The organism is Streptomyces sp. NPDC048192 (assembly GCF_043202415.1).
In the GTDB taxonomy this organism is placed as follows: Bacteria; Actinomycetota; Actinomycetes; order Streptomycetales; family Streptomycetaceae; genus Streptomyces.
On the sequence record NZ_JBIDAL010000014.1, the window covers coordinates 1 to 93,435 of the forward strand.

The following is a 93,435-nucleotide window of genomic DNA, read 5'->3' on the forward strand; positions in this document are numbered from 1 at the left end:
CCGAGGTGAACCGGTCACCCGTGAGCTGCATACCGTCACCCGAGTCCCCCGCAAACCGGATGATCACCCGATCCAGACGCCGGACATCCTTGGCGCCACCCGGTTTGCGCTGCTCTCCGACGACGGCTCCGTCGGCCTGCTCCGCCTGGCTGCTGACCTGGCTGGTCACTGAACTGGACCTCCTTCGAGGCGGCTGTCCGGGGCCGGTCGTCCCACGGACCATCCCAGGATCAACCCTACGTCGGTTAGGGTCGCCTTCCCGAGGCGATCCACGGATTGGACGGCAATTCGAGTCGGCCCGTAGCGCTTGTGCGTCCTGCTGCGGGCGCTTTCGGGTCGGCACGACGCCGACGTGGGGCGTCCTGTCCCGGTTGCCTCCTCCGGTCTTCCTTCCGGGTACCCGCCTTCCACAGAAGCCGGACCGTCTGACGCCCCGCTGACACAGTGTCGTTCGGTCAGGAGTTCAGATAGGTCAGCACGGCCAGAACACGCCGGTGGTCCCCTTCGCTCGGAGCCAGACCCAGCTTCAGGAAGATGTTGCTGACGTGCTTCTCCACGGCGCCGTCGCTGACCACCAGCTGCTTGGCGATCGCCGAGTTCGTGCGGCCCTCCGCCATCAGCCCGAGCACCTCGCGCTCCCGCGGCGTCAGCCCCGCCAGCACGTCCTGCTTGCGGCTGCGGCCGAGCAGCTGCGCCACCACCTCGGGGTCCAGCGCCGTACCGCCCCCGGCCACCCGCACCACCGCGTCCACGAACTCGCGCACCTCGGCGACCCGGTCCTTGAGCAGATAGCCCACTCCCCGGCTGGAGCCGGCCAGCAGCTCGGTGGCGTACCGCTCCTCCACGTACTGCGACAGCACCAGCACCCCGAGCCCCGGATGCGCCTTCCGCAGCCGTACGGCCGCCCGCACGCCCTCGTCGGTGTGCGTCGGCGGCATCCGTACGTCCGCCACCACCACGTCGGGCAGCTCGCCCTGTGCGTCCAGGTCGGCGACGGTCTTCACCAGCGCCTCCGCGTCGCCGACGCCGGCCACGACGTCGTGCCCGCGGTCGGTCAGCAACCGGGTCAGGCCCTCCCTGAGCAGCACTGAGTCCTCGGCGATGACCACCCGCACCCTGTCCTCCACGATCTTCCGGCCCCCCATGCCCGATCCCGCTCCACGACGACGTACGTCCGTACGGGGGTCAAGCATTCCAGCATTCGGTACGCGCCGCCCGCGGATCCCTCCGGGGAGAGGCCGGTCCTCGGAACGGGCGGGGATCGGAGGCGCGCCCCGGGGGTGCGCGGCCTCTGCGCCCGCGTGGGGGACTGAGCCGCGCGTCCGGTGTCAGGGCCGCCAGGGCAGTTCCGCGATCACCCGGGTCGGGCCGCCGGCCGGGGAGTCCACCACGAGCACGCCGTCCACCGCGTCCAGGCGCCCGGCGAGGCCCGCCAGGCCCGAGCCGCGGGAGACGTCCGCGCCGCCCACACCGTCGTCGATGACCTGCACCATCAGCCGGTCCTCCGTGCACCACACGTCGACGGACGCGGACCGGGCCCGGCTGTGCTTGCTGATGTTCTGCAGCAGCTCGGAGACCGTGAAGTAGGCGATGCCCTCGATGGCCGCGGCCGGCCGGGCCGGCAGGTCCACGTCCACCCGCACCGGCACCGTGCAGCGGGAGGCGACCGCGGACAGCGCCGCGTCCAGACCCCGGTCGGTCAGCACGGCCGGATGGATGCCGCGGGCGAGATCGCGCAGCTCCTGCAGCGCCGTCTTCACCTCGCCGTGCGCCTCCTCCACCATCCGCGCCGCCGCCTGCGGATCCTCGCCGAGCTTCTCCTTCGCCAGGCCCAGATCCATGGCCAGGTTGACCAGCCGGGCCTGAGCCCCGTCGTGCAGATCCCGCTCGATGCGCCGCAGGTCGGCGGCGGCCGTGTCGACCACGACGCCACGGTCCGACTCCAGCTCCACCACCCGCTCCGACAGCGACGACGGCCCCAGCAACCCCCGCACCAGCAGCCCGTCCACCGTCGTCAGCGCCCGTACGATCCACGGCGTGACCAGCGTGAACACCAGCCCCACCAGCGCGGTCACGGTGATCTCGAAGGGGTTGTCGAGATAGACGCTGTGATGCGCGTCGCCGTACAGCTGGATGCCCCCCTGGCCGGCGTACGCGGGGAAGACCCAGAACCACAGCGGGTACGTCAGCAGCGCCCAGCCCGTCGTCCACAGGCTCACCACCACCGAGAACGAGAACACCGCCCACGGGAACTGCACCAGCGCGTACAGCAGGTTCCGCCACGAGGCGCCGCTCTTGAGCACCGCGCCCATCCAGGCCAGCGGTCCCGGCCCGCGCGTCCGCAGCGGCTCGGGCTCGGCCACGTCCAGCCGCAGCAGGCCGCGCGCCCGCGCCCGTTCCAGCGCCGCGAACCCCCGGCAGCCGGCCAGCGCCGCCGCGAGCACGGGGACGCCGAGGAAGGTCACCAGCAGGCCCGCGCCGAGCGAGGCCATGGTCACCGTCCAGGTGAACAGCATGACCGAGATCGGCAGGCTCAGCAGGACATAGCCGAACTCGCGCCAGCTGCGCGCCTCGAAGGGCGCCCGCAGTGCGGCGGGCAGCCGATGACGGGGGCCGGCGGCTTCGTCGTCCTCCGGCCCGTACCCGTAGTACCCGTGCCCGTACTCCGTGGCCATCGATCCCGTCCCGTTCCTCTCGTCCCAGCGGCGCTTCAGCCGTGTCTCCAGACTCGTGCGGCCGGGCCTGCCGGGCCATGGAGTCCGTCGGCGTCTTGGAGCGGGGGTTTTCCCCACCCCTTGCCTCCGGCACCGGCCGGCCCTGTCGGCCGGCGCCGGGGGTTGCCGGTGCGGTCGGCTGCCCGGGGCGAGGGGGCTACATGCGCGAGAGGACTGCATGGGCGGGGGGCTGCATGGGCGGGGGGCTGCATGGGGGGAAGGGACCGCGTGAGCGAGAGAGCTGCGACCGCCGTAGCCGGGCGCGGAGCCGTCCGCTTCCCGGTCCGGACGCGGGCCTCCTGCCACCCGGTTACCCGCCTACTCGCCCCGGTCCCGCCACGGCAGTTCCGCCGTGACCACAGTGGGGCCGCCCTGCGGTGAGTCGAGGACGAACAGGCCGTCCACCGCGCCCAGGCGGTCCGCGAGGCCGCGCATGCCGGTGCCGCCCTCCAGGCGGGCGCCGCCCCGGCCGTCGTCCCGGACCTGGATGAGCAGCCGGTCCTCCGCGCGCCACACGTCGACGGACGCGGACCGGGCCCGGCTGTGCTTGCTGATGTTCTGCAGCAGCTCGGAGACGGTGAAGTAGGCGATGCCCTCGATGGCCGGGGCCGGGCGGTCCGGCAGGTCCACGGTCACCTTCACCGGCACCGTGCAGCGGGTGGCGACCGAGGACAGGGCCGCGTCCAGACCCCGGTCCGTGAGTACGGCCGGGTGGATGCCGCGGGCGAGATCGCGCAGCTCCTGCAGGGCCAGCTTCACCTCGCCGTGCGCCTCCTCCACCATCGCCGCCGCCGAGTCCGGGTCCTCCAGCAGCTTCTCCTTGGCCAGACCGAGCCCCATGGCCAGGTTGACCAGCCGGGCCTGCGCCCCGTCGTGCAGGTCCCGTTCGATGCGCCGCAGGTCGGCGGCGGCCGTGTCGACCACGACCCCCCGGTCCGACTCCAGCTCGGCGATACGGCGCTCCAGCTCGTCCGACGGCGACAGCAGCCCGCGCACCAGGAAACGGTCCACGTTCGTCAGCCCCCGCGCGAGATACGGCAGCACCGGCCACAGCACGAACAGCGAGGTCAGCACCGTGCAGAAGGTGAGAATGCCCCAGGGCAGCCGGATCAGGTCGTACAGCAGCGTCCGCCAGCCCACCGGATCCTTCAGCGCCATCCACAGCCGCTGCGCCGGCCCGCCGCTCCTCGCGAACGGCAGCGGTGTCGGCTCCTCCACCCGCACCCCGAGCAGCCACCGCGCGCGGGCCCGCTCCAGCTTCCCCAGCTGCCGGGCGCCCAGGAGGCTCGCCGCGAGCAGCGGCAGGCCCACGACGGTGATCGTCAGCGACCCGCCGACGGACAGCACGGTGATCGCGTAGACGAAGCCGAACACCGTCACCGGCAGGTTCAGCAGGAGATACAGGATCTCCTTCCACGTGTGCGCGTCGTACGCCGGCCGGATCGGAGGCAGACGGTCGGTGCCGTCGGTCCGGTCGACGGCTGAGCTGGTAGCGGTCATAACGGTCAGCCTGCCGTGCCCGGGGCTCCGCGCGCCATGCGGTACGCCGCCCTCCGCCGACGGGGGAAAACCCCACCCCGCGCGGGCCGCGTTTTCCGCGCCGCCCGCCCCATGGCGTGTCTCATGGCGTGACTGGCTGCTTACCGCCTCTTTATCAGGGCCTAGACTCCCGTGCGTACAGATCGTCGAATCACACGCATCGCAGAATGCGTCAGGTCACGAGGTCAGGGAGCGAGGGACGACGGTGCGGGAGACGTTGGGGGACTCGACGGCCGCCGCGGCGCACGTCATCGCGGCGGGCTACTTCCGGTCCTACTCGGTCGTGGGCCTGCTCGCCCTCGTCGGCGTGCTGTTCGTCGCGGTCGCCTTCGGCGCGGGCCGGCTGCTGCGGCCGGTCGTGCCGACCCCCGAGAAACTGCTGACCTACGAGTGCGGCGTCGACCCCGTCGGCGAGGGCTGGGCCCACACCCAGGTCCGCTACTACGTCTACGCCTTCCTGTACGTGATCTTCGCGGTCGACTCGATCTTCCTGTTCCCCTGGGCGACGGTCTTCGCCGCCCCCGGCTACGGCGCGACGACCCTCGTGGAGATGTTCCTCTTCCTCGGCTTCCTCGCCGTCGGCCTGCTGTACGCATACAAGAAGGGCGTCCTGGCATGGACGTGAACCCGGAGCCCGTGTACCTGCCCGAGCCCAAGAGGCTGGGCGCCCTGGCCCGGCTGGCCCCCGAGCCGATGAAGGTGATCCTGAACTGGGGCCGCCGCTACTCGCTGTGGGTCTTCAACTTCGGCCTCGCCTGCTGCGCGATCGAGTTCATCGCCGCGTCGATGGCCCGCCACGACTTCATCCGCCTCGGCGTGATCCCGTTCGCGCCGGGCCCGCGCCAGGCCGACCTGATGGTGGTCTCCGGCACGGTCACCGACAAGATGGCCCCGGCGGTCAAACGCCTGTACGAGCAGATGCCGGAACCCAAGTACGTCATCTCCTTCGGCGCCTGCTCCAACTGCGGCGGCCCCTACTGGGACTCCTACTCCGTCACCAAGGGCGTCGACCAGATCATCCCCGTGGACGTGTACGTGCCCGGCTGCCCGCCGCGCCCCGAGGCGCTGCTCCAGGGCATCCTCAAGCTCCAGGAGAAGATCGCCCGCGAGTCGCTGGGGGAGCGGTACGGCGAGGTACGCCCGTCCGCGGCCGCCCTGACCAGCGACCTGGTGAAGCCCCCGGTACCGGCCGCCGAAGGTGATGCCCCGTGACTGCCGGCTGGCTGCCCGCCCCGGCCGAGGACCTCTTCGGCCCTGACGCCACGGCCGAGGAGGCGTACGACCTCCTGACCGTCGACGTGCCCGCGTCGTCCTGGCTCACCGCCCTGGAGACGGCCCGTACGACCCTGGGCTGCACCTACTTCGACTGGCTGAGCGCGGTCGACGAACCGGGCACGGGCTTTCGCGTGTCCGCGCACGTCGTCGCCCTCTCGCCGGTCCGCCGGCTCCTCGTCCGTACGACCGTCCCGCACGACGCGCCCGTACTGCCCTCCGCCGTCGGCGTCTACGCGGGCGCCGCCTGGCACGAGCGCGAGACCCACGAGATGTTCGGCGTCCGCTTCGAGGGCCACCCCGGCCTGCAGCACCTCCTCCTCCCCGAGAACTTCGAGGGCCATCCCCTCCGCAAGGACTTCGTCCTCGCCGCGCGCGTGGCCAAGGCCTGGCCCGGCGCGAAGGAACCCGGCGAGTCCGAGCACGGCGGCCCCAAGCGCCGCCAGATGCTGCCCCCGGGTGTGCCGGACCCCAACGAGTGGGGCCCCCTCAAGGGCCAGCTCCCCCCTGCCCCGGCCCGTCCGGCCCGGGGCGCCGGCCGCCCGGCGGGCGAACGCCCCGCGCGTGCGGGCACGGCCGGCGAGCGCCCGGAGCGTCCGGTACGGCGCACCCGCACGGCAGCGGAGGGCTCGGCGAGCCAGACGACCGGTACCGGGGAGGCTGCAGCCGGTGCGGCCGACGCCGGTGCCGCTGCCGGTGGTGCCGCTGGGGCGAGTGCCGGCGCAGCTGGTGCCGCCGGGGCCTCCGGTGCGCGTCCGCGCCGGATGCGCAGCGCCAGCGAGGGCTCGGCCAGCCAGACCCGGGAGCGGGCCGCGACCGGAAGCCAGGCGGACCAGGGCGCGCCGGAAGGTCCGGCCGCCGAGGCCTCCGTGGCCCACGAGCCCACCCCGGCGCCCCGTCCGCGCCGCGCCCGCAGCACCTCCGAGGGCTCGGCGTCCCAGCGCGCCGAGGCCCGGACCCCGAACCCGGAGCAGCAGCCGCAGCCCGCGGACCAAGCCCAGCCGCACACACCGTCGAACCCGGCCGCCCCGCCCCGCCGCCCCATCACCCCCCGCAGCTCGGACGCCCCCTGGCACCACGCCCGCCCGGCCTTCGAGCAGCCGGAGAGGGAGGAGGGGCAGCCGGAGCCGGAGGGCGAGCAGCCCGAGCGCGAGGCCCAGCGACCGGAGCCGCGGCGCGAGGAGCCGGGCTCGGCCTCGGAACCGAAGGCCGCGCCACAACAGCAGGGCGAGCAGCCGGAGCCGGAGGCCCAGCGACCAGAGCCGCGGTCCGAGCAGCCGGAGCCGGAGACCCAGCGACCGGAGTCGTGGTCCGAGCAGCCGGAGCCGCAGGCCCAGCGACCGGAGTCGTGGTCCGAGCAGCCGGAGCCGCAGGCCCAGCGACCGGAGCCGCGGTCCGAGCAGCCGGAGCCGCAGGCCCAGCGACCGGAGCCGCGGTCCGAGCAGGCGGAGCCGCAGGCCCAGCGACCGGAGCCGCGGTCCGAGCAGGCGGAGCCGCAGGCCCAGCGACCGGAGCCGCGGTCCGAGCAGCCGGAGCCGGAGGCCCAGCGACCGGAGTCGTGGTCCGAGGAGTCGGAACCGGAGGCGTCGCGTGGCTCCTCCGGGCAGCCCGCCCCCGACAGCCCCGCACCCGCCGAACCGGGCGCCCACAGGCCCGGACCCGGGGACTCTGCTGGCGAACCGGATGCCCCCACCCCCGGACCCGGGGACTCCGCTGCCGAACCCGGCGACCCAGCACCCGAACGCGGCGATGAGCCCACCCCCCGACCCGGTGCCCCCAAGCCCGGACCCGGTGACCCCCACGACCCCGACCCCGATCCCACAGGAGGCACGCAGTGAACGGCGCGTTGGACGTCGCCCTGCGACTTCTGGCCGTGTTCGTGGTCTTCCTCACCTTCCCGCTGATCGTCGGCCAGACCGAGCACAAGGTGATGGCCCACATGCAGGGCCGCCTCGGCCCGATGTACGCGGGCGGCTTCCACGGCTGGGCCCAGCTCATCGCGGACGGTGTGAAGTTCGCGCAGAAGGAGGACGTGGTCCCGGCCGGCGCCGACCGCCGCGTCTTCCAGCTCGCCCCCGCCGTGGCCCTGCTGCCGTACCTCCTGGTACTGCTCGCGATCCCGATCGGCCCGAGCGAGGGCGCCGTCGGCCAGGTGCTGGACGCGGGAGTGTTCTTCGTGCTCGCCGTGATGGGCGTGGGCGTGCTCGGCTCGCTCATGGCCGGCTGGGCCAGCGCGAACAAGTTCTCCCTGCTCGGCGGTCTGCGCACGGCCGCCCAGCTGCTCGCCTACGAGCTTCCGATGCTGCTCGCCGCGGCCTCGGTCGCCATGGCGGCGGGCACGGTCTCCCTGCCCGGCATCCTGCACGCCTTCCACTGGTGGTGGGTGCCGTGGCAGATCACCGGCGCCGTCGTCTTCTTCGTCGCCGGGCTCGCCGAGCTGCAACGGCCGCCGTTCGACATGCCCGTCGCCGACTCGGAGATCATCTTCGGCGCGTACACCGAGTACACCGGCCTGCGTTTCGCACTGTTCCTCCTCGCCGAGTACGCCGGCATCGTCGTCCTGTGCGGCCTGACCACCGTCCTCTTCCTGGGCGGCTGGCACGGCCCCTGGGGTCACGACGGCCTGGGCTGGCTGTGGACCCTGCTGAAGACCGCGATCCTCGCCTTCCTCGTCATCTGGCTCCGCGTCACCTACCCGCGCCTGCGCGAGGACCAGCTCCAGAAGCTGTCCTGGATCCTGCTCGTCCCCCTCTCCCTCGCCCAGATCGCCCTCACCGGCATCGTCAAGGTGGTGATCTCCTAGTGGCCCCCATCCCTGGCAGCGGCCTCGCCAAGGGCCTGGCCGTCACCCTCCGGACGATGACCCGGAAGACGGTCACCGAGCAGTACCCCGACGCCCAGCCCGAACTGCCGCCCCGCACGCGCGGTGTCATCGGCCTGTTCGAGGAGAACTGCACGGTCTGCATGCTCTGCGCCCGCGAGTGCCCGGACTGGTGCATCTACATCGACTCCCACAAGGAGACCGTCCCGCCCGCCGCCCCGGGCGGCCGGGAGCGCAGCCGTAACGTCCTCGACCGGTTCGCCATCGACTTCTCCCTGTGCATGTACTGCGGTATCTGCATCGAGGTGTGTCCTTTCGACGCGCTGTTCTGGTCCCCGGAGTTCGAGTACGCCGAGACCGACATCCGCGATCTCACCCACGAGCGGGACAAGCTGCGCGAGTGGATGTGGACCGTCCCGGCCCCGCCGGCCCTGGACCCCGCCGCCGAGGAGCCCAAGGAGATCGCCGCGGCCCGCAAGACCGCCGAGAAGCTGGCGGCCGCGCAGGCCGAACCGCAGGAGCCGCAGGAGCCGCAGGGAGGCGAGTCGTGAGCCCCGCCGCAGCCGTCGGCCTCGGCCCGGCCGTGAACCTCGCCGGTGCCCGGCACGCCACCCTCGCGACCGCCGCCCACCCGGGCTTCCTGTCCCCGGCCGGCGTCGAGATCGCCTTCGTCCTGGTCGGCCTGGTCACCCTCGGCGCCGCGCTGGTCACCGTCACCACCCGCCAGCTGGTGCACGCCGCCCTGTGGCTGGTGGTCGCGCTCGGCGGCCTCGCCGTGGAGTATCTGCTGCTCACGGCCGAGTTCATCGCCTGGGTCCAGGTCCTGATCTACGTCGGTTCCGTCGTCGTCCTCCTTCTGTTCGGTCTCATGCTCACCAAGGCCCCCATCGGCCGCTCACCGGACGCCGACTCCGGCAACCGCTGGGCCGCCCTCGCCGTCGCGATCGCCTCGGCCGTCGCCCTGGTCTGGGTGGTCGTCGACGCCTTCCGCACCACCTGGGTCGACCTGAGCGGACCGGCCGCCGGCTCCACCCGGGTCACCGGTCAGAGCCTGTTCCGGAACTGGGTGCTGCCCTTCGAGGCCCTGTCCGTGCTGCTCCTCGCGGCGCTGGTCGGCGCGATCGTCCTGTCCCGCAAGGCGAAGACGGAGCCGGGCTCTCCTGATGTGAACTCCCGGCCGGTCACCGAGAGTTCCCCTTCCGTCACGGATTCCGGAATTCACCCGGTCGAGCAGGAAGGCGCCCGCTGATGCACCTCGCCTACCCCGCCGTGCTCTCCGCCCTCCTGTTCTGCACCGGCCTGTACGGCGTCCTCGCCCGCCGCAACGCGATCCTGGTCCTGATGTCGGTCGAGCTGATGCTCAACGCCGTCAACCTCAACCTCGTCGCCTTCGACGTCTGGCTCAGCCGGGCCGCGAAGGACACCCTGCACTCCGGCCAGGCGCTGACCCTGTTCGCCATCGCCATCGCCGCCGCCGAGATCGGCATCGGCCTGGCCATCGTGCTCGCCGTCTACCGCAACCGCGGCACCTCCGACATCGACAAGCTCCGCGACACCGCCGAGGGCCCCGGCACCGAGGGACCGGGCACCTCGGCGGCCGAGAAGGCTGAGGCCACCGCGTGACCACGACCACCCTCGCCGTCCTCGTCCCCCTCCTGCCGTTCCTCGGCGCCGCGGCCGGACTGCTGCTCGGCCGCACCGCGCCCGGATTCGTCCGCCCGCTCGCCGTGCTGCCGCCGCTGGTCTCGCTCGTCCTGGCCGCGCTCGTCGCCGTACGCCAGGGCGGCGGACAGGCCGTGGACGGCCACACCGAACTGACGCCCACCGGCTCGGTCCCGATCGAACTGGCGCTGCACATCGACGGCTTCGCCGCGCTCGTCGCGGTCCTGGTCGCGTTCGTCGCCGCCTGCGTGCAGATCTACTCCACGGGCTATCTGCGCGACGACCCGCGCTACCCCTCGTACGCCGCTCTCGTCTCCCTGTTCACCTCCGCGATGCTCCTGGTCGTCTACTCCGGCGACCTGATCGTGCTGCTGGTCGGCTGGGAAGTCATGGGCATCTGCTCGTACTTCCTGGTCGGCCACTACTGGGAGACCCCCGAGGCCCGCGCCGCTTCCCTGAAGGCCTTCCTCGTCACCAAGCTCGGCGACGTGCCGTTCCTCATCGGCCTGTTCGCGCTCGCCGGCGACGCCGGGTCCTTCCGCATCACCCGCGTCCTCGGCGCCGTGGCCAGCGGACACCTGCACCACCCCACGGTGATCGCCCTGCTGCTCCTCGCGGGCGTCGCGGGCAAGTCGGCGCAGTTCCCGCTGCACACCTGGCTCCCGGACGCGATGGCGGGCCCCACGCCCGTCTCGGCGCTGATCCACGCCGCGACGATGGTCGCCGCCGGCGTCTACTTCATCGCCCGTCTCCTCCCCGTCTTCGAGGCCTCCCGGGCCGCGATGACCGTCCTCGCCGTCATGGCCGCCGTCACGATGGCCGGCTCCGCGCTCGCCGCGCTCGCCCAGGACGACATCAAACGCGTCCTCGCCTACTCGACCATCGGCCAGCTCGGCTACATGACCGGCGCCCTCGCCGTCGGCGACCGCGGTGCCGCCGTCTTCCACCTCCTGTCCCACGGCGCCTTCAAGGCGCTGCTCTTCCTCGCGGCCGGCGTGATCATCCACGCCGCCGGCACCAACTCCCTGGCCGCCATGTCCCGCATGCACGGCCTGCGGGACCGCATCCCGGACGCCTACTGGACGATGACGGTGGCCCTGCTCGCGCTCGCCGCGATCCCGCCCTTCAGCGGCTTCTTCTCCAAGGAGTCCGTCCTCGGCGCCGCCGAGCGGGTGGCCGACGGGCACACCGACCACGCCCCCGGCGCGGCCGGCTGGATCGTTCTCGTCGCCGGGCTGGTCACCGCCCTGCTCACCGCCGCCTACGCGGCCCGGCTGTGGCTGCTGGCCTTCCGCGGGCGGGGAACCGAGGCCCCCGACCACGGCCGTCAGCCGCTGACCATGACCGTGGTCCTGTGGGTCCTCGCCGTGCCCTCCCTGGCCTTCGGCGGGCTCGCCTACCGCGCGCTGCCCGGCTGGTTCGACGGCCGCGACCTGACCCCGACCCTGCTCACCTCCATCCTCGGCACCGGCCTCGCCCTGGTCGGCGGGCTGCTGACCTACGGCGCCTGGCAGCGCACCACCCGGCTCGCCGCCCGGGTCCCGCTGGGCGCGGTCGCCGCCCACCCGGAGGAGGACGCCGGACTCGTCGAGGCCGAGGCCATCGCCACCCACGAGCCGGCCTACGGCGACATCGCCTACGCGCCCGACCCCGCGGACCCTGCGCGGCTGCTGCTCGGCCCGCTGCGCCGCCACGCGGCCGCCGGCTTCCACCTGGACGCCGTGTACTCGGCGCTGTTCGTCCGCCCGGTGCAGGCCGGAGCGAGCCTCGTCCGGTTCCTCGACCGCGAGGTCGTCGACACCTACGTACGCGGCGCGGCCGCCCTGCCCCGGCTGCTCGGGGCCGCCGTACGGCGTGCGCAGACCGGCAATGTGCAGACCTATGTGAGCGCGCTGCTCGCCGGCACCGTCGTCCTGGCGGTCGCCGTCGTCCTCGTCGCCACGGGAGCGTGAGCAGGCGTGATCGAGATCAACGAGTCCGTGATGCAGTTCCTTCTGGCATTCACCGTCGTCGGCCCGCTCCTCGGCGCCGTCGCCGCCCTCCTCCCGGCCCCGCCCGGTCTGAAGGGGAAGTCGCCCGAGCAGGCCGTGCTGCGGCACGGCGTGACCGTGACCGGTGCCATCCTCGTCGCCGCGATCGTCCTCGCGCTCGGCTTCGACCACGGCCATCCGTCGAGGATGCAGGCCACGACCGACATCAGCTGGATCCCCGCGCTCGACGTGCGGATCCACCTCGGCATCGACGGCATCTCCCTCCCCCTCGTCGTCCTGACCGCGCTGCTGACCTTCCTCTGCGCGCTGTACTCCTACTTCAACCCGCCCAAGGGCGGGTCCCCGAAGGCGTTCGTCGCGCTGCTGCTCCTGCTCGAGTCCGGGACGCTCGCGACCTTCGCCGTCCTCGACCTGCTGCTGTTCTTCCTCGCGTTCGAGATGGTGCTCATCCCGATGTACTTCCTCATCGCCCGCTGGGGCGGCGAGGGCCGGACCCGGGCCGCGTGGAAGTTCATCCTGTTCACACTGCTCGGCTCCGTCGTCATGCTGCTCGGCCTGCTCCTGATCGGAATCAAGGCGGGCACGTTCGACATGGTGGCACTCGCCACTGACAACGGCCGGCCACTGACCGCGTCCGTGCAGGTCATCGCCGTTCTGGCGATCGGGATCGGACTCGCGGTGAAGTCGCCGATGTGGCCGCTGCACAGCTGGCTGCCCGACGCCCACACCGCCGCACCGACCGTCGGCTCGGTCCTGCTGGCCGGTGTCCTGCTCAAGATGGGCACGTACGGGTTCGTCCGGATCCTGCTGCCGGTCGCGCCGCACGGCTTCCACACGTTCGCGCCGTACCTCGCCGCGTTCGCCGTGGTGGGGATCATCTACGGGTCGCTCGCCTGCCTGGCCCTCGCCAAACGGGGCGCCAAGGGCGATCTCAAGCGGCTGATCGCCTACTCCTCCGTCGGTCACATGGGCTTCGTCCTGCTGGGCATCGCCACCATGACCCCGACCGGCGTCAACGGCGCCCTGTTCGCCAACATCGCCCACGGCCTGATCACCGGCCTGCTGTTCTTCCTGGTCGGCGGGCTGAAGGACCGCACGGGCACGACCGACCTCGACACCCTCGCAGAGGAGACGGGCCTCGCCCTGTACGGCAGGGCGCCGCGGCTCGGCGGCCTGCTCGCCTTCGGCGCCGTCGCCTCGCTCGGACTGCCCGGACTCGCCGGGTTCTGGGGCGAGATGCTGGCCCTGTTCGGCGCGTTCAGGCCCGCGGCCGACCTCAGCCGGCCGGCGTTCCTCACCTTCATGGCGATCGGCGCGTTCGGCACCTTGCTGACGGCCGCGTACATGCTGATCGTGGTCCGCCGCGTCTGCATGGGCGGCGTCGAGCAGGAGGTCCCGAAGCTCGCCGACGTCCGCGGCTACGAGTTCGCCGCCTGGACCCCGCTCGTCGCCCTCACCGTCGTCGCCGGACTGTGGCCGAGGGCGCTGCTCGGCCTGACCGACCCGGCCGTGCACCAGCTCCTCGCAGGAGGCACCCGATGAGCGCCCAGCCCCTCGCCGAGTCGCTGGTCCAGTCCGTCGACTGGCTCGCCGTCGCGCCGCCGGCCATCGCCGCCGCGGCCGGACTCGTCGTCCTGGTCGCCGACCTGTTCCTGCCCGAGGCCCGCAAGCCCGTCCTGGGCTGGATCTCCGTGGCCGGACTGGCCGTGGCCGCGCTGATGCTGCTGCCGCTCCTCGACGGCGACCGCAGCACCTTCTGCGTGACCGGCGCCACGCGCGCGTGCAGCTACACCGCCGACCACTTCACGCTCGTCATCCAGTTCCTCGTCCTCGGCGGCGCGCTGCTCGCGGCCCTGCTGTCCGTGACGAACCTCGACGACGACCGGCGGCGCGTCCCGCCGGGCGAGTTCTGGTTCCTGCTGCTGTCCTCCGCGGCGGGCGCCGCCCTGCTGCCCGCCTCCCGCGACCTGGCCACGCTCATCGTCGCCCTGGAGGTCGCCTCCCTGCCCGCGTTCGCGCTGGTCGGCATCCGGCACGGCGACAAGCGGTCCTCCGAGGCGGCCCTGAAGTTCTTCCTGTCCTCGGTGACGGCCACCGCGGTCAGCCTGATGGGCGTCAGCTTCGTCTACGCCTCCACCGGCACCCTCTACCTCACCCAGGTCGCCCAGCGCCTGCCCCACGTCGGCGGCCAGCTGCACACGCTCGCCCAGGCCGGCGTCGTCCTCACCCTGATCGGCTTCGCCTTCAAGACGGCCGCCGTCCCGTTCCACTTCTGGGTGCCCGACACCTACGTGGGCGCGCCGCTGCCCGTCGCCGCGTACCTGTCGGTCGTCGGCAAGGCGGTCGGCTTCTCCGGGCTGATCCTCGTCACCGTCGTCGCGTTCCCGTCGTACGCCGACGTCTGGGGTCCCGCGCTCGCCGTCCTGGCCGCGCTCACCATGACCGTCGGCAACGTCGGCGCCCTGCGCCAGCAGGCCACGCGCGCGTACAGCGCCGTACGGCTGCTCGCCTGGTCCTCCGTCGGACAGGCCGGCTACCTGCTGGTGCCGATCGCCGCCGCCGGGTACGCCAAGGACCCGCAGAAGGCGATCGGCTCCACGGTGGCCTATGCGCTGATGTACGGCGCGGTGAACCTCGGCGCGTTCGCGGTGGCCGCCGTGGTGGGCCGTAGCCGGGCCCTGAACCGCATCGCCGACTACCGGGGCCTGTACGCCGCCAATCCGGTCACCGCGCTCCTGCTGGCGTTCTTCCTGCTGTGCCTGGCGGGGCTGCCGCCGGGCGTCATCGGGCTGTTCGCCAAGGTCATCGTGTTCTCCTCGGCCGTGAACGCGGGCCTCGGCTGGCTCGCCGTCGTCATGGCCGTCAACGTGGTGATCGCCCTCTTCTACTACCTGCAATGGACGGCCCTGCTGTTCCGCGCCCCCGAGGGCGAGCCCGCCCGGCACCGCGTCCCCGCCCCCCTCACGGCGGCCCTCGCCCTCACCGGCGTACTCGGCGTCGCCCTGTCCGGAGCACCCCAGCTGGTCCTCCGCTTCGCCGCCACCGGCCTGTTCTGAGCCCGGCCACGCGCGCGTGAGCCACTCGGCCCGGCCACGCGCGCGTGAGCACCTGCGTCGAGCTTCACGCGCGCGTGAGCCACTCGTGGCCTCCATGCCGTGCATGGGCCACCCGCGGCGACCTTCATGCGTGCGGTGAGCCACCCATGGCCTCCACGCGCGCGTGGACGTGCGCGTCGCCGTCACCCGGCCGGAGCGCCCCCTCACCCGTCCGGCCCCGGCGCGCGCCCGCACCCACCAGGGAACTCACGGCTGCCGCCTGGCGTTGTCACAAGCGGGAGGGTCCACTGGACCAAAGTGTTCCCCAGCTGCACGACTTGGAGGGCGCACGGTGCACCGCCGGCACAACGGGCTCAGGACCGCAGTACTCCTCGGGGGGCTGTCCGCACTCATCATCCTCATCGGCAGCTTCTTCGGCCGTGCCGGCCTGGTCGTCGCGGTCCTGATCGCCCTCGGCACGAACGCGTACGCGTACTGGAACAGCGACAAGCTGGCCCTCCGCGCGATGCGTGCCCGCCCGGTCAGCGAGTTCGAGGCCCCGGCGCTGTACCGGATGGTGCGCGAGCTGTCCACACAGGCCCGTCAGCCCATGCCCCGCCTGTACATCTCGCCCACGGAGGCCCCGAACGCCTTCGCGACGGGCCGCAACCCGCGCAACGCCGCCGTGTGCTGCACCGAGGGCATCCTGCGCCTGCTGGACCCACGAGAGCTGCGCGGCGTCATCGGCCATGAGCTCAGCCACGTCTACAACCGGGACATCCTGATCTCCTCGGTAGCCGGCGCGCTCGCCTCAGTGATCATGTTCCTGGTGAACTTCGCCTGGATCATCCCGATCGGCCGCTCGGACGACGACGACGGCCCCGGCCTCCTCGGCATGCTCCTGATCATGATCCTCGGACCGCTGGCCGCCACCCTCATCCAGCTGGCCATCAGCCGCTCCCGTGAGTACGAGGCCGACGCCTCCGGCGCCCAGCTCACCGGCGACCCGCTCGCCCTCGCCGGTGCCCTGCGCAAGCTGGAGACCGGCACCCAGCAGCTCCCGCTGCCGCCCGAGCCGCAGATCCAGACCGCCAGCCACATGATGATCGCGAACCCGTTCCGGGCCGGTCAGGGCATGAGCAAGCTGTTCTCCACCCACCCCCCGATGGCGGAGCGCATCGCCCGGCTCGAGAACATGGCGGGCCGGCCGCACTGAGGGCGCGCGGGCCGGGAGCCCGGTCCCGAGGGAGTGGATCAGCGTCCGCCGAAGCCCTGGTCCGTGGCCACGATCTCGCGTCCCAGCGGCATGAGGGAGACGGGGATCAGCTTCAGGTTCGCCCACCCGAAGGGGATACCGATGATCGACAGGAACAGCGGGATGCTCGTGATCAGGTGACCCAGCGCCAGCCACCACCCCGCGAAGATCACCCAGATCACGTTCCCGATGAACGACCCCGCACCGGCACCCGGGCGCTCCACGGCGGTCCGGCCGAACGGCCACAGGACGAACCCGGCGATGCGCAGGGACGCGATGCCGAACGGGATCGTGACGATGAGGACGAAGCAGATGACCGCGGCGATCAGGTAGCCGATCGCCATCCAGAGGCCGCAGAAGATCAGCCACAGGATGTTGAGCAGCAGGTTGAACACCTTCATGATCGGTACCTCTCGGGTCGCACGCCGGCATGCCTGCTGCCATCAGTATCAGCCGATCATTCGTAGGGGCGGAACCGCACCGGCCCTGTAGCACGATCGGGAACGTCCCGGGACGGCCCTGCCGCGCGGGCGTCGAGTCGGGCCGAGCACGGCAACCGCGGGGTGGGCTCCTGACGTCCTCTTCATCGACAACGGCACGGACCACGCGCGCGTGGACAGCGAGTCCTCACCGGATTCTCAGGCGCCGGACAGTGCGGACACAGCGCGGAAGGGCAGGTTCACGGCATGGGCATCATCGCTTGGATCATTCTGGGACTGCTGGCCGGAGCCATCGCCAAGATCCTCCTGCCGGGCCGCGACCCCGGCGGTTTCATCGGTACGACCCTGATCGGCATCGCGGGCGCGTTCATCGGCGGCTGGATCTCAGCCCGCTGGCTGCACCACCCGATCAGCAAGAGCTTCTACGACGGCGCCACCTGGGTCGCGGCCATCGGCGGTTCGCTGGTCCTGCTGATCGCCTACCGCATCCTGTTCGGCAACTCGCGCGACTGAGTGCGGAGTCGACGGCACCCGGTCCGGAGCACGGCATCGGCGGCACCGAGGCGTCGGTAGCAACGAGGCGTCGGCGGCACCGAGGCAGTCGGCAGCACGGAAGGGCGGGCACCGCTCGGGGGTGCCCGCCCTTCATGACATCCCGGCGATGACCCGCCGGGATGTCCGTTCCGGTTTCCTACCGGTAGTTCACGAACTGCAGCGCAAAGTCGAAGTCCTTGCCCTTCAGCAGCGCGATCACGGTCTGCAGGTCGTCACGGCTCTTGGAGGAGACGCGCAGCTCGTCGCCCTGCACCTGGGCCTTCACGCCCTTCGGGCCCTCGTCGCGGATGATCTTCGCCACCTTCTTCGCGTTCTCCTGGGAGATGCCCTCCTGGATCGATGCGAAGATCTTGTACTCCTTGCCGGACAGCTGGGGCTCGCCCGCCTCCAGCGCCTTCAGCGAGATACCGCGCTTGACCAGCTTGGACTGGAACACGTCGAGGACAGCCTTCACCCGGTCCTCGGAGTTCGCCTCCATGAGGATCTTGTCACCGGACCATGAGATCGAGGCACCCACGCCCTTGAAGTCGTAGCGCTGCGAGATCTCCTTGGCGGCCTGGTTGAGGGCGTTGTCGACCTCCTGCCGCTCGACCTTCGAGACGATGTCGAAACTGGAGTCGGCCATGTCCTGTGGCTCCTTGTATCGGGTGCATATCGGGTGCGTGCCGGCGTGCGCGGCGGCGGCCGCCGGGCCCGGCGTCGTACCGGGCCGCATCCGCACCAGCCTAGCCACCCCTGGAGCCGAGAGGTGGAGATCAACCGGGTGGCGAAGCACCCCCCTGTATCGGGTATTGTTTACGTCGTCGCCAGGGAACGCCGCCGAGGAGCGGTTCGAACTGGTCGTCAACCCCGGCGGTGTGCCCGAGCGGCCAAAGGGAGCAGACTGTAAATCTGCCGGCTCAGCCTTCCCAGGTTCGAATCCTGGCGCCGCCACACGGTAACGAGAGCTCCGTGACCTGCGAGAACAGCAGGTCGCGGGGCTCTCGTCTTATATGCCGTGATCCGTATGTCCCGTGATCCGCGATCAGTTGTCGGCTGCGGGCGTCCGGTGGGCCAGTTCGGTGGCCAGGCGTCGCATGACCGTCTCGTTGGCGCGCCGCATCGTGGCCCGGACGGCGGGGGCCAGCAGGCGGTCCGCGAGCGGGGCGCGGGTCCAGGAGTAGGTGAACGAGACCCGGCTCCCGCCGGCCGGCAGCGGATCGATGGTGTAGGTGCCGTGGGCGAGGCGCCGGCCGGCCGCGCTGACGTTGCGTTCGACGATACGGCGTGGCGGTTCCGCCTCGACGACCTCGATGCTGACGTCGGTCTTCGCGCCGGCCAGCGCGGCGGTGACCGTGGCGCGCGACCCGAGGCCGCGGGCGGGACCGTCGTACCGCCAGCCGGTCAGGTAGTGGTCGGTGAAGCGCTCGTGATGAGCCATGACGTCGAGGAAGTCGTAGACCTGCTCGGGCGCCTGCGGGACGTCGATCGACACGGTGACAGGCCTCATACGCCACACGGTACGGGCAAGGCCGTACCGGTTGGTACATGCGCGACGCGATGAAATGACCCGGCGCGCCCCGGGCGAATTCCACCTCTCCTGAGCCGAGGGGCGCCCCACTCGGGACGTACCGGCCCGCGCCCGTCCGCAACCAGCCGGCGGGCTTCTTCGCGGACCGGTCAAGACAGGTGCATCCCGCTCCTCGCGCTTTCACGTCTCTTCACTAGAATCGAACGCGTGAACGAAGACCGTCCCCTGACGCGTCTCGACATGCTGCGTTTCGCCCGTCGCGTCGTCGAACACCAGGCCGCGCGGCAGCTCGCCCTGATGGACCGGTGGATCGCGGACGAAGAACGTCGGGAGGCCGAACGGCAGCGCCGCCTCGGTTCCCGGCAGGCCGCCCCGGAGTGGCTGCTGGAGCGCGGTCTGAACGGGCGCAGCGCGGTGTACGTCCACGTCGGCGGCTGCACAACCGCCGGCGGACGCGCCAGGGCGGTCGGCCGGGATCAGGCCGTACGCGCGCTGACGGAAGGAGGTGTCGCCGCGTGCCCGCTGTGCCGCCCCGACACTGTGCTGGGGATTCTGGAATGACCGGCCCGGGTGCGAGCCCGTCCGGTCCGGACGATGCTGGAGCCATGGCCGGGAAACGACCCATCATCGTGCACCTGCCGTCCCCGACCGGCGGCCGCCGGGTCCGGGTGGACGGCGAGATCCTCGGCCTGGCGCACAACGTGGCGGACCTGGTGGAGTTCCTGCGCCGCGCGGGGCTGGAGATCGAGCCGGAAGAGGTGGCCGACTCGCCGCTGATCGACTGGCGCGGGGTGGGCCCCGACCGCTGGGAAGCCGAGACGCGCACCTGAGGCAGAGGCCCGCGCCTCGCGACACCGGCGCGTCCCTCGGGCACCGGTGTCGCGAGGCTCGGGGCGCCGGTGTTGCCTCCGCCCCCGTGCGGGCACACTGACGGCATGTCCTCGCGACGCAGAACCTGCCCGGTGTGCCACCGCGACATCGCCGTCGTCGCGGGCCGCTTCGCGCGGCACGACCCGCCCGGGGCCCGGGAGAACGGCGAACTCGTCTCCTGCTCCGGATCACGGCAGCCGGCGCAACTCGGAGCCGTCCAGCCGGCGTTGGACGGATACGCCGTACCGGAGTTTCCCGGGCAGCTGCGTCTGTTCTGAGGTCTTCGGCAGTCGGCGGACCTGACGGGGTGACAAGCGGGCGGTGCGGCCGGCCCGGTGGCGGCGTACGACCGTTCAACGGCCGGTGCCCCGCCTCAGTTCCCGGCTACCGCCTTCACCGCCACCGACAGCGGCGTCGAACCGCTGATCAGCTCCAGCGTCAGGCCGGCCGTCGCCGGAGTGTCCACCAACTCCGCCAGTACGGCCGCCACATCGTCCCGGGGGACCGCTCCGCGCCCGGTGTGCGCCTCCAGCCGGACCAGGCCGGTACCCGCGTCGTCCGTCAGCGCACCGGGGCGCAGGACCGTCCAGTCCAGGGCCTCCTGACGGGTGATGTACGCGTCCGCCTCGCCCTTGGCGCGCAGGTACACGTCGAAGACGTCGTCGCCCTCGTGTGCGGGGTCCGCCCCCATCGAGGACACCACCAGGAAACGGCGCACACGCGCGCGTACGGCCGCGTCCGCGAACAGCACCGCCGCGCCCTTGTCCACCGTCTCCTTGCGGGCGGCGCCGCTGCCCGGGCCGGCGCCGGCCGCGAAGACCGCCGCGTCGGCGCCCTGCAGGTGCGCCGCGACCTCTTCCACCGAGACGGACTCCAGGTCGAGGAGCACCGGTTCCGCGCCGGCCGCCCGCAGATCGTCGCCCTGTTCCGGCTTGCGGATGATGCCCGCGACCTCGTCCCCGCGCGCGGAGAGCAGACGCTCCAGGCGCAGCGCGATCTGACCATGACCACCAGCGATGACAATGCGCATGAATCCGACCGTACGCCCGAAGAGGCCCATCCGCCGCACGGGTCAACCGGGGTGGCCGAACGGCGCCAGGATCACGCCCGAACGCGCGCGATGTGGCGGGATGTGTACGGGCGCGTACGTCCTCGGGCCCGGCACCGGCCGCAGGACTGCGACCGGCCGCTCACGACAGCTCTCCGCGCCCCTGCCGCGGCAACCCCAGTTCCACCGCGGCGGCCGAGTCGCAGTACTCGCGTACGGCGCTCGTGCGCGCCACCACCCGGCCCCGGTGGACCACGATCCGGCTGTAGGCCAGGGACAGCGCGCCGGCCAGGCGGTCGCCGCGTACGGCGAGGAGGTCGGCGGGGAAGCCCGCCTCCACGCGTACCTCCGGCAGGCCCAGCACCGCACGCGCCGACGCGCTGACGGTGTCGTAGGCGTCCTCGGGGCGCAGACCCTGCGCGGCGGCCAGGAGGTAGGCCGCCTCCAAAGGGTCACCGCGGCCGACGGGGTTGGAGAGGTCCCGTACGGCGCCGCTCCCCGCCGACACGCGCACCCCGGCCGCGCGCAGCAGCCGTACCGGAGCGGCGCCCCGGTGATCGGCGCCGCAGCAGCCGCCCTGGGGCAGGCACACGACCGTCACGCCGGCCGCCGCGAGCTGGTCGGCGGCGCGTGCGGCGGCCTCCGCGGGCAGGCGGGCGAGACCGGCGCACGGGCCGATCGTCACGCCGGGGCGCAGGCCTCCGGCCATGACCGCGAGCCGGGACAGCCTGGCCGGGTCGGACGCGTCCGTGTGCAGGTCCACCGGACAGCCGTGCTCGGAGGCCACCTCCAGGACCGTCTCGACATAGCCCGTGGGATCGGGGTCCAGGTCCGGGCAGCCGCCCACCACGGAGGCGCCCATCTTGACGGCGTCGCGCAGCATCGCCCGCCCGTCGGCCCCCGCCACGCCGGTCAGCAGCCGGGGCATCGCCACCGCCGTCAGCTCCGCGAGCCCCCGCAGCGAGCGCCGCGCCCGCAGGACGGCGACCAGTGCCCCGAGCCCCTGGACGTCGCCCACGCGCACGTGCGCGCGTACCGCGGTCGCCCCGTGCCCGAGCTGCAGCAGAGCCGCCTCCGTCGCCCGGCGCTGGACGTCCTCGGGGGCGAACGACACCGGGCCGGGGTGCTCGGCGGACAGCGCGGTGTCGCCGTGGGCGTGCGGTTCGGCCGGGGCCGGCAGGAGCAGGTAGCCGCTGAGGTCCACGCGTGTGCAGCCCGCCCGGGCCGGGCCCGGCGCCAGGCTGCCCGCCGTCCCCACCGCCTCGATGCGCCCGCCGCCCAGCCGTACGTCCACGGTCCGGCCGTCGGTCAGCCGCGCCCCGCACAGCAGCAGGGCGGCGGGGTCGGACCGGCCCGAAGGGCCCGAGGAGTCCGACGGCGGATGAGGCTGCGGCTGGCTGTCGGGCATCGCGCTCCAGGAAGGGGGCCGGGGGCTCGGTCTGGCCCGCGTGGGAAACCGGGGCCGAACCCCAAGATCACGCAGAGCGAGTCGAGCCTAGGGTGGCGCGCCGGGCCCGGCCGCGCAGGAGCGCAATAGTCGTACCGGTGGCTCCGCCCATGGCAGTACACGCGTCCCCCACGCGCGTGGCCCGCGCTCGGCGTGGTGACGTCCACCGGCGACCGGGCCACCACGTGGCCCCGTGACCATGTGTGCCGCACTCGGCACGGCCGGGCCATGCGCTCGCTCGGCACGGCGATGGCCGAAGCCCTGCGAGGCCCGGGTGGGGGCGGGGCAGACCGCCGGATACGGATTTGGGCGAACGGCGGCGGACCGTGTAATGTCTTCATCGCTCGCCCCAATAGCTCAGTCGGCAGAGCGTCTCCATGGTAAGGAGAAGGTCAACGGTTCGATTCCGTTTTGGGGCTCTGGTGTGAGAGGTACCCGCCGAAAGGCGGGGCCCGATCGCATCGCAGCGGTGTAGCTCAGTCGGTAGAGCAAGCGGCTCATAATCGCTGTGTCACCGGTTCAAGTCCGGTCACCGCTACTGACAGTAGCCGATTGCGGGGTCGGTCCTTCGATCGGCTACTCTTTCTTGCGTTGAATTAGTCCACCTGTTCGTCTTAGGAGCACTCACGTGGCTGCCACCGACGTCCGCCCGAAGATCACGCTGGCCTGCGTGGAGTGCAAGGAGCGGAACTACATCACCAAGAAGAACCGGCGTAACAACCCGGACCGTCTTGAGATGAAGAAGCACTGCCCGCGCTGCAACGCGCACACGGCTCACCGCGAAACGCGCTGACCAGGGCTCACCAGGCTCGTACGCGAGGCCGCCCCCTCCCGAGGGGGCGGCCTCGCGGCGTTTCCGGAATCACGATCAACCGAGTAACCGGGACCACATCGCCTCACCGGCGTCCGGGCGCCGCCTGTCCCCCTGCGCATTCCCCGCCGGGATTCCCGCTAATTTGGGGCCATCACAGCAGACATCAGGAGGTGCCGGGCCATGGCGCTCGACCAGTCCTTCGTGGGACGGACCTACCCGCCCACCGCGCCCTATGAGGTGGGCAGGGAGAAGATCCGCGAGTTCGCCGAGGCGGTGGGCGAGACCAACCCGGCCTACACGGACCCCGAGGCCGCGAAGGCCTACGGCCATTCCGATGTGATCGCCCCGCCGACCTTCGTGTTCGCCATCACCTTCCCGGCCGCGGGGCAGATCGTCGAGGACCCGCAACTGGGCCTGGACTACAGCCGCGTGGTGCACGGCGACCAGAAGTTCGCCTACAGCCGCCCGGTGCGCGCCGGCGACCGGCTCACCGTCACCTCCACCATCGAGGGCATCAAGTCCCTCGCGGGCAACGACATCCTGGACATCCGCGGTGAGGTGCACGACGAGGCGGGCGAGCATGTCGTGACCGCCTGGACCAAGCTCGTGGCCCGCGCGGCCGAGGAGGCGTGAGGACCTGATGACGGCGAAGATCGCGTACGACGACGTCGAGGTCGGCACCGAACTGCCGGCGCAGACCTTCCCCGTGACGCGCGCCACACTGGTGCGCTACGCGGGCGCCTCCGGTGACTTCAACCCGATCCACTGGAACGAGAAGTTCGCCAAGGAGGTCGGTCTGCCGGACGTCATCGCGCACGGCATGTTCACCATGGCGGAGGCGATCCGCGTGGTCACCGACTGGACCGGGGACCCGGGCGCGGTCGTCGAGTACGGCGTCCGCTTCACCAAGCCGGTGGTCGTGCCGAACGACGACAAGGGCGCGCTGATCGAGGTGAGCGGCAAGGTGGCGGCCAAGCTGGACGACAGCACCGTGCGCGTGGACCTGACGGCGACCAGCGCCGGCCAGAAGGTGCTCGGCATGTCCCGGGCGGTCGTACGACTGGCCTGACGGCCGCACCCGAAGACAGACGGAATGTAAGGGGCGTCCTCCAGGGTGGGGCGCCCCTTACGTCTGGGGGAGGCACCCTTACGCCTGGAGCCCCGAGCGGGTGTCCTTGCAAAGTTAGTGATTGAGTACTAACTTACCTTCCATGCCCAGGATGAGTGCAGATGAGCGGCGCGAGAGCGTCATTCGCGCGGCCATCGCGGAGTTCGCCCAGAAGGGGTACTACGGCACCTCCACGGAGGCGATCGCGAGCCGCGTCGGTGTCTCTCAGCCGTACCTCTTCCGGCTCTTCCCGGGCAAGAAGGCGATCTTCGCCGCCGCGTCGCTCCGGTGCGTGGACGACACCTGCAAGGTGTTCGAGGAGGCGGCCGAGGGACTGGAGGGCGAGGAGGCCCTGCATGCCATGGCCAACGCCTATGTGCGGCTGATCACCGAGCAGCCCGAGAAGCTCCAGATGCAGATGCAGACGTACATCACCGTGGCCGCCGCCGAGGCGGAGGGCGACCACGAGTTCGGCGAGGCCGTGCGCCGCGCCTGGATGAGGCTCTGGGACGCCGTCCACCTGCCGCTCGGCGCGGACGACGGCGAGACCACGACTTTCCTGGCGTACGGAATGCTCATCAACACCCTGACCGCCATGGGGTTCCCGCCGGAACACCGCGTCTGGCAGGGGATGTACCCGGCGGCCCGGATCAACGGCCGGCTGGAGAAGTAGCGGAACGGGGCGGGAGGCAACGGTCTTTTCCGCCCCGAAAAGTTAGTCATCAATAACTAACCGGATCACTCTCTGGGGGAGAGATGTCACAGCGGAACACGCCGACCACGGCGCGCGGCAGCGCCGCCTGGGCGCTCGTCGTCACCAGCGTCGCCGGCTTCATGGCGGCCCTCGACAACCTCGTCGTCACCACCGCCCTGCCCTCCATCCGCAGGGACCTGGGCGGCGCGCTGGACGACCTCGAGTGGACCGTGAGCGCCTACACGCTCACCTTCGCCGTCCTGCTGATGTCCGGTGCGGCGCTCGGCGACCGCTTCGGGCGCCGCCGGCTCTTCATGGCCGGTCTCACTGTCTTCACCGCTGCCTCCGCCGCCGCGGCCATGGCCCCCGGCATCGGATCCCTGATCGCCGCCCGCGCGGTCCAGGGCGTCGGCGCGGCCGTCATGATGCCGCTCACCCTGACCCTGCTGACCGCGGCCGTGCCCGCCGCCAGGCGCGGGACGATGTACGGCATCTGGGGCGCTGTGAACGGACTCGCCGTCGCCTCGGGTCCGCTCATCGGCGGCACCCTCACCGAGCACGTCTCATGGCACTGGATCTTCTGGCTGAACGTTCCGCTCGGCCTGATCGCTCTCCCGCTCGCGCGGCTGCGGCTCGCCGAGTCCTACGGCACCGGCGCCCGGCTCGACGTCCCCGGCACCCTGCTCGCCAGCGGCGGCCTCTTCGGGATCGTCTACGGCCTGGTCCGCGGCCCCGCCGACGGCTGGACCGACACCCTGGTGCTGACCGCGCTCTTCTCGGGCGGCGCGCTACTGGCCGGGTTCGTCCTGTACAGCTCCCGCGCGGACGCCCCCATGCTGCCCATGCGGCTGTTCCGGTCTCGCGCCTTCTCCGGCATCAACGCGGCCAGCCTGCTGATGTTCGTCGGCATGTTCGGCTCGATCTTCCTGCTGAGCCAGTACATGCAGGGCGTGCTCGGCTACTCGCCCACCGAGGCGGGGCTCAGGATGCTGCCGTGGACCGGCATGCCGATGCTCGTCGCGCCGCTCGCGGGGATCCTCTCCGACCGTATCGGCGGCCGTCCGGTCGTCGCCGCCGGGCTCTTCCTGCAGGCCGCCGGCCTCGGCTACATGGCCGCCGTGGCGACCACGGACGCCTCCTACGCCGCCCAACTGCCCGCGCTGATCATCAGCGGGGTCGGCATGGCCCTCTACTTCGCGCCGGCCGCCAACCTGGTGATGTCCAGCGTCCGCCCGCAGGAGCAGGGCATCGCCTCCGGCGCGAACAACGCGCTGCGCGAGGTGGGCGGCGCGCTCGGCATCGCGGTGATGTCGTCGATCTTCTCCGCGCGGGGCGGCTACGACAGCGCCCAGAGCTTCGTGGACGGCCTGCGGCCCGCCCTGGTCACCGGCTCGGCGGTGGTCGCCGTCGCCGCGGCCGCGGCCCTGGTGATCCCGGCCCGCCGAAGCGCCGCCCGGCTTGCCGCGGGGGTGGCGCAGGCGACCGCGGGCTCCGGGGAGACCGAGGGCTCGGATGCCGGTGTGGACGCCGGTGCCGGTGCCGGCGTCGCGGAGACAGGTGTCCCTGACGACACCGGTGACCGGAAGGCCGCCGCTGCGAAGGCGAGCGCTTCCGAGGCCGGTGACCGGAAGGCCGCTGCCGCTGAGGCAACCGCCCCGACGGCGGCCGCTGCGGAGTCCGTCACCGCGGAGTCCGTCACGGCGGAGACCGCCGCTCGCTGAGGCACGGTCCGGAATCCCGTCACCGCCGACCGCAAGGAGTTCGCGATGCCCGCACTTCCCTGGACCGTGCCGAACACCCCGCCGCAGGACGCCGAGGTGCACGTCTTCGCCTCGCGCTTCGAGACCCGCTCCCTGTGGGGCGCCCTCCGTTTCCTCGCCCGCACCCCGGCGGTGTGGCGGCAGGCCGGCCGTGCGCCCGGCGCCTACGGGACCGCCCTCAAGGCGCAGCCGCTGCGGCGGACCTTCTGGACGCTGTCCGCCTGGGAGTCGGCCGACGCGCTGAAGGCCTTCGCCGCATCCGGTGCCCACCGGCCGGCCTCGCGGCGACTGGCCGCCCAGATGCGCGACGTCGCCTTCGCCGCCTGGCAGACCTCCGGCGACCGGCTGCCGGTGAGCTGGGCGGAGGCGGAACGGCGGCTCAGGTAGACGGGGCGCGAGGAGAAAACCAGCGTCCACGCGCGCGTGGCCTCCAATGAGGGGGCCTCGCGCGCGTACGCGTGTGCCGGAGCCGCCTCAGCAACGCGCACGGGCCGACCGGGCCCGACTGCGCGGCCGTCGCCCGTGTGGATGCGGCGGTGTCGGTGCCGTCTCGTAGTCTTGGGGCCGTGCAGGTACTCCACGACGCCCCTCTTGCCCCGCTGACCACCTTCCGGCTGGGCGGTCCCGCGACGCGGCTGGTCACGGCCGAGACCGACGCCGAGGTGATCGCCGCCGTCCGCGAGGCCGACGACAGCGGGACCCCGCTGCTGGTCATCGGCGGCGGGTCGAACCTGGTCATCGGCGACAAGGGCTTCGACGGCACCGCCCTGCGCATCGCCACGCGCGGTGTCGAGCTGCGCGGTACGACGCTGGAGCTGGCGGCCGGCGAGGTGTGGACGGACGCCGTCGCCCGCACGGTCGAGGCCGGGCTCGCCGGGATCGAGTGCCTGGCCGGGATCCCGGGATCGGCCGGCGCCACACCGATCCAGAACGTGGGCGCCTACGGCCAGGAGGTCTCCTCCACCATCACCGAGGTGATCGCCTACGACCGGCGCGCCGGGGAGACCGTCACGCTGCCGAACGAGGAGTGCGCCTTCTCGTACCGCCACAGCCGCTTCAAGGCCGACCCCGAGCGCTACGTGGTGCTGCGCGTCCGGTTCGGCCTGGAGGACGCGGGCGGGCTGTCCGCGCCCGTGCAGTACGCCGAGGCGGCGCGCGCGCTCGGTGTCGAGCCCGGCGACCGGGTGCCGCTGGCCGACGCGCGCGCGACCGTGCTGAAGCTGCGCGCCGGGAAGGGCATGGTCCTCGATCCGGTGGACCACGACACCTGGTCCGCCGGGTCCTTCTTCACCAACCCGATCCTCACCGACGAGCAGTTCGCCGCGTTCCACGCGCGCGTGCGCGAGCGGCTGGGCGACGGCGTGGAGCCGCCCGCCTACCCGGCGGGGGAGGGCCGTACGAAGACCTCCGCGGCCTGGCTGATCGACAAGGCGGGATTCACCAAGGGCTACGGCACCGGCCCGGCGCGCATCTCCACCAAGCACACCCTCGCCCTCACCAACCGGGGCTCCGCCACCACCGAGGACCTGCTGGCGCTGGCCCGCGAGGTGGTCGCCGGCGTCCGCGAGGCCTTCGGTATCACGCTGGTCAACGAGCCGGTGACGGTCGGCGTCAGCCTGTAGCCGCACAGGCGGCTCTCAGCACGCCATCCCCTGCCCCTGCCCCTGCCCTGCCGCTGGCCCTGCCCGCCGCTCAGTACGCCACCCCGACGCCCTGCTTCACCGTCGCCGCGTCGTCGATCATCGCCAGCATGGCGTGGGCGACGTCGGCGCGTGCGATGAAGCGCCCCTTGGGCGGGAAGCCACCGACCACGGTGCGGTAGCGGCCGGTGAGCGGCTTGTCCTGCAGGCGCGGCGGCCGTACGGACGTCCAGTCGGTGCCGCTGCGGGCCAGTTCCGCCTCCATCTCGCGCAGGTCGGCGTAGACGTCCTTGAGGATCGCCGACACCAGGCCCCGCGCGGCCCGGTCCAGGGCGCCGTCGCCCTCCGGGGCGGGGCCGACGGGACCGGCGCTGACCACGAGCAGCCGGCGTACGCCCTCCGCCTCCATGGCGCGCAGGACCGTACGGGTGAGCCGGGCGGCGACCCCGGCGTCCTTGCGGCTGCGCGCTCCCAGGCCGGACAGGACCGCGTCCCGGCCGCGGACGGCGGTGCGCAGTTCGTCGGGGTCGGTCAGATCGGCGCGGACCACCTCCAGCGCCTCGCCCCGGACATCGAGCCGGGCCGGATCGCGGACGACGGCGGTGACCCGGTGCCCGGCGCCGAGCGCCTGCCGCACGATCTCCCGGCCGATACCGCCGGTGGCGCCGAAAACAGTGAGGTTCATGTGTGCTCCCGTGGACGGGGCGGGTGGGTGAGTATTCACTCACCCTGCTTCCCTCTAGAGTGGGTAAGCACTCACTCACCCGTCAAGCCGATTGTCAGGCCGATTGGAGCCCCATGGAACAGAAGCCGGCGCGTGTCCGCATCCTCGACGCCGCCCACGAGCTCATGCTCACCGCCGGACTGGCCCGCGCCACCACCAAGGAGATCGCCCGCGCGGCCGGCTGCTCCGAAGCGGCCCTCTACAAGTACTTCGACAGCAAGGAAGAGCTGTTCGTGCGCGTCCTCGCCGAGCGGCTGCCCCGGCTCACCCCGCTGCTGGGCAGCCTCGCCGCGGAACCGGGACAGGGCACCCTGGAGGCCAACCTCATCGAGATCGCCCGCCAGGCCGCCCTCTTCTACGAACAGAGCTTCCCGATCGCCGCCTCCCTGTACGCCGAGCCCAAGCTCAAGCAGCGCCACTTCGACGCCCTGCGCGGGCTCGGCTCCGGCCCGCACCGGCCCATCCGGGACCTGGACGCCTATCTCCGCGCCGAACAGACCGCCGGCCGGGTCCGCGCCGACGCCGACACCTTCGCCGCCGCCTCCCTGCTGCTCGGCGCCTGCGCGCAGCGCGCGTTCGCCTACGACGCGACCGACACGGGGCAGCGGCCACCCGTCGACGAGTTCGCCACACGGCTCGCGAGGACGCTGCTGGGCGGAATCTCAGCCCCGCCGGCCACCGCCTGAAGATCCGCCTGCAGAACCGCTTGAAGCTCCCCTGGAGAACCGCGGAACGCCGCCCCCTCAGGCCGGCGGGCGGGTCAGCCAGTCGTCCACGCCCGCCAGCAGCCGCGCCTTGACGTCCTCCGGCGCCGCCGAGCCGCGCACCGACTGGCGGGCCAGTTCGGCGAGTTCCGCGTCCGAGAAGCCGTGGGCGTGGCGGGCGATCTCGTACTGGGCGGCCAGCCGGGAGCCGAACAGCAGCGGGTCGTCGGCGCCGAGCGCCATCGGGACACCGGCCTCGAAGAACGTGCGCAGCGGGACGTCCTCAGGCTTCTCGTACACGCCGAGCGCCACGTTCGACGCCGGGCACACCTCGCAGGTCACCTGGCGGTCGGCCAGCCGCTTGAGCAGCCGCGGGTCCTCCGCCGCGCGCACCCCGTGCCCGATCCGCGAGGCGTGCAGGTCGTCCAGGCAGTCCCGGACGGAGGCCGGACCGGTCAGCTCGCCGCCGTGCGGGGCCGACAGCAGACCGCCCTCGCGCGCGATGTGGAAAGCCCGGTCGAAGTCCCGGGCCATGCCCCGCCGCTCGTCGTTGGAGAGCCCGAAGCCGACCACACCACGGTCCGCGTACCGCACCGCCAGGCGGGCCAGCGTGCGGGCGTCCAGTGGGTGCTTCATGCGGTTGGCGGCCACCAGCACCCGCATGCCGAGCCCGGTCTCCCGCGACGTGGTGTCGACCGCGTCGAGGATGATCTCCAGCGCGGGGATCAGCCCGCCCAGCCGGGGCGCGTACGACGTCGGGTCCACCTGGATCTCCAGCCAGCCCGAGCCGTCCTTCAGGTCCTCCTCGGCGGCCTCCCGGACCAGCCGCTGGATGTCCTCCTCGGTGCGCAGACAGGAGCGGGCCGCGTCGTACAGCCGCTGGAAACGGAACCAGCCCCGCTCGTCCGTGGCCCGCAGCCTCGGCGGTTCGCCGCTGGTGAGGGCTTCGCTCAGGGCCTCCGGCAGGCGTACGCCGTACTTGTCGGCCAGTTCCAGGACGGTTCCCGGCCGCATCGAGCCGGTGAAGTGCAGGTGCAGATGGGCTTTCGGCAGCTCAGAGAGGTCACGTACACGCTCCATCCCCAGATCCTGCCGTACGCCGCTGTCGTCCCGGTAGCCGTTTCCCCGTACGTGGTCTTGCTCGCACAAACGGACAGGAGCACCTCCCGGCGCCGGGAGGTGCTCCTGTCCCTGAAACCGGACCGCTCAGTCCCTGGCCTCCGCCAGCAGCTTCTGGATGCGGCTCACGCCCTCGACGAGGTCCTCGTCGCCCAGCGCGTACGACAGCCGCAGATAGCCCGGCGTGCCGAAGGCCTCGCCCGGGACGACCGCGACCTCGGCCTCCTCCAGGATCAGCGCGGCCAGCTCGACCGTGTCCTGCGGGCGCTTGCCGCGGATCTCCTTGCCCAGCAGCGCCTTGACCGACGGGTAGGCGTAGAAGGCGCCCTCGGGCTCCGGGCAGACCACGCCGTCGATCTCGTTGAGCATCCGCACGATCGTCTTGCGGCGCCGGTCGAAGGCCTCGCGCATCTTCGCCACGGCCTGAAGGTCACCCGAGACGGCGGCGAGGGCGGCCGCCTGGGCCACGTTGGAGACGTTGGAGGTGGCGTGCGACTGCAGGTTGGTCGCGGCCTTGACGACGTCCTTCGGGCCGATGACCCAGCCCACGCGCCAGCCCGTCATGGCGTACGTCTTCGCCACGCCGTTGACCACGACGCACTTGTCGCGCAGCTCGGGCAGGAGCGCCGGCAGGGACACCGCGGCGGCGTCGCCGTACACCAGGTGCTCGTAGATCTCGTCGGTGAGCACCCACAGGCCGTGCTCCAGGGCCCAGCGGCCGATCGCCTCGGTCTCGGCCTCGGAGTACACCGCGCCGGTCGGGTTCGACGGGGAGACGAAGAGCACGACCTTCGTCTTCTCCGTGCGCGCCGCCTCCAGCTGCTCCACCGAGACCCGGTAGCCGGTCGTCTCGTCGGCCACGACCTCCACCGGGACGCCGCCGGCCAGGCGGATCGACTCGGGGTAGGTCGTCCAGTACGGCGCGGGGACGATGACCTCGTCGCCCGGGTCGAGGATCGCGGCGAACGCCTCGTAGATGGCCTGCTTGCCGCCGTTGGTGACCAGGATCTGCGAGACGTCGGGCTCCCAGCCGGAGTCGCGCAGCGTCTTCGCGGCGATCGCGGACTTCAGCTCGGGCAGACCGCCGGCCGGCGTGTAGCGGTGGTACTTCGGGTTCTTGCAGGCCTCTACGGCCGCCTCGACGATGTAGTCCGGAGTCGGGAAGTCGGGCTCGCCGGCGCCGAAGCCGATCACCGGACGCCCGGCGGCCTTCAGGGCCTTGGCCTTGGCGTCCACGGCGAGGGTGGCGGACTCGGAGATCGCGCCGACTCGGGCGGAGACCCGGCGCTCGGTGGGTGGGGTTGCAGCGCTCATGGAGCCCATCGTTCCAGACCGGAAATGTCCCCGGCACACGGGTTTCACGGACTGAACAACCACGGGGCGAAGCGTGAACACGGGTCCGAATCCGGCCCCCGGCCAGGACGATCTTTGGCCGGACGCCCCCGGACGGGCTCTTTCTGTTCGACGCCGGGCCCCGGACCACGTACACTCTCACCTCGTTGGCCTTCAGCAGCCGCCGCCGAGCCGGTGCACACCGCGCACCCGTCCGGATGCGGTACGTTGGGGGACACACAAAGGGTCGTAGCTCAATTGGTAGAGCACCGGTCTCCAAAACCGGCGGTTGGGGGTTCAAGTCCCTCCGGCCCTGCTACACACACCGCCAGGATGTGTGCGCATGTACGTACTGCAATGCACCGCCGTGCGGCTCAGGAACCGGGCGCGGCACGGCCACGACCCGGGATCAGGTGAGGATTATGACGGACGCCGTGGGCTCCATCGACACGCCTGACGCCCAGGACGAGGCGCTCGAGTCGAAGAAGAAGGCCCGCAAGGGCGGCAAGCGCGCCAAGAAGGGCCCGCTGAAGCGCCTCGCCACGTTCTACCGCCAGATCATCGCGGAGCTCCGCAAGGTCGTCTGGCCGACGCGTAACCAGCTGACGTCGTACACGACCGTGGTGATCTTCTTCGTCGCCATCATGATCGCGCTGGTGACCGTGATTGACTATGGGCTCAACCACGCGGCCAAGTACGTCTTCGGCTGAGCCAAGAGCGAAGGGCGCCGTGGTACCGGCGCCCGTTTTCGCATGTTCCACCCCTATGTATCCAGGAAGAAGCAGCCACCGTGTCTGACCCGAACCTGAACGACGACGCCATCGAGCCTCGCGGCAACGCTGCCGAGATGGTGGACGACGAGCTCGACATCGTCGAGGGCGCGGACGAGCAGGACGAGTTCGAGGCTGCCGAGGCCGAGGCGGGGGAGCCGGCCGAAGAGGCTGCCGTGAACGTCGAGGACGAAGAGGGCGAGGCCGCCGACGAGGAGGCCGCCGAGGCTGCCGAGGAGGAGCCGGCCGCGCCCGTCGACCCGGTCGAGGCCCTGCGCGAGGAACTGCGCACCCTGCCCGGCGAGTGGTACGTCATCCACACCTACGCCGGTTACGAGAACCGCGTGAAGACCAACCTGGAGCAGCGCGCCGTCTCGCTGAACGTCGAGGACTACATCTTCCAGGCCGAGGTGCCGCAGGAGGAGGTCGTCCAGATCAAGAACGGCGACCGCAAGACGATCAAGCAGAACAAGCTGCCGGGTTACGTCCTGGTCCGCATGGACCTGACCAACGAGTCCTGGGGCGTCGTCCGCAACACCCCGGGCGTCACCGGCTTCGTCGGCAACGCCTACGACCCGTACCCGCTGACCCTGGACGAGATCGTCAAGATGCTCGCCCCGGAGGCCGAGGAGAAGGCCGCCCGCGAGGCCGCCGAGGCCGAGGGCAAGCCCGCTCCGCAGCGCAAGGTCGAGGTCCAGGTGCTGGACTTCGAGGTCGGCGACTCGGTCACCGTCACCGACGGCCCGTTCGCCACGCTGCAGGCGACCATCAACGAGATCAACCCCGACTCGAAGAAGGTCAAGGGCCTGGTGGAGATCTTCGGCCGCGAGACGCCCGTCGAGCTGTCCTTCGACCAGATCCAGAAGAACTAGCAGCCCACCCGGTCCCTTCGTGGACCTCGTGCTTCCGCGCAGGTCAGGCAGGCCGTCACGGTCCGCCTGACCTGCACGGTTTTTGGCCGCGCATCTATACCCGTTATCGTTGTGCGGTATGCCTGCGTCAGGGTCGCGATCCTCGCGCGGGCATGGACCCGAATGAAAGGACCCGGAGAGCCATGCCTCCCAAGAAGAAGAAGGTCACGGGGCTCATCAAGCTCCAGATCCAGGCCGGTGCCGCCAACCCGGCCCCGCCGGTCGGCCCCGCGCTGGGTCAGCACGGCGTGAACATCATGGAGTTCTGCAAGGCCTACAACGCCGCGACCGAGTCGCAGCGCGGTTGGGTCATCCCGGTGGAGATCACGGTCTACGAGGACCGCTCCTTCACCTTCATCACCAAGACGCCGCCGGCCGCGAAGATGATCCTCAAGGCCGCGGGCATCGAGAAGGGCTCCGGCGAGCCGCACAAGACCAAGGTCGCCAAGATCACCGAGGCGCAGGTCCGCGAGATCGCCCAGACCAAGATGCCCGACCTGAACGCGAACGACCTGGACGCCGCCGCGAAGATCATCGCCGGTACCGCGCGTTCCATGGGCGTCACGGTCGAGGGCTGAACCCCAACCACCCCAAGCAGTCATGCGGCCGCGAGCCGGTCGCACGTGGCAGGGCCTGCTCGGCCCCAGGACCACGACTCCTACAGAACACACAGGAGCAAGTTGTGAGCAAGCGCAGCAAGGCTCTCCGCGCTGCGGACGCCAAGGTCGACCGGGAGAAGCTGTACGCCCCGCTCGAGGCCGTCCGTCTCGCCAAGGAGACCTCCACGACCAAGTTCGACGCCACCGTCGAGGTCGCCTTCCGTCTGGGTGTCGACCCGCGCAAGGCCGACCAGATGGTCCGTGGCACCGTGAACCTTCCGCACGGCACCGGTAAGACCGCCCGGGTCCTGGTCTTCGCGACCGGTGACCGTGCCGAGGCCGCGCGTGCCGCGGGCGCCGACATCGTCGGCGCCGACGAGCTGATCGACGAGGTCTCGAAGGGCCGCCTGGACTTCGACGCCGTCGTCGCCACCCCGGACCTCATGGGCAAGGTCGGCCGCCTCGGCCGCGTCCTCGGCCCGCGTGGTCTGATGCCGAACCCGAAGACCGGCACCGTCACCCCCGACGTGGCCAAGGCCGTCTCCGACATCAAGGGCGGCAAGATCGAGTTCCGCGTCGACAAGCACTCGAACCTGCACTTCATCATCGGCAAGGCGTCCTTCGACGACGCCAAGCTGGTGGAGAACTACGGCGCCGCGCTGGAGGAGATCCTCCGTCTGAAGCCGTCCGCCGCCAAGGGCCGCTACATCAAGAAGGCCGCGGTCAGCACCACCATGGGCCCCGGCATCCCGGTCGACCCGAACCGCACCCGCAACCTCCTCGTCGAGGAGGACCCGGCCGCCGTCTGAGCCGTCCGCTCACCCCGGTAGCCGCGTCCGGTACGCGCGCATGAGGGCGGGCCCTGCAACCTTCCAGGTGCGGGGCCCGTCCTTTCTTTGTACGGCCGTCGGCCGTACGGCATTCCTTTCGGACGGCCTTGTTCGGACGGCCTGTTCGTACGGGCTTCTTCCGACGGCCTGTGAGACGGCTGTCAGTGGCCTGGGCTACGGTGCAGGCACTCGACTTGCATGGGGGTAGGACAAGATGAAGAGCACGACGGCGCGCCGGATGACCCTTTCCGTGGCGGCGGTTGCCGCGCTGACCGGGGTGGCCGCGTGCGGCTCCTCGGACTCCGGGAAGGGCGGCAAGGCGGCCGGCGCCGGCGCGATCAACGTCAGCCCCATCGCCGCGCTGCGCACCGCCGAGCAGTCCACGAACAAGGCCGACTCCGCCAAGGTCCGGGGCACCACCTCCCTCGGCGACCTGATGACGATGACCGCGAACGGCGCGCTCACCTGGGGCCACGGCCTCAAGGGCAACCTCACCATCACCTACACCGGTGGGCAGATGGCCGAGATGATGCGCAAGGCCGGCACGGAGTCGATGCAGGCCCGCTATCTGCCGGACGCCTACTACGCCAAGATGAGCGACAAGTTCGCCCAGGAGGCGGGCGGCAAGCACTGGATCCGGTACGGCTACGACGACCTCGCCAAGTTCAGCGGCGCCTCCGGCTCGTACCTGAAGGACCAGGCGCAGACCTCGACGCCGAACCAGTCCGTGAAGATGCTGCTGGCCTCCGGCGACGTGAAGAAGGTCGGCGAGGAGACGGTCTCCGGCGTCCGCACCCGGCACTACGCGGGCACGGTGAACGTCGCCGACCTCGCGGGCCGCGGCAGCAACCTCAGCGCGGACCAGCTGGCGGCCCTGAAGAAGCAGCTGAACCAGGCGGGCATCACCACCGACACCGTCGACATCTGGATCAACGACCAGAACCTGCTGGTGAAGAAGACCGAGAAGGCGAACACCGCCCACGGCGTGCTGAACAGCACCGCCTACTACAGCGACTACGGCGTGCCGGTCTCCGCCGAGGCGCCGCCGGCCGGCGACACCAAGGACTTCAAGGACCTGATGAAGTCCCTCGGCACCGCGGGCTCGGGCAACACGTCGACCGGTTCCGGCACCGGCATCACGTCCTGAGTCGGCCGGGAAACGCTCAGGAGCCCGCTCCGGCAGGCTCCTGAGCCCGGCGGGGAGCCCCGCGCCCCCGTATGACCCGCTGCAGCCCCGCAGCGAACCTCCGGCCCCGTGGCGAGCGCCTGAGCCCCTCAGCGGGCGTCTGAGCAGGCCGCGGAAGCCCCTGGGGAGGCCCCAGGGAAGCCCGCGGAAGGCCCTGGAGAGGCCCGGCGGAAGCCCGGTCGAGCCCCAGGCCGGCCGCCGGACCCTCGGGGGCCCTCCCAGGCGCCCCCACCGGCCCCCGAGCCGCCGTGCGGCCCGATTTGCTCGGCGGTGCCCCGGTCCCGTACTCTCTTGCAGAAGCCAAAGACCGCTGGTCGTTGCCGCGCGCTCCGAGTGAGGGTGCGGTGGCCGAAGGATCCGCTGAAAAGTGGGCGACCCGCGCAGGTGACAGTGGAAGAACTCCCGGAAGTGCGCGCGCCGAGCGCGTGTGCGGCCGGTCGAGTCCGCCCCGTGCGCCTGCGCCGGGGCGTTTCGTTTTCCCCAGTCCTCCTTCGGGTCCGCGCGGTCCGAATCACCCGGAAGGAGGCCGAGGCTCTATGGCGAGGCCCGACAAGGCTGCCGCGGTTGCCGAGCTGACGGACAAGTTCCGCAACTCGAACGCTGCCGTGCTGACCGAGTACCGCGGTCTCACCGTGGCGCAGCTCAAGACGCTGCGCCGGTCGCTCGGTGAGAACGCCCAGTACGCCGTGGTGAAGAACACGCTGACCAAGATTGCGGCCAACGAGGCCGGGATCACGCTGGACGACCAGCTCTTCGCTGGTCCGACGGCCGTCGCCTTCGTCACCGGTGACCCGGTGGAGTCGGCGAAGGGTCTCCGTGACTTCGCCAAGGACAACCCGAATCTCGTCATCAAGGGCGGTGTCCTTGACGGCAAGGCGCTGTCCGCCGACGAGATCAAGAAGCTTGCGGACCTCGAGTCCCGCGAGGTTCTGCTCAGCAAGCTGGCCGGTGCCTTCAAGGCGAAGCAGTCCCAGGCTGCCTCCGTCTTCCAGGCGCTGCCGTCGAAGCTCGTCCGCACCGTGGACGCGCTGCGCGCCAAGCAGGCCGAGCAGGGCGGTGCCGAGTAATTCGGCTCGCTTTCTGACCCGCGCCGACGGCACGGGTCGCAGCGGGCCGACGTACGCCCGCCTTATCCAGTACATCCGGCACCTGCCGATTTGAGTGGAAGGACCGCCATCATGGCGAAGCTCACCCAGGACGAGCTGCTTGCCCAGTTCGAGGAGATGACCCTCATCGAGCTCTCCGAGTTCGTGAAGGCCTTCGAGGAGAAGTTCGACGTCACCGCTGCCGCCGCTGCCCCGGTCGTCGTGGCCGGCGCCGCCGGTGCGGGCGCCGAGGCCGCTGCCGAGGAGGAGAAGGACGAGTTCGACGTCATCCTCACCGGCGCCGGCGACAAGAAGATCCAGGTCATCAAGGTCGTGCGCGAGCTGACCTCGCTGGGTCTGAAGGAGGCCAAGGACCTCGTCGACGGCACCCCGAAGCCGGTCCTCGAGAAGGTCAACAAGGAGCAGGCCGACAAGGCCGCCGAGGCCCTCAAGGGCGCCGGCGCCTCCGTCGAGGTCAAGTAAGACCTTCCGGGTCCCGCGCGAGCCGGGGGACCCGGCTGCGCGCCGGACACGGCCCCGCGGGGCTGTAACGCGACCGCACCGAAGGGCGATCATCCATCTGGGTGGTCGCCCTTCGGCGCTCCCCGGGGTCCGGCCCGGTCTGCCTTGCACCTGTCTTCTTGAGGGGTAAGGTGATCTTCGTCGTGTCCCCGGACGGCCGGGTTCCGGCTGGGGGCCCTTGACGAACCGCACGCAGCGCGCAATTCTCAGGACGCGTCGTCACAAGGATCCGAATCCGAGGCATGGATCGACGACGAAGAGGGCAGTATCAACGTGCGTTGAGGGCAGCATGCCGAGGGCGTTGACAAGAGCGGTGAGCACAGCGAGGGTCTCGAACAACCCGCACTGGACATCAGTGTGCCAAGTGGCTACACTGACCCTTTGCGCTGCCTGTTAGCTGTCCCCTGCCCGTCACCAGGGGTCTGCCCTCACTCGAGCACTAACGACAAAAGCTCCTCTGACCTGGGGTTTCTGTCTTTGTGTACGGGTGAGGGGCCGGTACAGCGCGTAGTGAGTCCGAGCCCTCGGAAGGACCCCCTCTTGGCCGCCTCGCGCAATGCCTCGACCGCGAATACGAACAACGGCGCCAGCACCGCCCCGCTGCGCATCTCCTTTGCAAAGATCAAGGAGCCTCTCGAGGTTCCGAACCTGCTCGCGCTGCAGACCGAGAGCTTCGACTGGCTGCTCGGCAACACCGCCTGGCAGAGTCGGGTCGAGGAGGCTCTGGAGAACGGTCAGGACGTCCCCACCAAGTCCGGCCTCGAGGAGATCTTCGAGGAGATCTCCCCGATCGAGGACTTCTCCGGGTCGATGTCCCTGACGTTCCGGGACCACCGCTTCGAGCCGCCGAAGAACTCCATCGACGAGTGCAAGGAGCGCGACTTCACGTACGCCGCCCCGCTCTTCGTCACCGCCGAGTTCACCAACAACGAGACCGGTGAGATCAAGTCCCAGACGGTCTTCATGGGCGACTTCCCGCTCATGACGAACAAGGGCACTTTCGTCATCAACGGCACCGAGCGTGTCGTGGTGTCCCAGCTGGTCCGTTCCCCCGGTGTCTACTTCGACTCCACCATCGACAAGACGTCCGACAAGGACATCTTCTCCGCCAAGATCATCCCGTCCCGGGGCGCCTGGCTGGAGATGGAGATCGACAAGCGCGACATGGTCGGTGTCCGCATCGACCGCAAGCGCAAGCAGTCGGTCACCGTCCTGCTGAAGGCGCTCGGCTGGACGACCGAGCAGATCCTCGAGGAGTTCGGCGAGTACGAGTCCATGCGCGCCACCCTGGAGAAGGACCACACCCAGGGCCAGGACGACGCGCTGCTCGACATCTACCGCAAGCTGCGCCCGGGCGAGCCCCCCACGCGTGAGGCCGCGCAGACGCTGCTGGAGAACCTGTACTTCAACCCGAAGCGCTACGACCTCGCCAAGGTCGGCCGCTACAAGGTCAACAAGAAGCTCGGTGCGGACGAGCCGCTGGACGCCGGCGTGCTCACCACCGAGGACATCATCGCCACCATCAAGTACCTGGTGAAGCTGCACGCCGGCGAGACCGAGACGGTCGGCGCGTCGGGCCGGACCATCATGGTCGAGACCGACGACATCGACCACTTCGGCAACCGCCGCATCCGCAGCGTCGGCGAGCTGATCCAGAACCAGGTCCGTACGGGTCTCGCCCGTATGGAGCGCGTCGTGCGCGAGCGCATGACCACCCAGGACGTCGAGGCGATCACGCCGCAGACCCTGATCAACATCCGCCCGGTCGTGGCGTCGATCAAGGAGTTCTTCGGCACCTCGCAGCTGTCCCAGTTCATGGACCAGAACAACCCGCTGTCGGGGCTGACGCACAAGCGTCGTCTGAACGCCCTCGGCCCGGGTGGTCTCTCCCGTGAGCGGGCCGGCTTCGAGGTCCGTGACGTGCACCCCTCGCACTACGGCCGCATGTGCCCGATCGAGACGCCGGAAGGCCCGAACATCGGTCTGATCGGCTCGCTCGCCTCCTACGGCCGGGTCAACGCGTTCGGCTTCATCGAGACGCCGTACCGCAAGGTCGTCGAGGGCCAGGTCACCGACGAGGTCGACTACCTGACCGCCGACGAGGAGGACCGCTTCGTCATCGCGCAGGCCAACGCGCCGCTGAACGACGAGATGCGGTTCGCCGAGGCCCGCGTGCTGGTCCGCCGCCGTGGCGGCGAGGTCGACTACGTCGGCCCCGAGGACGTGGACTACATGGACGTCTCGCCGCGCCAGATGGTGTCGGTCGCGACCGCCATGATCCCCTTCCTGGAGCACGACGACGCCAACCGTGCCCTCATGGGCGCGAACATGATGCGTCAGGCCGTTCCGCTGATTAAGTCCGAGGCCCCGCTCGTCGGCACCGGCATGGAGTACCGCTCCGCGGTCGACGCCGGCGACGTGGTCAAGGCCGAGAAGGACGGTGTGGTCCAGGAGGTCTCCGCGGACTACATCACCACCGCCAACGACGACGGCACGTACATCACGTACCGCCTGGCCAAGTTCTCCCGGTCCAACCAGGGCACCTCGGTCAACCAGAAGGTCATCGTCAACGAGGGCGACCGCGTCGTCACCGGCCAGGTGCTGGCCGACGGCCCGGCCACCCAGAACGGCGAGATGGCCCTCGGCAAGAACCTGCTCGTGGCGTTCATGCCGTGGGAGGGTCACAACTACGAGGACGCGATCATCCTGTCGCAGCGCCTCGTGCAGGACGACGTCCTCTCCTCGATCCACATCGAGGAGCACGAGGTCGACGCCCGTGACACCAAGCTCGGCCCCGAAGAGATCACCCGGGACATCCCGAACGTCTCCGAGGAGGTTCTCGCCGACCTCGACGAGCGCGGCATCATCCGCATCGGCGCCGAGGTCATCGCCGGTGACATCCTCGTCGGCAAGGTCACCCCGAAGGGTGAGACCGAGCTGACGCCGGAGGAGCGCCTGCTGCGCGCCATCTTCGGTGAGAAGGCCCGTGAGGTCCGCGACACCTCGCTGAAGGTGCCGCACGGCGAGACCGGCAAGGTCATCGGCGTGCGCGTCTTCGACCGCGAGGAGGGCGACGAGCTGCCGCCGGGCGTGAACCAGCTGGTCCGCGTCTACGTCGCGCAGAAGCGCAAGATCACCGACGGTGACAAGCTCGCCGGCCGGCACGGCAACAAGGGTGTCATCTCCAAGATCCTGCCCATCGAGGACATGCCGTTCCTCGAGGACGGGACCCCGGTCGACATCATCCTGAACCCGCTGGGTGTGCCGTCCCGAATGAACCCGGGACAGGTCCTGGAGATCCACCTCGGCTGGCTCGCCAGCCAGGGCTGGGACGTCTCCGGACTCGCCGACGAGTGGGCGCAGCGTCTGCAGGCCATCGGTGCCGACCAGGTCGCCCCGCGCACCAACGTCGCCACCCCGGTCTTCGACGGCGCCCGCGAGGACGAGCTGGCCGGTCTGCTGGAGAACACCCTGCCCAACCGCGACGGCGACCGCATGGTCCTGCCGTCCGGCAAGGCCCGGCTGTTCGACGGCCGCTCCGGTGAGCCGTTCCCGGACCCGATCTCGGTCGGCTACATGTACATCCTGAAGCTGCACCACCTGGTCGACGACAAGCTGCACGCCCGCTCGACCGGCCCGTACTCGATGATCACCCAGCAGCCGCTGGGTGGTAAGGCCCAGTTCGGTGGCCAGCGGTTCGGCGAGATGGAGGTGTGGGCACTCGAGGCCTACGGCGCCGCGTACGCCCTTCAGGAGCTGCTGACCATCAAGTCCGACGACGTCACCGGCCGCGTGAAGGTCTACGAGGCCATCGTCAAGGGCGAGAACATCCCCGAGCCCGGCATCCCCGAGTCCTTCAAGGTGCTCATCAAGGAGATGCAGTCGCTCTGCCTGAACGTGGAGGTGCTGTCCAGCGACGGTATGTCCATCGAGATGCGTGACACCGACGAGGACGTCTTCCGCGCTGCGGAGGAGCTCGGCATCGACCTGTCCCGGCGCGAGCCGAGCAGCGTCGAAGAGGTCTGACGGGAGTCCGGCGGGGCCCCCACCCACGGGGCCCCGCCGACCCCCAGGCCCCCGTTTCAGACCACAGACTTACAACCCTGAGAGGGATTGACGCATAGTGCTCGACGTCAACTTCTTCGACGAGCTCCGGATCGGTCTGGCCACCGCTGACGACATCCGCCAGTGGAGCCACGGCGAGGTCAAGAAGCCGGAGACCATCAACTACCGCACCCTGAAGCCCGAGAAGGACGGCCTCTTCTGCGAGAAGATCTTCGGCCCCACCCGGGACTGGGAGTGCTACTGCGGAAAGTACAAGCGCGTCCGCTTCAAGGGCATCATCTGCGAGCGCTGTGGCGTCGAGGTCACGCGCGCCAAGGTGCGCCGTGAGCGGATGGGCCACATCGAACTGGCCGCGCCCGTCACGCACATCTGGTACTTCAAGGGCGTCCCGAGCCGCCTGGGCTACCTGCTCGACCTGGCTCCGAAGGACCTCGAGAAGGTCATCTACTTCGCCGCGTACATGATCACGTACGTCGACGAGGAGCGCCGTACCCGCGACCTGCCCTCCCTGGAGGCGCACGTCTCGGTCGAGCGCCAGCAGATCGAGCAGCGCCGGGACGCCGACCTGGAGGCCCGCGCCAAGAAGCTCGAGGCCGACCTGGCCGAGCTGGAGGCCGAGGGCGCCAAGGCCGACGTGCGCCGCAAGGTGCGCGAGGGCGCCGAGCGCGAGATGAAGCAGCTGCGCGACCGCGCGCAGCGCGAGATCGACCGCCTCGACGAGGTGTGGAACCGGTTCAAGAACCTCAAGGTCCAGGACCTCGAGGGCGACGAGCTGCTCTACCGCGAGCTGCGCGACCGCTTCGGCACCTACTTCGACGGCTCGATGGGCGCCGCCGCGCTGCAGAAGCGCCTGGAGTCCTTCGACCTCGAGGAGGAGGCCGAGAGGCTCCGCGAGATCATCCGCACCGGCAAGGGCCAGAAGAAGACCCGTGCCCTCAAGCGCCTGAAGGTCGTCTCCGCGTTCCTGCAGACGTCCAACAGCCCCAAGGGCATGGTCCTGGACTGCGTCCCGGTCATCCCGCCGGACCTGCGTCCGATGGTGCAGCTGGACGGTGGCCGCTTCGCGACCTCCGACCTGAACGACCTGTACCGCCGGGTCATCAACCGCAACAACCGTCTGAAGAGGCTGCTCGACCTCGGCGCGCCCGAGATCATCGTCAACAACGAGAAGCGCATGCTTCAGGAGGCCGTTGACGCCCTCTTCGACAACGGCCGGCGCGGCCGCCCGGTCACGGGCCCCGGCAACCGTCCGCTGAAGTCCCTCAGCGACATGCTGAAGGGCAAGCAGGGCCGTTTCCGTCAGAACCTGCTCGGCAAGCGTGTCGACTACTCGGCGCGTTCCGTCATCGTCGTCGGTCCGCAGCTGAAGCTGCACCAGTGCGGTCTGCCGAAGGCGATGGCGCTGGAGCTGTTCAAGCCGTTCGTGATGAAGCGCCTGGTCGACCTGAACCACGCGCAGAACATCAAGTCGGCCAAGCGCATGGTCGAGCGCGGCCGCACCGTGGTGTACGACGTCCTCGAAGAGGTCATCGCCGAGCACCCGGTGCTGCTGAACCGTGCGCCCACCCTGCACCGCCTGGGCATCCAGGCCTTCGAGCCGCAGCTGGTCGAGGGCAAGGCCATCCAGATCCACCCGCTCGTGTGCACCGCGTTCAACGCGGACTTCGACGGTGACCAGATGGCCGTGCACCTGCCGCTGTCCGCGGAGGCGCAGGCCGAGGCCCGCATCCTGATGCTGTCCTCGAACAACATCCTCAAGCCGGCCGACGGCCGTCCGGTGACGATGCCGACCCAGGACATGGTCCTCGGTCTGTTCTTCCTCACCACCGACGGCGAGATGCGTGACGTCAAGGGCGAGGGCCGCTCGTTCGCGTCCGTGGCCGAGGCGATCATGGCGTTCGACGCCGGCGAGCTGTCGCTGCAGTCGCGCGTGGACATCCGCTTCCCGGTGGGCACCATCCCGCCGCGCGGCTGGACCCCGCCGGCGCGCGAGGAGGGCGAGCCGGAGTGGCAGCAGGGTGACAGCTTCCGGCTGAACACCACGCTGGGCCGCGCGCTCTTCAACGAGTTGCTGCCCGAGGACTACCCGTTCGTCGACTACGAGGTCGGCAAGAAGCAGCTCTCCGAGATCGTCAACGACCTCGCCGAGCGCTACCCGAAGGTCATCGTGGCGGCGACGCTCGACAACCTGAAGGCGGCCGGCTTCTACTGGGCGACCCGTTCCGGTGTCACCGTGGCCATCTCCGACGTCGTCGTGCCCGAGGCGAAGAAGGAGATCGTCAAGGGCTACGAGGCGCAGGACGAGAAGGTCCAGAAGCAGTACGAGCGCGGTCTGATCACCAAGGACGAGCGCACCCAGGAGCTCATCGCGATCTGGACCAAGGCGACCAACGAGGTCGCCGAGGCCATGAACGAGAACTTCCCGAAGACCAACCCGATCTTCATGATGGTGAACTCGGGTGCACGAGGCAACATGATGCAGATGCGTCAGATTGCCGGTATGCGTGGTCTGGTGTCGAACGCGAAGAACGAGACGATTCCGCGTCCGATCAAGGCGTCGTTCCGTGAGGGCCTGTCCGTGCTGGAGTACTTCATCTCCACGCACGGTGCCCGTAAGGGTCTGGCGGACACCGCTCTGCGTACGGCCGACTCGGGTTACCTCACCCGTCGTCTGGTCGACGTCTCCCAGGACGTCATCATCCGCGAGGAGGACTGCGGCACCGACCGCGGCCTCAAGCTGGCGATCGCCGAGCGCGGCGCGGACGGCGTCCTGCGCAAGACGGGCAACGTCGAGACCTCCGTGTATGCGCGCTGCCTCGCCGAGGACATCGTGGTCGACGGCAAGGTGCTGGCCCCGGCCGGCACCGACCTCGGCGACGTGCTCATCGACGAGCTGGTCAAGCACGGCGTGGAGACGGTCAAGACCCGCTCGGTCCTGACCTGCGAGTCCGCCGTCGGCACCTGCGCGATGTGCTACGGCCGTTCGCTGGCCACCGGCAAGCTGGTCGACATCGGTGAGGCGGTCGGCATCATCGCCGCCCAGTCCATCGGTGAGCCCGGCACCCAGCTGACGATGCGTACCTTCCACACCGGTGGTGTGGCCGGTGACGACATCACCCAGGGTCTGCCGCGTGTCGTCGAGCTCTTCGAGGCCCGTACCCCGAAGGGTGTCGCCCCGATCTCCGAGGCCAGCGGCCGCGTCCGCATCGAGGAGACCGAGAAGACCAAGAAGATCATCGTCACCCCGGACGACGGCAGCGACGAGACGTCGTACCCGATCTCCAAGCGTGCGAAGGTCCTGGTCAGCGAGGGCGAGCACGTCGAGGTGGGCCAGCAGCTCACCGTGGGTGCCACCAACCCGCACGACGTGCTGCGCATCCTGGGCCAGCGTGCCGTCCAGGTCCACCTGGTCGGCGAGGTCCAGAAGGTCTACAACTCGCAGGGCGTGTCGATCCACGACAAGCACATCGAGATCATCATCCGGCAGATGCTGCGCCGCGTGACGATCATCGAGTCCGGCGACGCCGAGCTGCTGCCCGGCGAGCTGGTCGAGCGCTCCCGCTTCGAGCAGGAGAACCGTCGTGTGGTCCAGGAGGGCGGTCACCCGGCCTCCGGCCGTCCGCAGCTGATGGGTATCACCAAGGCGTCGCTGGCGACGGAGTCGTGGCTGTCCGCGGCCTCCTTCCAGGAGACGACCAGGGTCCTGACGGACGCGGCGATCAACGCCAAGTCCGACTCCCTGATCGGCCTCAAGGAGAACGTCATCATCGGTAAGCTCATCCCGGCCGGTACGGGCCTGTCCCGCTACCGCAACATCCGGGTCGAGCCGACCGAGGAGGCCAAGGCCGCGATGTACTCGGCCGTCGGCTACGACGACATCGACTACTCGCCGTTCGGCACCGGCTCCGGCCAGGCCGTTCCGCTGGAGGACTACGACTACGGTCCGTACAACCAGTGAGCGGGCAGCTTGACCCGAGGGGCGGTCACTCCGGTTGCGGAGAGGCCGCCCCTCGGGCGTGCCTGCAGGGGCTTCTGGGGGCTCTCCGGGGCCCCTGACGGCCCTGGTGGCCGGCCGGTGGCCCGGCGGCTCCGTAGCGGGTAGCCGGCGCCCGCACAGGCGCTCGCGCGTGTCCGGAACGTGAAATCGAAGATCATCCGGGGTTCAGGGGCTTGACACCTGGGGACCCGTCCTGCGGGCGCGGCCCATTTGTTTTGACCACAGCGAATGAGGTAGGTACGCTCAGACCTTGTGCCTGGGGTGTGCCCTGGCTCTCGTGCGTGCCTTCAGACCGTACGGCGAGTCATGAGCGGCCACCGTAATCTGTGCTGTTTTCGCCTTGCGGCGGGAGTCCGCCGGATTCGACACACCCGACCGCGTGGGTCGGCGAAGTTCCAGGTTAGCTGTACCCATCGGCACACAGAAACCGGAGAAGTAGTGCCTACGATCCAGCAGCTGGTCCGCAAGGGCCGGCAGGACAAGGTCGAAAAGAACAAGACGCCCGCACTCGAGGGTTCCCCTCAGCGTCGCGGCGTCTGCACGCGTGTGTTCACGACCACCCCGAAGAAGCCGAACTCGGCCCTCCGCAAGGTCGCGCGTGTGCGTCTGACCAGCGGCATCGAGGTCACCGCTTACATTCCGGGTGAGGGACACAACCTGCAGGAGCACTCCATCGTGCTCGTGCGCGGCGGCCGTGTGAAGGACCTGCCGGGTGTTCGCTACAAGATCATCCGCGGTTCCCTCGACACCCAGGGTGTCAAGAACCGCAAGCAGGCTCGCAGCCGTTACGGCGCCAAGAAGGAGAAGTAAGAATGCCTCGTAAGGGCCCCGCCCCGAAGCGCCCGGTCATCATCGACCCGGTCTACGGCTCTCCTCTGGTGACCTCCCTGATCAACAAGGTGCTGCTGAACGGCAAGCGCTCCACCGCCGAGCGCATCGTCTACGGCGCCATGGAGGGCCTGCGCGAGAAGACCGGCAACGACCCGGTCATCACGCTCAAGCGCGCTCTCGAGAACATCAAGCCGACCCTCGAGGTCAAGTCCCGCCGTGTCGGTGGCGCCACCTACCAGGTCCCGGTCGAGGTCAAGCCCGGCCGTGCCAACACCCTGGCGCTGCGCTGGCTGGTCGGTTACTCCCGCGCCCGTCGCGAGAAGACCATGACCGAGCGTCTGCTCAACGAGCTTCTCGACGCTTCGAACGGCCTCGGCGCGGCCGTCAAGAAGCGCGAGGACACGCACAAGATGGCCGAGTCCAACAAGGCCTTCGCGCACTACCGCTGGTAGTCGCAGACCCCATCGAGACCGAGAGAAGACTGAAGCCTTATGGCTACCACTTCGCTTGACCTGGCCAGGGTCCGCAACATCGGGATCATGGCCCACATCGACGCGGGCAAGACGACCACCACCGAGCGGATCCTGTTCTACACCGGCGTTTCGTACAAGATCGGTGAGGTCCACGACGGCGCTGCCACCATGGACTGGATGGAGCAGGAGCAGGAGCGTGGCATCACGATCACCTCTGCTGCCACCACCTGTCACTGGCCGCTGGAGAACGTCGACCACACCATCAACATCATCGACACGCCGGGTCACGTCGACTTCACCGTCGAGGTGGAGCGCTCCCTGCGCGTGCTCGACGGTGCCGTGACGGTGTTCGACGGCGTCGCCGGCGTTGAGCCCCAGTCCGAGACGGTGTGGCGTCAGGCGGACCGCTACGGCGTTCCGCGTATCTGCTTCGTCAACAAGCTCGACCGCACCGGTGCCGAGTTCCACCGCTGCGTCGACATGATCTCCGACCGCCTGGGCGCGCAGCCGCTGGTCATGCAGCTGCCGATCGGTGCCGAGGCCGACTTCAAGGGCGTCGTGGACCTGGTCCGCATGAAGGCCCTGGTCTGGTCGGCGGAAGCCACCAAGGGCGAGATGTACGACGTCGTCGACATCCCGGCCACGCACACCGAGGCCGCCGAGGAGTGGCGCGGCAAGCTGGTCGAGGCCGTCGCCGAGAACGACGAAGAGGTCATGGAGCTGTACCTGGAGGGCGAGGAGCCCACCGAGGAGCAGCTGTACGCCGCGATCCGTCGTATCACCATCGCGTCCGGCAAGGGCACCGGCACCACCGTGACCCCGGTGTTCTGCGGCACCGCGTTCAAGAACAAGGGCGTCCAGCCCCTGCTCGACGCGGTCGTGCGCTACCTGCCGTCCCCGGTCGACATCGAGGCCATCGAGGGCCACGACGTCAAGGACGCCGAGACGGTCATCAAGCGCAAGCCGTCCGACGAGGAGCCGCTGTCCGCGCTGGCGTTCAAGATCATGAGCGACCCGCACCTGGGCAAGCTCACCTTCGTCCGCGTGTACTCCGGCCGCCTGGAGTCCGGCACCGCCGTGCTGAACTCCGTCAAGGGCCGCAAGGAGCGCATCGGCAAGATCTACCGCATGCACGCCAACAAGCGTGAGGAGATCGAGTCGGTGGGCGCGGGCGACATCGTCGCCGTCATGGGCCTGAAGCAGACCACCACCGGTGAGACGCTGTGCGACGAGAAGAACCCGGTGATCCTGGAGTCCATGGACTTCCCGGCGCCGGTCATCGAGGTCGCGATCGAGCCCAAGTCCAAGGGTGACCAGGAGAAGCTGGGTGTCGCCATCCAGCGTCTCGCGGAGGAGGACCCCTCCTTCCAGGTGCACACCAACGAGGAGACCGGCCAGACCGTCATCGGCGGTATGGGCGAGCTGCACCTCGAGGTGCTGGTCGACCGTATGAAGCGCGAGTTCAAGGTCGAGGCCAACGTCGGCAAGCCGCAGGTCGCTTACCGCGAGACCATTCGCCAGAAGGTCGACAAGGTCGAGTACACCCACAAGAAGCAGACGGGTGGCACCGGCCAGTTCGGTCGCGTCATCATCTCGATCGAGCCGATCGAGAGCGGCGACATGGCCTACGAGTTCGTGAACCAGGTGACCGGTGGTCGCATCCCGAAGGAGTACATCCCTTCGGTCGACGCCGGCTGCCAGGAGGCGATGCAGTTCGGCATCCTCGCCGGCTACGAGATGACCGGTGTCCGGGTCATCCTGCTGGACGGTGCCTACCACGAGGTCGACTCCTCCGAGCTCGCGTTCAAGATCGCCGGTTCGCAGGCCTTCAAGGAGGCCGCGCGCAAGGCCAAGCCCGTGCTGCTCGAGCCGATGATGGCCGTCGAGGTCACCACGCCCGAGGACTACATGGGTGAGGTCATCGGCGACATCAACTCCCGCCGTGGCCAGATCCAGGCCATGGAGGAGCGGGCCGGTGCCCGCGTCGTGAAGGGTCTCGTGCCCCTTTCGGAGATGTTCGGTTACGTCGGCGACCTGCGCAGCAAGACGTCCGGCCGTGCCAGCTACTCCATGCAGTTCGACTCCTACGCCGAGGTTCCGCGGAACGTCGCCGAGGAGATCATCGCGAAGGCCAAGGGCGAGTAACGCTCCGCGTTCACACGCCGTAGGCTTGACTCCGGAGCCTCCAGGGGCATTCCACCGCAATCGCGGACGGAATGCCCCCGGGTTCCGGGCCTTTACAGCAAAGATCACCTGGCGCCGATGAAGTAAGGCGTACAGAACCACTCCACAGGAGGACCCCAGTGGCGAAGGCGAAGTTCGAGCGGACTAAGCCGCACGTCAACATCGGCACCATCGGTCACATCGACCACGGTAAGACGACCCTCACGGCCGCCATTACCAAGGTGCTGCACGACGCGTACCCGGACCTGAACGAGGCCACCCCGTTCGACAACATCGACAAGGCGCCCGAGGAGCGTCAGCGCGGTATCACCATCTCCATCGCGCACGTCGAGTACCAGACCGAGGACCGTCACTACGCCCACGTCGACTGCCCGGGTCACGCGGACTACATCAAGAACATGATCACCGGTGCCGCGCAGATGGACGGCGCGATCCTGGTGGTCGCCGCCACCGACGGCCCGATGCCGCAGACCAAGGAGCACGTGCTCCTGGCCCGCCAGGTCGGCGTTCCGTACATCGTCGTCGCCCTGAACAAGGCCGACATGGTGGACGACGAGGAGATCCTGGAGCTCGTCGAGCTCGAGGTCCGTGAGCTCCTCACCGAGTACGAGTTCCCGGGCGACGACGTCCCGGTCGTGAAGGTCTCCGCTCTCAAGGCCCTCGAGGGCGAGAAGGAGTGGGTGGACTCCGTCCTCAACCTGATGAAGGCTGTCGACGAGGCCATCCCGCAGCCGGAGCGCGACGTCGACAAGCCGTTCCTGATGCCGATCGAGGACGTCTTCACCATCACCGGTCGCGGTACGGTCGTCACCGGCCGTATCGAGCGCGGTGTCCTCAAGGTGAACGAGGAAGTCGAGATCATCGGCATCCGCGAGCAGAAGACCAAGACCACGGTCACCGGCATCGAGATGTTCCGCAAGCTGCTCGACGAGGGCCAGGCCGGTGAGAACGTCGGTCTGCTGCTCCGCGGCATCAAGCGCGAGGACGTCGAGCGCGGCCAGGTCATCATCAAGCCGGGCTCGGTCACCCCGCACACCGAGTTCGAGGCGCAGGCCTACATCCTGTCCAAGGACGAGGGTGGCCGCCACACGCCGTTCTTCAACAACTACCGCCCGCAGTTCTACTTCCGTACGACGGACGTGACCGGCGTGGTGACCCTCCCCGAGGGCACCGAGATGGTCATGCCGGGTGACAACACCGAGATGAAGGTGGAGCTCATCCAGCCCGTCGCCATGGAGGAGGGCCTGAAGTTCGCCATCCGCGAGGGTGGCCGCACCGTGGGCGCCGGCCAGGTCACCAAGATCGTCAAGTAAGTTCTGCTTGCTTGAGGGTCCTCGGCTGACCCAGGAGAGGCCCGTACGACTCCGGTCGTACGGGCCTCTTCGGCTTCTCGAGGGCGGTCACTGCACGTTCTGGAACAGCGGATGGCCGTACGACCGCTCGCACACGTACAGCTGGAGGCCGTACCCGCGCCCGAAGCGCAGCCCCGTGGCGCAGGCCGGCCCCTCCAGGACGCCGCCGCCCGGCGCGGCGGCGTCCTCCACCGGCCGCCAGCTGCGGCTGCCCCCGTCCCACTCGGTGCTGTCCAGGGTGAGCAGCGGGCGCATCCCGGCGCCGCACTCCGCGCAGGCCATCGGGAACGGGTCGGTGAAGCTCCAGGGCGCGTGCCCTGCGACCTTGCAGCCGGGCGCGACGGACAGGTCGTACTGGTAGTCGGCGCCCCGGTCCAGCGCCCACTGCTCGACCCGGTCCGCCAGTTCCTCGGGCAGGGGCGGGATACTCCGTCACCGACTCGGGGTGCAGGACGCAGGGGTTGGGCAGATAGCCGTCGTTGCCGACGACGGCGGGCCGCGGCTGTTCGGTGAGCGGCGTGCCGGTCCCGGCGCGGGAGCGCCAGCGCAGCTCGGTGTACGGCAGGTAGCCCTGGTCGTGGCCGGACGGGCACCACAGCACCTGCAGCAGATCCGTGCCCTCGGGCCGGGGCAGCCCCGGCACGTCGGCGGCGTGCAGCTGCAGCACCGGAAGCAGCGGGAGCGGCCCGGTCACGGCGATGCGCCGGGGCTCCCTGCCGCGCTCGACCAGCGCCCGCTCGTCCTCGGTCAGCAGCTCCGCCCCCTCGACGCGGGGCCGCGCCCATGCCTCGCGCAGGACCCGGCGCCGGGTGCGGACGTCCTCGGGGGCGAGCCCCTCGTGCCAGGGTCCGGCGTGCTCGGGGCAGACCGGCCACGGCTCCGCCGCCGGCCACAGCAGCGGTCCGCCGAGGGAGCTGTCCGCCGCGGTGGGGGCGCCGGCGCGGGGATGCAGCCGCACGGCACGGCGCGCGAGCGGGCCCAGTTCGGGGAAGGCGACGGCGACGTCGAGCGGCCGGGGCGGGGTCGTACGGGTCGTACGGGACATGGCCGGAGGCTATCGGGGCTCTCGAAACTATTCGTTCCGCAGGACAGGTTCCCCGCGGCGCTCCCTCACCCCACTATTTGTCATGCCGCTTGGCAAATAGAGAGTGGAGGGGCTGTCGTATGTCTGTGGGACGCAGAACGGTGCTCGGAGCGGGGCTCGCCGCCGTGCCGGTGCTGACCTCGGGAGCCGCCTGGGCCGCGGGTGGCACCGGAGGGGCCGGCGGTGACCGCGATCCGGTGGTGACCGACCCGGGGGCGTACATCTCCTTCACCGGCGGGGCGTTCTCCCTGGTCGGCGCCCCCGTCGTGGTCAGCGCGGAGGATCACCCCGGCGTCGTGCGGGTCGCCGGCGACCTGCGGGACGACCTCGAACGCGTCACCGGCGTCCGCCCCGGCTCGACGATCGGCCGGTTCCCGGTGCTCCTCGGCACGATCGGCCGCAGTCCCCTGATCGACGGCCTGATCGAGTCGGGCAAGCTGGACGTGACGGGCGTGCGCGGCCGCTGGGAGACCTCGCTGCAGACGGTCGTGGAGCATCCGATGCCCGGCGTCGAGCGGGCGTTCGTCATCGCGGGCAGCGATCCCCGGGGCACGATCTTCGGCGCGTACGACGTCTCCCACGGCATCGGCGTCTCGCCCTGGCACTGGTGGGACGACGTGCCGCCGGTGCGGCGCGCCGGGGTGTGGGTGAAGGCCGGCCGGTACACGCAGGGCACCCCGGCGGTGAAGTACCGGGGCTTCTTCATCAACGACGAGAACCCGGCGCTCGGCACCTGGGCGCCGGCGTACTTCGGCCCCGGCAAGGCGCCGGGCTATCCCGGCGGCTTCAACGCGGACTTCTACGCCAAGGTGTTCGAGGTCCTGCTGCGGCTGAAGGGCAACTACCTGTGGCCCGCCGTCTGGGGCCGGGCCTTCGCCGAGGACGACCCGGACAACCACAAGCGGGCCGCCGAGTACGGCGTCGTCATGGGCACCTCCCACGAGGCGCCGATGATGCGCGGCATCGAGGAGTGGAACCGCCACGCGACCGCCGGGCACGACCCCTACGGGGGCACCGGAGAATGGTCGTACGTCCGCAACGCGGAGGCGATCCGCGCGTACTGGCGCGACGGCATCCAGCGCATGGTCGACCAGGGCTTCGAGGGCGTCGTGACCCTCGGCATGCGGGGCAACGGCGACACCGGCCTGCCCGACGGCGACGGCATCGAGCTGATGCAGCGGATCATCGCCGACCAGCGGAAGATCATCGAAGAGGTCACGGGCCGGCCCGCCGCCGAGACCCCGCAGGTGTGGACGCTGTACAAGGAGGTGCAGCGGTACTGGGACCGCGGCCTGCGCGCACCCGACGACGTCACGGTGGTCCTCACGGACGACAACTGGGGCAACATCCGCAAACACCCGGACAGCGAGCGCTCCGGCGGCTTCGGCCTGTACTACCACTTCGACTACGTGGGCGCGGGCCGCAACTACAAGTGGGTCGACACGGCCAACCTCCGCAACGTCTGGGACCAGCTCCACCAGGCCCACGCCTACGGCAACCACGGCCTGTGGGTCGCGAACGTGGGCGACCTGAAGGGCAACGAGCTGCCCACCGAGTTCTTCCTCGACTACGCCTGGAGCCCGGACAGCTGGCCGCTGGAGCGGCTGCCGGAGTGGGAGGAGCGGTACGCCCGGCAGAACTTCGGCGAGACCTCCGCGAAGGAGATCGCCGCCGTGCTCGCGGAGTACGGCCGCCTCCAGGCCCGCCGCAAGCCCGAGCTGCTGAACCGGCGGATCACCCTCAAGGACGGCAAGGTGGTCAACGACGACCGGCAGACCCCGTTCTTCTTCGCACACCGCGAGCTGGAGCGGGTGACACAGCAGTGGCGTGAACTGGGCGAGCGCGCGGAGCGGATCGCCCGCCGGCTTCCGGAGCAGCGCCAGGACGCCTGGTACGAGCTGGCCGGCTACGAGGTGACGGCCACCGCGAACCTCTACGCCCTGCGGGAGGCGGAGTTCACCAACCTGCTGTACGCCCGGCAGGGCAGAGCGGCGACGAACGACCGGGCGGCCGCGGCGGAGGCCGGCCTGGCACGGGACCTCGCCCTGGCCGACCGCTTCAACTCCGCCGTGGCGCACGGCAAATGGAAGGGCTTCCAGACCCAGCCGCACATCGACTACGGCGACGTGGACCGCTACGGCCCGAACGCGCCCTGGCAGCAGCCGGAGAAGGACAACGTGGCCCTGCCGGACGTGCTGTTCCCGGCGGTGCAGCGGATCGAGCTGCCGGAGGCGGCCGAGCTGGGGGTGTGCGTCGACGGCGCCGAGGACACGGGGGAGTGGTGGCCGGGCGGCGCCTCGCGCGACGCCGTGCTGCCGGCGTTCAGCCCGTACCAGACCCGCCCCCAGCAGTACGTGGAGCTCTTCAACCGGGGCCGTACGGCCTTCGGCTACGAGGTGCGCGCCTCGGTCCCGTGGCTGGTGGTGGACCGCCCGCGCGGCCGGGTGGACCGGCAGGTCCGGCTGGGGGTGCGGATTGACTGGGCGAAGGCGCCCGCCGGCCGCGCCGAGGGCACGCTGACCGTGACCGGCGCGGGCGCGTCGGTCACGGTGCGCTGCGTCGCGGACCGGCCCTCCGCGCGAGGCATGCGGGGCTTCGTGGAGGCCGGCGGCTATGTGGCCGTCGACGCCGAGCACTACGACCGCGCGGTGGGCGACTGGCGCCGGCTCGACGGCATCGGCCGCACCGGCGCGGGCATGACCCCGTGGCCGGTGACGACCCGGAGCCGCACCCCGGGCGGCTCCTCGCCCCGCCTGGAGTACGAGGTGAGCCTGCTGTCCGACACCGAAGAGGTGACGGTGTGGGCGTACCTCTCCCCGCGCAACCCGGCGGTGCCGGACGTCACGGGACTGAGCTACGGCGTCTCGCTGGACGACGGCCCGATCCGCACCGTGGACATCACGACGGGCGCGGACGACGGCGCCCTGAACGACGTCTGGGCCCGCAACACCTCGGACAACGTGAACCGCACGGCCACGCGCCACACCGTGGACGCCCCCGGCGTGCACCGCCTGAAGTTCTGGATGGTGGACCCCACGGTGGTGCTGCAGCGCCTGGTGATCGACACGGGCGGGATGCCGGAGCTGTACCTCGGACCGGTGGAGAGCCGGAGGCTGTGACGCTCACGGTCGACCGCGTCGGCCCAGGGCAGGCGGTTGCCGTACGATGCCCCCTCGTGGCGATACAGAATCCGAACCCCTGGGGACCCCCGTACGGCGGCCCGCCACCGGTGCCGCCGGGCATCCCGGCGCAGGACCTGCGGCCCCGGCGCGTCTGGTACGTCGTTGCCGCGGTGCTGGGGCTCGTCCTGATGGGCGCGGGGATCGCCCTCATCGCGGTGACGGTCGTGGACTCGGTGAACTCCGTGGACACGTCCCGGAGTTTCGCCGCCGGTGCGTCACGGACGTTCCGCTTCGAGAAGGGGAAGACCAAGGCGATCTACGTCTCCCAGTCCGGCCAGGGCCACGTCGACTGCCGGATCCTCGGCATGCGGTCCGGGTCGATGACCCAGCCGTCCAGCACCTTCCGTGTCACCGCCGGGTCCCGCAGCTGGGAGCGCGTCTTCGAGGTGAAGCCCGGCAGCACCGGCGACTACACGCTCGCCTGCACCGCCGAGCAGCCGGGGGCCGAGTTCGCCCTGGGGGACAAGCCCCGGGTGGCCACGATGGTCGGCGGCATCCTCGGCGGGATCGGCTTCTTCCTCGCCGGATTCTTCGGCGCCGTGGCCATCGTCATCGTCACGGCGGTCCGCCGCAGCCGCCACCGCAAACGCCTCACGGCCGGCTGGGGCCCTCCACCTCAGTGGGGGGCACCGCCTTCGGGCCCGGCCCCGTGGCCTCCGGCGGGCCCCGCGCACTAGCACGTCGCGGCACACGCCTTGCGCTCAGCGCCCCGCACCCGGTCGAAAAACCGGGGCGGGGCGCTGTGACGTACGGGCCCGGGACACAGCGTCCGCCGCGTGAACAACCCGGCCTCGGCCCGCCCTTGCGTCAGCTCGCCGACTTGTCCTTGGACAGGGACACCACGGCGGTCTGGTTCGCCGTCACCGGCTGGCCGTAGTTCGGGTCGGTCGCGGTGGCCTTCGTGGTGACCTCCACGTCGCCCTTCTGGAACGGGGTCGTGCCGGTGGGATCGGCCGTGGCGGTCCAGGCGGCCGGCGTACCCGGCTCGCAGGCGACCGTCGTGGCGTACGAGCCCTTGATCAGGACCTGCTTGGCGACCTGAGTGACGTTGCCGGAGACCGACACCTTCACCGGCTGGTTGCAGGTGACGGTGCCGCCGACGGTGGCCTTGCCGTCGATGGTGCTGGCGGTGCCCGTGGGGTTGACGGAGACGTCGAGGGAGAGCGCGGTCGGCGGCGCCGGGTTGGCGATGTGCACCTCGCCGCGCAGCGCGGCGGTGCCTCCCTCGCAGTGCTGCTCGTACGTGGCGTCCAGTTTCTCGACGTACCCGTTGGGCCCGAACTTCACGTCCGAGACGCTGAACGAGCCGGTCAGGGTGTTGCAGCCGCGGCCGTTGCCGTCCAGGGACAGTCCGGGCTCGGAGGCCGAGTTGAAGGGGTAGCGGGTGGCGCCGGTGTAGTCGCCGGGCGTGAGCGCCTGGCCGGACGGGGCGGCGAGGTCCAGGCTCCACCAGTCGCCGTTCGCGCCGCTGACGCTGACGGCGATGTGGTTGTCGTCGGTGGAGGCGTAGACGTTCAGACCGTCCCCGGACGCGGTGGAGTAGGAGTACGACTGACCACCGCTGATGTAGTCACCCGCGTCGCCGCTGAACGCCAGCGAGCCGTCACTGACGGTCTGGGCCTGCGCGGCGGGAGCACCCAGGAGGCCGGTGGCACCGGCGAGGGCCAGCGTCAGCGCGCCGACAGCGGTGAGGCGGGCGAGGCCCGAACCGGACCTGGAGACGCGGAACGGAGCAGTGAGCGAACGTGACATTCAGTCCCCCCAGAAGTGAGCGCGCACAGGCGTGCGGCGAAATGAGCGATGCGGAAGGTGACAAGCACGACGCATGTGGCTTGACCACCCATGTGGAGAGCGATCTGCGCGCCGCGTTCGTTACCGACCTTGATCGCTCAGGATCCTGCCACGCCCCACTGACAATCCGGTCGGCACACCCGAGTTGGCCACACCCGCCGCACCGGGACGTCGGCCACCGGCTTCCGGCGCGCGGAAGGACACCTCGGCCCACACGGTCTTGCGCGGTGCCGCCCGTGGGCGACACCCCAGCGGTCGGCGAGGGCGTCCACAAGGTGGAGTCCGCGACCCGGTTCGCTGTCTCCTGCCGAGCGTTGGAGCCTTGGAAGGCGGTCACCGCGCGTGTCGGTGACCTCGATGCGGAGCCTGTCGCCGACGACGTACAGAAGCAACCGGAAGTCACGGCCGGGGACGCGGCCGTGCGTGACGGCATTCGCGGCGAGCTCGGCGACGATCTGCGCCGCCCGCTCCAACGGCAGCCGCCAGGTGCGGAGTTGCTGTTCGCTGAGCAGCCGGGCGAGGCGGGCTCCACGCGGCGTGGGAGACAGTCGGACGCAGAAGTGGGGGATGGAGCTGTCGAGTTGGTCTTCAGAGGCAGTCGCTTCCTGATTCATGTCACTGAGCGTGGTGGAACCTGCTTCCGCAGGTGAGTGACTGCACCTGTACGTACGGTGACTGTCCTGGGTTGTCTCGGCTGTCTCGTCTGTCTCGGGCGTTGTACGGGGCAGGAGTGCGCGCCGAAGGAGGACCAGAGCCGTGGGCGAGGGTGTGGACGAGGCCGGCTGGGACGTCGAGCCCGGGGATGAGATCGAGCCGCTGGTGCAGGCGGTGGGACGGCTGCTCAAGGTGTGCAGGGAGGCGGCCGGGCTCAGCGTGCCAGAGCTGGCAGAGGCGCTCGGCTACGGCGAGGACATGATCCGCAAGATCGAGCGCGGGGTGCGGATTCCCCGGCCTGAGCTGCTGGACAGGGCGGACAGGACGCTGAAGACGCGGGGGCATCTGCGGGCCTTCTTGGAGGGCATGAAGAAGGCCCGGTATCCGAAGAAGGTGCGGCAGCTGGCGGAGGTGGAGGGGCGGGCCGTGGAGATGCTGCTGTCCAGCAACCACAACATCCATGGCTTGTTGCAGACGGAGGAGTATGCGCGAACGATGTTCGAGATGAGGCAGCCCGCACTCGCTGAGGACGTCGTGGAGCGGGAAACGGCTGCTCGCGTGGCTCGACAAGCCGTCTTCGCGCGGGACCCCGCTCCTACGTTCAGCTTCGTCCAGGAACAGGTGACGCTCGAACGCCCCTACGGCGGGAAGATGGTGCTGCGCCGACAGCTCCAACGCCTTCTGGAAGTGGCGCAGTTGCGAAACGTCACGCTCCAGGTCATGCCAACCGATCGCGAGGAGCATGCCGGAACGCAGGGTCTGATCGAGGTACTGAAGTTCGCCGACGGCACGGCGATCGGACGTTCTGAGGGCGCGTTCAACGGGCGCCCCGTCTCGAGCCCGAAAGACCTCCGGATTCTCGAACTGCGCTATGGCATGATCCGGGCGCAGGCTCTCACGCCGAGGGAGTCGCAGGCCTTCACCGAGCGAGCACTGGGGAGACTATGAGCACCGCCGCACTCCACTGGTTCAAGAGCAGCTACAGCAGCAGCAGCGAACCCGGCGACTGCCTCGAAGCCGCCCCCACCCCCACCGCCATCCACCTCCGCGACTCCAAGACCCCCGACGGCCCCCGGCTGGCGCTCACGCCGAAGGCCTGGGCGGAGTTCGTGAGCTACGCGTCTCGGAGCGGTGCAGCAGTCTGATCCGGACGGAGGTCCAGGCGGACCACGCTGCCAGGGCGAAGAAGGCGGCACGTCCGTCGTGCAGGATCTGCGGCTCGCCCTTGACGTAGGCGCCGGCCATGATGCCGATGACCCCGGCAAGAGAAAGCACGCCGTAGCCGATCAGCCCCTGCTGCTTGATGTCCCACTCGGCAGACTCCGTCGTTCGCGTCTTCGCTCTGCAAGGTCCCGGTGTCGAAGGCGGCCTTGTCACCGCTCATCCCGGACAACGGATCCATGAAGCAGTCGTACATCCCCCTCGAGGTTCAGCCGGGTGCGGGCTGCACACTGAGTGCCGGCGGTCATCGGGTGTTGTACGTCGACATCACACAATGGAACCGGGCCCGGATCCGGCGGGCTGGAAGGCCTCGGCAGCACCGTTCAAGTACGCCGCCGAGCGGACCGTCTCGTTTCCGGGGCATGCCGCGATCGGAAGCAACGGCGCAGTGGTTCAGGCCAACTGCATCTCTCGAACCGCGTATATGACGTTCGGGGTCTATTTCTTCGGTGACCGCGCCAGAACACCCCCACCGGCTACAAGAAGGTGCAACGGTTCATCGAGGACTTCGTACCGAAGGAAACCAAGAAATTCGGCTGCACCAAGTAGGCGACTGCCGGACTCCGTCTGATGCTCAGCAGGCTTGCCGTAGCTCTGGTCGGGCTTGTCGCGGCCGCGGCCATCGTGGTCGTCACCTCGTCCACGAGAACCGCTACCGCCGATGGCCCGCTGCGGCGTTGCTCCCGCCCACCGCAGCGAGGCCCACTGCCCCCGGTCGTGACTTGGGTTCCCCGCCCGGCTCGCTGTCTTGGCCTCTGGGTCCGGGGGCCGTACCTGCCGACGCGTGGTGGCGAACTCTGCGCAAGTACGCGCTCCAAGAACGGATCGGGTTTCCGTGAGTGGCAGGGTGCCGATTTGAAGGCACCCGACAGTGCTCGAGCAAGGTCAGCGGTAGCGGATGACGTGCAACCTGTGGACTCCGGTCGGGTCGAAGGAAACCGGCTCGTCCGACGAACCGTCGATGACCATGACCCCGTCCTCCAGCCGCACGGCGTTCACCAGCCAGCCAACAGCCTCGCGACCGCGCCCGTCCGTTCGGCGGACCCAGACGAGGGCACGGGCTCCGACCGGCAGTGTCGAGAGCGTGTCCAGGGTCGTCTGCCAGTCGGCATGTTCCGATACGGACAGCACATGGCCGAGCTGGGCGAGTGTCGGCTCGTACCACGATGCTTGCCCTGGAGCGGGCGGTGTGGGCAGGCTCGCCGTGCCAGGGTCCTCGCCGGCGTCCCAGCGGGCCAGCCAGGCCCAAGGGTCGGAGTTTGGCAGACCGAACGGTGAGGCATCGTCCTTTGGCACCACCACGGTCGCGTCCAGCATGGCGTTCTGCCAGCACCCGTCGCTGAGGAAACGCCTGCTGTTACAGGAGAACACCCAGCCACGCCGCGTCTCATCCTGGGCGGTCGGCCTGTCCAGCTCGGCCTGACCGCCGTAGGCGTCGTTGAGCCAGAGTCGGGCCTTGGCAACCGCGGAGGAGAAGTCGGGTGCAGCCCGCTGCCAGGGAGCCCGTTGGCCCGCCGACGCGCCGGGCAGGGCCCGCAGAAGGATCAGTTCGCGCAGAAGCGGTGCGGTGTCGAGTCGGGCCAGCGAGGACGTCAGGCCGTCCAGGAGGACGACCTGACCCTTGTTGTTCGTCGCGTACAGCAGGTTGCCCGTGGCCTCATGGCCGCCGATTTCGCGTCGTACCCAGACCACCCCGCGGGTCTCGGGCCCTGGCTCGTCGACCGCCTTGATGACGTCGTCCCAGTCACTGACGGCGACGCGCTCGAATTCCGGGAAGTAGCGGCGGCAGAGCCGGGCCCACCAGCCGGGGGCTTCGTCTGACGGGCGCCAGGGCAGCGCGACGGACGGGGCACCATGCATCGTGGAGTGCACGGCGACCACGCAGCCACGTGCGTTGATCCGGCGGCCCTGGCCCTCGGCGCGCATGACGGTCTCCTGGGGCGTTGTCGGCTCCAGGTCCGCGAGGGGAGCACTCGGCGCAGGGTGGTAGGGCGAGCCACCGTCCTTCGGCACGACGACGGACGACGCGAGCATGGGAGTGTGCGGGTAACCCGGCTGAGCCGTGGTCCGGCACGACAGCAGCCAGGCCGTGGCCGTCTCGTGCACCGGATGGGGCGAGGAAAGCTCCACCAACCCGCCGTACGTCAGACGGAGCCAAGCTGCCGCCCGCTGGTCGGCACCAGACATCTCAATAGCCCTTCTTCGGCGGCCAGTCACCGGTCGCCTGCCGCTCCATGTACTCCTGCGTCGGCAGGAAGGTCGGAGGAAAGTGGGCCGCCGTGCCGTCGTGCGGGACGACGATGACCGAACTGAACGGGGCTGCCATCGGATCGCCCGTTTCCAGGTGCTCCTTGAAATCGAAGCGCACCGTCCAGCCGTACCGGAATTCGACGGCCGTGTCCGGAAGCACCACCACGGAATCAGCCCGGTCGGGGTAGGCGACGGTTTTCAGATACACAGCTGCCGAGGCTACTGCCTCATCCTTGGTCAACATTGGCAACTCCATCAACGATACGGAATGTAGCCGATTCGAGAGACACCGTGCTCCAGCCTGCCGAGCCCACCGATCTGGCCGTCGAGGAAGACCACACCGTGCTCCGTGTTCACGGCGTTGAAGACATGGGCGGTCCCGTCGGGCCGGGCGATGTAAACCGCGCTTCTTGAACCCTGTCCTCGCAGTTCCAGGTCACGGATGACGTCATCGTAGGTGTGCGCACGGATGTAGAGGCCCTTGGGGACGTTGTGCAGCCCCAGAGCCTCCGGGGGAATGTGGTCGGGAACGTGAAGGGGCGCGGCACCGACCTCTTCGCCGTTGAGCCGACGTTCCACAGCGACGACGTTGTGACTGCAGTTCTTGGTGTACCCGGGCATGCCCGTGTTGTTCACGTCCCTGATCCAGGGGACCTGGTCGTCGATGAACGCCTGAGCCTCATCTGGCGTGACTGATTCGTAGTGGATGGCCCGCCGCGTAGCCGCGGTCGACGGTCGTGCGAGATGGCTCCACTTGCTCCCTGCGGCCGCACTTTCACCCGCATGTTCCAGGCCTCCCTTGGCCGCGTTCGCAGCCGCTACCTCCGCGCCCTCCTCCACCGCCGTGCGCAGGCCGCCCGCGGCGAGGCCGGCGCCGTCCGTGCCCAGCAACTGCGGAGGCAGTCGGCCCAGGAACTCGGACGGATCCTTCTCGAAACCGTCCACGGCGGCCTTGACCGCCCGCTCGGGGTGCGCCGCCGTCGACACCAGGCCGGAGAGCGTCATGGAGACGCCCTGCAGGTACTCCGCTGGGTGGGTCAGGTTGTACGGGTCCATCGGGTCGAGACCGCGCACGAAGTTGACCAGGCCGGCCGTGCCCTTGACGAGACCGCCTGCGAAGTGGGTGATCTCGGTGTTGACCGCCTGGAAGCCGTCCACGAAGTCGTCGCCGAGCCGGTCCAGCGGCGGCGGCTCGGCGGGCGCGTGCGCCAGGGCGGCCTTGATCTTCGCGTTGGCGGCCGAGGCAGCGGAGTTGCGTTGCTTGCGCGCCTCGGCGAGCTTTTCCTTCGCCGCCTGTATGTCGTCCTTGCCGGGGTCCTGGAAGGGCTCGAGTTCGGGGCCCGGATCCTCGTTCGCCTGGATCTTGGCCTTGTAGGCGTCGAGACGCTCGGTGTACGCCTTCCTGGCCGCTTTGGATGCCTGGGTACCTCGTTTGTACAGATCGATGGCATCCCTGGCTTGGCCCTGCGCCCACTTCACGGTCTCCGCGTAGGCCTGCAGTGCACCCGCCGCGGTCTCGCAGGCGTCGGCCGCATGGAGCCACTTCGCCGGGTGCACGCCGAACTGCTTGCGGAAGGCGTCTCCGCCCTCTCCCTTCCACCCGGAAGAGTCCACGCGTTTCAGCCCGGCACTGACCTTCTCGAAGGCGGTGAAGAATTTTTTCAGGTGCTCAGCGGTTTCCACGATCCTTCCGTGGTCGCCGTGCACGAGGTCCTTGGGGTCGTCGCTCTCTCCGAGCTGCTGCTCGCCCGGCGTGGCCCCGAGGTCGGAGGCGATCTCGTCACCCCAGTCATCCACCTTGTCGGCAGCGCGGTGGAAGCCGGCCTTGTCCAGGCCTTGACCGAGTTTGTGAGCGCCGTAGTCGATCCCCTCGCCGACGACTTTCTTGCCGTCGTCGACGAGCTTCTCGCCTTTGCCGAGAGCCCAGTTGGCGCTGTCTTCAAGGCTGTGCCCGATGTCTCCGAAAACGCCCATCAGCCCTCACCGCCGCCCTGCTGCATCTGGGCCCGCTCCTCCGGGGAGGGGCCGAAGGTGTCGTCGAGGAACTTGTTGTATTCGCTGTCCGACACTCCCAGGGCGCTGTGCAGGTTCTCCGGGTTCAGCCCCATGGGCCCGACGATGTGGGAGGTCATCATGTCCCGGCCGGCGTCCTTCCAGCCTTGGAGGCTGTTGTCGTAGGCCTGCTCGAAGGACTTCTTGCTGTAGTCCGTATGGATGGACTCGGTGGCGATGTCTCGCCAGTCCTGCTTGGCGACCTCGTCCTCCGACGCGTGCGGATCACCGACGGCTGAGTTCAATGCGATCTTGAACGTGCCTTTGACGTACTGCTCGGTCTGGTAATAGGTGCCGGCTGCCATGCCGGTCTTCACCGCCAGCGCATTGCCCTCGTTGATCAGCGATCTCACACCCCACTCCCATCGCTCGCAGAAGGAGTGGAAGGTTTGCGTGAGTGTCTCCTCGCCCAGTTCCAGGCCGGACAGCTCCAGCATGCTGAAGCCCCTGCCGGCACCCGCCGTACTGGCCAAGCCGAGATCCTGCAGCTCGCCCAGTGCCAGGGGCAGCCCCTGGGCGATCTCGTCGAGCCCCCCGGTCGCGAGGTCCTTTCCGCCTGTCTGCGGGCCCGCGCCCCCGTTCACCGCTGCTCCTCTGTGCCGCCGATCCTGTTCACGTCACCGACGTATCCCTTGTTCACCGCGTAGGCATCAGGGACGATCCCCGCGACCGGCGGGAACAGCACCGCTTGCTGCGCCCCGTCGGCTGCGTCCAGCACCACGCCGCAGGGCACCCCTGCCTCCGGGACTGCCATGTCGAGGAGCCGGGCTCCGAGCACCGTCTCGTACGTCCATTCCTCCTGGCCCTCGTCCCGGGCCAGCGCATAGCGGGCGAGTGCCGACTCATCGGAGAAGGCGAGGATCCAGCGGACACCGCTCAGATCGACGGTCAGCCAGCCGCCGTCCCGGAGTGGGACGAGTACAGCCGTGTCGCGGAACGTCTCCAGGGCTGCAAGGAACCCGCGCCGCTGGGCGTCGGCCTCCTGCACGGAGACCGCGGTCGCGGCCGGCGGTCGTGCGGCCTGACCCTGCAAGGTGGGCGAGGGCTCAGCCTCGGGAGTTGTCCGATAAGCGGACACCAGTTGCGGTGCCAGGATCTTCGCGGGCCCGGCCATGTCTGCGTAGTCGGCCAGCCGCGAGCGTCGTACCGGCGCTGTCGCGCCGCCCCCTGATTCAGTCACGCCGTAAACCGTGGCACAGAGACGATCTATGTCACCACATGGCCCTCGGTCGCAATGGCCACAGCTCCGTAGCGTTCACGAGTACTCCACACCCCGGCCCGGCCCCCGGTTTGACCCACGTCACTCCAGGGGTATTCTCTCCGGCTCGATTGGCATCCGCCCGGCCCGATATGGCAGACTGTCCGAGTTGCTCGGTCGAGTGTTGATGCTGCGCGCCTCCCGCCGGGAGGACCGGAAGCGAGTCCCACAGTACTCGTCGTCCTAACTGCCCTCGGGCAGCACTGGGGCGGACGTACGGGAATCTTCCGGGAAGCGTGGGCGCGGCACCGGCCAGGCGCCCGGTGGGCCTGAAGGTCCCCGGTCCGCGGTTCCGGAAGGGCCGTCGTAATCCCGCAGGGATGTTCGAACAAGGGACATCTGTGTCAGCGGGAGCGCGACACGCCCGACCGCGTGGGTCGGAGAAACGACGGCAGCAGAAGGAATCCGCCGGGTTCCAGAGCGTGAGAGAAGACAGGACTACTGAGTAGCCATGGCGGGACAGAAGATCCGCATCCGGCTCAAGGCCTACGACCACGAGGTCATCGACTCCTCGGCGAAGAAGATCGTCGAGACGGTGACCCGCACTGGTGCGTCGGTCGCGGGCCCGGTGCCGCTGCCCACTGAGAAGAACGTGTACTGCGTCATCAAGTCGCCGCACAAGTACAAGGACTCGCGCGAGCACTTCGAGATGCGCACGCACAAGCGCCTGATCGACATCCTCGACCCGACCCCCAAGACCGTTGACTCTCTGATGCGACTCGACCTGCCGGCCGGTGTCGACATCGAGATCAAGCTCTGAGGCTGGTGGGCTGAGAATGGCTAAGCAGATCAAGGGCATCCTGGGCGAGAAGCTCGGCATGACGCAGGTGTGGGACGAGAACAACCGTGTTGTTCCGGTCACCGTTGTCAAGGCCGGCCCCAACGTCGTGACCCAGGTTCGTACCAATGACGTCGACGGCTACGAGTCCGTTCAGATCGCCTTCGGCGAGATCGACCCGCGCAAGGTGAACAAGCCCCTCAAGGGCCACTTCGCCAAGGCCGACGTCACCCCCCGTCGCCACCTCGTCGAGATCCGCACGTCGGACGCCTCCGAGTACACGCTGGGCCAGGAGATCACCGCCGAGGTGTTCGAGGCCGGCGTGAAGGTCGACGTCACCGGCAAGAGCAAGGGCAAGGGCTTCGCCGGTGTCATGAAGCGCCACAACTTCGGTGGCCTCGGCGCCGGTCACGGCACCCAGCGCAAGCACCGCTCGCCCGGCTCCATCGGTGGCTGCGCCACCCCGGGCCGTGTGTTCAAGGGCCTCCGCATGGCGGGTCGCATGGGCAACGAGCGGGTCACCACCCAGAACCTGACCGTCCACGCCGTTGACGCGGAGAAGGGTCTGCTGCTCATCAAGGGCGCGGTTCCCGGTCCGAACGGCGGCCTCGTCCTGGTCCGCACCGCGGCCAAGGGGGCCTGAGGTAACCGATGAGCACTGTTGACATCCTTTCGCCGGCTGGCGAGAAGGCCGGTTCCGTCGAGCTCCCCGCGGAGATCTTCGACGCCAAGGTCAGCGTCCCGCTGATCCACCAGGTCGTCGTCGCGCAGCTGGCCGCTGCCCGCCAGGGCACGCACAAGACCAAGACCCGCGGCGAGGTCCGTGGTGGCGGCAAGAAGCCGTACCGCCAGAAGGGCACCGGTCGCGCCCGTCAGGGTTCGACCCGCGCGCCGCAGTTCGCCGGTGGTGGCGTCGTGCACGGTCCCGTGCCGCGCGACTACTCGCAGCGGACCCCGAAGAAGATGAAGGCCGCCGCCCTGCGCGGTGCCCTCACCGACCGGGCGCGTCACAACCGCATTCACGTCGTCTCCGGCGTGATCGAGGGCGAGACCCCGAGCACCAAGGCCGCCAAGAGCCTGTTCGGCAAGATCTCGGAGCGCAAGAACCTGCTCCTGGTCGTCGAGCGCTCCGACGAGGCCGCGTGGCTGTCCGCCCGCAACCTGCCCCAGGTCCACATCCTGGAGCCGGGCCAGCTGAACACGTACGACGTTCTCGTCTCGGACGACGTGGTCTTCACCAAGGCCGCTTTCGAGTCCTTCGTCGCCGGCCCGAAGGCCAACGACACCGAAGGGAGCGAGGTCTGATGGCCATCCGTCACCCCGCTATCGCCTCGAAGGCCGCCAAGGCCGCCAAGGCCGCGCGCGTCGCCAAGGCGCGCCGTCACGCCGCCGAGGGCAAGAACACCGTCGAGACCCCGCTGAGCAAGTCGTACACGGACCCCCGTGACGTCCTGCTGAAGCCGGTCGTCTCCGAGAAGAGCTACGCGCTGCTCGACGAGAACAAGTACACGTTCGTCGTCGACCCGCGGGCCAACAAGACCCAGATCAAGGAGGCCGTCCAGGCGGTCTTCGACGTCAAGGTCACCGGGGTCAACACGATCAACCGCCAGGGCAAGCGCAAGCGGACCCGCACCGGTTTCGGCCAGCGTGCCGCGACCAAGCGCGCGATCGTGACCCTCGCCGAGGGCGACCGTATCGACATCTTCGGCGGTCCGACCGCGTAAGCGGGTCGGATCGTCCGATATCGGACGAGGACTGAGAAATGGGAATCCGCAAGTACAAGCCGACTACGCCGGGCCGTCGTGGCGCCAGCGTCGCCGACTTCGTCGAGGTCACGCGGTCCACGCCGGAGAAGTCGCTGGTCCGTCCCCTGCACAGCAAGGGCGGCCGTAACAACGCCGGTCGTGTGACCGTTCGCCACCAGGGTGGCGGACACAAGCGCGCCTACCGAGTGATCGACTTCCGTCGTCACGACAAGGACGGCGTGCCGGCGAAGGTCGCGCACATCGAGTACGACCCCAACCGCACCGCGCGCATCGCGCTCCTGCACTACGCGGACGGCGAGAAGCGCTACATCCTCGCGCCGCGTGGCCTGAACCAGGGCGACCGCGTCGAGAACGGTCCCGGGGCCGACATCAAGCCGGGCAACAACCTCGCCCTGCGCAACATCCCGGTCGGTACGACCCTGCACGCCATCGAGCTGCGTCCGGGCGGCGGCGCGAAGTTCGCCCGCTCCGCCGGCGCCTCCGTGCAGCTGCTCGCGAAGGAGGGCTCCATGGCCCACCTGCGCATGCCGTCCGGTGAGATCCGCCTGGTCGACGTCCGCTGCCGCGCCACCGTCGGCGAGGTCGGCAACGCCGAGCAGAGCAACATCAACTGGGGCAAGGCCGGTCGCAAGCGCTGGCTGGGCGTTCGCCCGACCGTGCGTGGTGTGGTCATGAACCCCGTGGACCACCCGCACGGTGGTGGTGAGGGCCGGACCTCCGGTGGCCGCCACCCTGTGTCCCCGTGGGGCAAGAAGGAAGGCCGTACTCGTTCGCCCAAGAAGGCGTCGAACAAGTACATCGTCCGCCGCCGCAAGACGAACAAGAAGCGCTAAGGACGGGTTGAGATGCCTCGTAGCTTGAAGAAGGGACCCTTCGTCGACGACCACCTGATGAAGAAGGTGGACGCCCAGAACGAAGCGGGCTCTAAGAACGTCATCAAGACCTGGTCCCGTCGCTCGATGATCGTCCCGGCCATGCTCGGTCACACGATCGCGGTGCACAACGGCAAGACCCACATCCCGGTGTTCGTCACCGAGTCGATGGTCGGCCACAAGCTCGGCGAGTTCTCGCCGACGCGCACCTTCCGGGGCCACGTCAAGGAAGACCGGAAGTCGAAGCGCCGCTAGTAGCGGATCGCATTCAGACACGTAAGTAACTGAAGGGACAACCATGGAAGCCAGGGCCCAGGCGCGGTACATCCGCGTCACGCCCATGAAGGCCCGCCGCGTGGTGGACCTCATCCGTGGCATGGACGCCACGGAGGCCCAGGCCGTCCTGCGATTCGCTCCGCAGGCCGCCTCGGTGCCGGTGGGCAAGGTGCTGGACAGCGCCATCGCCAACGCCGCGCACAACTACGACCACACCGATGTCGACAGCCTCTTCGTTTCCGAGGCCTACGTCGACGAGGGCCCGACCCTGAAGCGGTTCCGTCCGCGCGCCCAGGGCCGTGCCTACCGGATCCGCAAGCGGACCAGCCACATCACCGTGGTCGTCAGCAGCAAGGAAGGAACCCGGTAATGGGCCAGAAGGTAAACCCGCACGGGTTCCGGCTCGGTGTCACCACCGACTTCAAGTCGCGCTGGTACGCCGACAAGCTGTACAAGGACTACGTCAAGGAAGACGTCGCCATCCGTCGGATGATGACGTCCGGCATGGAGCGCGCCGGCATCTCCAAGGTCGAGATCGAGCGCACCCGTGACCGCGTGCGGGTGGACATCCACACCGCCCGCCCGGGCATCGTCATCGGCCGCCGCGGCGCCGAGGCCGACCGCATCCGCGGTGACCTGGAGAAGCTGACCGGCAAGCAGGTCCAGCTGAACATCCTCGAGGTCAAGAACCCGGAGACGGACGCTCAGCTGGTGGCCCAGGCCGTCGCCGAGCAGCTGTCCTCCCGCGTCTCCTTCCGCCGTGCCATGCGCAAGAGCATGCAGTCGGCGATGAAGGCGGGCGCCAAGGGCATCAAGATCCAGTGCGGTGGCCGCCTCGGCGGCGCCGAGATGTCCCGCTCGGAGTTCTACCGCGAGGGCCGTGTGCCCCTGCACACGCTCCGCGCGAACGTGGACTACGGCTTCTTCGAGGCCAAGACGACCTTCGGCCGCATCGGTGTGAAGGTCTGGATCTACAAGGGCGACGTCAAGAACATCGCCGAGGTCCGCGCCGAGAACGCTGCCGCCCGTGCGGGTAACCGCCCGGCCCGCGGTGGCGCCGACCGCCCGGCCCGTGGTGGCCGCGGTGGCGAGCGGCGCGGTCGCAAGCCGCAGCAGGCTGCCGGCGCCGAGGCCCCCAAGGCCGAGGCTCCCGCCGCCGCTCCGGCTGAGAGCACCGGAACGGAGGCCTGACCGTCATGCTGATCCCCCGTAGGGTCAAGCACCGCAAGCAGCACCACCCGAAGCGCAACGGTATGTCCAAGGGTGGAACGCAGGTTGCGTTCGGCGAGTACGGCATCCAGGCGCTGACCCCGGCCTACGTCACGAACCGCCAGATCGAGGCGGCCCGTATCGCGATGACCCGTCACATCAAGCGTGGCGGCAAGGTCTGGATCAACATCTACCCCGACCGTCCCCTCACCAAGAAGCCGGCCGAGACCCGCATGGGTTCCGGTAAGGGTTCGCCGGAGTGGTGGATCGCGAACGTCAAGCCCGGACGCGTGATGTTCGAGCTGTCGTACCCCAACGAGAAGATCGCCCGTGAGGCGCTGCTTCGAGCGGCCCACAAGCTGCCGATGAAGTGCCGGATCGTCAAGCGCGAGGCAGGTGAAGCGTGATGTCGGCCGGTACCAAGGCGTCCGAGCTGCGCGAGCTGGGCAACGAGGAGCTTCTGGCGAAGCTCCGCGAGGCCAAGGAAGAGCTGTTCAACCTCCGCTTCCAGGCGGCCACGGGTCAGCTCGAGAACCACGGTCGGCTGAAGGCCGTCCGGAAGGACATCGCGCGGATCTACACCCTGATGCGCGAGCGTGAGCTGGGCATCGAAACGGTGGAGAACGCATGAGCGAGAGCAACGTGACTGAGAACAAGGAAGCGCGCGGTTTCCGCAAGACCCGTGAGGGTCTGGTCGTCAGCGACAAGATGGACAAGACCGTCGTCGTCGCCGTCGAGGACCGCGTCAAGCACGCGCTGTACGGCAAGGTCATCCGCCGTACCAACAAGCTCAAGGCGCACGACGAGCAGAACGCCGCGGGTGTCGGCGACCGCGTCCTCCTGATGGAGACCCGGCCGCTGTCCGCGACGAAGCGCTGGCGCGTCGTCGAGATCCTCGAGAAGGCCAAGTAATTCCTGCGGGGCAAACCCCGCAGGTCAGTTCCGCCAGGCTCCGGGGGCCGTTGAGAGACGGCCCCCGGGGAACCGGCAGACGATCAGGAGATAGACGTGATCCAGCAGGAGTCGCGACTGCGCGTCGCCGACAACACTGGTGCGAAGGAGATCCTTTGCATCCGTGTGCTCGGTGGCTCCGGTCGCCGCTACGCGGGCATCGGTGACGTCATCGTCGCCACCGTCAAGGACGCGATCCCCGGTGGCAACGTGAAGAAGGGTGACGTCGTCAAGGCGGTCATCGTTCGCACCGTCAAGGAGCGCCGCCGTCCGGACGGCTCGTACATCCGCTTCGACGAGAACGCCGCCGTCATTCTGAAGAACGACGGCGACCCTCGCGGCACCCGCATCTTCGGCCCGGTCGGGCGTGAGCTGCGCGAGAAGAAGTTCATGAAGATCATCTCGCTGGCTCCGGAGGTGCTGTAAGCATGAAGATCAAGAAGGGCGACCTGGTCCAGGTCATCACCGGCAAGGACAAGGGCAAGCAGGGCAAGGTCATTGCCGCTTACCCGCGCGAGGAGCGCGTCCTGGTCGAGGGTGTCAACCGGGTCAAGAAGCACACCAAGGCCGGTCCGACCGCTCGCGGTTCCCAGGCCGGCGGCATCGTGACCACCGAGGCCCCGATCCACGTGTCCAACGTTCAGCTGGTCGTGGAGAAGGACGGTCAGAAGGTCGTCACGCGTGTCGGCTACCGCTTCGACGAAGAGGGCAACAAGATCCGCGTTGCCAAGCGGACGGGTGAGGACATCTGATGGCTACCACCACCACTCCGCGTCTGAAGCAGAAGTACCGCGAGGAGATCGCGGGCAAGCTGCGTGACGAGTTCAAGTACGAGAACGTCATGCAGGTCCCGGGCCTCGTCAAGATCGTGGTCAACATGGGTGTCGGCGACGCCGCCCGTGACTCGAAGCTGATCGAGGGCGCCATCCGCGACCTGACCACCATCACCGGTCAGAAGCCGGCCGTCACCAAGGCCCGCAAGTCCATCGCGCAGTTCAAGCTGCGCGAGGGCCAGCCGATCGGTGCCCACGTCACGCTCCGTGGCGACCGCATGTGGGAGTTCCTGGACCGCACCCTGTCGCTCGCGCTGCCGCGCATCCGCGACTTCCGCGGCCTGTCCCCCAAGCAGTTCGACGGCCGTGGCAACTACACCTTCGGTCTCACGGAGCAGGTCATGTTCCACGAGATCGACCAGGACAAGATCGACCGCGTCCGGGGTATGGACATCACCGTGGTGACCACGGCGACCAACGACGAAGAGGGCCGTGCCCTTCTCCGTCACCTCGGCTTCCCGTTCAAGGAGGCGTGAGCGAGATGGCGAAGAAGGCTCTCATCGCGAAGGCTGCTCGCAAGCCCAAGTTCGGTGTGCGTGGCTACACCCGCTGCCAGCGCTGCGGCCGTCCCCACTCCGTGTACCGCAAGTTCGGCCTCTGCCGCGTGTGCCTTCGTGAGATGGCTCACCGTGGCGAGCTGCCGGGCGTGACCAAGAGCTCCTGGTAATCCCGACTTTTAGGGATTCCTGGACCTCTCGGTAAGCAACCGGGACGGCAGGGGTGCCTTCCCTCATGGCTTAGGCTAGGAGGGTTGGGCCTCTGCCGCCCTGAACGCCCGCGGACAGAGTCCGCTAACGATTGCTTACTACGCCGTAGGTCCCCGCGCCGCACCCGTCCTGTCCATGTATGGGGAGAGGGATGGCGCATATAGGAAACCACGGCGAGAAAGGCCACAGGCCAATTCATGACCATGACTGATCCGATCGCAGACATGCTGACGCGTCTGCGTAACGCGAACTCGGCGTACCACGACACCGTGACGATGCCGGCGTCCAAGATCAAGTCGCACATCGCGGAGATCCTCCAGCAGGAGGGCTTCATCACGGGCTGGCGCGTCGAGGACGCCGAGGTCGGCAAGAACCTCGTCCTCGAGCTGAAGTTCGGCCCGAACCGTGAGCGCTCCATCGCGGGCATCAAGCGGATCTCCAAGCCCGGTCTCCGGGTGTACGCGAAGTCCACCAACCTGCCGAAGGTGCTCGGCGGCCTCGGCGTGGCGATCATCTCCACGTCTCACGGTCTGCTCACCGACAAGCAGGCGCAGAAGAAGGGCGTGGGTGGGGAAGTCCTCGCCTACGTCTGGTAACGGAAGGGAACGGAGGAAACAGCTATGTCGCGCATCGGCAAGCTCCCCATCCCGGTTCCCGCCGGCGTGGACGTCACCATCGACGGCCGTACGGTCAAGGTCAAGGGCCCCAAGGGCGAGCTGACCCACACCGTTGCCGCGCCGATCGACATCGCTAAGGGCGAGGACGGCACCCTTCAGGTGCTCCGCCCGAACGACGAGCGGCAGAGCAAGGCCCTGCACGGCCTGTCCCGCACGCTGGTGGCGAACATGATCACCGGTGTGACCCAGGGATACGTCAAGAAGCTCGAGATCAGCGGTGTCGGTTACCGAGTGACCGCCAAGGGTTCCAACCTGGAGTTCGCTCTCGGTTACAGCCACCCGATCCTGGTCGAGGCCCCCGAGGGCATCTCCTTCAAGGTGGAGTCCCCGACCCGTTTCTCGGTCGAGGGCATCGACAAGCAGAAGGTCGGCGAGGTTGCGGCCAACATCCGCAAGCTGCGCAAGCCCGACCCGTACAAGGCCAAGGGCGTCAAGTACGAGGGCGAAGTCATCCGCCGCAAGGTCGGAAAGGCGGGTAAGTAAGCCATGGCATACGGGCAGAAGATCCTCAAGGGCGACGCCTACAAGCGCGCCGCGATCAAGCGCCGTCACATCCGGATCCGCAAGAAGGTGTCCGGTACGGCGGAGCGTCCCCGTCTGGTCGTGACCCGCTCCAACCGCCACATCGTGGCGCAGGTGATCGACGACCTGAAGGGCCACACCCTGGCGTCGGCGTCCACTCTGGACGCGTCGATCCGCAGTGGCGAGGGCGACAAGTCCGCGCAGGCCAAGCAGGTCGGCGCCCTGGTCGCCGAGCGTGCCAAGGCCGCCGGTGTCGAGGCCGTCGTGTTCGACCGTGGTGGCAACCAGTACGCCGGGCGCATCGCCGCCCTGGCGGACGCCGCCCGCGAAGCCGGGCTCAAGTTCTGAGCCGCTTGTAGCTAGCGGAAAGAGAGAGGTAATCCAATGGCTGGACCCCAGCGCCGCGGAAGCGGTGCCGGTGGCGGCGAGCGGCGGGACCGGAAGGGCCGTGACGGCGGCGCTGCTGCCGCCGAGAAGACCGCGTACGTTGAGCGCGTCGTCGCGATCAACCGCGTCGCCAAGGTTGTGAAGGGTGGTCGTCGCTTCAGCTTCACCGCGCTGGTCGTGGTGGGCGACGGTGACGGCACCGTGGGTGTCGGTTACGGCAAGGCCAAGGAGGTGCCGGCCGCCATCGCCAAGGGTGTGGAGGAGGCCAAGAAGCACTTCTTCAAGGTCCCCCGGATCCAGGGCACCATCCCGCACCCCATCCAGGGTGAGAAGGCTGCCGGCGTCGTGCTGCTCAAGCCCGCGTCCCCCGGTACCGGTGTGATCGCCGGTGGTCCGGTGCGTGCCGTGCTCGAGTGCGCCGGTATCCACGACGTGCTGTCGAAGTCGCTCGGCTCCGACAACGCCATCAACATCGTGCACGCGACCGTGGAGGCCCTGAAGGGCCTGCAGCGTCCCGAGGAGATCGCGGCCCGCCGTGGTCTGCCGCTCGAGGACGTCGCCCCTGCGGCTCTTCTCCGTGCGCGTGCCGGGGCGGGTGCGTAATCATGGCGCAGCTCAAGATCACGCAGGTCAAGTCCTACATCGGCAGCAAGCAGAACCACCGTGACACCCTGCGGTCGCTTGGTCTCAAGGGGATCAACACCGTGGTCGTCAAGGAGGACCGCCCCGAGTTCCGCGGCATGGTGCACACCGTCCGCCACCTCGTGACGGTCGAGGAGGTCGACTGATCATGGCGGAGCAGAACCCGCTCAAGATCCACAACCTCCGTCCCGCCCCGGGCGCCAAGACCGCCAAGACCCGTGTCGGTCGTGGTGAGGCGTCGAAGGGTAAGACGGCCGGTCGTGGTACCAAGGGCACCAAGGCCCGCTACCAGGTTCCGGAGAGCTTCGAGGGTGGCCAGATGCCGCTCCACATGCGTCTCCCGAAGCTGAAGGGCTTCAAGAACCCGTTCAAGACCGAGTACCAGGTCGTGAACCTCGACAAGCTGGCCGCGCTCTACCCGGAGGGTGGCGAGGTCACCGTCGAGTCGCTGGTGGCCAAGGGCGCCGTTCGCAAGAACAGCCTCGTCAAGGTCCTCGGCCAGGGCGAGATCTCCGTGGCGCTGCAGGTGACGGTCGACGCCGTCTCCGGCTCCGCCAAGGAGAAGATCACCGCCGCCGGCGGTACGGTCACCGAGCTGGTCTGAGTCCTTCGGGTCCCTCGATGACGTGAACGATCCCGACCGGGGATACTCCACAAAATGGGGTATCCCCGGTCGGTCGTTCCTAGGGCGGCGCCTTCGCCGGTAAGGTGGCCTGCACTGCCTACTTTCACCGGGTGCTTCCCATGGGGCACTCTGAACGGCAGTTGACCGTTAGCTATTCGTCTCTATCCGTCGAACCTCAAGACCGTCACCCTTGACGCAGTTGCGCGGGGGTCGCAGGAGGCACCGTGCTCACCGCGTTCGCCCGGGCGTTCAGGACGCCCGACCTGCGCAAGAAGCTGCTCTTCACGCTGGGCATCATCGTGGTCTACCGGGTCGGTACCCACATTCCGATCCCCGGCGTCAACTACAAGGCCGTCCAGCAGTGTGTGACCGAGGCACAGGGCAACCAGGGCCTGTTCGGTCTCGTCAACATGTTCAGCGGTGGTGCGCTGCTGCAGATCACGGTCTTCGCGCTCGGCATCATGCCGTACATCACGGCCAGCATCATCCTTCAGCTGCTGACCGTGGTCATTCCGCGCCTGGAAGCCCTGAAGAAGGAGGGCCAGGCGGGTACGGCGAAGATCACGCAGTACACCCGTTACCTGACCGTGGCGCTCGCCATCCTCCAGGGCACCGGCCTGGTCGCCACCGCGCGCAGCGGCGCGCTGTTCAACGGCTGCTCGGTGGCCTCCAGCATCGTCCCGGACCGCACGATCTTCGCGACGATCACGATGGTGGTCTGCATGACCGCCGGCACGGCCGTCGTGATGTGGCTCGGCGAGCTGATCACCGACCGCGGCATCGGCAACGGCATGTCGATCCTGATGTTCATCTCGATCGCCGCGACCTTCCCGTCCGCGCTGTGGGCCATCAAGAAGCAGGGCACCCTGGCCGGCGGCTGGATCGAGTTCGGCACCGTGATCCTGGTCGGCCTGGTCATGGTCGCGCTCGTCGTCTTCGTCGAGCAGGCCCAGCGCCGCATCCCGGTGCAGTACGCGAAGCGCATGATCGGCCGCCGTTCCTACGGCGGTACGTCCACCTACATCCCGCTCAAGGTGAACCAGGCGGGTGTGATTCCCGTCATCTTCGCCTCCTCGCTGCTCTACATCCCGGCGCTTGTGGCGCAGTTCGCGGGGGGCAATGCGGGCTGGAAGCAGTGGGTCACCCAGAATCTGACCAAGGGCGACCACCCGATTTACATCACTCTGTACTTCTTGCTCATCGTTTTCTTCGCGTTCTTCTACGTGGCGATCTCCTTCAACCCCGAGGAAGTCGCCGACAACATGAAGAAGTATGGTGGCTTCATCCCGGGCATCCGGGCTGGCCGACCGACCGCTGAGTACCTCAGCTACGTGCTCAACCGGATCACCTGGCCGGGTTCGCTGTATCTGGGTCTGATCGCTCTCGTACCGACAATGGCGTTGGTGGGCTTCGGGGCAAGCCAGAACTTCCCGTTCGGCGGTACCAGCATCCTGATCATCGTGGGTGTCGGTCTCGAGACGGTGAAGCAGATCGAGAGCCAGCTCCAGCAGCGCAATTACGAAGGGTTCCTCCGCTGATGCGTATCGTCCTCGTCGGGCCGCCGGGTGCCGGTAAGGGAACGCAAGCCGTCCGCCTCGCCGAGAAGCTGTCCATTCCGCACATCTCCACGGGCGACCTGTTCCGGGCCAACATCAGCCAGCAGACCGAGCTGGGCAAGCTGGCCAAGTCCTACATGGACCGCGGCGACCTGGTGCCGGACACGGTCACCATCGCGATGGCCAAGGACCGCATGGAGCAGCCGGACGCCGAGAAGGGCTTCCTGCTGGACGGCTTCCCGCGCAACGTGCAGCAGGCGGAGGCGCTGGACGAGCTGCTGGAGACCGAGGGCATCACCCTGGACGCGGTCCTGGACCTGGAGGTCCCCGAGGACGAGGTCGTGAAGCGGATCGCCGGCCGGCGGATCTGCCGCAACGACTCCTCTCACGTGTTCCACGTGACGTACAGCCCGCCGAAGAAGGAGGGCGTCTGCGACGTCTGCGGCGGCGAGCTGTACCAGCGCGACGACGACTCCGAGGACACCGTCCGCACGCGGCTGGAGGTCTACCACACGCAGACCGAGCCGATCATCGACTACTACAAGGCGCAGGGCCTGGTCGTGACGATCTCCTCCCTGGGCCCGGTGGACGAGATCACGCAGCGGGCGCTGGAAGTGCTCAAGCGCGAGAAGGCCGAGCAGTAGACAGCCCGGCTCTTCCGGCCGCGGTGCCCGCCCCAGGGTGCCGCGGCCGTACTGTTGTACCGACAACCCAGCCGATGTGAGTGACGGAGAGCGCAGGCCCCCCATGGTGCAGATCAAGACGCCCGAGCAGATCGCGAAGATGCGTGCGGCGGGTCTGGTCGTCGCCGCCATCCACGCGGCGACCCGCGAGGCCGCGGTGCCCGGCGCCTCCACCAAGGACCTGGACGAGGTCGCCCGCAAGGTGCTGGCCGAGCACGGCGCCAAGTCGAACTTCCTGGGCTACGGCGGCTTCCCCGCCACCATCTGCACGTCCGTGAACGACGTCGTGGTCCACGGCATCCCGTCCGAGGACGTCGTCCTGAAGGACGGCGACATCATCTCCATCGACTGCGGCGCCATCGTCGACGGCTGGCACGGCGACGCGGCCTACACGGCGTTCGTGGGCTCCGGTCACGCCCCGGAGCTGATCGAGCTGTCCAGGGTGACCGAGGAGTCGATGTGGGCCGGCATCGCGGCCATGAAGCAGGGCAACCGCCTGGTCGACATCTCCCGGGCCATCGAGACGTACATCCGCCGCCAGCCGAAGCCGGGCGGCGGCCGCTACGGCATCATCGAGGACTACGGCGGCCACGGCATCGGCACCGAGATGCACATGGACCCGCACCTGCTGAACTACGTCGACCGGCGCCGCGGCAAGGGGCCCAAGCTGGTGCCCGGCTTCTGCCTCGCCATCGAGCCGATGGTCTCGCTCGGCACGCCGAAGACCGAGGTCCTCTCGGACGACTGGACGGTCATCACCACCGACGGCACCTGGTCCTCCCACTGGGAGCACTCCGTCGCCCTGACCGAGCAGGGCCCGCTGGTGCTGACCGCCCCCGACGGCGGCAGGGCGAAGCTCGCCGAGTACGGCGTCACGGCCGCTCCCGACCCGCTCGCATAGGGATCACCGGGATGGGGCAGACTTCCTCGATTCGCGTTTCCGGGTGCGCCGACGTAGACTGACTCGTCGGCTCTCGTGCACCCGCATGTCCGCATGCGCCCCAGCTGGGGAAGCAGGAGAGTCGATCAAGGTAGTCGATTCGAAGGGCGAAGCGTGGCCAAGAAGCAAGGTGCCATCGAGATCGAGGGCACTGTCGTCGAGTCTCTGCCGAACGCCATGTTCAAGGTCGAGCTCCAGAACGGCCACCAGGTCCTGGCACACATCAGCGGCAAGATGCGTATGCACTACATCCGCATCCTCCCTGACGACCGGGTCGTGGTGGAGCTGTCTCCGTACGACCTGACGCGTGGCCGGATCGTCTACCGCTACAAGTAGATCTTGCCCGCATCCCGCTTCGGCGGGGTGATGGCACTGACCCGGAGAACCTCACCTAATGAAGGTCAAGCCGAGCGTCAAGAAGATCTGCGACAAGTGCAGGGTGATCCGCCGTCACGGTCGGGTCATGGTCATCTGCGAGAACCCGCGCCACAAGCAGCGCCAGGGCTGACGCACGACCGACACCCTCTGCACCTCTATCGCAGAGATTCGCGCGACGCGAGCTGAATATGTTCATACGCAGAGCCCGAGCCATCCAGCTCGACACCCCCGGTTCGGAGGCCGGGGACCCGGTTCGTACCTGGTACGGCGGCCGGGAGCCGGTTCTGCGGAAGACCTCCGAAGATCACCAGGAGCCATTGAATGGCACGCGTTTCCGGTGTTGACATCCCGCGCGACAAGCGCGTGGAGATCGCCCTCACCTACGTGTTCGGCATCGGCCGGACCCTCTCGAAGGAGACGCTGGCTGCGACCGGCGTCGACCCGAACACCCGCGTCCGCGACCTGACCGAAGAGCAGCTGGTCGCGATCCGCGAGTACGTCGACAACAACATCAAGACCGAGGGTGACCTCCGTCGCGAGATCCAGGCCGACATCCGCCGCAAGGTCGAGATCGGCACTTACCAGGGTCTCCGTCACCGTCGCGGTCTGCCTGTCCGCGGTCAGCGCACCAGCACCAACGCCCGCACCCGCAAGGGCCCGCGTCGCGCCATCGCCGGCAAGAAGAAGCCGGGCAAGAAGTAGTCCGCAGCGGACACCCTGTCCACGGTCTTCGCTGTAGGACCGACCACCTCCCGTAGGAGTTAGTAGATGCCCCCCAAGGGTCGTCAGGGCGCTGCCAAGAAGGTGCGCCGCAAGGAAAAGAAGAACGTCGCTCACGGCCACGCGCACATCAAGAGCACGTTCAACAACACGATCGTCTCCATCACGGACCCGTCGGGCAACGTGATCTCCTGGGCCTCCGCCGGCCACGTCGGCTTCAAGGGCTCCCGGAAGTCCACGCCGTTCGCCGCGCAGATGGCCGCCGAGTCGGCCGCCCGCCGTGCCCAGGAGCACGGCATGCGCAAGGTCGACGTGTTCGTCAAGGGCCCGGGCTCCGGTCGTGAGACCGCGATCCGCTCCCTGCAGGCCACGGGCCTCGAGGTCGGCTCCATCCAGGACGTCACCCCGACCCCGCACAACGGGTGCCGTCCGCCGAAGCGCCGCCGCGTCTGACGTTCGCTTCACAGGCAGTGGTTCCGGGCGGTACGGCTCTTCCGGGCCGTATCGCCCGTACCCTTGCAGTACCCGCGCTTTTCCTTGGCGCGGTTTCCGTCGGACGTCAAATAGCGGGCGTCCACGAATGAAGGATCTGATCCACACATGCTGATCGCTCAGCGACCCTCGTTGACCGAAGAGGTCGTCGACGAGTTCCGCTCCCGGTTCGTGATCGAGCCGCTGGAGCCGGGCTTCGGCTACACCCTCGGCAACTCCCTCCGCCGCACCCTCCTGTCGTCGATCCCCGGCGCTGCTGTCACCAGCATCCGCATCGACGGCGTCCTGCACGAGTTCACCACCGTGCCGGGCGTCAAGGAGGACGTCACCGACCTGATCCTCAACATCAAGCAGCTGGTCGTCTCCTCGGAGCACGACGAGCCGGTCGTGATGTACCTGCGCAAGCAGGGCCCGGGTCTGGTCACCGCCGCCGACATCGCGCCCCCGGCCGGTGTCGAGGTGCACAACCCCGACCTCGTCCTCGCCACGCTCAACGGCAAGGGCAAGCTGGAGATGGAGCTGACGGTCGAGCGCGGCCGCGGTTACGTCTCCGCCGTGCAGAACAAGCAGGTGGGCCAGGAGATCGGCCGTATCCCGGTCGACTCCATCTACTCGCCGGTGCTGAAGGTCACGTACAAGGTCGAGGCCACGCGTGTCGAGCAGCGCACCGACTTCGACAAGCTGATCGTCGACGTCGAGACCAAGCAGGCGATGCGTCCGCGTGACGCCATGGCCTCCGCCGGCAAGACCCTGGTCGAGCTGTTCGGTCTCGCGCGTGAACTTAATATCGACGCCGAGGGCATCGACATGGGCCCGTCCCCCACGGACGCCGCCCTGGCCGCCGACCTGGCGCTGCCGATCGAGGAGCTGGAGCTCACGGTCCGTTCCTACAACTGCCTCAAGCGTGAGGGCATCCACTCCGTGGGTGAGCTCGTCGCCCGCTCCGAGGCCGACCTGCTGGACATCCGTAACTTCGGTGCGAAGTCCATCGACGAGGTCAAGGCGAAGCTGGCCGGCATGGGCCTGGCCCTCAAGGACAGCCCGCCCGGATTCGACCCCACGGCCGCTGCCGACGCCTTCGGCGCCGACGACGACGCGGACGCGGGTTTCGTGGAGACCGAGCAGTACTGATCCGGTACTGAGCGCGATCCACTTCCGGGTGCCTGGCGACAGGCACCCGGATCTCCGACAGGCAACCGCCTGCTCGGATACTGACCCCGGTACCTGATACGGCCGGGGCAGACACACAGGAGAAGAACCCATGCCGAAGCCCACCAAGGGTGCCCGTCTGGGCGGCAGCGCCGCGCACGAGAAGCTGCTCCTCGCCAACCTGGCGAAGTCGCTGTTCGAGCACGGCCGTATCACCACCACCGAGGCGAAGGCCCGCCGCCTGCGCCCGTACGCCGAGCGTCTGATCACCAAGGCGAAGAAGGGCGACCTTCACAACCGCCGTCAGGTGCTCCAGGTCATCACGGACAAGAGCGTCGTCCACACGCTCTTCACCGAGATCGGCCCGCGGTACGAGAACCGTCCGGGTGGCTACACCCGCATCACCAAGATCGGTAACCGCCGGGGCGACAACGCGCCCATGGCCGTCATCGAGCTGGTCGAGGCGCTGACGGTGCAGCAGAACGCCGTGGGTGAGGCCGAGGCCGCCACCAAGCGTGCGGTCAAGGAGGCCGACGAGGCCAAGGCCCAGGAGGCCAAGGCCGAGGAGACCGAGGCCGCCGAGGCTCCGGCCGAGGAGTCCACGGAGGCCTGAGGCTCTGCCGTGAGCTGAGCGGGTCCGCCCTTCACCGGGCGGGCCCGCTTTTGCGTACCTGAGAGGATCTGTTTCGTGAGTGAAGTACAGCCCGGGTTCGTCCGCGTCCGCCTCGACCTCTCCTACGACGGCACCGGCTTCCACGGCTGGGCCAAGCAGGCCGGCGGCCGGCGGACGGTCCAGGGCGAGGTGGAGGACGCCCTGCGCACGGTGACGCGGTCGCCGGAGACGTTCGAGCTGACGGTGGCCGGACGCACCGACGCCGGCGTGCACGCCCGTGGCCAGGTGGCCCATGTGGACCTGCCCCGCGAGGTCTGGGCGGAGCAGAGCGGCAAGCTGCTCAAGCGGCTCGCCGGCCGCCTCCCCCGGGACGTACGGGTGTGGGCCCTGCGGGAGGCGCCCAGCGGTTTCGACGCGAGGTTCGCCGCGGTCTGGCGGCGCTACGTCTACCGGGTCACCGACAACCCCGGCGGTGTGGACCCGCTGCTGCGCGGCCACGTCCTGTGGCACGACTGGCCGCTGGACGTCGCCGTGATGGACGCCGCCGCCAAGTCCCTGATCGGGGAGCACGACTTCGCGGCGTACGCGAAGAAGCGGGAGGGCGCGACCACCATCCGGGAGATCCTCGACTTCGGCGTGACCCGGCGCGCGGACGGCATCATCGAGATCGAGGTCAGGGCCGACGCCTTCTGCCACAACCAGGTCCGCTCCATGGTCGGCGCGCTGCTCTTCGCCGGCGACGGCCACCGCGGCGTGGAGTGGCCCCGGAAGGTGCTGGACGCCGGGGTCCGCGACAGCGCCGTCCACGTCGTACGGCCGCACGGCCTGACCCTGGAAGAGGTCGGCTACCCGGCGGACGAACTGCTGCTCGAGAGGCAGCGGCAGGCCCGCCGGGTGCGGGTGCGTACGACGTGAGTGTGGTCAGCCGGCGAGGACCTTCTTGAACTTCGGCTCCAGGTACGGCTCCAGGGACGTGGAATAGCCGCCGGTCATGTGGCTGTAGTCCCAGTAGACGACGTGTCCGCCGATCACCGCCGGGCAGTAGCCTTCGGCGCAGAACGCGGGGATCGTGTCGATGACCTTGAACCCGTGGTTCTCGGCTGCCTCCCGCTCCATGAGCCGGTACTCGGCGCGGTCGATGACTTCCGTGGACTTGGGGCTGCAGGTACCGATCTCGGCGCCCTTGGTGGCCAGGCAGTCCGGGATGGAGCGGTTCGGGTAGGGCGTGTCCGTGAGGTAGACCAGCTTGGCGCCGGTGGCCTTCAGCCGCTTGAACGTCTGGTCCGCGCCCTGGCGGGTGGTGGTCGCCTGGGCGCGGTTCGCCACGACGAGCACGTCCGGGCGGAGCTGGTCGATCTTGTCGAGGGCCGTCTTCCGCCAACTCGTGCACTCGGTGTAGTCGCGGCCGAGGTCCTCACGCGTGATCTTGTACACCTCGGGGGAGCAGCCGCTCTTGATCACGGTGATGACCTTGACGTGCAGCTTCTTACCGAGCTTGTCGAACGCGTTGCCCCATTGGTACGCGTGCGAATCGCCCAGCAGCACCATCGTCCGCTTGGCCGAGGTGTCGCCGATGACGCACTTGTCCTGGAGTGCATAGGCGGTGATGAGCAGATCGTCGATGCAGCCGTGGTCACCGCGGTCGTGTGGGGCCTCGAGCAGGGCGTCTTCGCTGATCCGGGGATGGTCGCGCTCCTTCACGGCCTGCTCGACGGATGCGATGCCCTTGAAGCCGCTCGCCGCGGCGCCGGTGGCCGTGTCGACCGTCAGGTTGAGCGGTACCACCCGCAGGGCGAGGACCATGGCGGCGGCTGCGGTGGCGGTGAGGGTCAGGCCGGTCAGGATGCCGCGCCACGGGATCTGGACGAGCTTGGCGTTGGCCTTCAGACGCCGTTCGATCACATAGTGTCCGGCGACGGCCAGCACGAAGGAGCCCGAGGCGACGCGGAAGCGGTCGGAGTAGGTGATCTCGTGGCCGACGATGTCCGACCAGAGGATCAGCAGCGGCCAGTGCCAGAGGTACCAGCCGTAGCTCGCGTTGCCGACGAAGTTGAAGACGGGGTTGTCGAGGAGCCGCTCGGCGCCGAGGCGGGGGTTGGCACAGCCGCCGGCCATGATCAGGGCGGCGCCCAGCACGGGGCCGCCCACGGCGTACCCGGGCAGGGGGGTCTGCTCGGTGATGAGCGACGCGGTGACCAGGACGGTGCCGAGTCCCACCCAGCTGAGGACGGCCGCCAGGCCCTCGTACATGCGGGACAGGAGCCGGGCGTTGAGGGCGACGAATACGCCGACGGCCAGTTCCCACACGCGGGTCGGGGTGCCGAAGTAGGCGAGCGGCTGGTTGGTGTGCGTCGTCGTGACCGACAGATACAGCGAGCCGCCGATCACGGCGGCCAGGAACAGCCCGACCAGGAAGCGGTTGCGGAAGACGGCCCGGCTGAGCCAGGCGACGACGACGAGCGCGATCGGCGCGAGGACGTAGAACTGCTCCTCGATGCTGAGCGACCAGAAGTGCTGGTACGGCGACTGGCTGCCGTCGGCGGCGAAGTAGTCGGTGCCGTTCTCGGCCTGGCGCCAGTTGATGAAGCTCAGCGAGGCCGCGAAGCCGTCCTGCATGTAGCCGCGGAACTTGAACGGGCTGGCGTAGATCCAGGCCACGACGGCCGTCACGACGATGGTGAGGGCGGCTCCCGGCGCCAGCCGCCGGAACCGGCGGGCCCAGAACTTGCCGAGCGACACCTTGCCGGTCTTGTCGATCTCCGCGAGGAGCTGGCTGCCGATGAGGAAGCCGCTGAGCGTGAAGCTGACGTCGACGCCGCCGTGGATGCCGAGGATGCCCGTGTGCACGAGGACGACCATCGTGATCGCGACGGCCCGCAGGCCCTGAAGGTCGGGCCGGTACTTGCGCAGCCGGTCTTCCTTCGGGGCTCTTCGGCGGCGCTGTGCCGGCCGGTGCCCGGGCGGCCGGGTCGGGTCGCTTGTCGCGGTGGCTTGATGGGTGGTCACGTCTCTCCTGTGGCTGTCCGGCCGGGCCGGATCTCTCAGTGGGCCGTCAGGCAGGCGGTGGCGGTGCCGCTCATCCGCACCGCCAGGGAGGGAATGCGGACGCCGCACGCGAGCCGCAGCTGGGCGGGCAGTTCGTTCTGTGCGCCGACGTGCGAGTGGCAGCCCACCACAACCTCGCGGAGGAACGATTCGCTGCCGATGGACGAGTCGTGGTCGACCACCGACTCGTGGATCCGCGCGCCTTCGGCCACGGTGACGTTCGCGCCGACGATGGACTGGTCGACGACCGCACGCGGTCCGATCACGGCGTGCGGGCCGATCGTCGAGCCGCCCGTGACGCGGGCGGTGGCATGGACCACGGCCGTGGGATGGATCAGGGCCTCGGCCGGCGGTCCCACCAGCGGTGAGGTCGCCCGGCCGGTGACCAGGTCGGCGGACCCGTGCACGAAGGCGAGCGGGGTGCCGAGGTCACGCCAGTAGTCGTCGGTGACATGACCGAAGACGCGCCCGCCCCCGGCGACGAGCCGCGGGAAGGTCTCCTGCTCGACCGAGACCTCACGGTCGGCCGGGATGGCGTCCAGGACGGAGCGGCGGAAGACGTAGCAACCGGCGTTGATCTGGTCGGTGACGCATTCCTCGGGTGTCTTGGGCTTCTCCAGGAAGGACGTCACCCGGCCGGCCTCGTCGGTCGGGACGAGACCGAAGGCGCGCGGATCGGGGACCCGGGTGAGGTGCAGGGTCACGTCGGCGTCGCGGGCCCGGTGCCGCTCGACGACGGCGCGCAGGTCGACACCGGACAGGATGTCGCCGTTGAGGATCAGCACCGGCGCGTCGGCCGAGGTGCCGCGCAGCAGCCGTGCGGCGTTGCGGATCGCCCCTCCGGTGCCGAGCGGGACCTCCTCGACGGCGTAGGAGATCTCCAGGTCCTGGGAGAAGTCCTTGAACTCCTGCTCGAACAGGTCGGCGAGGTAGGAGGTGGCGAACACGACGTGCTCGACGCCGGCGTCCATCAGCTTGGCGATCTGGTGCCGGATGAAGGAGGAGCCCGCGACGTCGAGCAGCGGTTTCGGAGTGTGGTTCGTCAAGGGGCGCAGTCGGGTTCCCTTGCCGCCCACCAGGATGATGGCTTCTTGCATGATGGCGTCCCTCGCTCAGCTTGCGGTCTCGTCGCCGGGTCCTGCGTAGCCGGAGGTGAAGCAGGAGGTGATGGCCTTCTCGGTGAGGGGGCGTCCGGCGAAGTCGAGCCGGGAGGCGACCTTGTCGTCGGGCTTGGTGTTCGGGTCGTCGTCGAAGTAGATCGACCACCAGTAGACGCCGCTCATGTGCCGTTCCTGGACGACCTGGCAGACGGCGGTGTACCAGTTGGCCTGCACCCGTGGGTTGAGGGCGCGCTTGGTGTAGAAGTCGCCGGGCGCGTGGTAGGCGCCGTTCATCGCGCCGATGCCGGCCTCAGCGACGGTGATCTTCGGCAGGGGGCCGGTGGCCTTCCTGTCCAGCCACTTGTTCCAGCCGGCGGCCAGGGTGGACACCGAGGCGTCGTCGCCGACCTTGACCGGGAAGTAGGCGTCGATCCCGAGATGGGTGACCGGCATGGTCACGGGGCCGGTGACGTACGCGTCCCAGTTGGCGTCGTAGGCGACCTCGCCGCCGAACAACTTCTCGGCGTCGTCCACCAGGCCGTCCCAGTGCGGATCGCCCTGCAGGGAGTTCAGTTCGGTACCGATGACGAAGGTGGTCGCCTTCTCGCTGTCGGCGGCCTTCAGATAGGGGGTCAGGAACTTCTCGTACGACGTGAACCAGGCGTCGCGGTCGGCGGGCCTGATGTTGCCGCGCCAGCCGTTCTCCGCGGTCAGCGAGTGCTCGTCCATGAGGGGCCGGACGGTCGTGCGCAAGCCGGCCTCATGGAAGATCCGCAGCACCCGGGCGAGATGCTCGGGCGTCGGTGTCTTGTCACCCGGGCTGATCTTCGTCGACGAGCGGGTTCCCGTGAAGAACGGGAAGCTCACGCTGACGGAGTTGGCGTGCAGCCCGACCAGGTAGTTCGCGTGCAGCCGGGCCTGCTTCTCGATGTAGGTGAGGGAGTGCGCGGGGTTGTCCTCCCAGTAGAGCTGGACACCCCACTGGGGCATGCCCTGCTTCCACTCCTTGTCCACCTTGGCGACCTCGGCGGTCGCAGAGGGGGCCGCCGGGCTCTTGCCGTCGCCGCCCCCGGTGCCGGCCCGCTGGGCGGGTTCCTTGCCGTCGAGCACGAGATGGGGCACGAGTGAGCCCGAGGACCACTGCACCGGGTGGTCGCCGAGCACGACGGGGACCGCGATCACGAAGGAGATGACGGTGACGGGGAGCACGGCGAGCATGGGCAGGCGTGCGCGCTTCATGGCTGTGTGATCTCTTCCGGTCAGGCGGGCTTGGCGATGACGACGAACTTGTTCTCCTCGCGGCGGACGAACTTCCACAGGCCCTTGATGCCGCCGATCCCCTCGATGAGGGAGAAGTAGGGCAGCAGGAGGAGGACGGCCATGGGCTCCCACCACTTGCGTCTGCCGTTCACCGAGGCGATCGCGTTGAGCCGCAGCCCTTCCCAGTACGCCCAGATCACATAGGCGAAGCTGATCGACCACAGCAGGACGACCGACTGGGTCACCGGCGAGGTGTTCATGTCACCGATGAACCAGGCCACGAACAGGATGGTGCCGACGTGCTGCAGCGGGCCGAGGATCCAGCTGGTCACGCAGATGGTCAGGAACCAGCGGTAACGCAGCGGCACCTTGCGGTTGAAGCAGAGGGCGACCAGGCCCCAGGCCCAGCGTTCGCGCTGCTTGATGAAGTCCTTGGTGTTGGCCGGCGAGGCGCCGTAGCAGCGGCCGTTGAACCAGTCGCTGCGTCCCGGGTAGAGGCGGCAGAAGGTCAGGGCCAGCCGGGCGTCCTCGACGATCTCCTTCGGGCCGAAGTCCCAGCCGATCTCGGCTTCGATGGAGGCGCGGATGACCAGCAGCTCGCCGTGGACGCCGGCGGCCGGGGTGCCGAGGCCGGTGAAGGCGCGGAACCGCGCGATGTCGTCGGCGGGGCGGATGGCGTCGGCGAACCAGGTGATCAGGCTCACCGCGTTCTCGCGCGGGTAGGTCAGGATGCCCTGCGCCATGTGCTTGACCTCTTCGGGGGCCGCCCGGCGCTGGCGGTTGATGAACTGGGCGAGGGACGCCGAGGTGTCGGGGCCGACACCGGTGTCGTCGTCCATGTGCAGCACCCAGACGTGCTCCAGGGCCTCGCCCTCCTCGATGCGCAGCTCGTGGGCGTAGTTGTTGGCGCGGGCCTTGAACCGGGTGCCGTTCCTGGTCTGGTACGCCTTGGGGACCGTGACCACGCGGATCAGGGGGCTGCTCGAGGCCAGCTGGTCGATCCGCTCGGCGGCCTCGCAGCCCTCCTCCGTGAGGACGTCCACGCGCATGTACGGGAACCATTCCGGCAGGTGCTCCACGTAGGAGAGGACGGAGCGCTCCAGGGCCGGGTAGGTGTCGTGGCGCCCGATCGTAGGCACGAGCACGATCAGGAAGTCCTGGTCGACCGGGGCCGGCGGGGTCATCAGATGGGACCTGCGGATCCGGCGGCGGATGAGCGCGAAGCCCTGGATCGACACCAGCACTCCGGGCACCGGAAGGGCCCAGCAGACGGTGATCAGCCAGGCCAGCGGCGAGTGGCTGGGTGTGTACGACCAGAGGCTGAAGAGGGTCAGGAACACCAGCGGGATCAGAAACGGCAGGACGCCGGGCTTCCATGCGGCGGTGCGTTTCGCCAGCTTCTGATGGTGCCGCGAGTGCGGCGCCCCCCCGTCGACCAGTGTCGATGCCATGACGACTGCGGAACTCCCCGTGAGATCGGTGGCGCGTCGAGGCGGCAGCGATCTCCGTCGCGGCGCGGCGGTGCGCACCACGACATGCACTTCGGGTTTCCTGCCCCCCGACGCCTTCTTCGGCGTCTCGGCCACTCGCCGCTCAGATGCCCCCCCCAGGCGCCCAAACCACTGGCCGAACAGGTGACTGATCCTTACACGTATGTGCCCGGTAAGGAAATAGTGTGAGCAGTATGTGTTTAAAAATTAACCAAGTGGGCCATGGGGCAGCGAGCGCAGCGAGCGCCACTTCTCGGCGGTGATCACCAGCGGAGAGGCGTACGTCCGTTTCACGTCGGCCGGGGTGTTCTTGTGGCGCGGCTCACCGACGTTGTCGTACGTGAGCGCCTGCCCCCACACCGTCCACAGCACCCACGGCGTGCGGGACAGGGTGTGGGGCTGGTCGGTGTTGAGCGGCACGTGGAAGGACTCGGCCACGATCCGGGGCCGGGCGTACCGCTCCAGTCCCCGGTACCAGACCTCGGTCCAGGCGCCGCCGCCGTACGGCCGGGCCGGGCTGCCGCTGTAGTCGTCGACGCCCACCACGTCCACGTACGCGCCGCCCGGGTAGTACCGGCCGGGCGGTGTGCCGTAGGAGCCGTCCCAGGAGTTCGGGGCCCACACGAAGACCAGGTTGTGCAGGCCGCGCCGGTGCACCAGGAAGTCATGGGTGAGCCGCCATAGCCGGTGGTACGCCTCCGGGTCCTGCCCCGCCCACCAGAAGCCGTGGCCGGGCCGGGTGTTCATCTCGTGGTACGGCCGCAGCAGCACCGGTACGCCGCGGTCGGCCAGGTAGCCCAGGTGGTCGGCGAGGTAGCCGAGGTCGTGCAGCAGGGCGGCGTGCTCGGCGGTGCCCTCCGTGACCACCCGGCCGAACCAGCCGGGATCCTTCGCGCCGGGCGAGTTGCGGTGCAGGGTCTGCGCGAAGCCCTTGACGGTGCTGCCCGGGTACGGCTGGTGGAACGAGAAGCCGACCATGCCCGCCGGGACGCCCCCGTTCGGCGGCAGGGCGACCTGGGTGCCGGAGGCGCAGTCCGTGTGCGTGCCGGACGGGCGGTACGAGCCGTCGGCGGCCCGGGGCAGCCCCGCCCACACCCCCACCGCGAGATCCACCGCGTCCTCGGCGTATCCCCAGAAGCGGCGGCAGCTGGGCCAGGCGCCCGAGTAGGACCGCGCCTCGCCCACCGCCCAGCCCGGCTGCCCGTACCCCGGGCCCAGGTCGAGCTCCACGAAGGCGGGCAGGCGGCCGGTGATGTCCCGGACCTTGCGGTAGTAGTAGCCCGGCTGCTTGGTGCCCCGGTAGTCGCCGTACCGCGGGTTGTACCGCTCGTTCTGCAGCTCCACGTGCTGGCCGATGACCGTCCGGCTCGGCCGCCCTCGGCGCGCCTCGTTCTCCAGGCCTGCCAGCAGCGCGTACACGGAGCGGGCGGCGGGGACGGCCCGAGGGTCCCGCTGCCGGAGGTCGGTCGGGACCGTCGCGGGTGCGGGGTCGCCGGCCGCCCGGTCCCAGGCCCACAGCGCCGCCGGGACCCCCAGGGCCAGCCCCGCACCGGCTCCGAGCAGCCCGATCCGCCCACGCATCCGCATCCGTACCCCCCCTGGCCGGTGATCATCCGGAGCGTCTCACACCCGGGAGGCGGACCGGGGAACGGTGTCAGCCGTTCGCCGCCGCCGACGCCTGGGCCTGGCCGCGGCGGTAGATCTGGTCGAAGGTGAACTGCTGCAGGTCGTCGCCGGCGCGGAAGACCTTCGTGTCCTTGGGGGTCACGTTCCTGCCGTTGGTGAAGCCGCTGATCGTGAAGTAGGCGTAGCGGCCGACGGCGTTGCGGGTCGAGCGGCAGGTGGGTCCGTCGCAGAAGGGCTTGACGCCCTTGCCGGGCAGTGCGGTGACGATGCTGTCGTCGTTCGTCTGGGACTTGGCCTTCGTCGCCTGGGCCTGGGTGTCGAAGACGGCGACGCCGACGGTGACCGCGATGCCGTCCTTGGTGTAGGTGGCGCGGATCACGCGGGTGCAGCCGTTCGCGGTGAGCACCTTCGGCAGGGTGCCGCCGGCGGCCGAGGCGCAGTTCGCCGTGTCGGCCGTGGCGCCCTTCTTGTAGACGGTGCCGCCCATGGTCAGCTGGGTGCCGGGGAAGAGCGTGGCGGCGCTGAGCGGGGCGGTGTCCTTCTTGGCGCTGGCGATGAAGTCCCGCGGGTCCAGCGGCGGCGGGGCGCTGGTGGGCGCGAAGGACGGCGTGGCCGAGCCGCTCGGCACGGAGGCGCTGGCGGGCAGGCCGGTGGGGCCGCCGGACGCGTCGGTGCCCTTGTTCGCGGACACGACGGCCATGGCGACGGCGGTGCCGACGGCTATCGTGGCGAGGGCGCCGGCGCCGATGAACAGCAGCCTGCGGCGCTTGTTGCGGGTCTCGGAGGCCTCGGCGAGCGCCGCCCAGTCCGGGGTCCCGTCGTCACCGCCGCTGTTCCAGGACTGCTGCTGGGAATGCGGTTTCCAGGGATCCCACTGAGACTGGGGTCCCCCCTGCCCGTAACTCATGGGGCGCATCTTAGACGCGGGGCGCGGATCGGCACGCAGCTCGCTCGTTTTGACCCGCACCCAAGACGCCGTTATCCTGCTTGTTCGTTGTGTATTGGCTTGCTCATTCTCACGGGACGGGCCCTTACACCGGTCCACCGGGCCGATGACCAGCGACCCCACGCACGCGGTTTGCGTCGCCGCCGTGGGTCAAGGCTGTCGTGATCGTTTCGGTGACCTGTTCAGGACCATTCACTCGAAGCGAAGGCTACGAACCGTGCGTACGTACAGCCCCAAGCCCGGCGATGTGACGCGCCAGTGGCACGTCATCGACGCTCAGGACGTTGTCCTGGGCCGTCTCGCCACCACTGCAGCGACCCTCCTCCGGGGCAAGCACAAGCCGATCTACGCGCCGCACGTCGACGCTGGTGACTTCGTCATCATCATCAACGCCGACAAGGTGCACCTCTCCGGCAACAAGCGGACCCAGAAGATGGCGTACCGCCACTCCGGCTACCCGGGTGGTCTGCGCTCCGTCCGCTACGACGAGCTGCTGGAGAAGAACCCGGAGAAGGCCATCGAGAAGGCCGTCAAGGGCATGCTCCCCAAGAACTCCCTGGGCCGTCAGATGCTCTCGAAGCTGAAGGTCTACAAGGGTGACCAGCACCCGCACGCCGCGCAGCAGCCGGTGCCGTTCGAGATCACCCAGGTCGCGCAGTAAGTCCGGCCACCCCCTAAGACTGAAGAGAATCTGAGGAGAATCGTGGCCGAGACCACTGCCGAGCAGCCGCTCGAAGAGCTTGACATCGACAGCTACACCACCGAGTCCGAGGTCCCCGTCGAGGGCGAGTACACCTCGGAGTCCCTGGCCTCCCGCTTCGGCGAGCCCCAGCCGGCCGCCGGCCTGGGCCGCCGCAAGAACGCCATCGCCCGCGTCCGGATCGTCCCGGGCACCGGCAAGTGGAAGATCAACGGTCGCACCCTCGAGGACTACTTCCCGAACAAGGTGCACCAGCAGGAAGTCAACGAGCCCTTCAAGGTGCTCGAGCTCGAGGGCCGTTACGACGTCATCGCCCGCATCGCGGGTGGCGGTGTCTCCGGTCAGGCCGGCGCCCTGCGCCTCGGTGTCGCCCGCGCCCTGAACGAGGCCGACGTCGACAACAACCGTGGCCCGCTGAAGAAGGCCGGCTTCCTGCGCCGCGACGACCGCGCGGTCGAGCGGAAGAAGGCCGGTCTGAAGAAGGCCCGCAAGGCCCCGCAGTACAGCAAGCGCTAATCAGCAGCTGCCTGCTGGGCCTGCCCGGCGGGTCAGGCCGCAGGAAAGCCACGGAGTCCATGCAGCCGAGGTGAGCCCCCGCGTCTGCGGCATGATCCGTTGGGCAGGCCCCAGTACCCCGAACGCCCCGGCGGCACGCCACTGTGCCGTCGGGGCGTTCGTTTATCCCAGCTCGAGGGCGTATAACGACACAAGACGCTCAGGCGCTGAACAGCTTGTGCGATCGGATGGAGGACAAGTGGGACGACTCTTCGGCACGGACGGCGTGCGCGGTGTCGCCAACGCGGACCTGACCGCCGAGATGGCGCTCGGGCTGTCCGTGGCGGCGGCGCACGTGCTGGCCGAGGCGGGCACCTTCGAGGGCCACAAGCCGACGGCGGTGGTCGGTCGGGACCCGCGGGCGTCCGGGGAGTTCCTGGAGGCGGCCGTGGTCGCGGGCCTGGCCAGCGCCGGTGTCGACGTCCTGCGCGTCGGCGTGCTGCCGACGCCGGCGGTGGCCCACCTCACCGGCGCGCTCGGCGCCGACCTGGGCGTCATGCTCTCCGCCAGCCACAACGCCATGCCGGACAACGGCATCAAGTTCTTCGCCCGGGGCGGCCACAAACTCGCCGACGAGCTGGAGGACCGGATCGAGGCCGTGTACGAGTCGCACCGGCACGGCGAGCCCTGGGAGCGGCCGACGGGCGCCGGGGTCGGCCGGATCCGCGCCTACGACGAGGGCTTCGAGCAGTACGTCGGCCATCTGCTCTCGGTGCTGCCCAACCGGCTCGACGGCCTGAAGGTCGTCCTGGACGAAGCGCACGGCGCGGCCTCGGGGGTCTCGCCGGAGGCGTTCGCCCGGGCCGGCGCGCAGGTCGTCACCATCGGCGCCGAGCCGGACGGCCTCAACATCAACGACGGCTGCGGCTCGACCCATCTGGAGAAGCTGAAGGCCGCGGTCGTCGAGCATGGCGCGGACTTCGGTATCGCGCACGACGGCGACGCCGACCGGTGCCTGGCCGTGGACCACACCGGCGAGGAGGTCGACGGCGACCAGATCCTCTCCGTCCTCGCGCTGGCCATGCGGGAGCGCTCCGCGCTGCGCGCCGACACCGTCGTCGCCACCGTGATGTCCAACCTGGGCTTCAAGCTGGCGATGGAGAAGGCCGGGATCCGGCTGGTCCAGACGGCCGTCGGCGACCGGTACGTGCTGGAGGAGATGAAGGAGCACGGCTTCGCCCTGGGCGGCGAGCAGTCCGGGCACGTCATCGTCCTCGACCACGCGACCACCGGTGACGGCACGCTGACCGGGTTGCTGCTGGCGGCGCGGGTCGCCGAGACCGGCCGTACGCTGCGGGAGCTGGCGTCCGTGATGGAGCGGCTGCCGCAGGTGCTGATCAATGTGCCGGACGTGGACAAGTCGCGGGTGAAGACGTCGGCGGAGCTGGCCGCGGCGGTCACCGAGGCGGAGCGGGAGCTGGGCGACACCGGCCGGGTGCTGCTGCGCCCGTCGGGCACCGAGCCGCTGGTCCGGGTCATGGTCGAGGCCGCCGACATCGAGCAGGCCCACTCCGTGGCCGGCCGCCTGGCCGACGCGGTCAAGTCAGCCCTGGGCTAGCCCGCGCTGCGGCTAACGCCCGCGGTGT

99 protein-coding genes and 4 tRNA genes are annotated in these 93,435 nt (G+C 69.4%); 78 read left to right on the forward strand and 25 right to left on the reverse strand.

The genetic code is table 11. The annotated features are described in order from the left end of the window. Positions 1-455: 455 nt before the first annotated feature. The 3 genes from ACGFZN_RS27940 to ACGFZN_RS27950 form a co-directional block, all read right to left on the reverse strand. The gene (locus ACGFZN_RS27940; protein WP_360574669.1) at positions 456-1,145 is read right to left on the reverse strand and encodes a response regulator transcription factor; all 690 of its coding nucleotides are present in this window, start codon (positions 1,143-1,145) and stop codon (positions 456-458) included. A 183-nt stretch (positions 1,146-1,328) separates the two neighbouring features. Then, positions 1,329-2,675 (reverse strand): sensor histidine kinase, encoded by a 1,347-nt coding sequence (locus tag ACGFZN_RS27945; protein WP_393861259.1) that lies wholly within the window; start codon positions 2,673-2,675, stop codon positions 1,329-1,331. A gap of 357 nt (positions 2,676-3,032) precedes the next feature. Then, entirely contained in the window at positions 3,033-4,214 is a 1,182-nt protein-coding gene (locus ACGFZN_RS27950) for a sensor histidine kinase (protein ID WP_393861260.1), read from the reverse strand. 244 nt (positions 4,215-4,458) lie between these two features. Between ACGFZN_RS27950 and ACGFZN_RS27955 the strand changes: the two genes are divergently transcribed. From ACGFZN_RS27955 to htpX, 11 genes are all read left to right on the forward strand, one after another. After that, complete coding sequence (locus ACGFZN_RS27955; RefSeq protein ID WP_330338372.1) at positions 4,459-4,878, forward strand: NADH-quinone oxidoreductase subunit A; 420 nt, start codon at positions 4,459-4,461, stop codon at positions 4,876-4,878. Continuing rightward, positions 4,869-5,465: an NADH-quinone oxidoreductase subunit B family protein gene (locus ACGFZN_RS27960; RefSeq protein WP_360149747.1), complete on the forward strand. Its 597-nt coding sequence runs from the start codon at positions 4,869-4,871 to the stop codon at positions 5,463-5,465. The genes ACGFZN_RS27955 and ACGFZN_RS27960 overlap by 10 nt, the downstream gene beginning before the upstream one ends. Then, on the forward strand, positions 5,462-7,363 hold the full coding sequence (locus ACGFZN_RS27965) for an NADH-quinone oxidoreductase subunit C (RefSeq protein ID WP_393861261.1): 1,902 nt from the start codon (positions 5,462-5,464) through the stop codon (positions 7,361-7,363). The genes ACGFZN_RS27960 and ACGFZN_RS27965 overlap by 4 nt, the downstream gene beginning before the upstream one ends. Continuing rightward, positions 7,360-8,328: an NADH-quinone oxidoreductase subunit H gene (locus ACGFZN_RS27970; RefSeq protein ID WP_393861262.1), complete on the forward strand. Its 969-nt coding sequence runs from the start codon at positions 7,360-7,362 to the stop codon at positions 8,326-8,328. The genes ACGFZN_RS27965 and ACGFZN_RS27970 overlap by 4 nt, the downstream gene beginning before the upstream one ends. After that, complete coding sequence (locus ACGFZN_RS27975; RefSeq protein WP_393861263.1) at positions 8,328-8,897, forward strand: NuoI/complex I 23 kDa subunit family protein; 570 nt, start codon at positions 8,328-8,330, stop codon at positions 8,895-8,897. Before ACGFZN_RS27970 ends, ACGFZN_RS27975 begins: the two co-directional genes overlap by 1 nt. Positions 8,898-8,929: 32 nt before the next feature. Then, positions 8,930-9,595 (forward strand): NADH-quinone oxidoreductase subunit J, encoded by a 666-nt coding sequence (locus ACGFZN_RS27980; protein ID WP_393861442.1) that lies wholly within the window; start codon positions 8,930-8,932, stop codon positions 9,593-9,595. Beyond that, complete coding sequence (gene nuoK / locus ACGFZN_RS27985) at positions 9,595-9,969, forward strand: NADH-quinone oxidoreductase subunit NuoK (protein ID WP_393861264.1); 375 nt, start codon at positions 9,595-9,597, stop codon at positions 9,967-9,969. The genes ACGFZN_RS27980 and nuoK overlap by 1 nt, the downstream gene beginning before the upstream one ends. Continuing rightward, entirely contained in the window at positions 9,966-11,960 is a 1,995-nt protein-coding gene (locus ACGFZN_RS27990) for an NADH-quinone oxidoreductase subunit L (protein WP_393861265.1), read from the forward strand. Before nuoK ends, ACGFZN_RS27990 begins: the two co-directional genes overlap by 4 nt. Positions 11,961-11,966: 6 nt before the next feature. Then, complete coding sequence (locus ACGFZN_RS27995) at positions 11,967-13,541, forward strand: NADH-quinone oxidoreductase subunit M (RefSeq protein WP_393861266.1); 1,575 nt, start codon at positions 11,967-11,969, stop codon at positions 13,539-13,541. Then, complete coding sequence (locus tag ACGFZN_RS28000) at positions 13,538-15,055, forward strand: NADH-quinone oxidoreductase subunit N (RefSeq protein ID WP_393861267.1); 1,518 nt, start codon at positions 13,538-13,540, stop codon at positions 15,053-15,055. The genes ACGFZN_RS27995 and ACGFZN_RS28000 overlap by 4 nt, the downstream gene beginning before the upstream one ends. A 331-nt stretch (positions 15,056-15,386) precedes the next feature. Next, positions 15,387-16,250, forward strand: coding sequence for a zinc metalloprotease HtpX (htpX, locus tag ACGFZN_RS28005; protein ID WP_393861268.1), 864 nt, complete (start codon positions 15,387-15,389; stop codon positions 16,248-16,250). Positions 16,251-16,288: 38 nt separating this feature from the next. Here htpX and ACGFZN_RS28010 read toward each other — a convergent pair whose 3' ends face one another. After that, on the reverse strand, positions 16,289-16,690 hold the full coding sequence (locus tag ACGFZN_RS28010; protein WP_393861269.1) for a YccF domain-containing protein: 402 nt from the start codon (positions 16,688-16,690) through the stop codon (positions 16,289-16,291). A gap of 285 nt (positions 16,691-16,975) precedes the next feature. On the opposite strand from ACGFZN_RS28010, the gene ACGFZN_RS28015 reads away from it, so the two are divergent. Further along, on the forward strand, positions 16,976-17,242 hold the full coding sequence (locus ACGFZN_RS28015) for a GlsB/YeaQ/YmgE family stress response membrane protein (RefSeq protein ID WP_330338361.1): 267 nt from the start codon (positions 16,976-16,978) through the stop codon (positions 17,240-17,242). A 178-nt stretch (positions 17,243-17,420) separates the two neighbouring features. Here ACGFZN_RS28015 and ACGFZN_RS28020 read toward each other — a convergent pair whose 3' ends face one another. Further along, positions 17,421-17,909 carry a YajQ family cyclic di-GMP-binding protein gene (locus ACGFZN_RS28020; RefSeq protein ID WP_393861270.1) on the reverse strand — a complete coding sequence of 163 codons (489 nt, stop codon included), beginning with the start codon at positions 17,907-17,909 and terminating at the stop codon, positions 17,421-17,423. Positions 17,910-18,135: 226 nt separating this feature from the next. On the opposite strand from ACGFZN_RS28020, the gene ACGFZN_RS28025 reads away from it, so the two are divergent. Next, positions 18,136-18,217, forward strand: a tRNA-Tyr gene (locus ACGFZN_RS28025). A gap of 91 nt (positions 18,218-18,308) precedes the next feature. On the opposite strand, the gene ACGFZN_RS28030 is transcribed toward ACGFZN_RS28025, so the two are convergent. Further along, positions 18,309-18,773 (reverse strand): SRPBCC family protein, encoded by a 465-nt coding sequence (locus tag ACGFZN_RS28030; RefSeq protein ID WP_393861271.1) that lies wholly within the window; start codon positions 18,771-18,773, stop codon positions 18,309-18,311. A gap of 228 nt (positions 18,774-19,001) precedes the next feature. Here ACGFZN_RS28030 and ACGFZN_RS28035 point away from each other — a divergent pair, with 228 nt between their 5' ends. The 3 genes from ACGFZN_RS28035 to ACGFZN_RS28045 all read left to right on the forward strand — a co-directional run bounded on the left by ACGFZN_RS28035 (position 19,002) and on the right by ACGFZN_RS28045 (position 19,942). Next, on the forward strand, positions 19,002-19,355 hold the full coding sequence (locus ACGFZN_RS28035) for a DUF6233 domain-containing protein (protein ID WP_330338359.1): 354 nt from the start codon (positions 19,002-19,004) through the stop codon (positions 19,353-19,355). Positions 19,356-19,399: 44 nt separating this feature from the next. Beyond that, positions 19,400-19,624 (forward strand): hypothetical protein, encoded by a 225-nt coding sequence (locus tag ACGFZN_RS28040; RefSeq protein ID WP_330338358.1) that lies wholly within the window; start codon positions 19,400-19,402, stop codon positions 19,622-19,624. 105 nt (positions 19,625-19,729) lie between these two features. After that, positions 19,730-19,942, forward strand: coding sequence for a hypothetical protein (locus tag ACGFZN_RS28045; protein ID WP_393861272.1), 213 nt, complete (start codon positions 19,730-19,732; stop codon positions 19,940-19,942). A gap of 95 nt (positions 19,943-20,037) precedes the next feature. On the opposite strand, the gene ACGFZN_RS28050 is transcribed toward ACGFZN_RS28045, so the two are convergent. After that, the gene (locus ACGFZN_RS28050) at positions 20,038-20,694 is read right to left on the reverse strand and encodes an SDR family oxidoreductase (RefSeq protein WP_393861273.1); all 657 of its coding nucleotides are present in this window, start codon (positions 20,692-20,694) and stop codon (positions 20,038-20,040) included. 160 nt (positions 20,695-20,854) lie between these two features. After that, entirely contained in the window at positions 20,855-22,120 is a 1,266-nt protein-coding gene (locus tag ACGFZN_RS28055; protein ID WP_393861274.1) for an amidohydrolase family protein, read from the reverse strand. 385 nt (positions 22,121-22,505) lie between these two features. Between ACGFZN_RS28055 and ACGFZN_RS28060 the strand changes: the two genes are divergently transcribed. The 9 genes from ACGFZN_RS28060 to ACGFZN_RS28100 all read left to right on the forward strand — a co-directional run bounded on the left by ACGFZN_RS28060 (position 22,506) and on the right by ACGFZN_RS28100 (position 28,157). Continuing rightward, positions 22,506-22,578: transfer RNA gene (locus ACGFZN_RS28060), tRNA-Thr, on the forward strand. A 46-nt stretch (positions 22,579-22,624) separates the two neighbouring features. Beyond that, a tRNA-Met gene (locus ACGFZN_RS28065) sits at positions 22,625-22,697 on the forward strand. Between the two features lie 90 nt (positions 22,698-22,787). Further along, a complete protein-coding gene (rpmG, locus tag ACGFZN_RS28070) occupies positions 22,788-22,952 on the forward strand; it encodes a 50S ribosomal protein L33 (RefSeq protein ID WP_003948671.1) in 165 nt (54 codons plus the stop codon). Between the two features lie 201 nt (positions 22,953-23,153). Next, positions 23,154-23,606, forward strand: coding sequence for a MaoC family dehydratase N-terminal domain-containing protein (locus ACGFZN_RS28075; protein ID WP_393861275.1), 453 nt, complete (start codon positions 23,154-23,156; stop codon positions 23,604-23,606). Positions 23,607-23,613: 7 nt separating this feature from the next. After that, positions 23,614-24,042: a MaoC family dehydratase gene (locus tag ACGFZN_RS28080; protein ID WP_393861276.1), complete on the forward strand. Its 429-nt coding sequence runs from the start codon at positions 23,614-23,616 to the stop codon at positions 24,040-24,042. Between the two features lie 142 nt (positions 24,043-24,184). Further along, positions 24,185-24,754 carry a TetR/AcrR family transcriptional regulator gene (locus ACGFZN_RS28085; protein ID WP_393861277.1) on the forward strand — a complete coding sequence of 190 codons (570 nt, stop codon included), beginning with the start codon at positions 24,185-24,187 and terminating at the stop codon, positions 24,752-24,754. Between the two features lie 83 nt (positions 24,755-24,837). Beyond that, entirely contained in the window at positions 24,838-26,496 is a 1,659-nt protein-coding gene (locus ACGFZN_RS28090) for a DHA2 family efflux MFS transporter permease subunit (protein ID WP_393861278.1), read from the forward strand. A 45-nt stretch (positions 26,497-26,541) separates the two neighbouring features. Next, positions 26,542-26,922, forward strand: coding sequence for a DUF3291 domain-containing protein (locus tag ACGFZN_RS28095; RefSeq protein ID WP_393861279.1), 381 nt, complete (start codon positions 26,542-26,544; stop codon positions 26,920-26,922). A gap of 179 nt (positions 26,923-27,101) precedes the next feature. Continuing rightward, a complete protein-coding gene (locus tag ACGFZN_RS28100) occupies positions 27,102-28,157 on the forward strand; it encodes a UDP-N-acetylmuramate dehydrogenase (RefSeq protein ID WP_393861280.1) in 1,056 nt (351 codons plus the stop codon). Positions 28,158-28,227: 70 nt separating this feature from the next. Here ACGFZN_RS28100 and ACGFZN_RS28105 read toward each other — a convergent pair whose 3' ends face one another. Continuing rightward, positions 28,228-28,860, reverse strand: a complete 633-nt coding sequence (locus ACGFZN_RS28105; RefSeq protein WP_393861281.1) for an NAD(P)-dependent oxidoreductase — start codon at positions 28,858-28,860, stop codon at positions 28,228-28,230. A 113-nt stretch (positions 28,861-28,973) separates the two neighbouring features. Here ACGFZN_RS28105 and ACGFZN_RS28110 point away from each other — a divergent pair, with 113 nt between their 5' ends. After that, positions 28,974-29,585, forward strand: coding sequence for a TetR/AcrR family transcriptional regulator (locus ACGFZN_RS28110; RefSeq protein WP_393861282.1), 612 nt, complete (start codon positions 28,974-28,976; stop codon positions 29,583-29,585). A gap of 57 nt (positions 29,586-29,642) precedes the next feature. On the opposite strand, the gene ACGFZN_RS28115 is transcribed toward ACGFZN_RS28110, so the two are convergent. Together ACGFZN_RS28115 and ACGFZN_RS28120 are read right to left on the reverse strand one after the other, a co-directional pair. After that, positions 29,643-30,683, reverse strand: a complete 1,041-nt coding sequence (locus ACGFZN_RS28115; protein WP_393861283.1) for an adenosine deaminase — start codon at positions 30,681-30,683, stop codon at positions 29,643-29,645. A gap of 126 nt (positions 30,684-30,809) precedes the next feature. After that, entirely contained in the window at positions 30,810-32,036 is a 1,227-nt protein-coding gene (locus ACGFZN_RS28120) for a pyridoxal phosphate-dependent aminotransferase (RefSeq protein ID WP_393861284.1), read from the reverse strand. Positions 32,037-32,297: 261 nt separating this feature from the next. On the opposite strand from ACGFZN_RS28120, the gene ACGFZN_RS28125 reads away from it, so the two are divergent. The 14 genes from ACGFZN_RS28125 to tuf all read left to right on the forward strand — a co-directional run bounded on the left by ACGFZN_RS28125 (position 32,298) and on the right by tuf (position 50,820). Further along, positions 32,298-32,370: transfer RNA gene (locus ACGFZN_RS28125), tRNA-Trp, on the forward strand. Between the two features lie 106 nt (positions 32,371-32,476). Beyond that, positions 32,477-32,764: a preprotein translocase subunit SecE gene (gene secE, locus ACGFZN_RS28130; protein WP_023547417.1), complete on the forward strand. Its 288-nt coding sequence runs from the start codon at positions 32,477-32,479 to the stop codon at positions 32,762-32,764. 80 nt (positions 32,765-32,844) lie between these two features. After that, positions 32,845-33,696 carry a transcription termination/antitermination protein NusG gene (gene nusG / locus ACGFZN_RS28135; protein ID WP_393861285.1) on the forward strand — a complete coding sequence of 284 codons (852 nt, stop codon included), beginning with the start codon at positions 32,845-32,847 and terminating at the stop codon, positions 33,694-33,696. 182 nt (positions 33,697-33,878) lie between these two features. Continuing rightward, entirely contained in the window at positions 33,879-34,313 is a 435-nt protein-coding gene (gene rplK / locus ACGFZN_RS28140) for a 50S ribosomal protein L11 (protein WP_030345386.1), read from the forward strand. 104 nt (positions 34,314-34,417) lie between these two features. After that, positions 34,418-35,143 (forward strand): 50S ribosomal protein L1, encoded by a 726-nt coding sequence (rplA, locus tag ACGFZN_RS28145; RefSeq protein ID WP_393861286.1) that lies wholly within the window; start codon positions 34,418-34,420, stop codon positions 35,141-35,143. A 235-nt stretch (positions 35,144-35,378) separates the two neighbouring features. Beyond that, positions 35,379-36,311 (forward strand): hypothetical protein, encoded by a 933-nt coding sequence (locus tag ACGFZN_RS28150; RefSeq protein WP_393861287.1) that lies wholly within the window; start codon positions 35,379-35,381, stop codon positions 36,309-36,311. 575 nt (positions 36,312-36,886) lie between these two features. Next, positions 36,887-37,417, forward strand: a complete 531-nt coding sequence (gene rplJ, locus ACGFZN_RS28155) for a 50S ribosomal protein L10 (RefSeq protein WP_023547412.1) — start codon at positions 36,887-36,889, stop codon at positions 37,415-37,417. Between the two features lie 111 nt (positions 37,418-37,528). Then, positions 37,529-37,918: a 50S ribosomal protein L7/L12 gene (gene rplL, locus ACGFZN_RS28160; RefSeq protein WP_393861288.1), complete on the forward strand. Its 390-nt coding sequence runs from the start codon at positions 37,529-37,531 to the stop codon at positions 37,916-37,918. Positions 37,919-38,497: 579 nt separating this feature from the next. Further along, positions 38,498-41,983, forward strand: a complete 3,486-nt coding sequence (rpoB, locus tag ACGFZN_RS28165; RefSeq protein WP_393861289.1) for a DNA-directed RNA polymerase subunit beta — start codon at positions 38,498-38,500, stop codon at positions 41,981-41,983. A gap of 97 nt (positions 41,984-42,080) precedes the next feature. Then, positions 42,081-45,980 carry a DNA-directed RNA polymerase subunit beta' gene (locus ACGFZN_RS28170; protein ID WP_393861290.1) on the forward strand — a complete coding sequence of 1,300 codons (3,900 nt, stop codon included), beginning with the start codon at positions 42,081-42,083 and terminating at the stop codon, positions 45,978-45,980. A 477-nt stretch (positions 45,981-46,457) separates the two neighbouring features. Continuing rightward, positions 46,458-46,829, forward strand: a complete 372-nt coding sequence (rpsL, locus tag ACGFZN_RS28175; RefSeq protein WP_003948652.1) for a 30S ribosomal protein S12 — start codon at positions 46,458-46,460, stop codon at positions 46,827-46,829. A gap of 2 nt (positions 46,830-46,831) precedes the next feature. Continuing rightward, the gene (gene rpsG, locus ACGFZN_RS28180; protein ID WP_003998848.1) at positions 46,832-47,302 is read left to right on the forward strand and encodes a 30S ribosomal protein S7; all 471 of its coding nucleotides are present in this window, start codon (positions 46,832-46,834) and stop codon (positions 47,300-47,302) included. A gap of 39 nt (positions 47,303-47,341) precedes the next feature. Beyond that, a complete protein-coding gene (fusA, locus tag ACGFZN_RS28185) occupies positions 47,342-49,468 on the forward strand; it encodes an elongation factor G (RefSeq protein ID WP_393861291.1) in 2,127 nt (708 codons plus the stop codon). 158 nt (positions 49,469-49,626) lie between these two features. Then, positions 49,627-50,820, forward strand: coding sequence for an elongation factor Tu (gene tuf / locus ACGFZN_RS28190; protein ID WP_393861292.1), 1,194 nt, complete (start codon positions 49,627-49,629; stop codon positions 50,818-50,820). Between the two features lie 87 nt (positions 50,821-50,907). On the opposite strand, the gene ACGFZN_RS28195 is transcribed toward tuf, so the two are convergent. After that, positions 50,908-51,141: a hypothetical protein gene (locus ACGFZN_RS28195; RefSeq protein ID WP_393861293.1), complete on the reverse strand. Its 234-nt coding sequence runs from the start codon at positions 51,139-51,141 to the stop codon at positions 50,908-50,910. A gap of 882 nt (positions 51,142-52,023) precedes the next feature. Between ACGFZN_RS28195 and ACGFZN_RS28200 the strand changes: the two genes are divergently transcribed. After that, positions 52,024-55,062, forward strand: a complete 3,039-nt coding sequence (locus ACGFZN_RS28200; RefSeq protein WP_393861294.1) for a glycosyl hydrolase 115 family protein — start codon at positions 52,024-52,026, stop codon at positions 55,060-55,062. Positions 55,063-55,118: 56 nt separating this feature from the next. After that, positions 55,119-55,802, forward strand: a complete 684-nt coding sequence (locus ACGFZN_RS28205; protein WP_393861295.1) for a serine/arginine repetitive matrix protein 2 — start codon at positions 55,119-55,121, stop codon at positions 55,800-55,802. A gap of 130 nt (positions 55,803-55,932) precedes the next feature. Here ACGFZN_RS28205 and ACGFZN_RS28210 read toward each other — a convergent pair whose 3' ends face one another. Then, positions 55,933-56,877, reverse strand: coding sequence for a hypothetical protein (locus ACGFZN_RS28210; RefSeq protein ID WP_393861296.1), 945 nt, complete (start codon positions 56,875-56,877; stop codon positions 55,933-55,935). A gap of 137 nt (positions 56,878-57,014) precedes the next feature. After that, positions 57,015-57,530, reverse strand: coding sequence for an ATP-binding protein (locus tag ACGFZN_RS28215; RefSeq protein WP_393861297.1), 516 nt, complete (start codon positions 57,528-57,530; stop codon positions 57,015-57,017). 142 nt (positions 57,531-57,672) lie between these two features. Here ACGFZN_RS28215 and ACGFZN_RS28220 point away from each other — a divergent pair, with 142 nt between their 5' ends. Next, positions 57,673-58,518, forward strand: a complete 846-nt coding sequence (locus tag ACGFZN_RS28220; protein WP_393861298.1) for a Scr1 family TA system antitoxin-like transcriptional regulator — start codon at positions 57,673-57,675, stop codon at positions 58,516-58,518. Further along, entirely contained in the window at positions 58,515-58,715 is a 201-nt protein-coding gene (locus ACGFZN_RS28225; protein ID WP_393861299.1) for a DUF397 domain-containing protein, read from the forward strand. The genes ACGFZN_RS28220 and ACGFZN_RS28225 overlap by 4 nt, the downstream gene beginning before the upstream one ends. A 961-nt stretch (positions 58,716-59,676) precedes the next feature. On the opposite strand, the gene ACGFZN_RS28230 is transcribed toward ACGFZN_RS28225, so the two are convergent. Genes ACGFZN_RS28230 through ACGFZN_RS28250 form a run of 5 tightly spaced genes read right to left on the reverse strand, consistent with a single transcriptional unit; the run spans position 59,677 to position 64,273 of the window. Further along, complete coding sequence (locus ACGFZN_RS28230) at positions 59,677-60,978, reverse strand: YrhB domain-containing protein (RefSeq protein WP_393861300.1); 1,302 nt, start codon at positions 60,976-60,978, stop codon at positions 59,677-59,679. Position 60,979: 1 nt separating this feature from the next. Beyond that, positions 60,980-61,285, reverse strand: coding sequence for a YrhB domain-containing protein (locus ACGFZN_RS28235; protein ID WP_393861301.1), 306 nt, complete (start codon positions 61,283-61,285; stop codon positions 60,980-60,982). Positions 61,286-61,296: 11 nt separating this feature from the next. Continuing rightward, positions 61,297-63,015, reverse strand: coding sequence for a putative T7SS-secreted protein (locus tag ACGFZN_RS28240; protein ID WP_393861302.1), 1,719 nt, complete (start codon positions 63,013-63,015; stop codon positions 61,297-61,299). Next, positions 63,015-63,677 (reverse strand): hypothetical protein, encoded by a 663-nt coding sequence (locus ACGFZN_RS28245; RefSeq protein ID WP_393861303.1) that lies wholly within the window; start codon positions 63,675-63,677, stop codon positions 63,015-63,017. The genes ACGFZN_RS28240 and ACGFZN_RS28245 overlap by 1 nt, the downstream gene beginning before the upstream one ends. Beyond that, a complete protein-coding gene (locus ACGFZN_RS28250; RefSeq protein ID WP_393861304.1) occupies positions 63,674-64,273 on the reverse strand; it encodes a hypothetical protein in 600 nt (199 codons plus the stop codon). Before ACGFZN_RS28250 ends, ACGFZN_RS28245 begins: the two co-directional genes overlap by 4 nt. Positions 64,274-64,802: 529 nt before the next feature. Here ACGFZN_RS28250 and rpsJ point away from each other — a divergent pair. The 31 genes from rpsJ to truA all read left to right on the forward strand — a co-directional run bounded on the left by rpsJ (position 64,803) and on the right by truA (position 82,042). After that, entirely contained in the window at positions 64,803-65,111 is a 309-nt protein-coding gene (gene rpsJ, locus ACGFZN_RS28255) for a 30S ribosomal protein S10 (RefSeq protein WP_003948644.1), read from the forward strand. Positions 65,112-65,127: 16 nt separating this feature from the next. Beyond that, positions 65,128-65,772, forward strand: a complete 645-nt coding sequence (gene rplC / locus ACGFZN_RS28260; protein WP_218514970.1) for a 50S ribosomal protein L3 — start codon at positions 65,128-65,130, stop codon at positions 65,770-65,772. 8 nt (positions 65,773-65,780) lie between these two features. Next, positions 65,781-66,434 carry a 50S ribosomal protein L4 gene (gene rplD, locus ACGFZN_RS28265; RefSeq protein WP_393861305.1) on the forward strand — a complete coding sequence of 218 codons (654 nt, stop codon included), beginning with the start codon at positions 65,781-65,783 and terminating at the stop codon, positions 66,432-66,434. Further along, on the forward strand, positions 66,434-66,853 hold the full coding sequence (gene rplW, locus ACGFZN_RS28270) for a 50S ribosomal protein L23 (RefSeq protein WP_014674371.1): 420 nt from the start codon (positions 66,434-66,436) through the stop codon (positions 66,851-66,853). The genes rplD and rplW overlap by 1 nt, the downstream gene beginning before the upstream one ends. A 38-nt stretch (positions 66,854-66,891) precedes the next feature. After that, positions 66,892-67,728: a 50S ribosomal protein L2 gene (gene rplB, locus ACGFZN_RS28275; protein ID WP_330338325.1), complete on the forward strand. Its 837-nt coding sequence runs from the start codon at positions 66,892-66,894 to the stop codon at positions 67,726-67,728. A gap of 12 nt (positions 67,729-67,740) precedes the next feature. Next, positions 67,741-68,022 carry a 30S ribosomal protein S19 gene (gene rpsS, locus ACGFZN_RS28280; RefSeq protein WP_330338324.1) on the forward strand — a complete coding sequence of 94 codons (282 nt, stop codon included), beginning with the start codon at positions 67,741-67,743 and terminating at the stop codon, positions 68,020-68,022. Between the two features lie 43 nt (positions 68,023-68,065). Then, positions 68,066-68,413, forward strand: a complete 348-nt coding sequence (gene rplV, locus ACGFZN_RS28285; protein WP_030778516.1) for a 50S ribosomal protein L22 — start codon at positions 68,066-68,068, stop codon at positions 68,411-68,413. Continuing rightward, complete coding sequence (gene rpsC, locus ACGFZN_RS28290; protein ID WP_014674374.1) at positions 68,413-69,234, forward strand: 30S ribosomal protein S3; 822 nt, start codon at positions 68,413-68,415, stop codon at positions 69,232-69,234. Before rplV ends, rpsC begins: the two co-directional genes overlap by 1 nt. Positions 69,235-69,239: 5 nt before the next feature. Then, positions 69,240-69,659 (forward strand): 50S ribosomal protein L16, encoded by a 420-nt coding sequence (rplP, locus tag ACGFZN_RS28295; protein ID WP_030174541.1) that lies wholly within the window; start codon positions 69,240-69,242, stop codon positions 69,657-69,659. Next, entirely contained in the window at positions 69,659-69,883 is a 225-nt protein-coding gene (gene rpmC, locus ACGFZN_RS28300; RefSeq protein WP_007494763.1) for a 50S ribosomal protein L29, read from the forward strand. Before rplP ends, rpmC begins: the two co-directional genes overlap by 1 nt. Beyond that, positions 69,880-70,164 (forward strand): 30S ribosomal protein S17, encoded by a 285-nt coding sequence (rpsQ, locus tag ACGFZN_RS28305; protein ID WP_039656223.1) that lies wholly within the window; start codon positions 69,880-69,882, stop codon positions 70,162-70,164. Before rpmC ends, rpsQ begins: the two co-directional genes overlap by 4 nt. Before the next feature lie 96 nt (positions 70,165-70,260). Further along, complete coding sequence (rplN, locus tag ACGFZN_RS28310; protein WP_003998823.1) at positions 70,261-70,629, forward strand: 50S ribosomal protein L14; 369 nt, start codon at positions 70,261-70,263, stop codon at positions 70,627-70,629. Between the two features lie 2 nt (positions 70,630-70,631). Then, entirely contained in the window at positions 70,632-70,955 is a 324-nt protein-coding gene (rplX, locus tag ACGFZN_RS28315; protein WP_055706473.1) for a 50S ribosomal protein L24, read from the forward strand. Next, complete coding sequence (gene rplE, locus ACGFZN_RS28320) at positions 70,955-71,512, forward strand: 50S ribosomal protein L5 (RefSeq protein WP_030345436.1); 558 nt, start codon at positions 70,955-70,957, stop codon at positions 71,510-71,512. Before rplX ends, rplE begins: the two co-directional genes overlap by 1 nt. Positions 71,513-71,517: 5 nt before the next feature. Further along, positions 71,518-71,703 (forward strand): type Z 30S ribosomal protein S14, encoded by a 186-nt coding sequence (locus ACGFZN_RS28325; protein WP_003948630.1) that lies wholly within the window; start codon positions 71,518-71,520, stop codon positions 71,701-71,703. A 237-nt stretch (positions 71,704-71,940) separates the two neighbouring features. Then, positions 71,941-72,339 (forward strand): 30S ribosomal protein S8, encoded by a 399-nt coding sequence (gene rpsH / locus ACGFZN_RS28330; RefSeq protein WP_330338322.1) that lies wholly within the window; start codon positions 71,941-71,943, stop codon positions 72,337-72,339. Positions 72,340-72,363: 24 nt separating this feature from the next. Beyond that, the gene (gene rplF, locus ACGFZN_RS28335) at positions 72,364-72,903 is read left to right on the forward strand and encodes a 50S ribosomal protein L6 (protein WP_330338321.1); all 540 of its coding nucleotides are present in this window, start codon (positions 72,364-72,366) and stop codon (positions 72,901-72,903) included. Positions 72,904-72,906: 3 nt separating this feature from the next. Continuing rightward, the gene (rplR, locus tag ACGFZN_RS28340; RefSeq protein ID WP_393861306.1) at positions 72,907-73,290 is read left to right on the forward strand and encodes a 50S ribosomal protein L18; all 384 of its coding nucleotides are present in this window, start codon (positions 72,907-72,909) and stop codon (positions 73,288-73,290) included. Between the two features lie 36 nt (positions 73,291-73,326). Continuing rightward, the gene (rpsE, locus tag ACGFZN_RS28345) at positions 73,327-73,932 is read left to right on the forward strand and encodes a 30S ribosomal protein S5 (protein ID WP_019753099.1); all 606 of its coding nucleotides are present in this window, start codon (positions 73,327-73,329) and stop codon (positions 73,930-73,932) included. A gap of 2 nt (positions 73,933-73,934) precedes the next feature. After that, entirely contained in the window at positions 73,935-74,117 is a 183-nt protein-coding gene (rpmD, locus tag ACGFZN_RS28350) for a 50S ribosomal protein L30 (protein WP_003998814.1), read from the forward strand. A 2-nt stretch (positions 74,118-74,119) separates the two neighbouring features. Beyond that, entirely contained in the window at positions 74,120-74,575 is a 456-nt protein-coding gene (rplO, locus tag ACGFZN_RS28355; RefSeq protein WP_360149602.1) for a 50S ribosomal protein L15, read from the forward strand. A gap of 245 nt (positions 74,576-74,820) precedes the next feature. Then, a complete protein-coding gene (secY, locus tag ACGFZN_RS28360) occupies positions 74,821-76,134 on the forward strand; it encodes a preprotein translocase subunit SecY (protein ID WP_393861307.1) in 1,314 nt (437 codons plus the stop codon). Beyond that, positions 76,134-76,796, forward strand: a complete 663-nt coding sequence (locus ACGFZN_RS28365) for an adenylate kinase (protein WP_393861308.1) — start codon at positions 76,134-76,136, stop codon at positions 76,794-76,796. Before secY ends, ACGFZN_RS28365 begins: the two co-directional genes overlap by 1 nt. 103 nt (positions 76,797-76,899) lie before the next feature. Further along, a complete protein-coding gene (gene map / locus ACGFZN_RS28370) occupies positions 76,900-77,736 on the forward strand; it encodes a type I methionyl aminopeptidase (RefSeq protein ID WP_393861309.1) in 837 nt (278 codons plus the stop codon). Positions 77,737-77,889: 153 nt separating this feature from the next. Continuing rightward, a complete protein-coding gene (gene infA, locus ACGFZN_RS28375; protein ID WP_003948620.1) occupies positions 77,890-78,111 on the forward strand; it encodes a translation initiation factor IF-1 in 222 nt (73 codons plus the stop codon). 58 nt (positions 78,112-78,169) lie between these two features. Then, positions 78,170-78,283, forward strand: coding sequence for a 50S ribosomal protein L36 (rpmJ, locus tag ACGFZN_RS28380; RefSeq protein WP_003998809.1), 114 nt, complete (start codon positions 78,170-78,172; stop codon positions 78,281-78,283). Between the two features lie 191 nt (positions 78,284-78,474). Next, a complete protein-coding gene (gene rpsM / locus ACGFZN_RS28385) occupies positions 78,475-78,855 on the forward strand; it encodes a 30S ribosomal protein S13 (RefSeq protein WP_030641206.1) in 381 nt (126 codons plus the stop codon). Between the two features lie 66 nt (positions 78,856-78,921). After that, on the forward strand, positions 78,922-79,326 hold the full coding sequence (gene rpsK, locus ACGFZN_RS28390; protein ID WP_003956432.1) for a 30S ribosomal protein S11: 405 nt from the start codon (positions 78,922-78,924) through the stop codon (positions 79,324-79,326). A 147-nt stretch (positions 79,327-79,473) separates the two neighbouring features. After that, positions 79,474-80,496: a DNA-directed RNA polymerase subunit alpha gene (locus ACGFZN_RS28395; protein WP_003966937.1), complete on the forward strand. Its 1,023-nt coding sequence runs from the start codon at positions 79,474-79,476 to the stop codon at positions 80,494-80,496. Positions 80,497-80,626: 130 nt separating this feature from the next. Next, the gene (gene rplQ, locus ACGFZN_RS28400) at positions 80,627-81,127 is read left to right on the forward strand and encodes a 50S ribosomal protein L17 (protein WP_393861310.1); all 501 of its coding nucleotides are present in this window, start codon (positions 80,627-80,629) and stop codon (positions 81,125-81,127) included. 75 nt (positions 81,128-81,202) lie between these two features. Next, a complete protein-coding gene (gene truA / locus ACGFZN_RS28405; protein WP_393861311.1) occupies positions 81,203-82,042 on the forward strand; it encodes a tRNA pseudouridine(38-40) synthase TruA in 840 nt (279 codons plus the stop codon). 6 nt (positions 82,043-82,048) lie between these two features. On the opposite strand, the gene ACGFZN_RS28410 is transcribed toward truA, so the two are convergent. The 6 genes from ACGFZN_RS28410 to ACGFZN_RS28435 form a co-directional block, all read right to left on the reverse strand. Then, complete coding sequence (locus ACGFZN_RS28410) at positions 82,049-84,133, reverse strand: acyltransferase family protein (RefSeq protein WP_393861312.1); 2,085 nt, start codon at positions 84,131-84,133, stop codon at positions 82,049-82,051. Positions 84,134-84,168: 35 nt separating this feature from the next. Next, positions 84,169-85,269 carry a sugar phosphate nucleotidyltransferase gene (locus ACGFZN_RS28415; protein WP_393861313.1) on the reverse strand — a complete coding sequence of 367 codons (1,101 nt, stop codon included), beginning with the start codon at positions 85,267-85,269 and terminating at the stop codon, positions 84,169-84,171. Between the two features lie 15 nt (positions 85,270-85,284). After that, the gene (locus ACGFZN_RS28420; RefSeq protein WP_393861314.1) at positions 85,285-86,511 is read right to left on the reverse strand and encodes a glycoside hydrolase family 113; all 1,227 of its coding nucleotides are present in this window, start codon (positions 86,509-86,511) and stop codon (positions 85,285-85,287) included. A 20-nt stretch (positions 86,512-86,531) separates the two neighbouring features. After that, the gene (locus ACGFZN_RS28425; RefSeq protein WP_393861315.1) at positions 86,532-87,983 is read right to left on the reverse strand and encodes a glycosyltransferase family 2 protein; all 1,452 of its coding nucleotides are present in this window, start codon (positions 87,981-87,983) and stop codon (positions 86,532-86,534) included. 246 nt (positions 87,984-88,229) lie between these two features. Next, positions 88,230-89,609, reverse strand: a complete 1,380-nt coding sequence (locus ACGFZN_RS28430) for a glycoside hydrolase family 26 protein (RefSeq protein ID WP_393861316.1) — start codon at positions 89,607-89,609, stop codon at positions 88,230-88,232. A 67-nt stretch (positions 89,610-89,676) separates the two neighbouring features. Then, positions 89,677-90,555, reverse strand: coding sequence for a hypothetical protein (locus ACGFZN_RS28435; protein ID WP_393861317.1), 879 nt, complete (start codon positions 90,553-90,555; stop codon positions 89,677-89,679). Positions 90,556-90,811: 256 nt separating this feature from the next. Between ACGFZN_RS28435 and rplM the strand changes: the two genes are divergently transcribed. From rplM to glmM, 3 genes are all read left to right on the forward strand, one after another. Then, on the forward strand, positions 90,812-91,255 hold the full coding sequence (rplM, locus tag ACGFZN_RS28440; RefSeq protein ID WP_240118089.1) for a 50S ribosomal protein L13: 444 nt from the start codon (positions 90,812-90,814) through the stop codon (positions 91,253-91,255). Between the two features lie 42 nt (positions 91,256-91,297). Continuing rightward, positions 91,298-91,810, forward strand: coding sequence for a 30S ribosomal protein S9 (gene rpsI / locus ACGFZN_RS28445; protein WP_003998795.1), 513 nt, complete (start codon positions 91,298-91,300; stop codon positions 91,808-91,810). A gap of 238 nt (positions 91,811-92,048) precedes the next feature. Then, on the forward strand, positions 92,049-93,407 hold the full coding sequence (gene glmM / locus ACGFZN_RS28450; protein WP_393861318.1) for a phosphoglucosamine mutase: 1,359 nt from the start codon (positions 92,049-92,051) through the stop codon (positions 93,405-93,407). Positions 93,408-93,435: the final 28 nt, after the last annotated feature.

Excerpts from the sequence above, each read along its gene's own strand:
- ACGFZN_RS27940 (WP_360574669.1), bottom strand. The coding sequence starts at position 1,145 with ATGGGGGGCCGGAAGATCGTGGAGGACAGGGTGCGGGTGGTCATCGCC.
- ACGFZN_RS27945 (WP_393861259.1), bottom strand. The coding sequence starts at position 2,675 with ATGGCCACGGAGTACGGGCACGGGTACTACGGGTACGGGCCGGAGGAC.
- ACGFZN_RS27950 (WP_393861260.1), bottom strand. The coding sequence starts at position 4,214 with ATGACCGCTACCAGCTCAGCCGTCGACCGGACCGACGGCACCGACCGT.
- ACGFZN_RS27960 (WP_360149747.1), top strand. The coding sequence starts at position 4,869 with ATGGACGTGAACCCGGAGCCCGTGTACCTGCCCGAGCCCAAGAGGCTG.
- nuoK (WP_393861264.1), top strand. The coding sequence starts at position 9,595 with ATGCACCTCGCCTACCCCGCCGTGCTCTCCGCCCTCCTGTTCTGCACC.
- ACGFZN_RS28000 (WP_393861267.1), top strand. The coding sequence starts at position 13,538 with ATGAGCGCCCAGCCCCTCGCCGAGTCGCTGGTCCAGTCCGTCGACTGG.
- ACGFZN_RS28010 (WP_393861269.1), bottom strand. The coding sequence starts at position 16,690 with ATGAAGGTGTTCAACCTGCTGCTCAACATCCTGTGGCTGATCTTCTGC.
- ACGFZN_RS28015 (WP_330338361.1), top strand. The coding sequence starts at position 16,976 with ATGGGCATCATCGCTTGGATCATTCTGGGACTGCTGGCCGGAGCCATC.
- ACGFZN_RS28020 (WP_393861270.1), bottom strand. The coding sequence starts at position 17,909 with ATGGCCGACTCCAGTTTCGACATCGTCTCGAAGGTCGAGCGGCAGGAG.
- ACGFZN_RS28030 (WP_393861271.1), bottom strand. The coding sequence starts at position 18,773 with ATGAGGCCTGTCACCGTGTCGATCGACGTCCCGCAGGCGCCCGAGCAG.
- ACGFZN_RS28040 (WP_330338358.1), top strand. The coding sequence starts at position 19,400 with ATGGCCGGGAAACGACCCATCATCGTGCACCTGCCGTCCCCGACCGGC.
- ACGFZN_RS28045 (WP_393861272.1), top strand. The coding sequence starts at position 19,730 with ATGTCCTCGCGACGCAGAACCTGCCCGGTGTGCCACCGCGACATCGCC.
- ACGFZN_RS28050 (WP_393861273.1), bottom strand. The coding sequence starts at position 20,694 with ATGCGCATTGTCATCGCTGGTGGTCATGGTCAGATCGCGCTGCGCCTG.
- ACGFZN_RS28055 (WP_393861274.1), bottom strand. The coding sequence starts at position 22,120 with ATGCCCGACAGCCAGCCGCAGCCTCATCCGCCGTCGGACTCCTCGGGC.
- ACGFZN_RS28075 (WP_393861275.1), top strand. The coding sequence starts at position 23,154 with ATGGCGCTCGACCAGTCCTTCGTGGGACGGACCTACCCGCCCACCGCG.
- ACGFZN_RS28080 (WP_393861276.1), top strand. The coding sequence starts at position 23,614 with ATGACGGCGAAGATCGCGTACGACGACGTCGAGGTCGGCACCGAACTG.
- ACGFZN_RS28085 (WP_393861277.1), top strand. The coding sequence starts at position 24,185 with ATGCCCAGGATGAGTGCAGATGAGCGGCGCGAGAGCGTCATTCGCGCG.
- ACGFZN_RS28090 (WP_393861278.1), top strand. The coding sequence starts at position 24,838 with ATGTCACAGCGGAACACGCCGACCACGGCGCGCGGCAGCGCCGCCTGG.
- ACGFZN_RS28095 (WP_393861279.1), top strand. The coding sequence starts at position 26,542 with ATGCCCGCACTTCCCTGGACCGTGCCGAACACCCCGCCGCAGGACGCC.
- ACGFZN_RS28105 (WP_393861281.1), bottom strand. The coding sequence starts at position 28,860 with ATGAACCTCACTGTTTTCGGCGCCACCGGCGGTATCGGCCGGGAGATC.
- ACGFZN_RS28110 (WP_393861282.1), top strand. The coding sequence starts at position 28,974 with ATGGAACAGAAGCCGGCGCGTGTCCGCATCCTCGACGCCGCCCACGAG.
- ACGFZN_RS28115 (WP_393861283.1), bottom strand. The coding sequence starts at position 30,683 with ATGGAGCGTGTACGTGACCTCTCTGAGCTGCCGAAAGCCCATCTGCAC.
- ACGFZN_RS28120 (WP_393861284.1), bottom strand. The coding sequence starts at position 32,036 with ATGAGCGCTGCAACCCCACCCACCGAGCGCCGGGTCTCCGCCCGAGTC.
- secE (WP_023547417.1), top strand. The coding sequence starts at position 32,477 with ATGACGGACGCCGTGGGCTCCATCGACACGCCTGACGCCCAGGACGAG.
- rplK (WP_030345386.1), top strand. The coding sequence starts at position 33,879 with ATGCCTCCCAAGAAGAAGAAGGTCACGGGGCTCATCAAGCTCCAGATC.
- ACGFZN_RS28150 (WP_393861287.1), top strand. The coding sequence starts at position 35,379 with ATGAAGAGCACGACGGCGCGCCGGATGACCCTTTCCGTGGCGGCGGTT.
- rplJ (WP_023547412.1), top strand. The coding sequence starts at position 36,887 with ATGGCGAGGCCCGACAAGGCTGCCGCGGTTGCCGAGCTGACGGACAAG.
- rplL (WP_393861288.1), top strand. The coding sequence starts at position 37,529 with ATGGCGAAGCTCACCCAGGACGAGCTGCTTGCCCAGTTCGAGGAGATG.
- rpsG (WP_003998848.1), top strand. The coding sequence starts at position 46,832 with ATGCCTCGTAAGGGCCCCGCCCCGAAGCGCCCGGTCATCATCGACCCG.
- fusA (WP_393861291.1), top strand. The coding sequence starts at position 47,342 with ATGGCTACCACTTCGCTTGACCTGGCCAGGGTCCGCAACATCGGGATC.
- ACGFZN_RS28195 (WP_393861293.1), bottom strand. The coding sequence starts at position 51,141 with ATGGCCTGCGCGGAGTGCGGCGCCGGGATGCGCCCGCTGCTCACCCTG.
- ACGFZN_RS28200 (WP_393861294.1), top strand. The coding sequence starts at position 52,024 with ATGTCTGTGGGACGCAGAACGGTGCTCGGAGCGGGGCTCGCCGCCGTG.
- ACGFZN_RS28210 (WP_393861296.1), bottom strand. The coding sequence starts at position 56,877 with ATGTCACGTTCGCTCACTGCTCCGTTCCGCGTCTCCAGGTCCGGTTCG.
- ACGFZN_RS28215 (WP_393861297.1), bottom strand. The coding sequence starts at position 57,530 with ATGAATCAGGAAGCGACTGCCTCTGAAGACCAACTCGACAGCTCCATC.
- ACGFZN_RS28225 (WP_393861299.1), top strand. The coding sequence starts at position 58,515 with ATGAGCACCGCCGCACTCCACTGGTTCAAGAGCAGCTACAGCAGCAGC.
- ACGFZN_RS28230 (WP_393861300.1), bottom strand. The coding sequence starts at position 60,978 with ATGTCTGGTGCCGACCAGCGGGCGGCAGCTTGGCTCCGTCTGACGTAC.
- ACGFZN_RS28235 (WP_393861301.1), bottom strand. The coding sequence starts at position 61,285 with ATGTTGACCAAGGATGAGGCAGTAGCCTCGGCAGCTGTGTATCTGAAA.
- ACGFZN_RS28240 (WP_393861302.1), bottom strand. The coding sequence starts at position 63,015 with ATGGGCGTTTTCGGAGACATCGGGCACAGCCTTGAAGACAGCGCCAAC.
- rpsJ (WP_003948644.1), top strand. The coding sequence starts at position 64,803 with ATGGCGGGACAGAAGATCCGCATCCGGCTCAAGGCCTACGACCACGAG.
- rplC (WP_218514970.1), top strand. The coding sequence starts at position 65,128 with ATGGCTAAGCAGATCAAGGGCATCCTGGGCGAGAAGCTCGGCATGACG.
- rplD (WP_393861305.1), top strand. The coding sequence starts at position 65,781 with ATGAGCACTGTTGACATCCTTTCGCCGGCTGGCGAGAAGGCCGGTTCC.
- rplW (WP_014674371.1), top strand. The coding sequence starts at position 66,434 with ATGGCCATCCGTCACCCCGCTATCGCCTCGAAGGCCGCCAAGGCCGCC.
- rplB (WP_330338325.1), top strand. The coding sequence starts at position 66,892 with ATGGGAATCCGCAAGTACAAGCCGACTACGCCGGGCCGTCGTGGCGCC.
- rpsS (WP_330338324.1), top strand. The coding sequence starts at position 67,741 with ATGCCTCGTAGCTTGAAGAAGGGACCCTTCGTCGACGACCACCTGATG.
- rplV (WP_030778516.1), top strand. The coding sequence starts at position 68,066 with ATGGAAGCCAGGGCCCAGGCGCGGTACATCCGCGTCACGCCCATGAAG.
- rpsC (WP_014674374.1), top strand. The coding sequence starts at position 68,413 with ATGGGCCAGAAGGTAAACCCGCACGGGTTCCGGCTCGGTGTCACCACC.
- rplP (WP_030174541.1), top strand. The coding sequence starts at position 69,240 with ATGCTGATCCCCCGTAGGGTCAAGCACCGCAAGCAGCACCACCCGAAG.
- rpmC (WP_007494763.1), top strand. The coding sequence starts at position 69,659 with ATGTCGGCCGGTACCAAGGCGTCCGAGCTGCGCGAGCTGGGCAACGAG.
- rpsQ (WP_039656223.1), top strand. The coding sequence starts at position 69,880 with ATGAGCGAGAGCAACGTGACTGAGAACAAGGAAGCGCGCGGTTTCCGC.
- rplX (WP_055706473.1), top strand. The coding sequence starts at position 70,632 with ATGAAGATCAAGAAGGGCGACCTGGTCCAGGTCATCACCGGCAAGGAC.
- rplE (WP_030345436.1), top strand. The coding sequence starts at position 70,955 with ATGGCTACCACCACCACTCCGCGTCTGAAGCAGAAGTACCGCGAGGAG.
- ACGFZN_RS28325 (WP_003948630.1), top strand. The coding sequence starts at position 71,518 with ATGGCGAAGAAGGCTCTCATCGCGAAGGCTGCTCGCAAGCCCAAGTTC.
- rpsH (WP_330338322.1), top strand. The coding sequence starts at position 71,941 with ATGACCATGACTGATCCGATCGCAGACATGCTGACGCGTCTGCGTAAC.
- rplF (WP_330338321.1), top strand. The coding sequence starts at position 72,364 with ATGTCGCGCATCGGCAAGCTCCCCATCCCGGTTCCCGCCGGCGTGGAC.
- rplR (WP_393861306.1), top strand. The coding sequence starts at position 72,907 with ATGGCATACGGGCAGAAGATCCTCAAGGGCGACGCCTACAAGCGCGCC.
- rpsE (WP_019753099.1), top strand. The coding sequence starts at position 73,327 with ATGGCTGGACCCCAGCGCCGCGGAAGCGGTGCCGGTGGCGGCGAGCGG.
- rpmD (WP_003998814.1), top strand. The coding sequence starts at position 73,935 with ATGGCGCAGCTCAAGATCACGCAGGTCAAGTCCTACATCGGCAGCAAG.
- rplO (WP_360149602.1), top strand. The coding sequence starts at position 74,120 with ATGGCGGAGCAGAACCCGCTCAAGATCCACAACCTCCGTCCCGCCCCG.
- ACGFZN_RS28365 (WP_393861308.1), top strand. The coding sequence starts at position 76,134 with ATGCGTATCGTCCTCGTCGGGCCGCCGGGTGCCGGTAAGGGAACGCAA.
- map (WP_393861309.1), top strand. The coding sequence starts at position 76,900 with ATGGTGCAGATCAAGACGCCCGAGCAGATCGCGAAGATGCGTGCGGCG.
- rpmJ (WP_003998809.1), top strand. The coding sequence starts at position 78,170 with ATGAAGGTCAAGCCGAGCGTCAAGAAGATCTGCGACAAGTGCAGGGTG.
- rpsM (WP_030641206.1), top strand. The coding sequence starts at position 78,475 with ATGGCACGCGTTTCCGGTGTTGACATCCCGCGCGACAAGCGCGTGGAG.
- rpsK (WP_003956432.1), top strand. The coding sequence starts at position 78,922 with ATGCCCCCCAAGGGTCGTCAGGGCGCTGCCAAGAAGGTGCGCCGCAAG.
- ACGFZN_RS28395 (WP_003966937.1), top strand. The coding sequence starts at position 79,474 with ATGCTGATCGCTCAGCGACCCTCGTTGACCGAAGAGGTCGTCGACGAG.
- rplQ (WP_393861310.1), top strand. The coding sequence starts at position 80,627 with ATGCCGAAGCCCACCAAGGGTGCCCGTCTGGGCGGCAGCGCCGCGCAC.
- ACGFZN_RS28415 (WP_393861313.1), bottom strand. The coding sequence starts at position 85,269 with ATGCAAGAAGCCATCATCCTGGTGGGCGGCAAGGGAACCCGACTGCGC.
- ACGFZN_RS28420 (WP_393861314.1), bottom strand. The coding sequence starts at position 86,511 with ATGAAGCGCGCACGCCTGCCCATGCTCGCCGTGCTCCCCGTCACCGTC.
- ACGFZN_RS28425 (WP_393861315.1), bottom strand. The coding sequence starts at position 87,983 with ATGGCATCGACACTGGTCGACGGGGGGGCGCCGCACTCGCGGCACCAT.
- ACGFZN_RS28430 (WP_393861316.1), bottom strand. The coding sequence starts at position 89,609 with ATGCGGATGCGTGGGCGGATCGGGCTGCTCGGAGCCGGTGCGGGGCTG.
- ACGFZN_RS28435 (WP_393861317.1), bottom strand. The coding sequence starts at position 90,555 with ATGAGTTACGGGCAGGGGGGACCCCAGTCTCAGTGGGATCCCTGGAAA.